Below are 115343 nucleotides of genomic sequence, written 5' to 3'. Positions count from 1 at the left end.
CAACTGGTATCAAAAAGGAATTTAGGGTCTATGTTTGTGTTTAAGTTTAAAGTCGGGTGCTGTCTTAAGATCATGACGACCTCTTCCAACGCGGTATTCCCGGCACGTTCACCAATCCCGTTGATGGTGCATTCTATTTGGCGTGCGCCATTCTGTACACCCGCAATAGCATTTGCTGTAGCAAGACCTAAATCGTTGTGACAATGGCAGGAAAGTCTAACCTTATCGATGTCTTTTACGTTGTCTTTTAAATATTTTATTTTTCTTCCGTATTCATTTGGAAGGCAGTATCCGGTAGTATCAGGAATATTTAATACTGTCGCTCCGGCTTTGATCATTTCGGTACAAACGCGGGCAAGAAATTCATTATCTGTTCTTCCGGCATCTTCGGCATAAAATTCAACATCGTCTACATAATTCTTTGCGTGTTTCACCGCGGCTACACCGCGCACAATAATTTCTTCTCTTGTAGAATTGAATTTATATTTAATATGGGAATCTGATGTACCAATACCGGTATGAATACGTGGTTTTCTGGCAGGTTTTAAAGCTTCAGCAGCAACTTCGATATCTTTTTTTACAGCACGGGTGAGTCCACAAACGGCGGCATTCTTCGCCAGCTTAGAGATTTCATAAACTGATTGATAATCGCCGGGACTGGAAACAGGGAAACCTGCTTCAATAACATCTACTCCCAGCTCATCAAGGCGCGCAGCGATTTTAAGTTTTTGGGCTGTATTCAATTTACAACCTGGAACCTGCTCTCCGTCTCGTAACGTCGTGTCAAAAATTTCTACCTTTTCTGTGCTCATAAGAGATTTATTTTACTTTATCTTTAACTAAAGTATTGTTAATCTATACACTCCGGACCTTTGCCTATTAGGTCATTACGATAATGAAACTAAAAATTAAGATGTAATATCACTGTAAATCAGTGCTTTATAAACGATTCTGTTACAATGACTAATGATTTAACTGATAACTTATTTTCTTTGATAAAATCGCTTTCGCCTTCAGAAAAGCGTCAATTTTCATTATATGTTGGAAGAATTGGTGTTAATACCGATAGTAAATTTCTGAATTTATTTAAGGTGATGACCAAGCTTAAGAAATATAATGAGAAGGAAATTCTTCTAAAAACAAAGATTAGTAAGCAACAATTATCTAATGTAAAAGCCCATTTATACAAGCAAATTCTTATTAGTCTAAGGCTGAATCCTGCGCACCAGAGTATACCGGTACAAATTAGGGAGCAATTTGATTTTGCTTATATCCTTTACCGAAAAGGTTTATACAAACAAAGCTTGAAACTTCTCGATAAAATAAAAGCACAGGCGCTGGAATATGAAGAAAAAAACCTGGCTTATGAGATCCTGGAGCTGGAAAAGATAATAGAATCACAATATATCACCCGAAGTATAGAAAACCGGGCCGAAAGCCTTATTCAGCAAACGCGGGATTTAAGTGATCTTAATTTGATTTCCAGCAAACTTTCAAATTTATCATTACAGTTATATGCCATTTTCCTGAAAATGGGTTATGCCAGGACCCAGGAAGAAGCCGAGAGTATCAGAAATTACTTTTATCAAAACCTTCCGGAATATCAAATTAAGAATATAGGTTTTAGGGAAAAATTATGGCTTTATAAAGCCCATTTATGGTTTAGTTTTATCACGCAGGATTTTTTGGCTTGCTACCGCTATTCTATGAAATGGATAGATCTTTTTAACGAACATAAACACTTAGTACCTATTCATCCGGTTTCTTATTTAAAAGGGAATCATTATTTACTGGAATCTTTATTTTACCTGAACCATACCAAATTATTTGAAAAGACCCTTAAGAATCTTGAAGGGATGCTCAAGGATGCCAAAATCCCCGACGATGATAACATTAAGGCCCTGGCTTTTCTTTATTTATATTCCAATAAGCTGAATTTACGTTTTATGCAGGGCGATTTTGCCAATGGAGATGAGTTGGTAGAGAAAATTCAGAAGCGGATTAAAAAATATAAAGACCGCATTGACGAGCATCACATTATGGTATTTTACTATAAGATTGCCTGTCTTTACTTTGGCGATGGAAACAATAAAAAATGCATTGAATTCCTTAATAAAATCATCAATAATAAATCACTGGAAATGCGGGAAGACCTAATGTGTTTTGCCCGGATTTTAAGTTTGGTAGCACATTATGAAGCCGGCCTGGACTATCATTTAGACCGTTTGGTAAAATCTACCTATAAGTTTTTGATTAAAATGAACGACTTGCACGAGGTCCAAAAAGAAATGATTCGATTCCTTCGGAATTTATCCGAAGTTTCGCCGCTTGAAATTAAGGATGAATTTAAAAGACTGCATAGTAAGTTAAAAGAATATGAAGATCACCCATACGAGCGCAGAGCGTTCCTCTATCTTGACATCATTTCCTGGCTGGAAAGTAAAATTCAAAACCGTCCTGTGGCTGATGTAATTGCCGAGAAAGTTGCTCTGGTGAGCCGTTAATTTCGTTCTACTGTAAGTACTGTTTTAGTCTAAGCAATTATTCCATAGCACTTCATCGGGTGGTGGTGCTATTATATGTATTTCATCTTTTTTTACAGGATGAATAAATTTGAGTTCCCTGGCGTGTAAATGAATACTGGCGTCTTTGTTGCTACGGTCAAAACCGTATTTGAGATCGCCTTTAATTGGGCTACCAATAGCCGACAGTTGACTTCTTATTTGATGATGCCGCCCGGTATGTAAATCTACTTCTAACAGAAAATAGTTATCGAGTTCTTTCAGCATTCTATATTCAAGGATAGCTTCTTTACTGTCGGGAACTTCCTTAATATGCGCATATGATTTATTTTGCTTGGGGTTTCTTTTCAGAAAATGAATTAACGTAGCACATTTTTGAGGCGGAGCGTTTTTTACGATTGCCCAATATGTTTTTTGTGCTTCTTTCTTCTGAAAAAGTTTATTGAGTCGGGGTAGGGCTTTAGAGGTTTTGGAGAAAAGTACAATTCCGCTGGTTGGTCTATCGAGGCGGTGAACCACTCCTAAATAGGCATCTCCCGGTTTATAATATTTTTCCTTTAGATAAGATTTTACCACTTCACTAAGCGGTTTGTCCCCGGTTTTATCACCCTGAACTATATCCCCTGGGCGTTTATTTACCACGATTATATGGTTGTCCTCAAAAAGAACCTGGAGGTTGTTTTTATCTGAAATTATTTTTTCCAAAGTGAAGATTTGAATTTTACTCGATAATCGAGATTTAAATGCTCCGAGGCTTGCCTCGAAATCAAATTATATTCTCCAATAATGCCTCGTGGGCTTGCCGCGAGGTAATTTACTGCTAACTGCAACTACCTACTGAATTAATATTGTTCATCATCAGATGGGAAACTCTTGCTTTTTACATCGTCACGGTAGTCTTTAAAGGCTTTGGTCATTTCTTTATGAAGATCGGCGTATCTTCTAAGAAATCTTGGATTAAATTCGTGTGTCATTCCCAGCATATCGTGTATTACTAAAACCTGGCCGTCAACTCCTTTTCCGGCACCAATTCCTATCACCGGAATACTGATACTCTCAGCTACTTCTTTTGCAAGTTTTGCAGGAACCTTTTCTAATACAATAGCAAAGCAACCCAGGCGTTCCAGTAATATCGCATCAGATTTTAGTTTTTCGGCTTCTGCTTCTTCTTTAGCACGAACGGTATAAGTTCCAAATTTGTATATAGACTGTGGAGTTAATCCTAAATGTCCCATCACAGGGATCCCGGCATTAAGAATACGTTTCAGGGATTCTTTGATTTCTTTTCCGCCTTCAAGTTTAACCGCGTGCCCGCCGCTTTCTTTCATAATTCTAATAGCAGATCGTAATGCCTCTTTTGGGTCACTTTGATAACTTCCGAAGGGAAGATCTACTACTACAAGGGCACGGTTTATGGCCCTTACCACGCTGGTTGCGTGATAGATCATTTGATCTAAAGTAATAGGAAGTGTAGTCTCGTGTCCCGCCATTACATTACTGGCAGAATCTCCCACTAAAATCACGTCAATTCCCGCACCATCCACAATTTTCGCCATAGAATAGTCATAAGAAGTCAGCATCGCAATCTTCTCCCCATTCTTCTTCATATCTACCAGAGACTTGGTGGTGACTCTTTTATATTCTTTCTTAGCTACAGACATATTTTTAATTTTGGAAGGTAAAAGTACAAAAACGAGGGGTTTTCAGGCAAGGGAGCCAGTGTTATTGTTTTTGAATTTCAGTATATAAAGTTTCCAGAAGCTCTCCATCATCGCCGTGGTATTGCCAAAACATCGCGCCACCAAGATTATTCTCTTTAATAAATTGAGCTTTTTCTTTTATAGATTGAGGATCGTCATAAGTAATAAATGTTCTGGTAGCTTCACGCCAAAGGAACGGCGCCTTAGCTTCTTTATCCCAATGGCGTTCATATTTGCCTGTTTTTACACTATCCTTTAATTCCCGGTAATTTATACTGAAAGCATTGCCTGAAGCTTTTTGATGTAAACCAAAGTTTTTGTTTTCTGTCTCGTGCCATCCGCGACCATAGAAAGCCACGCCCACAACAATTTTTTCTGAAGGAACTCTGGTAGCCAAATGTTCTTTTACAGCAGTCTTAGTACTCTGTTTATAATCATCAGGATCTGTCTCTGAAACATATAAGTTGGTATGATGGGATGTGAAATCGTTCCAGCCACCCTGGTAATCGTAACTCATAATATTTATAAAATCCAGGTAGGGATGGATCTTGTCCAATTCTACGTGATCTAAATACTCCTGGTTAGCTGCCGTTGCAATGGTGAGTAAATAATTTCTCTGATCTACCTGGCCTAGAGAATCTAATTTTTTTCTGAAAAGCTTTAAAATTAAACTGAAATTTTGTTCATCCTCGGGGGAGTGAATATTTCCGGCTCCCGGCTGCCCGGGATATTCCCAGTCTAAATCTATGCCATCAATTTTGTGGTTTTGAAGAAAGGAAATTCCACTGTTTGCAAATTGCTCCCGTGCAGTTTTGGTAGCAACTGCTTCAGAGAAACCTCCAGACCAGGTCCAGCCCCCAACCGAAATCAGGATCTTTAGATCGGGATTGTCTTCTTTTAAGCTGTTTATTTTCTTTAATCTTTTTTTGTCTTCCGGATTACCCTCTATAACTTCTCCATCCTGAATATTGGCAAAAGCGTAGTTGATGTGAGTAAGTTTTTCCGCAGCAATTTCATCAAATTTATCATCTACATTATCACTCATAATATACCCAATAATTTTTTTTTGCTGCTTTTCTTGAGCTTGCAGTAGAAGATTACCAAAGAGAAAACTAAGACATAAACAAAAGTAAATAAGAGAGCCTTTTTTCATAATTCAAAGGATTAGTGTGCAACTTTAAAATACTAAATTAGCGTTATTAATAAATGTATTCAAATGAAGAAGTTATTCCTAATTAGTTTTTTGCTTTTGTGTCAGGCAGGCTGGAGCCAGAATTCAGAGAAAGAAAACATCCAAGGCTTAATTGAAAGCTTTTTTGAGGCTTTCCACGAGCAGGATTCTACCAATTTAAAGAATTTTGCTCATTCCGAAATTAAAATGCAATCTGTAGCTATTGATACTGAAGGAAATACTAAACTTTCCACTACAGAATATACAAGCTTTTTGAAATCTATTGCTTCTATTCCACATTCTACAAAATTCGAAGAAAAACTACATGATTTTAAAATTAATACCAACGGGATGATCGCTAATGTGAGCACACCTTATTCGTTTTATATAAATGGAGAATTGAGTCATTGTGGTGTAAATACTTTCCAATTGATGAAGTCTGATGGAGAATGGAAAATTATTTACCTGGTAGATACCCGCAGTAAATTAGGTTGCAAATAATTACTCCTTTAGTGAGATTTATCCCGATTAGTATCGGGAGCTCTGAGACCTGGATCGAAATTTTTGGATTTCTTTCAATTAAACGTCATTTGGTCTGGACGGGTTATTTATTCTAAATCTTTTACACACCTGAAGCCTAGATGTTCCAGTCCGCTTTCTGGAGTAGAACTCATTCGCGCGGCGTTGCGATAACCGGTGCAATAAGATTCGCTGCATAAAAAAGAACCTCCGCGAATTACTTTTTGTTGTTCCGAATTAAAATATTCTTTAAAATACCCATCTGTGCGTTGTTCCAATTTTGAATAGGCATTGGGATAATAAGTATCCAAAACCCATTCCCAGGCATTTCCTGAGATCTCATAAAGTCCGAACCCGTTTTTTGGAAAACTTTTTACCGGCGCGGTTTTCGCAAATTCATCTTTGACTTCATTGGAAACCGGAAAATCACCCTGATGGAAATTGACAAATTCGGTAGCTACTTCAAAATCGTTTCCCCAATGATAGATTTGCTTTTCTTTTCCGCCCCGGGCCAGGTATTCAAATTCAGCTTCGGTAGGTAAGCGCTTTCCGGCCCATTTAGCATATGCCATTGCATCATACCAGGAAACCTGAACCACGGGATGATCTTCTTTCCCTGCAATAGAACTTTCTGGGCCTTGCGGATTTTTCCAGTTGGCTCCTTCTTTAAATTTCCACCAGGCTTGCGGATTGTCAGGGTCAAAAATCATAGCCCCGGGCGGGAAAGCTTCTCCATTAATCTCAAAACTACGTTCTGCTGTTGTCACGTAGCCGGTTGCTTCTACAAATTCACGAAACTGGGCATTGGTCACTTCTGTTTCATCTACCCAAAGCGTTTTAATAGTTTCTTTGTGCTGCGGAAATTCGTCCCGCCTGGCCTGCTGTGAATTTCCACCCATGATATATTCCCCACCTTCAATTTTCAGCATTCCTGAAGTCGATACCGAATCACGTTCTTCGATTTCAGCAATTTCTTCCATATACTTTTTGTGGTAGGACTTTTCCGTTTCCTGAATAGTTTCTTCGGAAGTTTCAGGAGTTTCTTTTTCCTCATTTTTACAGCTGAAAATTGAGCAACATATTAAAGAGATAAAAAGAAATTTGAAATACGAGGACTGCATTATTCTATTTTCGGCTAAAGATAAAGAAGAGGATAGAAGTGATGAAAATAAAAAAGCCACGAAATCCAAAAATAATATTCCTGAATTCGTGGCTACTTTTTAATCCTTAATTGAGGGTTTAATTCCCCGAGGCTTGCCTCGAAATTATAAAATAGTTTTCCGATTCATACCTCGTGGGCTTGTCCCGAGGTTCTTGATTGCTTAGAAAATTATGGTTTTAGAACCACTCTAAACCTTGCTTCGTTATTGATCATTCTATCGTAAGCTTCACTGGCTTTATCCAATGGATATTCTTCTATTTTGGGTTTTGTACCGGTCATAGCACTAAACTTTAACGTATCCTCAGAATCCATTGCGGTACCGCTTGGCCAACCTGCAACCGATTTTCTACCCATTAAAAGTTCCAACGGTGAAACTTCAATTGGATCTCCGGTAGCTGCCACCATTAGTAATTTTCCGTCTGTTCCGAGGCCTCCGACTACCGAAGTTATTGCTTCGCTGTTTGGAGCAGTTGCCAGAATGAGTTTTGCACCACCCAATTTTTGTAATTCTTCGGCAGCATCTCTTTGCCTGGCATTTATAAAATGATGTGCGCCCAGTTCTTTTGCCAGTTCCTTTTTACTATCACTGGTAGAAATTGCTACGGTTCGCATTCCCATTTTTGCTGCATACTGGAGCGCTAAATGGCCTAAACCGCCAATTCCCTGTACAGCAACTGTATCGCCGGCTGTAATTCCTGAATTTCGCAAGGCGTTAAAAACGGTAATCCCGGCACAAAGCAGGGGAGCGGCTTCAGCTGATGATAATTCATCCGGGATGTTTACTACGGCTTCCTGCGGGGCAGTCATAAACTCGGCATAACCGCCATCATAAGAGATTCCACTAATTTTCGCATTTTCACAACTAATAAAATCTCCACGCCTACAGGGATCGCACTCAAAACAATGGCCGCCATGCCAGCCAACACCAACGTGCTGACCTTTTTTCCAGTTATTTACCCGGTTACCTACTTCCTCTACAATTCCTACCACTTCGTGGCCCGGAACTCGGGGATATTCAATGCCTGGAAATGCACCTTCTTTTACAAAGGCATCACTATGGCAAATACCGCAGGCTTCAACTTTTATTAAGACTTCATTTTCTTTTGGCGAAGGTTTGTCTATTTCAACAACATGAAAATCACCGCCTTTTTCTTTTACCTGTACTGCTTTCATAACTATTTTTTTTGTTGGAACTTCAATTTACAAAATGGATAAAAGCTTCTATTCTAATCCTTTGTTAAATAAGCTTATAAAAGCTTGGGAAGCAGGAAGAATACTACAATCCCATTGTTCATTGCGTGCATAGCGATGGACCAGATAAGATTTCCGTTTTCAATTTTAATTTTTCCGAAGAAATAGCCGGCGATAATCCGGGGGAAAATAAGGACAAATAGAATAAGGTCTAATTGCCAGCCTTCCACATAATTCCAGATATGAACCAGACCAAAAAGTAATGCGGTTAAAAACCAGATTGCTTTGTAATTTCTGTATAGAAAAACCCGAAATATGCGAATTGCCCGTGCAGGTTTTAAAGATTGTAAAAAGAGGAAAACGATAATTGCCGATACAATCACCAGCGCGTACCTTAGTAAGGAATGGGCTTCCTGCGGAATAAAAGCCAGGCCTACAAAGGCGAGTACGGCACAAATAAAAATATATATTTCGGTAAAAGAAGGTCTAATGAGCGTTCTAAACATACTTTCTTCCAGTAGCGGTGCGATAATTACCGCCATAATCACAAACGCCAGCGGACTTTCGTTCATTAAATCGAATAGTTCTGTTTGCTGGTATTTCTCCAGGTCTAATTCTGGAATAAACGTGTTTAAAAATCCAAGCATAAAGAAAAACAGAAAATACGTCCCGATCATCAACCAGTAGTTGCGAAAGAGATTGCTGACTTTAGGCGGGATTTTTGGAAACTGCAAAGCTTTTATTTTAAATACTGCTGCAATTTAAAACTGTATTCCAACTAAGCAGCGATTTATTGGCGGATTTTATAACAAAAGATTGCCGCATCGCTTCGTTCTTCGCAATGACTATGCAATGATTTTGAGTTTACGTCATCAGAAACACTAACAACAAACCACAAACGAAAATTCATACCCACAACAGAGAACAGATCAACAACAGATTGCCGCATCGCTTCGCTCTTCGCAATGACTATAAATTATTGTAAGATCTTCTAACAATCACTCATATTCACTTTAACAGCGAGTCCGCCTTCTGAGGTTTCCTTGTATTTAGAATTCATATCTTTTGCGGTGTCCCACATGGTTTCAATTACTTTATCGAGAGGCACTTTTGCTTTGGTGGCATCGCTTTCCAATGCGATTTCGGCAGCGTTGATAGCTTTTATAGCGCCCATAGCATTTCTTTCAATACAGGGTACCTGTACCAAACCGGCAATGGGATCGCAGGTTAGACCAAGATGATGTTCCATCGCGATTTCTGCGGCCATAAGTACCTGCTCGGGAGTTCCGCCCAGCAATTCTGTCAAGCCACCGGCAGCCATTGCAGAAGACACGCCAATTTCGGCCTGGCACCCACCCATCGCAGCAGAAATTGTAGCGCCTTTTTTAAAGAGACTGCCAATTTCACCGGCTACCAGCATAAAACGTTTCATATCTTCAAAAGTGGCTTCGTGGTTTTCTATTACCATATAATACATCATAACCGAGGGCACGGTACCGGCACTACCATTAGTGGGTGCAGTAACCACACGACCAAGCGATGCATTTACCTCGTTTACGCTAATGGCAAAACAGCTTACCCATTTAAGGATTTGCCTAAATTTAACCTCGGTCCTCCTTATAGCGCTAATCCATTCTTTGGGCGAATTATATTTTTGTTCTTCAATAAGGCGTTGGTGCATTTCAAAAGAACGGCGTTTTACGTTGAGTCCGCCGGGAAGGGTGCCTTCAGTGTGGCATCCAATGTACATGGATTCCAGCATCACATCCCAAATTTGCTTTAAACCGGCATCTATTTCTTCTTCGCTTCTAAGCGATTTCTCATTTTCCAGAACGATTTCAGAAATAGGTTTGTTTTCGGCCTTACAATAGGCGAGTAGTTCTGTGGCTTTTTCTATAGGAAATGGAAATTCCAAAAAGCTTTTCATTTTCTTGCTGGCGTTTTTTCGTTCTTTTTTTACAACAAATCCGCCACCGATTGAATAAAATGAAGAAGAATTTTTCTTTCCGTTTCTAAGTGTGGCTCTGAAAGTCATTCCGTTGGGATGAAATTCAAGGAAATTACGATTGAATTTTACATCGTCGGCAATGCTAAAATCGATTTCCCGTTCCCCGTTAAGTTGAAGTTTTTTTGTATCCCGTATTTTTTCAATTTCAGTATCAATTAAAGAAATATCCATAGTTACGGGATCGTGGCCGCAAAGGCCTAAAATAGTAGCGATATCTGTAGCGTGGCCAATTCCGGTAAGGGAAAGGGAGCCATAAAGATCAATATGAATGTGGTTAACCTCATTAAAAGTTCCTTTTTGCTTTAATTCGGCAATCCAACGTTGTGCTGCCCGCCAGGGACCCAAAGTATGAGAACTTGAAGGACCAACACCCACCTTCAACATATCAAAAACGCTAATACATTCAATTTTCCGCATTGTATAACTCCTATTTTACTGCAAAAATAAGGATTTGTTAGTGTGATACCCTAAGAATTGAAGAAATATTAAAACGATTTCGTAACGAGTGAAGCGCAGATTTGGCAAGTGCTTTCAGTAAAAAATGACAACCTGTCATAAGTTTTCCGCTGGCATAATGATTGACTTTAACACTTCGAAGAATTGAAATCAATAATATAAAATATAACGAATAGAATTATGGGTAAAATAATTGGAATTGACTTAGGAACTACCAACTCTTGCGTTGCAGTAATGGAAGGTAATGAACCTACGGTAATACCTAATGCCGAAGGAAAAAGAACTACACCTTCTGTGATTGCATTTGTAGAAGGTGGAGAAATAAAAGTTGGTGACCCTGCGAAAAGACAGGCGGTTACTAACCCAACCAAAACCGTAGCATCTATAAAAAGATTTATGGGGAACAAATATACCGAATCTTCTAAAGAAGCAGGAAGGGTTCCTTATAAAGTTGTAAAAGGTGATAATGACACACCTCGTGTTGAAATAGACGGTAGAAAATATACTCCACAGGAACTTTCTGCAATGGTGCTTCAGAAAATGAAGAAAACCGCAGAAGATTATCTTGGACAGGATGTAACAGAAGCGGTTATTACCGTTCCTGCTTACTTTAACGATTCTCAGCGTCAGGCTACTAAAGAAGCCGGTGAGATCGCTGGTTTAAAAGTAAGCCGAATTATAAACGAGCCAACTGCAGCAGCACTTGCTTACGGACTTGATAAAAAATCTCAGGACCAGAAGATCGCTGTTTATGACCTTGGTGGTGGTACTTTTGATATCTCTATCCTTGAATTAGGTGACGGCGTATTTGAAGTATTGTCTACTAATGGTGATACTCACCTTGGTGGTGACGATTTTGATGAGGTATTAATCGATTATCTTGCAGATACTTTTCAGAAAGCTGAAGATATTGATTTAAGAAAAGACCCAATGGCACTTCAGCGTTTAAAAGAAGCTGCTGAAAAAGCTAAAATCGAGTTGTCTTCTTCAACTCAAACCGAAATTAATTTACCTTATGTAACGGCAACTTCAAGCGGACCAAAACACCTTGTTGAAACTATTAGCCGTTCTAAGTTCGAGCAATTAGCTTCAGAACTGGTAACTCGCTCTATGGATCCTGTGAAAAAAGCTCTTAGCGATGCCGGACTTTCAACAAGCGATATAGACGAAGTAATTCTTGTTGGTGGTTCTACTCGTATTCCTAAAATTCAGGAAGAAGTAGAGGCATTTTTTGGTAAGAAACCTTCTAAAGGGGTTAACCCGGATGAGGTTGTTGCTATTGGTGCAGCTATTCAGGGTGGTGTATTAACCGGAGATGTAAAAGATGTATTGTTACTTGATGTTACTCCACTTTCTTTAGGTATTGAAACTATGGGAGGAGTAAACACTAAACTTATAGAGTCTAATACAACGATCCCAACGAAGAAATCACAGACTTTCTCTACCGCGGCCGATAATCAGCCTTCAGTAGAAATCCATGTGTTGCAGGGTGAACGTCCAATGGCAGCCGATAACAAAACCATCGGTAGATTCCACTTAGATGGAATTCCACCGGCACCAAGAGGAACACCTCAAATTGAAGTAACTTTTGATATTGATGCCAATGGTATCATTAAAGTAAGCGCTACAGATAAAGCAACCGGAAAATCTCAGGATATTCGTATCGAGGCTTCTTCAGGATTAACCGAGGAAGAAATCGAAAAAATGAAGAAAGAAGCTGAAGCGAATGCTGAAAGCGATAAGAAAACCAAAGAAAAAGTAGATAAGCTTAACGAGGCTGATGCTATGATCTTCCAAACTGAAAAGCAGTTGAAAGAATTTGGTGATAAGATTTCTGAAGATAAGAAAAAGCCGGTAGAAGAAGCTTTAGAAGAATTGAAGAAAGCTTATGAAACCAAAGAGTTGGATCAAATAACTCCCGCTTTAGACAAATTGAACGAAGCCTGGAAAACAGCTTCTGAAGAAATGTATAAAGCACAAGCGGAAGCCCAGGGAGGCCAGGCAGGACCACAACAAGGTGCTACCGGAGCCGAGGGTGGCCAGAAAGGAGACGCTAAAACCGGAGACGACGTAGAAGATGTAGATTTTGAAGAGGTTAAATAGATAGCCTGTCTCGAGCGGAGTCGAGAGACTTATTCCGAACTTGCTTCGGAATCTTAAAACCTCAAGCTCAATCAGAGCAAATAACTAAAAGCGCAATCATTAATTTGGTTGCGCTTTTTATCCTACAAGGTTTTTAACCTTATAGGTACTATGCTGTGATGAAAGAAGAAATTTTAAGGCTTTGAAAAACTGAATTAATCTAAGCCAAGAAAGTATAATACAAATACACGAAATTAAAGGCCACTAAAAGGGCAAAACAGGTTAAGCTGAAAATCTTATAATTCCTGCCCGGGCGATGGTTTTCGGGCATTTGTTTTCCGGTAACGAGTTTGTAATTAAACCAGGCCAAAAAAGGAGCAGATAGAAATGAAAGTCCGGCAGCAAAATCTACCAGAATTGTAAAAGAACCGGAAAGGAAATACAAAATAGAAAGTGATAGTACCGGAATAATAAAAATGGAAGCACGGTAAATTTTCCATTTCTCTTTTTTGTCTTCAGGTTTATCCTTTTCCGGATTCTTTAATTCTGAAATTACTCTTGGGTAGGCATCGGTTACCGTTAGAACCGTACTCAGCATCGTAATAAAAGCTGCAACGGAAATTAAAGGCTTACTCCATTCTCCCAGGGTTTTTCCGTAGAGCTCCACCAACTGACTTGAAAACTCCACGCTGTTACCGGAAAATGAAGTCCCGCTGCCATACATTACTAACACGCCGAGAAGAAAGAATAATAAACCAATAAAAGCCGCAGAAAGATAACCAACATTAAAATCGGCAAAAGCACCCTTAACTGAAATTTTCTGTTTGTTTTGAATCGCTTTTTCTTTGGTCCAGATAGAATGCCAAACCGAAGCATCTAAAGGAATAGGCATCCAACCCATGAAAGCGATTATAAAACCTAAACTAGCAGTGCTCCAAAGCGAAGGCGGTTCGGTATTTACGGCTTCATTAACTGTGCCGACACCAAAAGCCATAACCACTGCAGCCAGCGTGGCCAGGGTTAGCAAGGTCACGATAACCTTCATACTTTTATCGAGGCCGGGATATTTTCCAATTAACAGCAAAGCTATACAGGAAATAAGAATGATGCCACTCCAGAGAAACGGCGACCAGCCAAAATTGAATAAACGCTCCGCCAAACCCGCGGTAACAATAGTCACTGCAGCCTGGATAATAAACATACTTCCTATTGTTATGAAAATATAGGTCCAGTAAGGAAACTTACCGAGTTTTTTATAACCGGTGATTAGATGATTTCCCGTGCCGGCGGCAAACCTGGGACCAAATTCCAGAAAAGGATATTTTGAAATACAGGCTACAATTAAAACCCAAATTAAGATAAATCCGTAATCGGCACCGGCTCTGGTGGCCTGAACTAAATGAGAAACACCAATAGCCGCCCCAGCCAGCAAAAATCCCGGACCAATACTTTTTAAAATCGATGTTTTAGAAGTAGTCGTTTTTTGTTTCATATAGAATACCTGATGAAAGACACCATTTGGTCACTTCGAGCACCAGCCTGAAGTTTTCATTCTGGCGGACAGTCAGGAAGTCAATTTAAGCAAATTCGGCAATAAGTTTAGTATTCACTTCGTGGCCGCCTTTATAATTTTTGATCTCAAAATTATTGGGAAATAATTCGTTTAATCGCTTTTCCTCTATTTTTATAATTCCGTTTTTGAGGTATTCGTCTTCTGTACCGTAGATAAAAGTGAAGTTCGTGTTTTTCAGAAACCTAAAATCTTCGGTAGTTAGTTCCGCAGGGACTTTTCCTGAATGCATAATCAGTTCATCGCAGTTAATTTTTCGCCTGGCAATCCATCGCGTTGCTACCGAAACTCCTTGCGAGTAACCTAAAATAATCAGTCTTGGTACATTTTCAAGATTTTCAGCTTTATAAACTTGATCCAAATAATTCAATACATTTTCGGTTTCCGCTTCAGTGCATTCTTTGGTTAGCCAGGAAGCACCCACGTGCTTATATTCGTTGTTCAGGTAATATTTAGACTGGGCCTGTGGGGCGATAATGTAATTTTCTTTGGCGTTTAAATGATTAAAATGCCTTAGGAAATACCGGCTTAAATAACCAATTCCGTGGCAAACCAACCAAACCGTTTTTGTTTTTTCAGTAAAATCGTTTAAAACGCTATACGTATTGGTAATTTGGTAAGAAAGCTGCTTTTCGGTACTCATTTTTCTGGGCTGGTTTTGTATTTTTACTCGATAATCGAGATTTTAAATGATCAGAGGCTTACCCTGAATCAAAAAAAATTATAAAATGCCTCGTGGGTTTGCCCGAGGTGGTTACAAAGAAACCAATCTTATTGCTATGACCAAAGAAGAAATCCTGGAGCTTTCTAAAAAGGTGTGCAAAAACACACTTATGGAAACCCTGGAAATTGAATTTACTGAAGTTGGGGACGATTATTTAATTGCAAAAATGCCGGTTAGCCCAAGGGTGCACCAACCCGATGGCGTATTGCACGGTGGTGCCAGCGTAGCTTTGGCCGAAAGTGTGGGAAGTATGGCCAGTTATGTTTTTTTGAATACTGAAGACTTTTTTATCCGCGGCATTGAAATTTCAGCCAATCATTTAAAAAGTATTGCTGAAGGTTTTGTGTTTGCAAAAGCTTCGTTTGTCCATAAGGGGCGCACTACGCAGCTTTGGGAGATCAGGATAACCGATGAAGAAGAAAACCTGATTTCTATTGTGAAACTTACTACCATAGCCTTGCCTAAAAAGAAATAAAAGATGAGCAGCGAAGATTTTTTTACAAAAATAGAAACGCAAGTACAAAGCGGAAACCCGTTTGTGGCTTATAGAAATCCTAAGGCTAAGAACGGGTTAACCAAAGCTTTACTTCAGGATTCAGCCGAAACTTTTAAAACTTCCGGGTTTAATGAAAGCGGATTTATTTTCGCACCTTTTGAAAATTCTGAAAGTGCATTCTTAATTCCTTCAGAAAATTCTGAAAGTATTTCTACAGAATATCCCGCTGAAAATTCTTCAGAAGTGAAGAAGCGAAACCAGGAATTTCCGCCGGCTTATACCAATACAGATTCTAAAATTCAGCACGAGAAATTGGTCCAAAAAGGAATTGAAGCAATTGAGAAAGGGGAATTCAAAAAAGTGGTTTTATCGCGCAAGGAAAGTGTTCAAACCCAATTGGAAGCACTTGGGATTTTTAAGAATCTTCTTAAAAAATATGAATCGGCATTTGTGTATTTCTGGTTTCATCCCCAAACCGGTACCTGGCTTGGCGCTACGCCGGAAACACTTTTAAGCGTAGAACGTAACAAATTCAAAACCATGTCCCTGGCCGGAACCCAGTCTTTTAAGGGAACCATAGAGGTTAATTGGGATAAAAAGGAAATCGACGAACAGCAAATTGTAACCGATGCGATTTTAGAAAACCTGGAAGACAAAATTTCTGGGAACATTCATAAATCGGAGCCATATACTTTGAAAGCAGGAAATTTATTGCATTTGCAAACCGATATCACCGGAATGCTGGATCTGGAAAAATCCAGCCTTAAAAGCTTGATTTTAGCATTGCACCCAACACCAGCCGTTTGCGGACTTCCGAAGGAAAAAGCGAAAAAATTTATCCTGGAAAATGAGGATTATGATCGTGAATTCTATTCTGGTTTTTTAGGAGAACTAAATATGAAAAAAGAGGTTAAGCGAAACAGTAATCGCAGAAACCAGGAAAACCGGGCTTACGGGAGCATCATAAAGCAGACTTTCTTATTTGTAAATCTACGATGTATGAAACTGGAAGCCGGGAAAGCCCGGTTGTTTATCGGTGGCGGGATCACCAAAGATTCCAACCCTGCAGACGAATGGCTGGAAACCGTAAATAAATCACATACCATAAAATCGGTGCTTGTTAAATAAGGTCAAAACCTACACCTGAAATGTTTTTGAAATTGTAATTTTGATTGGATTAAATAGCCTTTCGTCATTCTGTCCCGATGCTTCGGGATTATTTCAGAATCTTGGTTGTTATTCAGCTTAGAACCTGAAACGAGCCCGCCTGAACGGACGGGCAGGTTCAGGTTGACGTGATTACAAAACTAAAATGAAAAGACCTCACAGGTTTTTGAAACCTGTGAGGTCTGGGATTCAACTCTACAAAATAAACTTTGTGAAATATTCCAAAATACCTGTTGCCAGATCTATTGTGGCGCTTTGCGTTGCTAAAAATATAAATCACGTGGTTATTTCCCCCGGTTCGAGAAATGCGCCTTTAACCATTGGTTTTACCCACCATCCCGAAATAAAGCCTTATAGCATTGTAGATGAACGCTGCGCAGCTTTTTATGCTTTGGGAATGGCCCAACAATTACAAAAACCGGTTGCCTTGGTTTGTACGTCAGGCTCTGCTTTGCTTAATTATTATCCGGCGATTGCTGAAGCTTTTTATAGTGATATTCCCTTAGTGATCATTTCTGCAGACCGACCCATAGAGCGCATAGATATTGGCGACGGACAAACGATTAGGCAGAAAAACGTATTCGCAAACCATATTTTATATTCGGCGAATTTACATTCAGAGTTAGTTTTGGATTCTGAAGTAACCGATAAGAAACTTCAGCAAAAACAATTTGAATCGCAAAAACATAATGAGCGGGAAGTAAACCTGGCTTTAAACAAAGCGATAGAAGAAATGGGACCGGTACATATTAACGTTCCATTTTATGAGCCATTATACGATCTGGTGGAGAATGTAGAGGTAAATCCCATACAGATTTTACCGGAAATTAAAGAACGCACCTATACCGAAAATCAATTGGGTGGCTATGCCAAGCTTTGGAATAGGGCAAAGCGGAAAATGGTGATTGTTGGGGTGGCGCAACCTAATGTGGTTGAGCAGGAATTTCTGGAAAAACTTGCTAAAGATGAGTCGGTTATTGTACTAACGGAAACCACCTCAAATCTTAACCATCCCGAATTTTTTACAAGAATAGATACCCTGATTGGTCCTATTGAAAAGGACGAAAACAGTGAAGAATTATTTAAAGCGCTTCAGCCGGAAATTTTACTCACATTTGGTGGGATGATTGTTTCAAAGAAGATCAAAGCATTTTTAAGAAATCACCAGCCACAACAACACTGGCATATCGATCCTAAAAAAGCTTACAATACTTTTTTCTGTTTAAACAAGCATTTTGAGACTACTATAAATTCGTTTTTCACATATTTCTTTCCACTTATCGAAATCGGAAAAGGTGATTATGGAACCTATTGGAAAGAGGTGAAAAGCAAACGCCAAATTCGCCACGAAGAGTATATGGACGAGATTCCATACTCAGATCTAAAAGCGATGCAGGAAATCGTGCCCACGGTACCTGAGAATTACATTGTGCACCTGGGGAATAGTTCTACCATTCGTTACGCGCAATTATTTAAGTGGAAAGAAAGTCTGCGTATTTTTTGTAATCGCGGCACTAGCGGGATTGATGGGAGCATTTCAACTGCAATTGGCGCGGCTTGTGTAAATGGGGAACCCACACTGATGATTTCCGGAGACCTGAGCTTTTTCTACGATAGCAATGCGCTATGGAATAATTATATTCCGAAAAATTTCAGGATTATAATTTTGAATAATAACGGGGGTGGTATTTTTAGGATTCTCCCCGGAAATAAGAATACCGAGAATTTTGAAACTTATTTTGAAACCACGCATCAGCTTCAGGCGAAATCCTTAAGCGAAATGTATGGTTTTGAATATATGGCTGCTTCGACTTCAGAAGAAATAAAAGAATATCTAAAAGATTTTTTCAACGATTCGACTCAACCGAAAATTTTGGAAATTTTTACTCCACGAAAAATTAACGATGAAGTACTGCTGGAATACTTCAATTTTATGAAATCTTAAGATTTGAAATTCGCAGAAAACCTAGCTTAACAAATACTTAAAGGAAAGTGTTTTTAACTAATAAAAGATACAAATATTCTAAAAATCCGTTTTTTGACCAGGGAAACGGATTTTTTAGTTTTATGGAAAAGCCGCAAAATATAAAGTATCTTTGCACTCAAAATAAAGATTATGCTTAGAATTGGCGAAAATCATACGCTTAATATTGTAAGGGAAACCGAACCGGGACTTTTCTTAACGAATGCTGAAGGAAATGAAGTTTTACTTCCAAATAAATATATTCCCGAAACTTTTGAAATAGGGGACGAGATTGAGGTTTTTGTTTACCTGGACCACGAAGAAAGGCCGGTTGCCACTACTTTAGAGCCGCTGGTAAAACTCGATGAATTTGCCTTTTTAAAATGTGCAGAGGTAACTGAATTTGGGGCTTTTCTGGATTGGGGACTTGAAAAACATTTATTTGTTCCATTTAAGGAACAGGCTTACCCGATGAAAAAGGGTGGTCGCTATCTTATTTTTTGCTATTTAGATGAAGATACCGATCGATTGGTGGCTTCAAGTAAAGTGCACGCGTTTTTAGATAATTCTGAATTGACCATAGAGCCTTTTGAAGAGGTAGACCTTATAATTAGCAATAAAAGTGATTTGGGTTATAATGTGATTATAAACCAGTTACATTTAGGCCTGATCTATCACGATGATGTTTTTCAGGAAATTAACGTAGGTGATGAAATGCGTGGATTTATCACAAAAACACGTCCTGATGGAAAAATTGATGTGAGTTTACAACGTCCCGGTTACAGAAGTATTGAACCAAATGCCGAGCTGATCCTTGATAAATTAAAGCAAAATGAAGGTTATTTAAACCTTACCGATAAGTCTTCTCCGGAAGCAATTCACAGCCAGTTAGGAATTAGCAAAAAGAGTTTTAAACGTGCCGCCGGAAATCTTTATAAGCAAAGAAAAATAGATATTAAAGACGACGGAATTCACCTGAAAGAAGATTAGTAAAAGTAACGACCCCTGGGCGAGTAGTACTGAGAACCGTAATACATTCTTCGCTGTGTCTGCCTGTGAAGCGCGTTTTGGTAAATTCGCTGGTTCTGGTAATAGGGATTTGAATTAAGGGCGTCGTTATAAACTTCATCATTATTCCTAAGCCTGTAATTATCGGAGATCTCGAAAGCTTTCTTTTTTTGCGTAGAAGTTGTAGGTAAAGGGGTGCCAATATCTACCGTGCGTTTTTTCATATTACGCTGTTGCTCCAGAATTCCCACCATATCTACACTGGAGGGTTTATTTTCGTCTACATTTATAAATTCACCGCTGGGAAGATCAAAACTTCCTTTAAAGAACTGTTGTCCAAAACTAAGATCGCTCCATGAAGGTTCTATGCTGTAATTGCTAATTTCAAAATCGGCTATATCCCAGTATTCCTGGGCAGAAACAGAGGTTATACTTATTAAAAACAGGCTTAGAAATAGGAAGCGAAATTTCATTTTTAGGACTTTTGTCTTTAATATAGCAAAAACAATGCAAATGTATTTGCAGCGCAAAGATATTAAGATAAATTGAAAAGCTTATTTTTGAATAAAATAAAGACTTATGAGTAAAATCAACTGGAAAACTGTAAAAGAATACGAAGATATAACTTATAAAAAATCAGGTGGCGTGGCTAGAATTGCCTTTAACCGACCTGATGTTCGAAATGCATTCAGGCCTAAAACTACTTCGGAACTTTTAGATGCGTTTCATAATGCACACGAAGATACTTCCATTGGCTGCGTTTTACTATCTGCTGAAGGGCCATCTTCCAAAGACGGGAAATGGGCTTTTTGCAGCGGAGGTGATCAAAAAGCACGTGGTCATCAGGGCTATGTGGGTGAAGATGGTTATCATAGATTAAATATCCTGGAAGTTCAGCGTTTAATTCGGTTTATGCCAAAGGCCGTAATTTGCGTAGTTCCCGGTTGGGCTGTAGGCGGCGGGCATAGTTTACACGTAGTTTGCGACCTAACGCTTGCCAGTAAGGAAAACGCCATTTTCAAACAAACCGATGCCGATGTAACAAGTTTTGATGCCGGTTATGGATCAGCTTATTTAGCGAAAATGGTAGGACAGAAGAAGGCGCGTGAAATCTTTTTTCTCGGAAGAAATTATTCGGCGCAGGAAGCCTATGAAATGGGGATGGTGAACGCCGTAATTCCACACGATGAGCTGGAAGATACTGCTTACGAATGGGCACAGGAAATTATGGCAAAATCGCCAACTTCCATAAAAATGCTGAAATTCGCCATGAACATGACCGATGACGGAATGGTAGGCCAGCAGGTTTTTGCAGGAGAAGTTACCCGACTTGCCTATATGACTGATGAAGCCAAAGAAGGCCGTGATGCTTTTCTGGAAAAAAGAAAACCTAATTTTGATAAAAAATGGATCCCGTAGCCAAAGATTTTAGCAACGAACCAATAGATTTAGCTTCTTTGCCCAAATATGAGGCGGTAGCCTTTTCTTCAGTTTCACCTAATTATCTTATTAAAATGAATATTCAGACGGGCATTTTTATGCTCGTCCTGTCTATTGGGCTCGGTGTGTTTTGGTTTTTTCAGCTTAATCATCTGCAGTCAGGGATTATTTTTGCGCTTGTATTAGTCGCTTTTGTATTCAGGTTCTGGAATAATTATAAACTGCTTAATAGTTTGGGTTATGCTATAAGAGAAAAAGATATCATCTATAAGAGAGGTTATATCTTTAGTAAAGCCACGGTAATCCCATTTAACAGGGTTCAGCATGCATCGATTTCACGAGGCGTTTGGGATAAAATTTTGGGCATTTCAAGTCTTAATATTTTTACTGCCGGTGGAAGCGGGAGCGATATCACCATTCCCGGACTGGATCCGGAAATGGCAGTGCGGTTAAAAGAAGCCATTGCGGTTAAGATCTCCAATGATGAATCCTGAAGCCTACAATACCGCCCAGCGACAGTCTATAGTCGGGGTCCTTCTTATTTTTATTTCCAGCCTATATAAGTTGTTCAGGATGTTTTGGGCTCTGGGTGCCTATTTGTTATTAAGCGGTCCCAGTAGCACTACTTTAATTTATATCGCCATAGGTTTAGTGTTTTTGGGTGTTTTAACCCTAATCTATAGTTACCTCTACTATCTCAAGTTTGTTTTTTATATAGATTATAACCGGGAGGAATTTGTTCTGGAAAAAGGAATTTTTTCTACCGAAAACACAGCGATTCCTTTTGATAAAATTCAGCAGGTTTATTTTAAACGTTCTATTTTACAGCGAATAATAAAGGTTTACAGCCTGGTAATAGATACTGCCGGAAGCAATCAAAAAGAAGTAGAGATAAAAGCGATTTCCGGCGAGGATGCCAATAGTCTTTCAAAAATTCTTTTAAAGGCAAAAGCTGAAAAAACTGAATCACAACAATTAGAAGGGGAAGCTACGGAAACAGAGGAAAATAACGAGGTTTTCTGGACGCATAAAGTAGGAATTCTCACCCTTTTAAAAATTGGAATAAGTACCAATTATTTACGCGGACTCTCTTTGGTGTTTGCTTTTGTAATGACTATTTATAATAGGGTAAACACTTATTTTAAGGACCGGATGGAAGATGTTGAAGTTTATTTCGATCAATTTTCCGGGGTCTTGCAGTCTGTTGGATATATAGCGGTGCTATTTGTGCTGCTTTTGCTTTTGAGTATAAGTATTACCATTATTGAAGTCTTTATAAAGTATTACGGCTTAAAAATTCAGCAGAATAAAGATAAAATGGAGGTTGAAATGGGCTTAAAGACCAATACCAAGGTTTCCCTTCAACCCAGAAGACTTCAGTTAATGCGAATTAAAACGAACCCTGTTCAGGAACGTTTTAATCTTTATGAAGCACAAATTTCTCTGTCAAGTAGTGAGAATGAATTTCAGAAAAATAAAATAAAGATCCCTGGATTGGGGAATGAGATCGTAAAGAAGATAAAATATTTTTTATATCCGGAATCTTCTAAATCTAGTTTCAGCACTACATTTAGACCAGATAAATTATTGTTATTCAGGAAAATTTCACTGGCAATGTTGCCAGTATTGATATTTCTTGCTTTCTGGCATTTTACGGCTTATATAAACCTTCAGTTATGGACTGTCTTAGTCTTAGCTGGTCTTTATATTATTGTAGCCTTAACATTACAAATACTTGCATTTAAAGCCCGAAAACTAATTGTTACCGAAGAATTCTTACAAAAGAAAACGGGCTTCTGGAATAAAACTGAAGAAACTCTGGAATTGTTTAAAATACAATCTATTAGTGTGAAGCAACCCATCTGGTACCGAAGAAAAAACCTGGTAAATGTAGTTTTTCATACCGCAGGGGGAGACCTACGGTTTTATGCTGTTAAGACTGATGTTTTGGAATATGTAAATTATGTATTGTATAAAGCTGAAGCTAGTTCTAAGAACTGGATGTGAGGATGCTTGGTATTAATGAGATTAAATAAAGGTAAAAAATAAAGCTGTTTAATCGTCATCCTAAACTTGTTTCAGGATCTATGATGTTGAACAAAAAACATATTAGAAGCTGAAACAAGTTCAGCTTGCCGAAAATAGACCCGTTCCAACAGCCACTTGTTAACTTAAAACAATTAACAAGATCTATCTTATCGCCGGAAATTCTTCAGGATTTACTTCGTTAAAAATCGCATACACTTTTTCGAAAATATCTTCTGCTGAAGGTTTGCTAAAATAATCCCCATCGGTACCATAAGATGGGCGGTGCTCCTTAGCGGTTAGCGTTTGTGGTTTACTGTCCAGGTATCGCCAGGCGTTTTGCTCGTTTAAAACCTTATCTAAAATAAATGCTGAAGCCCCTCCCGGAACATCCTCATCTATCACCAGAAGTCGGTTGGTTTTTTCTACGCTCTTTACAATATCGTGCTCCAGGTCAAACGGAAGTAAAGATTGTACATCGATTACTTCGGCATCAATTCCAAATTCATTTAATTCCTCGGCAGTTTGAGTCACAATTCTTAAAGTAGAGCCGTAAGAAATTAGAGTGATATCGCTTCCATCCCTAACGGTTTCAACTTTTCCTATTGGGGTTCTAAGTTCAGATAAGTTACTTGGTTTTTTTTCTTTTAAGCGGTAACCGTTTAAACATTCAACCAATAGAGCAGGGGTATCCTGTTCCAGTAATGTGTTATAGAAACCAGCTGCTTTGGTCATATTTCTGGGAACCAGAACATACATCCCGCGTACCAGGTTAAGAATTCCACCCATTTGTGAACCACTATGCCAGATTCCTTCTAAACGGTGGCCACGGGTTCTTATAATTAGTGGAGCTTTTTGTTTTCCTTTAGTTCTGTATTGTAAGGTAGCGAGATCGTCACTCATTCCCTGGATAGCGTACATTACGTAATCCAGGTATTGAATTTCAGCAATTGGTCTTAAACCTCTCATTGCCATGCCAATTCCCTGGCCAAGAATAGTAGCTTCACGAATACCAACATCGGCAACACGTAGTTTTCCGTATTTCTTCTGAAGTCCTTCCAGTCCCTGGTTTACATCACCTATTTCCCCGGCATCTTCTCCAAAAATTAAGCTTTCCGGTATATTGCTGAAAATTTGATCGAAATTATCCCGCAGAATAATCCTTCCATCAACTTCAGTAGAATCTTCATCATATTCGGGTAAAACTTCTGTTTGAAGGCCGTTTGATTCAATATATAAATGACTGTTATAATCGTCAGCCATAACTTTCTCAAAATCACTTAACCAATCAAGAAGCTCAGATTTTTCTTCAGAATTTTCTTTTCGAATTATTCTTAACGTCTTTCTGGCGGCAATCGCAAGGTCTTTTTTAAGCGGTTCTTTATTTGCGTTTAATTCTTTGGCTAGTTTAACCACCGCTTCCTTTTCCTCGGTGTTTTTTGCTAATTTAGAAAGTATGGCGAGTAGCCCTTTTTGCCTGGCTTTGGTAGGTTCTGCATAATTATTCCAGGCTGCTCTCTTTCCTTCCCTTACTTCGCGTTTTATTTCTTTCTCAATATCCTGCAGCTCTTCGTCTGTACTAATATTATTTTCAAGAATCCACTCCCTAAGCTTTACGTTGCAATCGAATTCACGCTCCCATGACAAACGCTGTTCATTCTTGTAACGCTCGTGAGAACCGGAAGTAGAGTGACCTTGCGGTTGAGTAAGTTTTACAACATGAATAAGCACCGGGCAATGTTCTTTCCTGGCTATTTTTTCGGCTTTTTCGTAAGCTTCAATAAGCGCTACGTAATCCCAGCCATTAACTACAATAATTTCGTAGCCTTTATTTTCTTCGTCTCTCTGGAAACCTTTTAAAATTTCAGAAATATTTTCTTTGGTTGTTTGGTGTTTTGCGTGCACCGAGATGCCATATTCATCGTCCCATACGCTCATAACCATAGGAACCTGTAACACGCCGGCGGCGTTTATGGTTTCCCAAAAATGGCCTTCACTGGTACTTGCATTTCCAATAGTTCCCCAAGCGATCTCATTTCCGCTTTCTGAAAAGTTTTCGGCAGTTAGTCCTTCTACGTTTCTATATATTTTTGAAGCTTGAGCGAGTCCTAAAAGTCTTGGCATTTGGCCGGCAGTAGGAGAGATATCTGCACTGGAATTTTTTTGCTCCATCAGGTTTTTCCAGCTACCATCTTCGTTAAGGCTATGAGTGGTAAAATGCCCTCCCATTTGTCTTCCGCCAGACATTGGTTCGTTTTCCAGGTTGGAATCTGCATATAAACCTGCGAAAAACTGTTCTATGCTAAGTTGATCAATGGCCATCATAAAGGTTTGGTCACGATAGTAGCCAGATCTAAAATCACCATTTTTAAAAGCTTTGGCCATAGCGAGTTGTGGCACTTCTTTTCCATCTCCAAAGATCCCGAACTTAGCTTTTCCGGTAAGCACTTCGCGTCTTCCCAAAAGGCTGCATTCGCGGCTGGTAACGGCAATTTTATAATCTGCCAGCACCTCTGCCTTAAAATCTTCAAATGAAATTGAATCTTTAGTTTTTGTTTCGCTTTGCATGAACGTTGTTTTGAATAATAACAAATGTAACGAAAACTTAGATTGTATACAATTCATTAAAATCAAAATATTTTAAGAAAAGTTTATTTTAAAGGATTTTTATTGTGTTTACTGAAATTAAATAGCGAAAATTGTAGAAAATACTGGTTTTTATGTAATTGAAACGCGGAATGCTAAGAATTAGTTATCTAAATTAAATCTTTGTTAATACCAGCGGCGGGTGAAAAGTCTTATTAAAGTATTAAGATCAAGGGAAACGATAAATCTTATTTTTTGGTCATAATTATCCTGGGCTACCTCCCAACCTAAATTGGAATAAACGGGAAAAAATAGTTCAAAATAATCGTCTACGAGACTAAGCCGAATCCCGGAATCGTATAAAAACTGTGCATTTTCATGCTCGTTTTTTACCAAACCTACATCGCCATAAACAAATATCCATTTATAGAGGTTAGTACTTGCATTCAGGGTGGTAAGCCATTGGTTGGCATATTCGGGTTGCAATTGGGATTTAAATCCACCTTCGGCAACAATAATTTGCTGACTGAATAACCCGGTTCCCTGACTTCTTCCGTAATAATTATAATCAAAGAGATAATCTGTTGGCCTATCTAATGCAAAACTGAAATAATCTGATGGCATATTATCGCTGTACAGAAATGTTCCGGAAAAAAATCTGAGGTTTATTTGACGATTATTCCTGAATAATTTTCGATACTCCAGGCTCATGGAAATTTTACTGAATTTTTCGGCCAACTGAAAATCAAAAGAGGCCGAATAAAAATCTACCAAATGCGGTTTGCTGTATCGGTAATTAATGTTGAAAATATTATAGTTGGGTTGCTCTAAACTTTGATTGGGGTCAATATCCCGTCGCACATTCACATTTCTAATTAGTAGATTTTGGCGCTCGTTGTCCCTCAGGTATTTATTTCTGAAAGAAAAGTTTAAAAACGGGGTGTATTTTTCGTAAAAAAGATTGTATCCGTAAGAATAACGTGTTCCACCAAGTCCGTAAGTAATGGCATAAAGTTCCTTGTTTTCAAATTGATGTGTATTGCTAAAGGAAGCGGAGCCAACAACGGTCTCACTTGTAAAACCATATTTAGGAGAAATGTTGAAGTTAAAAGTTTTTGAGAGGACTGTTTTATTATACAGTTTGGGTCCTATGGAAATGCCATCGTATAAGTTGTAGTTGAATTCGGGCATAAAGAATAACTGAGAATAGCGTGGATCTTCTATATCCTGTAATAACCTAAACTGAAAGGGTTTGTTGAAAAGTTTGGTAACTGCCTTATAATTATCCCGCTGATTAAATTCAGGGATTTTTTGCTCATAATTTAATGCGAGGCGATCTACATCCTGTCTGGCAATTTCAATGGTTTTTGTTTTATCAATATTTTCAACCCATTTTTTGAAAACTATTTCCCCATCTTTTAAGCCATAAAGAGAAACCGGAAAGTTAGTTTTTCTTTTATTTTTAATGGTAACCCTAAGCGAGTCTTTGGTCTTATATAAATTTTGAATGGTGAAATCTATTTTCTTATTTGAGTTTACATAATCTTCAAAAAACCAGGAAATATCCTTAGTAGCATATTTTTGTAAAGTTTGCTCGAAATCTTCAGCTGAAGTTGGACGCATATTATGCTGAGTATAAAAGTCTTTTACAGCTTCTTTTACCATCCCATTTCCGAGGTAATCTTCAACATATTTAAGTCCCACTCCGGCTTTATAAGAATTGGCGATATTTTTATTAAACTTAACCAGGGAATCCTGAGCTGCAGTTAGGGGCTGGTCTAAGTTTAATCGCGCCATATTCATATACAAAAACTGGTACTGGTCGTTAAACTCCAGATCGGCTGCGTGAAACCATCGTACCCCAATAATACTGCTGAGGTTTCCCAGTAACCTCATATTTGGGTAATATTCATTCACATAATCTATCATTAAAGAAACCAGGATGGCATCGTGCACCCATTGTTCCTTTCTGGGATTGATATGCACTGAATTCTTCAGTAAATAATTGGTGATAGTTTTAAATTGCTTAATGTCATATTGAAAGCCATCTGGAAAAGGACGAATAAAACCGGGTAGCTGATTCAATCCATAAATAGGACTATTCAAATAATCATCACGGGTCACAAAAATTTTCTGGTGTGGATATTCGCCAACTCTTTCGTTATAATATTTTACAATACGATTCAGCAGGATTCTTTTAATTTCAGGCTGAAGCTCATCGTCGGCTACATTCGTAATTACTTCATGAGCATCAGTTGGTAAAGATTCAAAAATAAAGGAATTTGTAAGGTAGATTTTGGTGTCTAATTGATCTTTCCCAGAAAGCTTCACAGTTTTAGTACCATTGGTGGTACGCACACTTTTAAAATCGAGGGGAGATCCTACATAATATTGGGGTGGGGTGTTAAGCTCTATTTCTATATCGTGCAGTGCATTATATTGATCTCCAAGATTTTTATGGCTATAAACTTCCCAATTACCATTTTTATAAACTCCGGGTGTAATGTACCAGTATCTAAGTTTGTAATTATTGTCTGAATCTACCCCGTATCTTGTGAATTTATCTATAGGAATCTTAACAAGATAATTGAGATTTATCGTAAAGCTTTGTCCGGGAAGTAAAGGCTGATAGAGTTTAAGCCTTATAAGGTCTGGAGCTTCTTCGGGACGTTCCCAAATTAGCTGTTCATTTTCTGCATTGGTGATATTATTAATATAAGTGGCGCCGCGTTCTTCATCTTTGGCAAATCTAAAACGTCTTGCAAATTCTTCAGCAAAACGTTTGGCGAGGGGAGTGTTTTTTGCGCTAAAGGCATTAGCCCAGTCGTTAAGATAAATTTGGGTTAGGGTATCTTTACTGGAGTTGGTATAGACCAATTCCTGCTCAATGGTAAAGGTATGTGTGCTATCATTTAGGTGAGCATTTAATGAGATGGAGTTTTGAGCAAAACCCCATCCAGTTCCCACAAAAAAATATAAAATAAACAGATAAAACCTCAAGGGGGAATACATTTAGCGTAACACAGAATTTCAGCTAAATATAATCAAAGTTTTCATCCCTACTTAAGATTTAATTAAAAGTTAGGACTAAGATTATATTCTCCGTAAAATTCGTTTAGGATTTCAATAACTTCATCTTCGGTATCTACAACCTGTACCAGATCCATATCTGGAGCGCTAATATTTTGAAACTCGTCCAACAGGGTTTTTTGAACCCAATCTACAAGTCCGCTCCAAAAATCTCTTCCTACTAGTATAATAGGGAATTTATCAATTTTATGGGTTTGAATTAATGTGATTGCTTCAAAGAGTTCATCTAAAGTTCCAAAGCCGCCGGGCATTACCACAAAGCCCTGGGAGTATTTCACAAACATTACTTTTCTAACAAAAAAGTAATCGAAATCCAGACTTTTGTCGTTGTCTATGTATGGATTATCGTGTTGCTCGAAAGGCAAATCTATGTTTAGGCCTACAGAAGTTCCGCCCCCAAGATGGGCACCTTTATTTCCGGCTTCCATAATTCCGGGGCCACCTCCGGTGATTACACCATATCCGTTTTCAACGATTTTCTTGGAAATCTTTTCGGCCAGTTTGTAATATTTTTGATCGGGTTTGGTTCTCGCTGAACCGAATATTGAAACGCAGGGACCAATTTGACTTAGCTTTTCGTAGCCATTAACAAATTCGCCCATTATTTTAAAGATCGCCCAGGAATCATTAGTTTTTATTTCGTTCCAGGCTTTATTTTTAAGGTTGTTCCTCATTTTATTTATAAGTATTTTTAGTGTAATTCTTTTTTAAGAAATTCAGCAGTGTAGCTTTTCTTAGATTTCGCCACTTCCTCGGGGGTACCTTTAGCGATTACTTTTCCGCCATTTTTTCCGCCTTCCGGGCCAATATCAAAAATATAGTCGGCCATTTTTATAACATCTATATTATGTTCTATAATAAGGACGGTATTTCCTTTATTGGTCAGGTCGTTTAAAACATTCATTAATACTCGAATATCTTCAAAGTGTAATCCGGTGGTTGGTTCGTCTAATATATAAAAAGTATTCCCGGTATCGCGTTTTGAAAGTTCTGTAGCCAGTTTAATTCGTTGAGCCTCTCCACCTGAAAGCGTGGTGCTTTGCTGGCCTAAAGTGATATAACCTAAACCAACGTCCTTAATGGTTTTTAGCTTTCTGAATATCTTCGGAATAGGCTCGAAGAAGGTCGTAGCTTCATTAATAGTCATTTCTAAAACATCGGCAATAGATTTTCCTTTGTAACGAATTTCCAAGGTTTCGCGGTTAAAGCGTTTTCCCTGGCAGGTTTCACATTCTACATAAACATCGGGGAGAAAATTCATTTCTATCACTCTTAGTCCACCACCTCTGCAGGTTTCGCATCTTCCGCCTTTTACATTAAAACTGAATCTCCCGGGTTTATAGCCACGAATAAGCGCCTCCGGTGTTTTGGCAAAAAGACTCCTGATCTCTGAAAAAACGCCGGTATAAGTAGCCGGGTTAGATCTAGGAGTTCTGCCAATTGGGGTCTGATTAATGTCTATCACCTTATCGGCATTATCAAGACCTTTTATGCTTTTATAAGGTTTTGGTTCTTTAACGCCATTAAAATAATGAGCGTTCATAATAGGGTAGAGGGTTTCGTTAATCAGTGTCGATTTACCACTTCCTGAAACACCGGTTACCGCAATCATTTTCCCTAAAGGAATTTTAATCGAAACATTTTTAAGATTATTTCCGGTAGCTCCTTTAAGTTCTATATTCTTCCCGTTTCCTTTTCTTCTTTCTTTAGGAACTTCAATTTCTTTCATTCCGTTTAGATAGGAAGCGGTAAGCGTATCGTGTTTTTTTAATTCTGAAGGAGTTCCTTTGCTTATAATTTCTCCACCGTGCTTTCCTGCTCTCGGCCCAATGTCTATAACATAATCGGCACGTTCTATCATATCTTTATCGTGTTCAACTACAATAACAGAATTGCCGATGTCCCGCAGGGAAATAAGGGAATTAATAAGTTTCTCGTTATCCCGCTGATGCAAACCAATACTGGGTTCATCCAAAATATATAGAACACCAACAAGTTGAGAACCAATTTGTGTAGCCAACCTTATTCGCTGTGCTTCACCACCCGAAAGGGATTTTGAACCACGATTAAGGGAAAGATAGGTGAGGCCAACATCTACAAGAAAACCAATTCTGGTTCTTATCTCTTTAATAACTTCAGAAGCAATCTGGTTTTGTTTTTCGCTTAGTTTTTTTTCTAAGCCAACAAACCATTTAGCCAAATCCTCAATATCCATTAAAGAAAGTTCAGCTATATTTTTATCGTTTATTTTAAAATAAAGCGATTCTTTTTTAAGTCGGCTGCCCTCACAATCGGGACAATCAACTTTGTCCATATATTCTTTGGCCCAGCGTCTTAGTGAAGTAGAATCATTATTATTAAAGGTGCTTTCAATAAAAGTAGCTACGCCTTCAAAATTGATCTTAAACTCCCGGGTTATTCCAAGGCTTTTAGATTCTTTAGTGAAACTTTCCTTGCCACCGTGAAGAATAAACTTCATCGCGGCATCGGGAATTTTAGAAACGGGATCTGTTAGTTTAAAATCCCATCTTTCGGCAATTAATTCCAGCTGGGAAAATACCCAGTTTTTCTTTTGAGGTCCGTGAGGAGCTAAAGCACCGTTCTTGATCGACCTGGAGTAATCGGGAATTATTTTATCAATATTCACCTGGTAGAGAGTACCAATTCCATTACAACTTGGGCAAGCACCTTTTGGGGAATTAAAAGAAAAGGTGTTAGGTTCAGGGTTTGGATAGGAAATCCCGGTTGTGGGACACATTAAATTTCTACTGAAGTAACGTGCCTTTTCGGTTTGCTGATCCAGGATTATGAGAGTATCGCTTCCGTGATACATCGCGGTTTTAATGCTTTCATCTAAACGCCTTTGCGCATCGGTTTTATCGTCAATTTTTAAACGATCAATAACAATTTCTATATCGTGCGTCTTGTATCGATCCAGTTTCATCCCTTTAACCAGGTCTCGAACTTCACCGTCTACACGTGCTTTTAAAAAGCCCTGCTTGGCAATTTGCTCAAATAATTCGCGATAATGTCCTTTTCTGGATTTTATAACCGGGGCCAGTACACTCACTTTTTGACCCTGAAAATCTTTTAAAATGAGATCCTTTATCTGGCTATCCGTATAACTAACCATTTTCTCGCCGGTCTCATAACTATAGGCGTCTCCCGTCCGGGCAAACAGTAAACGCAGGAAATCGTAAATTTCTGTAATAGTGCCAACTGTACTACGCGGATTTTTACTGGTGGTTTTTTGCTCTATAGCAATAACAGGAGAAAGTCCTTCAATTTTATCTACATCGGGACGTTCAAGGCCACCTAAAAACTGCCGTGCATAAGCCGAAAAGGTTTCTATGTAACGGCGTTGGCCTTCGGCATAAATAGTATCGAATGCCAGAGAAGATTTTCCGGATCCTGAAAGACCGGTAATCACAACTAGTTTTTCCCTGGGAATACTAACATCTATATTTTTAAGATTATGGACGCGAGCCCCTAATACTTCTATAAATTCTTCGGTTTTAGCCATATTTTTTATCAAGGGGGCAAAGGTACTTAAAGTGTTGCTAACTAAAAAGAAAGGAAGTTTCTGCTAGTGTTAATTATGGATTAAAGTTTAAATGTTAAAAGTTCGACTTGTACAAAATTAAGAAAGCATCAATTTTATAATTAATGATAATAAAACAAAAGTAGCTCAGTTAAATGCACGTTAATTAATCATCAATGATTACTTCCTCTATAATTCGGCCCTATATTCGATTATTATTAACCAACCAAAAATATTTAAACTTGATTTACACTACGTCTTACCTTCGAACCCTCCGACTTTCTATATTAACCACGAAATTTTTAGAAATTTACTCTTCCCTTTTGTACAGGTCTGAAAATACCAGTTAGACTTTTACTGAAAAATTGATCACTATTTGATTGAAAATTTATGATTGGCCGTTAACGTTTGGGGCATTAATGGTCGGTTAGAACCTCGAAGTTGTCTTCGGGTTTTTGAATCCCGTTTTGGGAATTTTTTAAACTCAAAATTCGTTCAATCAATAATATTAAGAATTTTCAATGAGGGAATAGGTCGATTTAGGATATAAAGGTTTTTGGCTTTGTAATCTTGTGATCGTATATTTTCCTGCATTTTTTATCGGGTATTAGTATTATTTACTTAGTTATAACTTACAGTATGTGAGGTTTTTTAATACCAGAAAGATTTGACGTCATCGAATTTATAAGCACTTTTATCATTGTCTTATATGCTTGAATGTCAGTATAATATTACTTTATTTTTTTGTAAAAATTAAGGTTAATCCCCTATATTTGATAGACCAAATCTTCATAATTTAAATTTTCCACCCCCCGGAAACTTACAACCTATTTTTAAAGGTATATTTTAACCCCCCATCAATTTTGCCCCTTTTATTTTTTTGTTCCCCAAGCGAGATTTAAAACATTCTGATGTTTACATCGATCTGTTTTGAATCTATCAATTTAATGTCTTGTGGACTTACTCCACGTTTTTTTTACTAACTGGCTATATAGCCGCAAAATTGTTGTAGTATGATAACAGATAAAAAGCAATTATTGCTTATTACCAACAAACAAAGTATGGTAGACTGTGTTCAGGAGGGGGTTAGTATGCAATTTGAAATGACCCATGCAAATTCTTTACACACCGGCTTTAACATAGCCCTCAATTTATTACCCGATGTAATCCTTTTAGATTATTCTTCTTTTAGATCGGGTAGGAATTTTAAGAATATCGCCAATTTTAAATCCAATCATTTTCTTACGAAAGCCTGGCTTGTGGTTTACGCTGAAGAGCGCTTTCGGGCTGAGGCCGAAAGCAGGTTTAGAAAAGTGGTAGATGAGTTTGTTTATTCCCCTACTTTAGAGGCCCTCTGCGGAAAAATCATCAAAATGGTTTATACCAATCGTTCCCTTTCCAACTTCTGGAAAGATGCTTTTATGGGAATGTTCAATCTTATTTCAAAACCAGTTTTATTGCTGGATCAAAATGAAATCGTGGCAATGAATGATGCTTTCAAACAAAGTTTTAGGGTCACTGATAATAAAGGCTTGAAACTCACAGATTTTGTGAAGTGCGAGAACGTGCAAAAAGTAAAAGACAGTTTGAGAAATTTTGCTCGCGGCAAGCATATTAAAGCTGCTACAAAAACTACCTTACTATTAAGGAATGATAAGGTAAGAAATGCGCAAATTAATTTTTCTAAATTAAATAAAAATTTCGGACATCAGTTTGTCATGTTTATAGACTTTGTGGAAGAAAATGAGGTGATTAATCATAATATAGGTACTTCTTCTGAAGATGTTGAGGAATGTTTTAAGGAGAATAGTCAACTCACAGAATTTAAATTTACTAATAGAGAGAAGGAAATTATCGAACTCCTTATAAAAGGATATAAGACCAAAGATATATCTGAAGCATTATTTATCTCACCTAAAACGATAGAAAAACACCGTTCAAATATTATTAAGCGCACAAACTCCGATACTATACTGGAAAGTATCATATATGCAATAAGCCATGATCTTATAGATTATCAAAAAGTGTAAAAAAATAGCATTTTCGGTTAAATAGGGGAGAAAACCCCTATAGCTTTATAGGAGAGAATTGACCTACATTTATACTAGAATTTTTATCCAAAAGTAGTCACCCCACTTCACTACTTTTTAGGCCCCCAACCTTACTTAAAAACTTGAGTACAATAGTCTTTAATAAGACTCTGTATATATTTTATTAACCATTCTTAAATATTTTAATTAAAAACGTTCGAGTTATGAAAAACTTTAGAAATTACTTTACAGGTATCGCGATAGTAGCGATGCTTTTTGCCTCCTGTAGTAAGGATGAAACTGCTGGTGAGCCCCAGGTGGGCGATGAAATGGCTGCCATTTCATTAGGAGCGGTTTTAAATGACTTTATTAGGAACCAGGATGCTTTAAAACAAAGCATACCCGAGTGTTCTGAAGATGCGCCAATGTACGCAAGGGTTATTCTTACCCATGATATGGGAGAAGAAGATGTAGTAGTGCCTATTAATTTTGATGGAACTACTTATTTTACCGACTATGATGAAGACCTGGCAATACCAATCCCTGCAAATCAAACCACTACATCCGTAAGTCTAACCGATTTTTGGGTGTATGCTGTAGAGCCGGGTGAAAGTACCATGCCAATTTGGGTTGCGCCAAAGGTAGGAAGTGAGTATCAGAACTTTGTTAACAATGCATTACCTCTAAATTTCGATCTACGCGCAGGTTCTAAGAAATATGTCGACGTAGAGGTTCTATGTTTTGACGACCGTGATGTAAATCTATATGGTTATCAATTCTTCGATCTTGTACCAACACCACTTATTAAGTTCTGTTTATTTGGAAACTTCTGTCCTTCAGAAGACGGTAGACATTATGTTGCAGGATACAGTGTGAATGTATGGTCTGGATCTGATAATACAGGAGATCAACTGTATACAGATGTAATGAATGATGTAACAATGGATGAAGGAACCGGTGATTATTATTCTGATCCTTTATGTTTCTTCCTTCCTGACACTGACGGGGTAGATACTTACTATTTTGAAATTACTCTTGAAAATACCACTGAGTATAGCTCAGACGAGGCAGGTGAAATAGTTCTTTCAGGTTCAATTACTGATGATGAAATCAGAATGTTCTACAACGAAGAAACCGGAGCTATGGATTATTACCACTTTAGCTACGGCTGTGGTGACGATAACCCTCCACCATTCACTGATCCTAGGGTAACTACTAAAAGGTATAAGGCCTGTTTATATGAAGTAGGTGACACAGATGCTTTCGGATTCTCTTACCTAAGTTTAGTAGGAAATCAGTTAACTGCTCAAACCTGGGTGCCCTATATGGAATCTAATGCCACTACACCGCAACATATCCATGAAAATGCATATTGTGCGGATGCAGGAGGAGTTGTTTGGCCACTTAATCTAATGGATGGTTCTTACCCTCAGTCTGATGGAAGCGGTGCACTTTATTATTCAAGAACCTGGACTGTATCAGCAGATGATATAGCCGATCTGGGTAATTTGGCTGACCGAACTGTTAATTTACATGACGATGCAGACGGATCTATTATCTCTTGTGGAGAGTATGATAGTTATTAAAAACAAATAAAGAGGTGTCCCGGTTAACGGGACACCTTACTTTTTTTATTTCAAAAAACATAAATTATGAAAACAACAATGAAATTTTTGATGGCCTCTTTGGCCCTCATATTCTTCTTATTTACCTCGTGTTCTCAGGATGAACCTGTAGGAAAAGAAGGACTAAGTGAAAATACTGCGGTAATTGAAATCGGCCCACTTTTAAATGACTTTTTGAGTCGGCAGGCTGAGGGAGATATCCCTGCTTGTTCAGATGAAACACCTGCATACGCCCAAATAATGTTAACTCATGAGATGGGTAGTGTGGATGTATTGGTTCCTATTTTGAGTGATGAATCTGGGTTTTTTACCGATTATGATGAAGAGCTCGCTATTCCCATTCCAGATGGAGAGACCACAACTGAAGTTAGCTTAACAGATTTCCTGGTTTACGCAGAAGCGCCAGGAGCTGGAGTGATGCCAATTTGGGTAGCTCCTAAGGTAGGTAGCGATTATGAACATTTCGTAAGTGATCCATTACCTATGGTATTTGATCTTCGTGCAGGATCAAAAAAATATGTTCCAGTAGAAGTACTTTGCTTTGATGACAGAGATGTTAACTTATACGGTTACCAATTCTTCGACCTTATTCCAATAGAGCTTTACAAATTTTGTGTGTTTGCTAACTATTGTACACCTGATGGCAGGCATTACACTGCCAATTACAGTGTAGATATTGACTATCTATTAGGGGATGATGTGATTGACTTATATGATGGTGAATCTCCTGTAACCGGAAATACTGAAGATGATAATTCTGGTGACTGGTATGCAGATCCATTATGTCTAGCTATTCCTGCTCCTATGTATGATGAGACTGCTAGCGATATTTATTTACGTGTTACCGTTACTTTAACTGCATGGGATGATAACTACGGAAATCCCGTAGGTGATTATTCAGAGGTTATTGAATTGAGCTGGAACGATGTTCAGTCTTACTTCGGTGATAATGACACTATAGACTATGAGCATATTTTCTTTAACTGTGAGGATGATGACGACGGTGACGGAGATGATCCCGGTGACGGAGATGATAACGGTGACGGAGATGATGACGGTGACGGAGACGATGACGGTGACGGAGACGATGACGGTGACGGAGATGATGATAATGGAGATGGCTGTGAAACTGCTTATATGAAAGGAGATACTGAGCTTAATACCCTGGCAAATGCTAATAAATGGGGTTGGGCAGAACGCTATCAAACTAGTATGGATGGAAGTAGTAATACATTCGATATTTGGGCAGGTGCAGCACAGAATGATACCTCTAAAGGGGATCATATAGGGACTGCTGAGATTTCCGTGGACGGTGATGATATCACTTTGGAAATCACCCTGGAGCCTGGAGTGAGCTTGGATGAACTTCACATTAATTTAAGTGAAGATGCTCCGTCTGGAAATGATGTATTTGCACCCGGTCAGTACAATCTTAATCACGAGGTTGATGCAAACACTCTTACCTATACCTGGGAAAGAGACTATAGTGATGACTTCTATATTATTGTTCACGCTGTAGCTTGTTATTAATTAAATGAGATTTTCAAACTATCAGGAGTTGTAAACTCCTGATAGTTTCTTTAAAAAAAACCATTCTAAATATTTAATCCAAAAAACTTTAATTATGAAAGTATTAAAAAGATATATGGCATTAATTGCCGTGTTCTCACTTTTATTCTCTTCCTGTACCAAGGAGGAAAATAATTTAATAGATGATTCAGCTTCTGAAAATTTTGCTGAGCTTAGCTTAGGCGCGAGCTTAAATGATATGATAAACAGAGCTGCTTTAAAACAAAGCCTTCCGGAATGTTCTTCAGATGCACCAGCTTATGCTCATGTAGAACTTACCCATAATATGGGAACTTCCTTAGAAGGAACTATAGATATAAATGTTCCTATTCTGGAAGATGACGGAAATTATTATACCGATTATGATGAAGATTTGAAAATACCCGTTGCTCACAGTGAATCTAATACAGCGACAGTGTCTTTAACCACATTTTTGGTTTATGATGGAGATCCGGAAGATGCAGGTTCTACCTTGATTTGGGCCACACCAACAACTGCAAGCCAATATGGTGGACTGGTAAGTCAGGGACTACCATTTGATTTTACAATTCGTGCAGGTTCTAAAAAATATGTTGATGTAGAAGTTCTATGTTTTGATGATCGTGAGGTAAATCTTTACGGATACCAATTCTTTGACTTAATTCCAGAAGTGGTTTATGAACTGTGTGTTTTTGCAAATTACTGCAATGATGCCGGGCGTCACTTTACCGCAAACTATAGTTTAGAAGTAACCTATCTTAGAGAAGGAGTTGAAGACATGATGCTACATGAAACTTCCAATCTTCCCGTAACAGGTTACGATGAGAGTACCGACGATTACTATGCAGATCCATTTTGCTTTGCTATTCCAGCACCACAATATGGAGAAGGAAGTGATACTCCATATATTCGCTTAACAGCAACTCTTCTTAATTGGGAAGGCAATTACCCAGATCCGGTAGGAGTAGCTCCAAAGCACGTAGACCTTTCCTGGGACGATATTTCCGGTCACTTAAATGAGGATGGTACAGTAGATTACGAACACATATTCTTTAATTGTGATGACGTAGAACCTGGAAATGGAAATGGAAATGGAAATGGAAATGGAAATGGTGGTGAAGAATGTGATCCTGAAAATCCTGATGATGATTGTGATAACGATGGTGTACCAAACGGTTTGGATCAATGTCCTAATACTCCTTCAGGAGTTGATGTTGATGAGAATGGTTGTGAAATTGTCGTAGGCGATTGTGAATTCAATGTAAGTGTAGATTGTACAACTTATTACTTAAATGGAACTTCAGATCTTGTAACTGTAGATCAAAGTGCATTTTATCTTGCCGCTCTTGGCGGTGAGTTTGAAGATAGAGTTGCAACCATCACTCTTGGCTATGCTGATAATGGAGATATATTCTATATCATAAATATGAGAGAAGGTTTTACACTTCAGGATTACCAGATTTTATTATACTCTGATGATAGCAATTCTAATGAGCTTTGTGACAGTGATACTGGTGTAAATGGAACAAATGAATTGGCAGCAGAAGGAAGTTTTGCAGATCCAGATGGCTATTCTGGTACTTTCTATGCTGAATTAATTACAAATGTTTGTGACTAAGTAAGATTTAACCCAGTAAAATTATAACCGGGGGGTGACTAATTCACTGGGTTTTTGTAATCATCAGTCTTGATGATTACAAAGGAGGCTGTGCGAAATTTTCGCACAGCTTTTTTTTGTTAAAATTTTTTACAATTCAGTTATAAGGTTATGATCTTTAAGTTTCTAAGAATTTGAAAATCCTTTTAAATTAAAAATTTTCTGAGATAGTAGTAAAATATAACCTTTTGTGAACATAATAAAAAATGTTTGATTTAGTTTTAAAAATATCCAAATGGTTTTTAAAGCTAAAAACTCATCATATTTGTAAGAATCTGACTATTAAAATTTTAAGATTTAAAATTTGATGATTTTTGGAATGACCTTTGCAAATCCTGAATAAAAATTCTGATAATTTAACTTAAAAGTAAAAACCCACTTATGAGAAAATGTAAATTTTTGTTACTACCTGTTCTGGCGATTCTGGCTTGTAGTAAAGATCCAATTTCAGAGAATGAAAATGCAGAAACGCAATTAAAACCAGAAGAAATTTCAGATCAACAATCAGAAATGGCCTTTCCAAACGATCTGGGCCCCGTTTCACAAATTTATTATGCTGGGCAAAAGATGCCTGTTGAAGAACATAATGGTGATTATGTTTATCAGGGCGACATTATGATTCCTGTAAACCAAAGCAGCAAGTCCCCACAATCCATTATTTATGAAAATAAGGAGGCTATTCCACAGGAAAAGAGTGCAGGGCGTACTTCAGGCCTGTGGCCCGATAATACTGTTTATTACGCCATAGACTCCAATCTTTCTGATAAAAACAGGGTATATGACGCGATAAAACACTGGCAGAATAATACGGCTCTAAAATTTGTAGAAAGATCGGGACAGTCAAATTATATTTATTTTACATCCGGGTCTGGTTGTTCCTCGTATGTTGGGATGATTGGGGGTAAACAAAATATTACCTTAGCTGAATACTGTACCACCGGAAATACCATTCACGAGATAGGTCACGCAGTAGGTTTATGGCACGAACAGAGTAGAGTAGATAGAAATAATTACATTACAGTGCACCTGGATAATGTTACAAGCGGAACTGAGCATAATTTTCATACTTATGAAGATAGTGGTTTCGATGGAGAGGATTATACTACAAGCTTAGATTTTGGTTCAATTATGATGTATGGTGCTTATTCATTTTCTAAAAATGGAGAGCCTACGATAACCAAAACTAATGGTAGTACATATCAAATTCAACGTTCAGAGCTTTCTTCCGGAGATATTGCTGGAATTAAAAGTATGTATCCTGAAAATGGAACTGAAGCTACTTATATAAACGGTGAATATTACACTATTAATGGGCTTACCGTTTTAAGAATGTACGATACGTGGTTGCACTATTCAAAATATGGCTGGTTAGAAGTGAAATTTTATAATAGTTACTGGTATTATGTTTAATACCAAGTAATTTTTTCCATAAAAAACCCGGGTATGAGACCCGGGTTTTTTATGGAAAAAATTGCCCTAAAGTCCACACAAATGAGGAAAATAACACCAAAAAAATTTAGCATATATTTAAGTCCTAACCTACCCTTAAATTTAACATAAAAAATCAGAAAGATATAGGCAATTAGGGGATAACCCGTAGTTTGTGGGTTACAATACTGAGAATATTTTAAAGGGCTGGTTATATTGATAAAAGACATGACGTAAATCATTTAAATCCTGGAGCTCCTTAGTAATCGATTATTTGTTTCTTGAATACTGAAGAGCCCGATTTGGGCTCTTCTTTTTTTATATACGTATCTCAGATTTTACATAGGCCCTTAGTTCCTCAAAAAACATCCTAAATTCATTTTCAAAATCCTTATAAAACTCACGTAATTCTTCCACAGCTAAATGCATTTTAGCGCGGTATTTAATTCTACGGTTCATTTGGAAAAGGATTTTTTCTATACCGTCTATTTCCCGGTAGTTATACAGCCAGTTATCGGCAATCATATACGGAAGAAAATTTTGAACTGGTTTTGGAAGAATTTTAAAATTATCCTGAAGAAGTTTATAAAAATTTTCAGTATAAGCTTTTAAGGGAATATCAGAATATTCTTTCCAGTTTACCGCCAGAAAATGGTCATATAAAATATCTACAATAACCCGACTGTAATGGCCATATCGCTCAAATAAGCGATGTACACTTCTGCTTACAATTGGATGGGTATCAGTAAACGTATCAATGGCCCGGTGCAACACAATTCCTTTTTGAATTTCCGGCGGGTAATCTAAATATTTTTTTCCTTTAACCGAATCTGCGACAAAATTACCGATTTTTAATTCGTCATTATCGCCAGAAAGGTATATGTGTGCTAAGAAATTCATCTTTGAAAGTTACGTAAATCCAGTAGTTTCCTGTTTAATTTTTGTTAAGTTTTGGCGCTACCTGACTGCTCCTTGTATATTTGTTAAAATTTTAATTTTAAAGACAGATTAATTCATTATAAAATAAATTTATGAGTTTAATAAAATCAATTTCAGGGATACGTGGTACTATTGGTGGAAAAACGGGTGATAACCTTACGCCAATAGATACGGTAAAATTTGCCGCTGCCTACGGAACCTGGCTAAAAAATAATTCAGAAGATAAAAAACTAAAAGTTGTTGTTGGTCGTGATGCCCGAATTTCGGGAAAAATGGTTCAGGATTTAACCATGAATACTCTAACTGCATTGGGAATAGATGTTGTAGATATAGATCTTTCTACCACGCCAACGGTAGAAATTGCGGTGCCTTTGGAAAATGCTGATGGAGGAATTGTCCTAACTGCCAGCCACAATCCAAAACAATGGAACGCCCTTAAATTATTGAATAGTAAGGGAGAATTTCTTGATGGTGCCGAGGGAGCAAAAATCCTGGAATATGCAGAGCAGGATAATTTTAACTTTTCTGAAGTTGATAATCTTGGAACAATTACCAGGATAGATAATTATATGGATATTCACATAGAAGAGGTTTTGAAACTTAAGCTTGTAGATATTGAGAAAATAAAGAAAGCTGGTTTTAAAGTAGTTGTTGACGGAGTGAATTCTACCGGTGGAATTGTAATTCCTAATCTCTTAAAGAAAATGGATGTTGAGGTAGTTGAGCTTTATTGTGAGCCCAACGGACATTTCCCTCATAATCCCGAACCTTTAAAAGAACACCTTGCAGATATCTGCCAACTGGTAAAAAAGGAAAAAGCTGATTTTGGAATTGTAGTAGATCCAGATGTAGATAGGCTTGCTTTTATTGATGAAAACGGAGAAATGTTTGGCGAAGAATATACGCTTGTCGCTTGTGCCGATTACGTGCTATCTAAAACTCCAGGAAATACCGTAAGTAATTTATCGTCTTCCAGGGCGCTTAGTGATGTTACCAAAAAGCACGGCGGGGAATACAAAGCCAGTGCGGTAGGTGAGGTTAATGTGGTGCAGCTAATGAAAGATTCTAATGCGGTAATTGGTGGAGAAGGAAACGGCGGAATTATTTACCCGGAATCTCATTATGGGCGTGACAGTCTCGTTGGGGTAGGATTGTTTTTGACACATTTAGCTGAGAAAAATATAAGTGTTTCCGAGTTGCGGAAAGAATATACAGCTTATTATATGAGCAAAAATAAAATTCAGTTAACTCCTGAAATTGATGTTGACGAGATTTTAAAAGCTATGGAGGAGAAATATAAGAATGAAGAGATCTCTACCGTAGACGGAGTAAAAATAGATTTCCCTGAAAACTGGGTGCATTTAAGAAAATCGAATACCGAGCCGATTATCAGGATTTATACTGAAGCCAAAAGCCAGGAAAAAGCCGATGACCTTGCTCAGGATATGATTAAGGAAATTCAGAAAATAATAGCTTAGCGTACTACCGCATTTTTGGGAATTTCTTTTCCGAGATGTTTCCAGCGTTTATGTGTCCAGAGGTAAAACTCTGGTTTTTCGCGAATCTGTTTTTCTAAATGCTGAATATAATCTAATGTAATTCGATTGTTTTCAGTTTCAGCAGGATTATCAGCAATATTTATTAAAGAGGCCTTATAATGGCCTCTTTTTACTTTTTCTACGTGCAGGTAAAGCACCACCATATCAAATTCTTTGGCAATTCTTTCTGATCCTGTAAAAAATGGAACTTTCTTACCCATAAAATCGGTCCAGAACTTATAGCTGGGTGTTTTAGGAGACTGGTCGGCAACCATTGCATATGCTCCCCGAAGGCCTTCATTTTCATTTCGGCTAATACGCATATTGGCTTTAGAGTTTTGAATGAGTTCTGCGCCAAATCGTTCTCTAATATCATTGATCAATTTATCAAAACCGGGATTTTGAATTTTTTTGTAAATCCCAAATGCACTATGTTTAAGCTCGTGTAGTTGCAGGGCAAAAAGCCATTCAAAACTGGCATAATGCCCGCACATAAGCATAATGCTCTTATCAAGTTTTTCTATGCGCCTTATTTCTTCAATATTGGTATACACAAAACGTTTCTTCAATTCTTCTTCAGAAATAGAAATACTTTTTATCATTTCCAGGAACATATCACACATATGGGAGTAAAACTTCTTCCTGATCTTAATAATTTCATCGGAAGACTTTTCGGGAAATACAAGTTTCAGATTTTCTGTAACTGTTTTTTTTCTATAACCAACCAGGTGATAAACAATAAAATAAACCACATCTGAAACGCGATAAAAAAAAGGAAATGGAAGTATGGAAATTAGCCAAAGCAGCGGATAAATCAGCCAAAAAACTACAGCCTGCATAAAATAATTTTCGGCAAATATATGGTATATTTGGCACTAAATTAAAGCTGCTATGGGAGAATTAAACCTGGTTACCCTTATAATTATTGGTGTAAACGTATTGGTTTCATTCAAAGGATTTAAAGACGATTCTTTTTTTCAGAAATATAAATTTAATATCGCCGATATTAACCGGGGTGCAAAATATCAAATCCTGACTTCGGGATTCTTACATGTTAACACCACCCATCTTTTGGTGAATATGCTTACGCTTTACTTCTTCGCCAATTCTGTAATTTTTTATTTGGGAACCGTAGGCTTTATATTGGTTTACATCGCCAGTCTTATTTTAGGAAATTTATTGTCTTACTTCTTTCATAAAAATGAGATGCATTATACGGCCGTAGGAGCTAGTGGTGCGGTGATGGGCGTACTTTATTCTGCAATTCTGTTAAGACCTGATATGATGCTTGGCCTGTTTTTTATCATCCCCATGCCTGCCTATGTTTTTGGGATAGGCTATCTATTCTATACCATATACGGGATGAAACGTCAATTGGGAAATATTGGACACGACGCCCATTTTGGCGGCGCGGTTGGTGGCTATATATTAACACTTTTGCTAGCTAGCTGGGTTTTTGAGGAGCATCTGCTTATGGTGATTTTGCTGGCACTTCCCATTGTTGTCTTGTTTATTCTCCAAAAAATGGGAAAAATTTAATTTGGTATTCTTCTTGTTTATTGCTTTTCAAAAAGCTTTAAAAATATAACCATGAAAAAAATAATATTACTTATCGCTATAATTAGCGGTTTCGGGATACAGGCTCAAAACACAACCAATAATGGAATTCATGTAACCGGTATAGGAGTCGTAAAAGTGACTCCAGATAGAGTGACTATTAAATCTCGAATTGAACACGAAGGCCAGAGCGCTACCTCTGTGAAATCACAAAATGATGAGGTAGTCGATAAGGTAATCGAATATTTAAAATCTGAAGGCGTAATCGAGAAAAATATTAATACCAATTATATCAATTTGAACAAACGATATAATTACAATGATAAAACTTATACTTATGTAGCGAACCAGGCTATTTCCATTACGCTGGAAGATATTAGTAAATATGAAAATATAATGAAAGGTCTTCTTGAAAATGGGCTTAATGGGATAAACGGAGTGGAATTTGAATCTTCAAATATTGAAAAACATAAAGCTGAAGCCCGCAAAAAGGCGGTGTTAAATGCGAAAGAAAAGGCTGAAGCTCTAGCTGAGCCATTAGGACAAACAGTAGGGAAAGCTTTTATGATAAACGAAGGGAGCAGTAATAATTACCAGCCGGTATATCGTACTATGGAGATGAAAGCTTCATCAGATCAGGCTTCTAATCAAGAGACAATAGCACCCGGAGAAATGGAAGTGAGTATAGAGGTAAATGTTGCTTTTCACCTACTTATGGAATAAGTGTTGGTGTAAATAAAAAGGTCTAACAAGTCCGAAGGAAAGTCATCCTGAATTTATTTCAGAGCCTGCTCCGAAAATTTATTCGGAGTCTAAGATAATTGAAATTCAAAAACCTTAGAAACTGAAACAAGTTCAGTTTGACGAAACCATGACTTCTTAGGCCTTATTGTGAAATTTAAAGAACTAACCTTTATTGAGTAATTCTCCAATTTTATTATCTAATGCATCACCTCTAAGGTCTCTTGCTACAATTGTTCCTTCTTCATCCAGGACAAAAGCGGCAGGGATGGCTTTAATCCCATAAAGTTGAGCCACGGGGTCCTGCCAGAATTTAAGATTAGAAACCTGGTGCCAGGGTAATCCATCTTCTTCAATAGCTTTTAACCAGCGGTCTTTTTGACCGGGACGGTCTAAAGAAACACCAATTATACTTAAACCATCGTCTTTGTATTTATTATAGGTTTTCACCAAATTTGGATTTTCAACACGGCAGGGTTTACACCAGGCCGCCCAAAAGTCGATTACTGTAACTTTTCCCATCGCATCTTTTAAGGCAAGTTCGTCGCCATCTGGAGTAGGAGCTGTAAAATTGGGTGCTTTGCTGCCCACGGCAACTTTGTTCTCCTTTTCAAGATTTTCAGCAATCTGTTTTCCGATAGCCGTGTTCTTAACATCTTCTGAAAGTGAGTCAAACATTTCTTTTATCTCGTTTACCGGGTAAGATTTCATTCTAAGCATATCGCTTATCACCATGATAGAAACAAATGAATCTGGATTTTCTTCAACGATCTTTTTCTTAAAGACCTTATCATTATCTATAATTTCCTTTTCAGTGTCCTGTATCGAGGTAAGTTTAGTACTATCTTTTTCCTGAAAAGCAGAGCGCATAGCGTCACGACCTTCCATCACTTTTTCATTAACCTCCTTTAGATGGCTCAAATAATCATATAATAAACGATTTTCTTTTCCGCCGGTTACTTCAGAAGCACGCAAGCTATCTTTGTAGACCTTGAAATTTATTTCTTCATTTTCAGAAATAAAAATCACATTTCCCTGGGTACCTTCAAATTCAAGAAAACTTAAATTAGGAGTTTCAGGATCTTCAAGATCAAGTTCAAAACTACCGTCTTTAATAGTGGTAGAATCAATTCGATTTGGGCGGTTGGTATTTTCGTCAATTTCAGAAACATATACCATTTTGCCGTCTTCCATTTCGGGAGCATTTCCGGAAATAAAATATCCTTTATCATCCTGGCAGGATGTGAATGCTGTTGCAACAGCAAGCATAACTATTATTTTACGCATAAAAATTGTTTTGTTTAAAGCAAAAATAAGCATCTACCACGGCAATACCTTCGTTATTTTATAAAAAATTGTTAATTTAAACTGTGTAGATTTGTAAGCCTTACGGAATATGTAATTTTAGCAGATATTACCTATTTATGAAAGAACAGAAAGAAGATTTACCTTTTGAGATTCAAATTAGTTTTCATAAAGTTGTTGAACAGTATAAGGAACAACTAAAGCATGAAGAAAATAAAATTGCCAAAAATTATATTGAAAGTATTCTTGAGCATGTAAAGTCTTTTCCGGCTTTAACTCAGGGAATTAAAGATTTTAGGGAGCTTAAAAAATATAAGGATCCGATAAGGGTGTTGCTGGACGATCTTTTTCCCAGTGTGCTTACCAATAACGAAATAAAAGCTGCATCTGTACCCTTTCAAAACTTCTTATTTAATAGGTCTAAGCGTTTAAAGAAAATAATGGAGGCTACTCCAGAAGATTTTGAGCTTGCAATAAGAAACCTGGATAATAAAACAATCTATGTGCAGGAATGCATTAATATTCTTAACGATTACTACGGCTATAATATAGATTATTCCAGGCCCTTATATTTTGATATTCCAGATGAACAGGGGATTATTAGACGGTATCGTATCGCTCTAAACGGTGATTTTATTGATATTTTTCCAAAGGAAGAAGCGAAAAAAATCACCGATAAAGATGTAGACGAATTATTACAAAACGTCGAGAATATTGATGTTTGGAAAGAAAAATTCCCGCCGCAGAGTTGGGTGTTTAAAGGTTTTACCATTGTAAATCTTACCGATGTAACGATGGATGATGCCATATCTGAATTAAAAACAGCCTTGCTGTTTGAACAATCTTCAGAGAAAGATGAACTTCTAAAACTGGAAGAAATTTTCAGGTCGATTTATAAAATTTCTGATCTAAGGGTTGGCTTTACGGTTTATAATCCGGAGGATGAAATGTTTGAAAAGATGGAATATAAAGAAGCTAATAGTTATATTCTTAATGACGAATTGGTGAGTGAATGTAAAGAAGGAGTTTGCGAAGAGCGCTTTAATAATATCTTTAAAGATCACAGTTTTTTCAGTATTGCAAATGTTGAAGATTATGCAAAAAAAACCAAAAACAATATATTATCCAGACGTCTACAGGAAAGTGATGTAAAAAGTTGTATTCTGGCGCCCGTGGTGAAAAACAATCGTTTGCTGGGAATTTTAGAGCTGGTAGCCAGGAAAAAGAATCAACTTAACAGTATTAATACCATTAAATTAGATGAAATATTGCCCTATATCGCAACTGCGATAGATAGAAATCGAAGTGATTTTGAAAATAGGGTAAAGGCTGTGATCCAGAGTGAATGTACTTCTATTCACCCCAGTGTTTTGTGGGTTTTTGAAAAAGAGGCCAAAAAATATATAAGGGATTATGATGATGACGGTCTGGCTTCTTTTAAAGACATTGTCTTTAAAGATATTTATCCGCTTTATGGACAAATTGATGTGGTAGCTTCTTCAGATGCACGGAACGAAGCCATTCAAAAAGATTTACTTCATCAATTAAAGGAAATTCAGTCTATTATTGACAAGGCTTACGAGCTGGAAGAACTTCCAATCTATGAGCAGGTGAAATTTCGAATTTCCGATTTTATGGAAGATCTTGATAGTAACCTGAATGCTTCAAGTGAACAGAGGATATTTAATTTGCTTCAGAAGGAAGTGAACCCTATAATGAGTCATTTAAGTAAGCAGTCTTCAGAATTAAAAAAGTTGGTTAAAGAATATCAGGATCAGCTTAATCCTGAAACAGGAATAGTTTATAATCATCGTAAAAATTACGATGAAACCGTGCAACAAATTAACCGCACCATGTCTCGTTTTTTAGATAGAAAACAAATTGTTGCGCAAAAGATCTATCCGCATTATTTTGAGCGTTACAAAACCGATGGGGTGGACCATAATATTTACATTGGTCCGTCTATGGTAGAAGACCGGCCTTTTAATAAGGTATATTTATATAATTTAAGACTTTGGCAGTTAAGTACCATGTGTGAGATGGAAAACAGGTTCTATCAAGTGCAGCAAAGCACGCCTGTAAAATTAGATGCAGCTTCGCTTATTTTAGTCTATAATTCTACGATGTCTATTAGATACAGAATGGATGAGAAGAAATTTGATGTAGATGGTACCTACAACGCGCGATATGAAATTATTAAAAAACGTATAGATAAATCTTTTATAAAAGGAACTGAAGAGCGTATTACCCAAAAGGGAAAAATTGCTATTGTATATAGTCAGCGTGGAGACGAAAAGGAATATTTAAGATATATAAAATACCTGCAAACTAAAAGCTATTTGGGTGATGAAGTGGAGATGCTGGATCTTGAAGATGTTCAGGGTGTTGTAGGCTTAAAGGCTATTAGGGTAAATGTTTTGTATACCCCAAATAGCAGTGAAGCCGATAGAACTATTACCTATGAAAATTTGATGGAAGAATTACATTAGGTAAAATGCACCTACAAATGCAATTACCGAAACAATAATTCCTATCATAAACACCGTATAGGTTATCCTAAGTATTTTATACTTTCTATGTAAAACTTTTCCTAGCAGGTGAAGGTCTAACATTAAGGATTCGTAGACGTAATCTTTATCCTTTATTATTTCTTTCATTCCCCATTTAAACTGCTCAAATGGCATTTTATGGCTGTTCCCAAAGAATAGAAGATTTACTTCCCGGTTTTTTACCTGCTCTTTAGTGAATTCCCCAGTGGTGACCTGTGGTCGCGTAGATAATATTGAAAGTATAATTGAAGCAACACTAAATAAAATTAGAATTAGTGTAGGTATCAATAAATGCTTATTGCTTGCTGCATCCAGTTTGGGGATCATGTTTGCCAACGCCAATGAAATAATTATGGCATTTACCGAAAGTAAGATGTTGGCTTTGGTATCGGCAATATCACTTAACTTTATGTGGTTTCTAAGCGTTACCCTAAAAAGCGTTTGAATACTTCTTTCGGGATTATCGTTTTTATAACGCGCTTTCATTCGCGCTTTAGCTTCCTCTTTCTTTAATTTTTTCTCTTGCTTATTCTTAGCTTCAATAAGCTCAAGAAGATTTTCCTCTTTTTTAGGCCCCCATTCTTTTACTGCATAATCGGTGTAAAACTGGTGCTTTTCGGTGAACACTCTTATGTTTTCCTGTAACCATTCTCCTGTAGTAAAATTTTTGATATTCTGGAGCTCGAGCTCCTGTCGCAAAAGTTCACTGGTTTCCTCAAAATACTCTTTGGCAAAATGAGAGGAGTCAGCGTCTTTTATAACTTTTTCAGGAAAACTTTCGGGGTTGGAGTTGAACTTTGTCGCTTCAATATTTTTTAAAACATCTTTAATTAATTCTGGGGTTGCATTGTTTTGCTCCAAAAAATCTTTGGCAATTTTCACACTTTCCTTTTCGTGACCTTCAAAAGTTCTGGTGTATCCAGTGTCGTGCAACCAGGCTGCCAGTAACAGCGCTTCTTCTTGTTTAACATTAATTTCAGAATTGGCTATTAATTCTTTAGTACTTTTAACCACCCGTTCTGTATGCTTGTAATTATGGTATATAAACGTGTTTGGTAATTTTTCCTTGAAAAGATTCAAAACAAAATCATCTGCTTTTTCAATGAGATTATTCATATAGTTTAGCTTGTTTTTGTTTAGCCAAAGTACAAAAAATGTTCAATACCCCTTATGAAAAAAACTAACATCTTAATGTCACTAACTGCCCTGTTAGTGATCTTTTCGTGTGTCTCGTCAGACCCTAAATACCGCAAAGGTGAACCTACTTCCAATTTTGGATATCCTACAAATAAAGAAATAGAAAAATCGTTTTACTTATTAGGTGACGGTGGTTACTCCCCCATTGGTGGAACTTCCAAAGGCCTTATTGCTTTTAAGAACTATTTAGACTCGGTAAAACAATCTGATAATTATACCATTTTTCTTGGTGATAATATTTATCCCGATGGAATGCCAGATAAAGATTCGCCAGATAGGGAAGCTGCTGAATATAGAATTGATGCACAGCTGGATGCCATTGAAAGCTATGACGGTAATGTTATTTTTATTCCCGGTAATCACGATTGGTACAATGAGCGTATTGATGGTTTGGAAAGGGAAGAAGAATATTTAAAGGAAAAATTTGGAGAAGATCTTAAATGGAGCCCTAAAACCGGTTGTGGTCTCGAGATTATGGATATCGGTGAAGAGATTACACTAATTGTAATAGACTCACAATGGTACCTTGAGAATTGGGACAAAAGCCCGACGATAAACGATGACTGTGCTGAAATAAAAACCCGTGAGGCCATGTTTCTGGAAGTGGAAACTGAATTTAAGAAAAGTCAGAACAAAACGATTATTGTAGCTATGCATCACCCTTTATTCACTAACGGAATTCACGGGGGACAGTACAATTTTAACCGACATATATATCCTACTCAAAAGAAAATCCCGGTACCAATTTTAGGTTCTTTAGCCACTTTAATTAGAACAACCGGTGGAGTTTCTATTCAGGATGCGCAAAATGAGCGTTATAAATCTATGGTAAAACGCCTGGAGACATTAGGACATGATTCAGAGCGATTGATTTTTGTAAGTGGTCACGAACACTCCTTACAGTATATAGAGCACGGAAATATTAAACAAATTGTTTCAGGGTCTACCTCCAAGGCAACTTATGCCACTCTGAGTAACGATGGTGTTTTTGCTTATCCAGAACAGGGATTTGTAGTTTATGACGTTTTTAAAGACGGATCTTCCTGGGCGAGTTTTTATGGAAATGAAAATAATAAACCAAAATTATTATTTCAGAAAGAAATTTTTGAGGCACCAAAGGAATTTGATGTTTCCGATCTTCCGCAGCAATTTGATAAAACAATTACCACTTCTGTATATCCAAAGGATGAAACCGATAAAGGATCGGTACATAGAACGGTTTGGGGGCAGCGATATCGCGAACTTTATGGTACAGATATCACTGTGAAAGTTGCAGACCTGGATACCTTGTATGGAGGATTAACCCCAATGCGGGCCGGTGGTGGTCATCAAACGATCTCAGTTAGAGTAAAAGATAGCATAAATCGTGAATATAATTTTAGAAGGCTTGAAAAGAAAGCTGTTCAGTTCTTACAAACCGTAGCTTTTAAAAATACTCCTATTGAGACACAGTTAGAGAATACCGTAGCTGAAGATATAATTTCCGATTTTTATACAGCGGCACATCCTTATGCATTCTTAGCCATCCCAACTATGGCCGATGCAGTTGGGGTTTTGCACACCAATCCCGAAATCTATTATTTACCAAAGCAACCCAAACTAGGGAAATATAATGATGAACACGGGGATGCACTTTATATGATAGAAGAAAGGCCGGAAGATCATTGGTTGGGCTTAGAGAGTTTTGGTTCTCCCAATCATGATATTCAAAGTACCGCGGGAATGTTTGACCGTTTACGCCGGGACGAAAAGTATTCTCTGGATGAAACTGCTTATGTAAAGGCCAGGATTTTTGATATGCTTATTGGAGATTGGGACAGGCACCAGGATCAATGGCGTTGGGCCGAAATTGAAGATGAAGAAGGTAATCGCGTTTTTAAACCAATTCCAAGAGATAGGGACCAGGTATTTTCAAATTTTGACGGTGCATTTTTTGGTACTTTAAGGGCCTTAACCGGTTTCGCCTCTCAGTTTGCGGTTTATAGTGAAGATATTAGTGATGTGGAATGGTTTAATGTTGCAGCAACCGGGTTAGATCGTTCGCTACTTCAAAATGTAGGAAAAGAAACCTGGAAAGCGCAAGCTGAATTTATACAGGAAAATATAACCGATGCGGTTATTGAAGAAGCTTTCGAAAAACTTCCGTCTGAAACCTATGATGACACTACTAAGGGATTAATTGAAAAGGTTAAAGGAAGAAGGGATAATATTGTGGATATCGCGATGAGGTATTACGATCACTTTGCAGATCTTGCTATTGTTACCGGAACAGATAAAGACGATTTTGTAGATGTAACCCGAATGAAAGGCGGGAAGACCAGGATTAAAATAAGTAGAAATAAAGGCGGTGAAAGAGCCGATGTTTTAAGTGATAAAATTTATCATAAGGAAGATACCGATGAAATTTGGTTATATGCCCTGGATGATGATGATGAGATTTTGGTAGAAGGCGAAGGCGATAATTATATCTTTTTAAGAATAATCGGTGGCCAGAACAATGATATTTATACCATCAAAAATAATAAGCGACTTAAAATCTATGACCATAAATCTAAACCAAATACGGTAAAAGAAGGCGGTGGTGCTAAATTCAGATTTAGGGATAATTATGAAATCAATACCTACGACAAGGATAAGAAAACCTTTACCACAGGAGCTATTTTGCCGGGACTTGGGTTTAACCCAGATGATGGTGTTAAAGTAGGGCTTGAAGTAGTAAATACCACTAATGGGTTTAAACGTAATCCTTTCACGGCCCAGCATACTTTTGGCGGTGGATATTATTTTGCAACTAATGGATTTGACCTTTATTACGAAGGTGAGTTTGCCCATATCCTCGGAAATTATAATCTGAAAGTTGGTGCCGATTATACCAGCCCGAATTTTGCCAGAAACTTTTTTGGCTACGGAAATCAAACTCCGAATTTTGATGATGAACTGGATTTTGATTACAACCGCGTAAAAATTAGTCGCTTTGGTGTGAATGCCGGGTTTGAAAACAAAACCCCTTTTGGTAGTATGTTTAGATACATGGCCACTTTTGAAGGCAATAAAGTAGAAGCTACTGAAGGAAGGTTTATTACTGAAGATTTTGAAACAGATGACCCTAATTTCTTTGAAAGGAAATATTTTGCGGGCTTAGATGCATTATATCGTTACGAAAGTTATGACAACAACCTTAACCCGAGCAGGGGGATGAAGTTTGAACTTAATCTTGGTGGGCAAATGAATACAACTGAAACAAGCCAGATGTATGGTTACTTTAAACCTTATTGGGGTTTTTATAATGCGCTTACCACAAACCGAAAATTGGTACTGAAAACAAGGGCCCAGGCTCATTTAAATATGGGAGACGATTATGAGTTTTACCAGGCCGCGCACTTAGGTGGGAATTCAGGCCTTAGGGGATATCGTATACAACGTTTTAACGGGAAAAGTGCTTTTGCTACCGGAGCAGACCTTAGATATGGTTTTGATCAATTCACCACTAAGTTTTTGCCCTTACAAATTGGTGTTTTTGCCGGTTATGATTTAGGTAGGGTTTGGAGCGATTTTGAAGACAGTAACCAGTGGCACGATAGTTACGGAGTGGGATTCTGGGTAAACAGTGCTGAAGCGATAAACGGAACATTTAACCTCTTTAGAAGTGATGATGGTTACCGATTCTCATTTGGATTCGGATTCCGATTTTAAAGAATAATACAGAATAATTTTAAAGGCCGCCGGGAATTAATTTTGGACGGCTTTTTTGTTTTCTTCATTTAAGGATTTGAGGACTTAAAGTAGTTTCAGGATAATTTTGGGATTTTCCTGGATCTGAAATAATATAAGATGTTTAAAGCTCAACCTTCCTTCGAAGGATGGAATGAATTCCGATTTATAGGAAGAAAACGAAGGTGCGAAGTCTTAAGCTTAAAGTAGGGGTCTGTGATTTGTCTTAATATGAGGATTGCATTTTCAGAGTCGATTTGGGAAATAATGGAAATCGATTCGAAATTAAGTTTAATAAGAATTGATCAGGTCTAATAAATTAAATTATAGTGATCTTATTTCCTGCGGGAGTATAGATATCCCTTGTAAAAAAGTTAATCAGAAATTTTAGAAGAAAAAAGTGTAAGAATACTGAAAACCTTTCAGCTTATTCGGGTTTCTTCATATTCAGAGTATTTGAGAAATCGATAGTTCGAATAGGGAATGGGATGTTGATACCGTTTTTGTCGAAAGTTTTCTTAATCTCAATAATAGCGATGTCCTTTGCGATTAAAAAATCCTTGTTTTTGGTAGCATCGATCCAGAAACGTACCACGAAATTAATAGAACTATCCCCAAATTCGGTAAACATAAATTCTACTTCTTCATTACCGCGCGCGGGGAAATGTTCTGAAATAGTTTCAATAGTCATTTCTTTCACCCTTTCAAGGTTTGAAGAATAGGCCACGCCGCAATTAAGCATAACTCGGGAACGTTTTGTCCGGGAGAAATTTTTAAAAGGCAATTCTACAATTTTAGAATTGGGAATTATTACGTAATTATTATCCGATTGTTTTATTACAATATTTCGAAGGCTAATTTCAGTTACCTCCCCGGCATAATCGTTTGTTTCTATCCAGTCCCCAATTTGAAGCTGAGGCAAGAAACTTAATATAATTCCTGAAAATGTATTGTTTAAGGTGCCCTGCAACGCAAGACCAATAGCCAGACCTATAACACCTGCACCAGCAAGTACCGATGTAAGGATTTTGTTGAGATCCAAAATCCCCAGGGCAATAAAAAAACCGATAAGGATCACAACTATCTTGGTCACCTTAACGGTTATATGTCTAATAGAATCTTGTTTAACCCGATGGCTTAAGAGCCTGTTTAATAACTGACCGGCATATTTGGCCACGAAAATAAACACTATAAAAGTAACGATCGCAAGAAGGAAATTTGGCAAATTCAATATTATTGAATCAAGCCAACTAATCATCTTAGCAGTAATTCCTTCCAGGGATTCTTTCAGGTTAAATTCTTCTTCCAATATTTATCTATTAACTGGTTTTATGAGAATCTGTAGTTTTCATTTTCCAGGCATCTAACATCCAGCTGGTTTTTTCCAGTTCTCTTATATATGCGCCAATAAGGTCTATAGTACCTTCATCACCTGCTTTATCTGCAGTTTCCACTACAGATCGCATTTGTTTCAATAAGGTGCCATGATCTTTCAGCAAAGTTTCGATCATTTCATAATCGGTTAAATCTGCTTTAGATTCTTTAATATTCGATGCTTTCAAATAGTCGGTTAAATTGCTGGTTGGGGTATATCTTAAAGTAAGAATACGCTCAGCGATCTCATCAACCTTCAATTTAGCATCATCATATAATTCTTCAAATTTTTCGTGAAGATCAAAAAAGTTCTTTCCAATTACATTCCAGTGAAAATTTCTGAGTTTTTGATAGTATAAATGGTAATCTGCAAGTAGAACGTTTAATCCATCTACAGTTTGTTTTGTTTTTTCTTTATCGAGTCCTAAATAGCTCATAGTTTTAATTTATTGTTTTTAAAAATTCAATACAAAAATATAATAGTTTGGAGGTTCAGCCAATAAAATCAACTGATTTAATAGAAGTTTAACGAAGCTTAGTTTATTGGACGGTTATCTTTTAAGTCAAGCTTTTTCATCATCTCCTTAGAAACCTGGCCACTTGAAATGCCATAACCATCTACTAAAACGCCTTTATATCCTTTGGAGGTGGTAATTGCGTAAAGAATTGCATTATCGTCTGGGTTGCTCATGCCTTCAAAGCGAAGTACTTTGTCAACATCAAAATCTTTAATTCCAAAAGTTTCTTTTTTAGTTTTAAGTTCTATTTCTTCGTCCAGAAGGTTGAAATCGTGTTCATAGCCTTCTTCTAATTTTAATTTGTTTATCGCTTGAGAAAGCGTTCCGTAATCTTTCATCTTAAACTGTTTGATTGATTAATAATGTTAAATTACGTTTACAGGACCTGATATGCAAATTATGAATCTTGTTTAGGATAAGTTTAACTCCTGACGAAGCCTTGTTTTTAAAGGCTTAAGAGGAATTAAAAGGTTCCAGGGAATTAGGAAACTACCTTAATTATCATTCTCGTTTTTGTTGTTTCCGAAGCTAAATAGACCTAACGGAAAAACCAGCAAAAGGAAAAAATACCATCCTGATACCAGACCAACAATGGTAATGATGGCAGCAATAATATAGAACCAATAGGATTTATGGAATTTCATAATTGAAATTTGGGATTAGGGTAACAAATTTAAGAATATGAAGCGGTTTTAAAATACTAATATTAAAATTAAAATGATAAAAATGGTATATAGAAGTGCATAATATTTTAGTTTTTTGGATGGTGATCACAACAAATTATGATGCGTTTAAAATAAACCTTCAGTTTTTAGTGATAAGATTATCTCTTCCCTTTTGACCCCAGATTTTTAAAAATTTCAGTATATATTTTTTAGTATTATTTTTTCTGAATCTGTAAATTCTTTGAAAAATATTTAAGAAATCTGGGTTTAATAATTCACGAATTTATTGGATATTTGCAAATTAGCGAATTCGTTAAAAAAAAAATAAGGGAAAAGTATTCGATTACTAAGAATTCAGCAAATGAAACCAGCTTGATGTTGGGTGTAAATAATCCCTATAGTTTAAAGAGGGGTGAAATTACATGCCTGTGAAGAAATTCCCATGCAAGGATTAAGATTATAAATAGATGAAAAATAAAATAACCTTAAAGGAACTGGCGAAATTGCTTAATGTGTCGGTTTCTACCGTTTCTAAAGCTTTGCACGATAGCCCCGAAATTAGTCCTAAAACTGTTGAACGGGTTAAAGAACTGGCCAAATTACACAATTACAGGCCAAATCCGGTAGCTGTAAATTTAAAGAGCAGTAAAAGCAATACTATAGGGGTGATTATTCCTAATATTTCAAATACTTTTTTCGCCAATGTTTTATCGGGAATCGAGGCCAGGTCACAGGAAGCCGGTTTACAGGTTATTACCTATATATCTAACGAAAGTTTAGCCAGGGAACAGCAAATTGCCGAAATGTTAACTTCGGGTTTTGTAGATGGGGTGCTGATAGCCATTTCAGAAGAAACACAGCGCAAAAAAGAATACGAACATCTTTTTAACCTGGTAGATTATGACATTCCGGTTGTACTATATGATAGGACAAACCTGGATCTCCCTGTAGATAAAATTGGAATAGACGATGAGCATAGCCTTGAGGAAGCTACACGTTTATTACAAACTCGCGGTATTAAAAAAATAGGAATTGCTACCTCTATTCATCATCTTGGAGTAGGGAAGCTCAGAATTACCGGGTATAGAAATGCCTTAAAGAATGAAAATGATTTTTATATAGCAAATTCCTCCAAACCGGATATTTTAAGGGAAAAAGCCAGAAAATTGCTTGTAGAAGATAAAGTAGAAGCGATATTGTGTACCGATTTTGAAAGCACTATGCTGGTCTACCGATTGGCCTATGAAAATAAGATAAGCATTCCAAAAGACTTGAAAGTTATTGGTTTTATTAATGCCGATGTGGCTCGTTATCTAACTCCCTCTATAAGTTATGTAGACCAGTTTCCCGAACAAATAGGGGAAGAGGCAGTTGAGTTACTGGTAGATCGTATAGAAAATCGCGTAGCGGGAAAACTACCGATTAATAAGACTATACATACTAAATTGATGCATCTGGAATCTACAGGGTTTTAAGGTTTAGAAAAAAAGGATTTAAGAGTCAAGAGTTAAGAATCAAGAGTCAAAACTATTTTCAATAGTAATCAGAAAAACTATCTTTGAAAGACAAACTATACCTTTTAAATGGAAGATAAATCTTCAGAAAAAAAGATTCTTATTACCGGTGGAGCAGGTTTCATCGGTTCCCATGTAGTTCGACTTTTCGTAAATAAATATCCAGAATATCAGATCTACAATTTAGATGCTTTAACCTATGCCGGTAATCTTGAAAATATAAAGGATATCGAGGACGCCCCAAATTATCATTTTATAAAGGCCGATATTACTGATGCCGATCAAATAAAAGCATTATTTCAAAAATACCGGTTTGATAGTGTAATTCACCTTGCTGCAGAATCTCACGTAGACAGGTCTATTTCCAATCCAAAAATTTTTGTTGAGACCAATGTTACAGGCACCCTTAACCTAATGGAAGCCGCGCTGGAAATTTGGCAGGAAAATTTAGAAGATAAGTTATTTTACCATATCAGCACCGATGAAGTTTATGGTACCCTGGGCGAAACAGGATTGTTTACCGAAACCACTTCTTATTCGCCAAACTCTCCCTATTCAGCTTCCAAAGCGGCTTCAGACCATTTTGTAAGAGCTTATGGAGAGACTTATAATTTACCTTATGTGATCTCAAACTGTTCGAATAATTACGGGCCTAACCAGTTTCCTGAAAAACTTATTCCTTTATTTATCAATAATATTATAGAAAGTAAAGCTTTACCGGTTTACGGAGACGGAAAGTATACCCGGGATTGGCTTTATGTAATAGATCACGCAAAGGCTATAGATTTGGTTTTTCGCCAGGGAAAAAATAAATCGACCTACAATATCGGCGGATTTAACGAATGGCAGAACATCGATTTAATTAAGTTGTTATGTAAAATCATGGATAAAAAGCTTGATAGGAGGGAAGGTGAGTCTGAAGCGCTTATCACTTTTATAAAAGACCGCCCGGGACACGACAAACGTTATGCTATTGATGCCGGTAAAATCAATAAGGAACTTGGGTGGGAACCCTCAGTTACTTTTGAAGAAGGTTTGGCAAAGACCATAGACTGGTATCTGAAAAATCCGGATTGGATAGAAGCAGTTGTTTCGGGAAGTTACCAGGAATATTATAAAAAGCAGTATACAGGTTAAAGTTTAAACTTGCTTTTCAGTTTTCCCAAAATCCTCTTCTTATTTAGACTGCTTTTTAATCCCTCTTCATAATTTTTGCAAGCCCCGTGAAGGGGTCTTTTTATTCTTAGCTGTTCATTTTTGCTGAAAATATTATTGAAAAATTCCATTAATTTCTTGAGTTGTAAATGTTCAGGAACCTTGTTATCCCGAAAAGCCGGTTCGTTCAGTATATCAAGAAAGAGCTTTTGGTTATCATCTATCTTTTCAATATAGGCCACAACTTCTTCAAAGGTTCCAAAATCATGACAGTTGATAAAAGCTTTAGGATTGAAATCCCTGGCCACTTCCGGGTCTCCCCAATAAACAGGAATCGTATTGGTAATAAAGGCGTGCATGATCTTTTCTGTTACGTAACCAGGTGTGGAAGTATTTTCAAAAGCAATGCTAAATTTACAGGAGCTTTGGAAATTAAGTTTTGTATACATCCAATCATCGGCAAAGCGTTTCCCAATATCAAAATTTATATTATTTAGATGTTTGCCTGGGGAGGAGACCTTTTTGTATTTATTCAAGGCGTGAAAAAACTCATCCCGGGCTGGATGGGCTTCAGAATTAGCATAAATAAAATTACAGAAAATCGTTTTTTTGTGAAGATCTTCTGAAGTAAAGGTTTTGAACTGTACTAATTGCTCAAACTGATCCCGAAGAAAAGCATAATTAGGAAATCGCAAATACCTGTCATTAAATTGAAGATGGTGAAAGCCAATAGCAAAATCACACAGGTTGAAGTCAGGTACCAAATTCTCACCGGTATAAAAAATTCGCGTGCAATTAAAATTTAAAAATTCCTTGCCATGGCAGCTGTAAATAATAAAATCGGGATTTTTGGGACTAACTTCCAGTTGAAATTCTGGCTTCAGGAAATTTATTAAATAATTATCATAAGGATCAAATCCTTTATAAAAATCTATGAACCAAAGTTTTATTGTTTTTTTCATATCCGGAGATTCAGTTTCCTTCTCCAAATCTAATCAAAAAGCTTCTTTTTCGAGGTTTCAGGTATAGTTATTACTAAGTGTGATTATATATCTTAAATTGATACATTCGTAAAATAATTTAAGTATTTCTACAATTCCTGTTTTAGTTGAACTTTAAATGTCTTTAAAAAAGAAAGCTACAATAAGTCTGGTATGGACCTTCACCCAGCAATTTGGGAACCAATTAGTAGGTTTCATTGTTTCGCTGGTTCTTGCGAGAATCCTGCTTCCTGAGGAATTCGGACTTATAGGAATGATAGCTGTTGTAGTAGCTGTGGGAAATGCCCTGCTTGATGGCGGACTTACCAAATCCCTTATTCGGGATAATGAATGTGACCAGGAAGATTATTCAACGGTATTTTATTTTCATCTTATTTCCAGTTTAATAGTATATGCCGGTGTTTTTATTTCGGCACCATTCATAGCAGATTTTTATGAGGAAGGGGTTCTTATCGATATAATCAGGGTTTATTCTTTAAGCTTGGTTATAACTTCTTTTTCTGCAGTTCAGTTAGCGAGACTGACTAAACTAATGGATTTTAAAACCCAGACCTTAATAGCTATTCCGGCAGCAATTATTGGGGGAATAGTTGGGGTTTCAATGGCCTATACTGGTTATGGGGTATGGAGCCTGGTTTGGAGCAGCATTATAACTTCTATAGTGAACTCTATCCTGGTTTGGATATATTCAGGTTGGACACCAGATTTTATATTCAGTAGCGTAAAATTTAAAAAGCATTTTAATTATGGTTACAAACTCACGCTGTCTGATCTTTTAAATAGAATATTCAATAATATCTTTCTTATTGTTATCGGGAAGTATTTTTCAGCGGGGCAGGTTGGGTTTTATACAAGGGCAGAAACTATGAAACAGTTGCCTGTAAATAATATTTCAAATGCACTTAATAAAGTTAGTTTTCCATTGCTTGTTTCAATCAAAGATGATGAACTAAGGTTAAAGAGGGTTTACAAAAAGCTGATGCTGATGGTGGTTTTTGTAATTACACCGCTTCTTATTTTTTTAGCGGTGCTGGCAGAGCCAACATTTAGGTTTTTATTTACTGAAAAATGGTTGCCGGCGGTGCCTTATTTCCAGATACTTTGTGTGACAGGTATCCTTTTTCCAATTCATTCCTATAATTTAACTATTTTGAATGTAAAAGGGCGTAGCGATCTATTTCTAAAACTTGAGGTCATTAAAAAAATATTAATTGTGATAATAATTCTGCTTGCAATCCCTTTTGGGATCTTAGCTTTATTATATGGGCAGGTAATAATATCCTTATTGGCATTTTTTATCAACGCTCATTATACGAAAAAATTCATAGGGTATTCTGGCTGGCAGCAAATAAGGGATATTTTTCCAATCATTCTGATTGCTTGTTTTTCAGGCTTAATTGTATTTTTCGTCGATCAATTCGGTTTGTTAAATGAGGTAGACCTGCTTAGAATAATTGTAGGTGGAATAGTCGGGATTCTCACATATATAGGTTTTGCCTTTGTTTTTCGTTTTAATAGTCTTCCTGAACTTTATAAACTAATTTTAAAAAGATGATTTCGGTTACCAAAACATTTCTACCCCCTAAGGAGGAGTATTTTAAAATAATCCGGCAGATCTGGGGGAGTAATCAGATAGCCAATGGAGGAGAACTTTTGTTTGATTTACAACGTAAGTTAAAAGATAAGCTGGGGACATCTGATCCTATTCTTACCGCCAATGGAACAATACCGCTTCAAATTGCATTAAAAAACCTTGCTAGAAACGGAGAAGTAATTACTACACCCTTTAGTTATGTAGCTTCTACTTCCAGTATTGTTTGGGAAAACTGCAGCCCTGTGTTTGTAGACATACATCCAGACCTTTTAACTATAGATGAAACCAAAATTGAAACTGCTATTACCGAAAAAACTACTGCTATCCTGGCAACGCACGTTTTCGGGAACCCCTGCCATGTGGAGGAAATAGAAAAAATCGCAAAAAGGAATAATTTAAAAGTGATATATGATGCTGCGCATTGCTTTGGTGTGAATTATAAGGGAAACTCTCTTTTTAATTATGGCGATGTAAGTACGTGCAGTTTTCACGCTACAAAAATTTTCCACACCGGGGAAGGTGGGGCTATGTTTTGTAAAGATGAGGAGCTATATAAAAAGCTTTTTTACAGCCATAATTTTGGTCATAAAGGGGAACTGGAATTTTATGGCCTGGGAATAAATGGGAAAATGAGTGAATTACAGGCCGGGATGGGGCTGGCAGTTTTGCCCTATGTTAAAGGTCTAATTCAAACCCGAAAGCAACAGGTGAAACTTTATGATGAAACTTTGAATTTTAAAAATTTAAGGAGGATTGTAATTCGGGAGGATACAGATTGGAATTATAGTTACTATCCCATTATTTTTAAAAGTGAAGACAAGTTGTTAAAGGTTCAGAAAGCCTTAAACGATAAGAAAATTTTCCCCAGGAGGTATTTTTATCCATCTTTAAATACGTTAGATTACATTGAATTTAAAGAAATGAAAATTTCACAGGATATTTCTGAGAGAATTTTGTGCTTGCCTTTATATGCTGAACTTCAGGATCAGGAGATAGATCTGATCTCAAAAATAATAAATAAAGTACTGAGCACATCTTAATAAGTCCCTGATTCAAGGAAAAAACAATCCATGAAACCCCAAATGAGAAAGGCAGGAATAATTATTTTAGCAAACATAAAATCAGAAATAAAATGAAAGGAATTATTCTAGCCGGTGGCACAGGTTCACGCTTGTATCCACTTACCAAAAGTGTTTCAAAGCAATTACTGGCGGTCTATGATAAGCCAATGATCTACTATCCGCTATCGGTATTAATGCTAGCGGGAATCAGGGAAATTCTTATAATCTCTACTCCGGAAGATCTGCCTAATTTTCAGAAATTAATGGGCGACGGAAAAGCCTGGGGATTGGATTTGTCTTATGCTGAACAACCTGAACCCAATGGCCTGGCAGAGGCATTTATAATTGGTGAAGATTTTATTAAAAATGATGATGTGTGCCTGGTTTTAGGAGATAATATTTTCTACGGACAGGGCTTTAGCGGATTACTCGAGAATGCGGTTAAAACCTGTAAAGAATCAGGGCAGGCTACTGTCTTCGGCTATTATGTAAAAGAACCCAGACGCTATGGGGTTGTAGATTTTGATGACACCGGGAATGCGCTTAGTATAGAAGAAAAACCGAAAAACCCCAAGAGTCATTTCGCGGTAACCGGACTTTACTTTTACCCGAATTCAGTTATAGGAATTGCTAAACATTGTAAACCCAGTGCCCGGGGAGAACTGGAGATCACCAGTATTAACCAGGAATATTTAAACCGAAAAGAATTAAAAGTAGAAATTATGGGGCGCGGCTATGCCTGGCTGGATACCGGCACCCACGATTCCATGTTAGAAGCTTCAAACTTTGTGCAAACCATTGAAAAAAGACAGGGCTTAAAAATTGCCTGTCCTGAAGAGATCGCTTTTCGAAAAAAGTATATAGCTAAAGATCAATTACAGAAGCTGGCTACCGAGCTGGAGAAAAGTGAATATGGAAAGTATTTACTGAATTTGGTGAAGTAGTATGTTGTTCAGGTAAACAAGTTTTAAGTTTTTGCTATTACAAACCGGTATTCAGTTGTAGGTTTTCGGTTCCTTGTTTTTCGTTTAGGATTCGTTGTTTAGGGTTCACACAGTTAACCAATTAACGATCCACCATTAACGCATTAACTAAAAAGAACCCCTCCGTCTTTTCGTTTTAGCAAACGAAAATCCACCTCCCCTTGAAAAAAGGTGAGGAGCTTTTAATTTTACTTTAAATTGAGAGTGCAGACTGTAAAACCACGAATCCACAAATATTTTTTCCTCGTCATTGCGAGGCCGGTTTTTTAACCGGACGTGGCAATCTTTTGGTAAGAATTCCTGGTTCTTAGCTTGCTGTTTTTATGCTTAATAGAAGCAGCAAAAATGTTTTATTGAACGCATTTTTAATGGATTAGTGTTAGTTTTTTCTAATTGACCAATAACTAATAACCAATTAACGATTCACCATTAACGCATTAACTAAAAAGAAACCCTTCGTCTTTTCGTTTTAGCAAACGAAAATCCACCTCCCCTTGAAAAAAGGTGAGGAGCTTTTAATTTTACTTTAAATTGGAGCTGGCAATTGAAAGCCACGAATCCACGAATAAAATCAGACGGTATTCTGTAGCTGTTAGATTTATAAAAAAACTACTGTCTAAAGACTAAGGTCTACCGACTAAGCACCAGCGGTATAAGGGAATTGATTACCAACGCAGTTCATTGCGAAAATGGCTTTTTTTCCGGTTGTGCGTCATTGCCAGGCCGGTTTTTTAACCGAACGTGGCAATCTTTTTTATCAGTTATCTGTTCTCGGTTGTCAGTTTTTTTCGTTTTGGGTTTGTTATTTTGGGTTTCAAGGTGTTTTTATTTCTTTAAACTGAAAGGCCACGAATACATGAATATTCTTTTCCCCGTCATTGCGAGGACGGCTTTTGCCGGGCGTGGCAATCTTTTGTTTTTAGTTAATTACCATCTGTTTGGCGTTTCAATTTTATCTTTCTGATATTTTTTCGAAGCTAAAAAATGACTTGTTACTCTGGGATGAAAATACTTTTAACCAATTAACCAATCACCGATTAACTATTTTCGGATATTCCTAATTTTCACATCCTGAGTTCTCCAATTCCAGCATATTTGACAAAAAAATCTTCCATAAATAAGAACATAAAAAAATTAAATATTTAAAACCCTATTAATTCGATAGACTAATAGGAAACATTATATTTGCGGAGTATCTTTTATATTGCCAAAAAGTAAATTGTATGAAATGAGCATAACGGAAATCCGATGCAAACTCCAATGAAGATATGCGAATTGCATATAACCGTTAAAAAACAATAAATATCTACATATGAAAAACGAAATTCAGAATGAGATCTTAATGGATTACTTGGTGGCAATTGAAGCCTCTGTAAAGGCTGGGGTAGAAATAATGAAGGTCTATGAAAATGGTAATTTCCAGGTAGAACTTAAAGAAGATGATTCTCCGGTAACCCTGGCAGATAAATCGGCTAACAGCATAATTAATAAGTTTTTGAAGCCTACGGGAATTCCGATTATCAGTGAAGAAAACGAGGAAATTGCCTTTGGTGAAAGAGAAAAATGGGATAAATGCTGGATTGTAGATCCTTTAGACGGTACGAAAGAGTTTATTAAAAAAAGTGGAGAGTTTACGGTAAATATCGCACTGATAGAAGATAATAAGCCGGTGTTCGGAGTGATTTATATCCCGGTAAGTAGAGAGCTTTATTACGGAGACGTAAAGGCTGGGAAGTCTTATAAAGTTGTTGTGGATGATAAAAATAAAGTAGAGGATTTGATAAAAAACGCGGAAGAAATATTTCCGGGTAGTGTACAGCAAACTATAAATGTTGCAGGAAGCCGATCTCATATTAATAAAGAAACCCTGGGTTTTATAGATGAGATTAAAGAAAAATATGATCAGGAAGTAAATATTATCCCGAAAGGAAGTTCCCTTAAGTTTTGTTTAATGGCCGAAGGGCTTATGGATGTTTATCCCAGGTTAGGACCAACTATGGAGTGGGACACCGCCGCCGGTCATGCTATTTGTAAAGCAGTTGGGTTAACGGTACTGGATAAAGGAACCGGAAAGGAAATGCTTTATAATAGAAAGAAATTGCTGAATAACTCGTTTGTGGTTTCAAACCTTTGTTGATTTTTTTAGGAACAGTCCGAAATAAGGAAATTAGGGGGAGCAAATATTAGTTGTAAACATAGGTATTTAAAATCTCGATTATCGAGTAAAAGTAGGTTCATTGGAAGTTGTGATAAAAATGACTTTATATTATCTTCACGAAGAAGTATGATATAAATATTGGTTTCCAGCCACAAAAGTCAGAAAATAGTATGAAAAACATCACAACATTTAATTTTTCCCTGGGGAGAGAGGAGCGTAACAAATTAAACGCCCATAATTCTTTTGTGGTTTGGTTTACCGGGCTATCGGGTTCGGGAAAATCTACTCTTGCCAATATGGTAGAAAAACTACTTTATGAGCAGGAAGTGAGAACTTTTGTTTTAGATGGTGATAGTCTAAGAAGTGGACTTAATAAAGATCTGAATTTTAGTGCTAAAGAACGGGAGGAAAATCTTAGGGTAGCTGCTGAAGTCGCTAAACTTTTAGTTTCATCTGGCTCGGTTGTGCTGGCCTCTTTTATTTCCCCGCAACAAGCCAATAGGGAAACGGCGAAAGATATTATTGGAGAAGAAGATTTTATTGAAGTTTTTGTAAACACGAGTTTAGAAACTTGTGAAAAACGTGATGTAAAAGGCTTATATAAAAAAGCAAGAGCAGGAGAAATAAAGAATTTTACTGGAATTGATTCGCCATATGAAAAACCTGTAAATCCTGATATTGAAATAAACACCGAAAAAGAAAATTTAGAGGAAGCAGCTAACAGGATTATAAAACTGCTTCGAAAGAAACTTGAAATAAAGTAAAATGAGCAAGTATTATTTAAATTATTTAGATGAATTAGAATCGGAAGCGATCTATATTTTACGGGAAGTTTGGGCCCAATTTGAGAACCCGGTAATTCTATTTTCAGGAGGGAAGGATTCTATTTTGGTAACCCATCTGGCGAAAAAAGCTTTTTATCCAAGTAAAATTCCATTCGCCCTAATGCACGTAGATACCGGACATAATTTTCCGGAAACCATACAATTTAGAGATGATTTAGTTGAAAAACTAGGCGTAAAATTAATTGTTGGTTCGGTACAGGAGTCTATAAATAATGGTCGGGTTGCTGAAGAAAAAGGAAAAAACGCTACCCGAAACGCGCTTCAAATCACCACTTTACTTGATGCGATTGAAAGTAATAAAGTAGACTGTGCCATTGGCGGAGGGAGACGGGATGAAGAGAAAGCGAGAGCTAAAGAACGTTTCTTCAGTCATCGTGATGATTTTGGGCAATGGGACCCTAAAAATCAACGCCCCGAACTGTGGAATCTTTTAAACGGAAAGCATTTTGAGGGGGAGCATTTCAGGGCATTTCCTATTAGTAACTGGACCGAGATGGATGTTTGGAACTACATAAAAAGGGAAAATATCAGTATTCCATCTTTATATTTTGCACACGAGCGGGAAGTTGTTTTTAGAAACAATTCCTGGATTCCTGTTTCAGAATATCTAAAGCTTGAAGAAGGAGAAAATGTTGAAAATAAGAAAATAAGGTTTAGAACATTAGGTGATATCACCATTACCGGCGGTATAGAGTCTGATGCCGATACGCTCGGAAAAATTGTACAGGAAGTTTCCGCAATGCGTAAAACCGAAAGGGGTGACCGTTCTGATGATAAGAGGAGTGAAACAGCGATGGAGGATAGAAAGAAGCAAGGCTATTTTTAAAACGGATTTTACGGATTAGAGCGGATTACACAGATTAGTATGGACGAGGCGAATGAATTACTATATGAGGAAAAGACCTATAAAATAATAGGTGCTTGTATGAAAGTCCACAGGAATTTAGGCTCGGGATTTTTGGAGTCGGTTTATCAGGAGTCTGTAGAAAGGGAATTAACAAAACAAGCTGTTGAATTTAATAGACAAGTACGACTACAGCTAACCTATGATGGTCAACCTTTAAAGAAATATTTTATAGCTGATTTTGTATGTTTTCAAGAGATAATTATAGAAATAAAAGCAGCCTCTTTTTTAAACAAAATCATGGAGACTCAAACCATAAATTATTTGAAATCTACCGGATTACCAGTCGGTTTGCTGATAAATTTTGGACAGCAAAGTTTAACCTGGAAAAGATTTATTAATACCAAATCTGCGTAATCAATAAAAATCCGTGTAATAATGAGAGCCAATCCGCGTAATCAATTAAAATCTGTGTAATATAGATCACGGAAAGGAAGAAAATTAAAGAATAAATTGAAATGATAATAGATAATAATCAACTACTAAGATTCACCACAGCAGGTTCTGTAGACGACGGGAAGAGCACTTTAATAGGTAGACTTTTATTCGACTCAAAATCCATTTTTGAAGATCAATTGGAATCTGTAAGCAATACCAGTGCTAAAAAAGGGCACGACGGAGTAGACCTGGCACTATTTACAGATGGTTTGAAGGATGAAAGGGAGCAGGGAATCACTATCGATGTGGCATACCGGTATTTTACCACGCCAAAACGTAAATTTATTATCGCTGATACCCCGGGGCATATTCAATACACCCGCAATATGGTTACCGGTGCTTCAACGGCTAATGCTGCAGTTATTCTGATTGACGCGCGTCACGGGGTGATAGAGCAAACCAAGCGGCATTCTTTTATCGCATCCTTACTAAATATTCCGCATCTTATTGTGTGTATCAATAAAATGGATCTGGTAGATTTTTCTGAAGAAGTTTATAACGGTATAGTTACCCAGTTTGAAGAATTTTCTTCTAAACTTTTAATGAAGGATGTTCGCTTTATTCCAATTAGTGCGCTGTTGGGGGATAATGTGGTAAATCGTTCAAAAAATACAAACTGGTACCAGGATGGGACTTTACTAAGCACCCTGGAAACGCTACATATTAGTAGCGATATTAATAAGATAGATGCGAGGTTCCCGGTGCAAACCGTATTACGACCTCAAAGCGAGGAGAACAGGGATTACCGGGGATATGCCGGAAGAGTAGCCAGCGGAATTTACCGTGTTGGTGATGAAGTAGCGGTTCTTCCTTCAGGATTTCAGTCAAAAATCAAGTCGATAAATGCCGGAGAGCAGGAAGTGCAGGAGGCCTATGCGCCAATGAGTATTTCCATGACCCTTGAAGATGATATTGATGTAAGTCGGGGTGATATGATTGTAAGAAAAAACAATCAACCGGAAATGGAGCAGGAATTTGATGTGATGTTATGCTGGTTAGCCAATGATGCCGCCAAACCCCGGGCGAAATATACCATTGTGCACACTTCCCACGAAGAGCGGGCAATAATTAAAGAGGTAGTCTATAAAATGGATATCAATACTTTTGAAAGAGATAGTGAGAATTCTAATTTAAGTATGAACGATATTGGTAGGGTGAAAATCAGAACCACCCGCAGAATGATGTTAGATGCCTATAGGGATAACCGTAATACCGGTAGTATTATCCTTATAGATGAAAGTACAAATGAAACCGTTGCAGCGGGGATGGTGGTTTAGGATTTCTCGGTTGTCGGTTTTCAGTTTTTCGTTTAGGGTTTGTTGTTTGTGGTTTCAAAGTTTGATGTTTGGTGGTTGCCTTTAGGGTCGTCATTGCGAGGACGGCCCAAGCCGGACGCGGCAATCTTTTCTTATCAGTTCTCAGTTCTCCGTTCTCTGTTGTCAGTTTTTCCTTTTACGTCAGTTCGAGTGGCGGTATTTGAGCCTGAGCGAAAATAACGCTGTATCGAGAACCTTAGAAGTTCGAACTGCATTGCACTTCTCGATACACCCCGACTAACGTCGTGCCATCGAAGTGACGTAACGTCATAGCGAGACCATAGAAAAAAAAATCTAGCGTAGGAATATTACGTTCTAAAAAAACGTCAATAGTAGGATGGCCTAAGCCGGACGTGGCAATCTTATATTATTAGTTAATTACCATTATCTAATTAACTAATCACGATTAACGATTTAACTAATAACAAACCCCTCCGTCTTTTCGTTTTGCAAACTAACACCCACTCTCAAATTGGAGGAGGAGCTATTTATAGAAAGTAGGTTTTATTAAATGGCATTTCAAGTTTTGCTTTTTCAGCTCGTCATCCTGAACCTGCCCGTGTCCGTTCAGGCTGGTTTATTTCATAGCCTGCTCCGAAATTTACCCGGAGATCCAAGTTGTTGATAATCCAAACAGTTTAGAAGCTGAAACAATCAGCTTGGCGAAAACAGAATTTTTTTGACCTGAGTTAGAATAGCAGGGTCAAATATAAAAACTCTCCATACCACAATTAAAATGATTCTTAACGTTTTTAAAGCTTTAAGGTTTCTTTAGCAATAGCCCAATAAAGAAATTCTATCTTTGCGGCTGTTAAAAATTTGGGAATTAGTTAACTGGTGATTGGTTAATTCTTTAAATAAAAAACTCAGAAGGAAAGAAAATATTCAAAGAAAACTTTTCATAAAAAAGTGAGAAATCGTCGCAAATCGTATTTCCTCTAATGAAATATTTTAACAAATTTCACGGGATAAACAGGTCAGGATGAAAATAGATAGAGAAATAAAGAAGAAGTTAGAAAACAAGAAAGTTTTAGTTACCGGTGGCGCAGGTTTTATAGGTTCAAATCTTTGTGAAACCCTTCTTAGTCTTGACGCCAGTGTAATTTGCCTGGATAATTTTGCCACTGGGCATAGATACAATCTTGATGCTTTCAAAGACCACGAGAATTTCCAGTTAATTGAAGGAGATATCCGTAACCTGGATATCTGCCATAAGGCGTGTAAAAATGTAGATTACGTATTACACGAGGCGGCTTTAGGTTCCGTGCCAAGATCTCTTGCCGATCCTATTACCAGTAACGAAGTAAATATCTCCGGGTTTTTGAATATGTTGGTTGCTGCGCGAGATGCAGGAGTAAAACGCTTTGTCTATGCGGCAAGTTCTTCTACTTATGGAGATTCAGAAAAACTTCCTAAAGTTGAAGACGAAATAGGGAAACCGCTTTCCCCTTATGCTATCACCAAGTATGTAAATGAATTATATGCAGATATCTTTCAGGATGCTTACAAATTGGATACTATCGGATTAAGATATTTTAATGTTTTCGGAAGAAAACAGGATCCAAATGGGGCTTATGCGGCTGTTATCCCGAAATTTGTAATGCAATTTATGAAGCACGAAAGTCCGGTGATTAATGGAGATGGTACCTACTCCCGTGATTTTACCTATATCGATAATGTAATTCAAATGAATTTACGTGCCCTGATCACGGAAAATCAAGAGGCGGTTAATGAGGTGTATAATACAGCAGTGGGCGACAGAACTAACTTGGTGGAACTTACCCAATTATTAAAAAAGCACCTTTCAGAGTTTGACCCGGAAATTGCAAATGTAGAAGTAAAACATGGCCCGAATAGAGCAGGTGATATTCCTCATTCTTTAGCTTCAGTTGAAAAAGCTAAAAATTTATTGGGATATGAGCCAAGTCATCGAATTGATGATGGTCTGAAGGAAGCTGTTGAATGGTACTGGGAGAATCTTCGTTGAGTTGGAGTAGAGGAGAAAAGGGGATGAGGAGATCTGGAGAAGAGGAGACTCTGGAGAGATTTGGTGAAAAGGAGATTTGGAGTAAAGGTGACTGGGAGAAGGGAGACGAGGAGAAGAGGAGATATTTCAAAATAGCGGCTTAAAACAATAATGAAACATGGCTAAAATAGAAACTCATAAGGATTTAAGGGTGTATCAGCTGTCTTTTGAAGCAGGGATGGATGTTTTTAGACTCTCTAAATTGTTTCCCAGGGAAGAATTATACTCTCTAACCGACCAAATTCGTAGATCATCAAGATCTGTTTCTGGAAATTTAGCTGAAGCCTGGAGAAAGCGAAAGTATCCGAAATCTTTCGTGTCTAAATTAGTTGATTGTGAAGGTGAAGCAGCTGAAACTCAGGTTTGGCTGGATTATGCTCTTGCTTGCGAATATATTGTATATCCGCTAAGTGATCCAAAAGACAAAATTGAAATAAAGTGTCACGTCGAGCGCAGTCGAGACGTTTTTGTTTAACCCTTCGACTGGGCTCAGGGTGACAAAAACTGTTTTAGGTTTCTAAAAGGATAAGCATATAAATATATTGATGAAGAACAACATAAACCAATTTATGAAAAATATGATTCCATTTTAGGAATGTTGGTTAACATGAGAATTAACCCATCTAAATGGACTTTATAATATAGAGTTTAAAGCAAAATATAAAATGAATTACCAAGAAAATAAATCTCAGCCCTCCGGTTCCACGGTCTCTGGCTCCCCAACTCCCTAAGGCTCCAGGTTCCCAGGTCAGACTAAAAGGAAGATTAAATAAATGAATAAAACAGAAAAATGAATACTCCAAATAATAAAGAAAATTGCCCCAGCCTCCAAGTCCCCGGCTCCCCAGGTACGCAGAGCTCCAAATCCCCCAGTTTCCAAGGCACCTCTTCCCTCTCGAAGAGAATCGCAGTAATAGGCTTAGGATACGTAGGTCTTCCTTTAGCAAGATTATTCGCCACTAAATATCCCGTAGTCGGCTTCGATATAAACCATGCAAGGATTAAAGAGTTGATGAGCGGTCACGATGCCACCTTAGAGGTAGAGGATGATATTCTACAGTCAGCTCTAGTGGATAAAAAAGCATTGACTAAAGGCAAAGGCTTGTTTTGTTCTGCAGATTTGGAAGATATCGAAGACTGTAATTATTATATTATTACGGTGCCTACTCCGGTAGATAAAAACAACAGGCCAGATCTTACTCCGCTTTATAAAAGCAGCGAAACCGTTGCTAAAGTACTTAAGAAAGGGGATGTTGTGATTTATGAATCTACGGTTTACCCCGGCGTAACTGAGGACGAATGCGTGCCGGTTTTAGAAAAACATAGTGGCCTTGTATTCAACGAAGATTTCTTTGTGGGATATTCTCCGGAAAGAATTAATCCGGGAGACAAAGAACATACTGTAGATAAGATTTTAAAGGTTACTGCGGGCTCAACTCCTGAAATCGGGAAGAAGGTAAATGATCTATACGCCGAAGTAATTACCGCAGGAACACATTTGGCTCCTACCATTAAAGTTGCTGAAGCTGCTAAAGTTATAGAAAATTCACAAAGGGATATTAATATCGCCTTTGTAAATGAGCTGGCTAAGATCTTTAATATGATGGGTATAGATACCCAGGATGTTTTAGAAGCTGCCGGAACAAAATGGAATTTCCTTCCGTTTAAGCCAGGCCTGGTTGGCGGACATTGTATAGGCGTAGACCCTTATTACCTTGCTCAAAAGGCCCAGGAAATAGGTTATCATCCCGAAATTATCCTTGCTGGTAGAAGAATGAACGACTCTATGGGGCAATATGTCGCTTCAGAAGTAGTTAAACTAATGTTGCAAAATGACCAGAAGGTCAAAAACGCAAATATTCTTGTATTGGGAATTACCTTTAAAGAGAATTGTCCCGATGTTAGAAATACTAAGGTGGTAGATGTTATTAAGAACCTAAAGGAATATGGAACCAACGTGACTATTTACGACCCACTTGCGAAACCGGAGGAGGTAGAGCACGAATATGGTTTAAAAACAAGTAAAGAGCTTCCGAAAGAAAAGTTTGATGCGGTTGTTTTAGCGGTTGCTCATAAAGAATTCCTCGAAATGGACCTCGATCAGTTAAAAAATGGGAATACCGTTGTTTATGATGTGAAGGGAGTGCTTGGGGATAGGTGTGATAAAAAGTTGTAGTCCGTTAATTCGGGATTCGGGATTCGTTAATTCGGGATTGGTGAATTGGTTAATTGGGGATTGGAGATTAGTTAATTAGTAATTTGAGAATGGTTAATTAGGGAATAGGATTGGTGATTAGTAAACTGATGATTTTTTGATTAAATTCAAAATTATCATTAAATCGTCATGCTGAACTTGTTTCAGCATCAAACATGACAGGTGTTAATGTTCGACTTAGACCCTGAAACAGGTTCAGGGTGGCGTTTAGAAAATAAAATATGATTTATTGCTAATTTCTATGAAATAATATATATCATAAGGATGATTCTGAAATTAATACAAAGTTTGAAAGAGTAATGAAGTAACGAAGTGATGCTGTGATGAAGTAACCAAGTAAAAATTGGCTCCGTTACTCCATCACAAGGTCACTGCGTTACATATAACAAGCAGATTCACTGTTTTAATAAACCATTACTTGATCAAAAAATAGAATATAAACATGACAAGAATTAAAAACATATGCTGCATCGGCGCAGGTTACGTAGGTGGACCAACAATGGCGGTAATCGCCCAGAAATGTCCTGAGATAAATGTAACAGTTGTAGATATTAATGAACAAAGAATTGCTGCCTGGAATGATGAGAATGTAGAAAATATTCCGATTTATGAACCCGGTTTGTCTGAAGTAGTTAAAGAAGCCCGTGATAGAAACCTGTTTTTTTCTACTGACGTAGACTCGGCTATAGATAAGGCCGATATGATCTTTATTTCGGTGAATACGCCTACCAAAACTTACGGGATAGGAAAAGGAATGGCAGCCGATTTAAAGTATATCGAACTTTGTGCCCGCCAGATCGCAAGGGTTTCAAAAACAGATAAGATTGTAGTAGAGAAATCTACCCTCCCGGTTCGTACTGCAGAAGCTTTAAAGAATATTTTGGATAACACTGGGAACGGAGTTAATTATCAAATCCTTTCCAATCCGGAATTTCTGGCAGAAGGTACTGCGGTAGATGATTTAATGGTGCCGGATAGGGTGTTAATTGGGGGTGACTTAGATACTAAAGAGGGAAAAGAAGCGGTAAACGCATTGGTGGATATATATGCCCATTGGATTCCACGAGAACGCTTATTAACTACTAATGTATGGTCCTCAGAATTGTCTAAGCTAACCGCCAATGCATTTTTAGCGCAACGGGTTTCCAGTATAAATGCGATGAGTGAACTATGCGAAAAAACCGGGGCCGATGTAAATGAAGTCTCTAAAGCCGTAGGCATGGACTCCAGGATAGGACCAAAATTCTTAAAATCCTCTGTTGGATTTGGAGGCTCTTGTTTTCAAAAGGATATTCTGAACCTGGTTTATATCTCGAAATCCTTCGGATTAAATGAGGTAGCCGATTACTGGGAGCAGGTGATTCTGATGAATGACCATCAAAAAAGAAGATTTGCGGCAAAAATAGTTCAAACTCTTTTTAATACCGTTTCAGGTAAGAAAATCGCTTTATTAGGCTGGGCATTTAAAAAAGATACAAATGATACCCGGGAATCTGCCGCTATTTATGTGGCAGACTATTTATTAAATGAACAGGCAGAAATTGTAATCTATGATCCTAAGGTAAAAACCGAGCAGATATATGCCGACCTCGATTATCTAAACAGCCGTTCTTCAGAAGAAAACCGTAGCAGGGTGAAAGTGGTAAATACCCCTTACGAGGCCACAAAAGATTCCCATGCAGTAGCTGTATTGACCGAATGGGATGAGTTTAAAGATTTAGACTGGCAAAAAATATATGATGAAATGCTAAAACCGGCTTTTCTTTTTGATGGTAGAAGGTTACTTGAGAGAGAAACAAAGGAAGCAATTGGGTTTGAGTTTTATGCGATTGGAAGCTAAGGAGATTTAGTACCGACGAGGTTTAATAAGGTTATTAGCTGGTAAATATTTTTCCATTAAACGCTTATAAAATTAAACTAACTACCTTATTTTATTTTTAAATTGAAAATAAAGATTTAAAACATTAAAGATATAAGATTCTTATATCTATTTTAAATACGGGAATTTTATAACATTAGTAATCTTTCCCTCCCTTTAGTAAAGGATTAAACAGAATGAATGAGGTTGCATCCAATTATATATAGGTTGAAAAGTTATAGACTTAACTTAAGTGTTTTTTTGAAAATAATTGGCGTAAAAAAATGACATTAAAGAAGAAAGCTTTAACTGGCTTATCCTGGTCTTTTTTTCAACAATTTGGAAACCAGATCATAGCGTTTGCTGTTTCTGTCGTGCTAGCAAGAATTCTTCTTCCTGAAGAATTTGGTTTAATTGGAATGATTTCTATTTTTATTGGAGTAGGTAATGCATTGATGAATTCTGGACTCACTCAGTCGCTTATTAGAACTGATGATCTCGATGAAATAGATTATGCTACGGTCTTTTTTTATAATCTTGGAGCAAGTTTATTGATTTATGTACTGGTCTTTTTATCCGCTCCTTTTATAGCTGATTTCTATGAAAGGCCAATTTTGACTGATATTGTTCGATTATACTGTTTAAGTTTTATCATTGCCGCATTTACAGTGGTGCAACAGGCCAGAATGACGAAGCAGATGGATTTTAAGTCCCAAGCCTTAATTGCTTTGCCTTCTACAGTCGTAGGCGGTACTTGTGGAATTTTATTAGCCAATTTCGGGTACGGTGTCTGGAGTCTTGTATGGTACGAACTTGTATCATCTTCAATTAGAAGTGTGCAATTTTGGATTTATTCCAAATGGACTCCAAAATTTGTATTTGATATAAAAAAATTTAAATTTCATTTCTTATTTGGGTATAAGATTACCCTTTCTGCTCTACTGGGTAAAATTTCCGATAATAGTATTATGATTATAATGGGGAAGGTTTTTTCAGCATCCCAGGTAGGATTTTATACACGGGCCGAAACCATGAAAAATTTGCCGGTTTCAAATTTAAGCATGGCACTTAATAGGGTGACTTATCCTTTATTTGCTGAAATTAAACATAATAATCTTAAACTGAGAGACGTATACCAACGCTTAATGTCTTTGGTAGTTTTTGTTATTGCTCCATTAATGGTTTTTTCGGCAGTTTTAGCAGAACCTCTTTTTCGCTTCTTGTTTACCGCAAAATGGTTGCCAGCAGTTCCTTATTTTCAGATACTATGTGTAGGAGGGATTTTATACCCTATTAATATGTATAATACCAATGTTTTAAATGTAAAGGGACGAAGTGATTTGTTTTTAAAAGTAACCCTTGTCACTAAAGGGGTTTTAATCTTATTATTATTTATAGGTCTACAATTTGGGATTTATGGCCTAATAATAGCAAAAGTTGTTACCACCTTATTCGCCTTTTTTCTAAATGCCAGCTATGCCGATAAGTTTATAAAATATTCTCCTTTAGCTCAATTAAAAGATCTACTTCCTATTTTTTTATTAACAATTCTTACAGGCGCAGGACTTTTATATTTAGATAATTTGCTTAAACACTTACCCGATTTATTTAGGCTGGTAGTTAATGGAACCTTAGGGCTTCTATTTTATCTTGGGTTAAGTTATTTCTTTAAATTGGCGAGCTTTGTAGAGTTAATTAAAATATTAAGAAAAGATTAATAAGTAAACAGTAAAGTGTTTTTATTATTGCATAATCTAAAAATATAAGTGATGAGTATAAATAATCGATCCATTCTAATAACCGGGGGTACCGGATCCTTAGGAAAAGCCTTAACCACGCATATCCTGGATAAATATCCTGAGGTTAAAAGGCTTGTAATATTTTCAAGAGATGAACAAAAACAATTTCAGATGGCTCAGGATTTTCCGACTGATAAATTTCCCCAATTAAGGTTTTTTATAGGGGATGTAAGAGATGAGGCCAGGGTTAAAAGAGCTTTAAAAGGAATTGATTATGTAATTCATGCAGCCGCTATGAAACATGTGCCGATTGCCGAATATAATCCTATGGAATGTGTGAAAACGAATATCATGGGGGCAGAAAATATAATTAATGCCTGTTTGGAAACTGAAGTAGAACGTGTTGTCGCGTTATCTACAGATAAAGCTGCTGCTCCTATTAATTTATATGGTGCTACAAAACTGGCATCAGATAAATTATTTGTGGCTGCTAATAATATTACCGGTTGGAACCCGATTAAATTTTCGGTAGTTCGCTATGGGAATGTAATGGGATCCAATGGGTCTGTTATTCCATTTTTCCTTAAAAAGAAAAAAGAAGGGGTATTGCCTATTACAGATCCTACGATGACCAGGTTTAATATTTCTCTGCAGGGAGGAGTAGATATGGTGATGCATGCACTGGAACACGCTTGGGGTGGAGAAATTTTTGTACCCAAAATTCCTTCCTATAAAATTATGGATATTGCTGAGGCTATAGGCCCGGAATGTGAAAAACCGATTGTAGGGATACGTCCGGGGGAGAAAATTCACGAAGAAATGATTACTGATTCAGATTCTTATTACACCTATGATTTAGGTAAATATTATACTATTTTACCGGCTACTCATAAATGGAAATTAGAAGATTTTGTAGAAAAATTTGGTGCCAAGAAAGTAACTCCCGGTTTTCAGTATAACTCTGGTGAAAATGAGGAATGGGAATCGGTAGAAGACCTTAGAGATTTAATAAAAGAACATGTTGATCCAACATTTGAAGTTTAATTTATGAATAACCCAATTCCATACGGTCGTCAAAATATTACAGAGGAGGATATAGAGGCAGTTGTAAGCACTTTAAAATCTGATTATCTTACCCAGGGTCCCAGGATTCCTGAATTTGAAGAAGGCTTTGCTACTTATGTAGATAGTAAATATGCAGTGGCTGTATCAAATGGCACTGCAGCGCTTCATCTCTGCGCCATGGCTCTCAATGTTCAGCCCGGGGATAAAGTGATAACCACACCAATTACCTTTGCAGCATCAGCCAATTGTATTCGTTATTGTGGAGGGGAAGTGGTTTTTGCAGATATTGATCCTGACACTTATTTATTAGACATTAATAAAGTAAGGGAATTTCTGGAGGCATCTCCCAAAGGAACTTACCAAGGAATTATTCCCGTTGATTTTGCCGGAAGAGCGGTTAATCTCGAAGAATTCCGTCAGCTTGCCGAAGAATATGATCTTTGGATAATAGAAGATGCCTGTCACGCACCTGGGGGATATTTTATTGATTCAAAAGAAGAGAAACAATTATGCGGAAAAGGTAAATTTGCTGATCTGGCTATTTTTTCATTTCATCCTGTAAAGCATATTGCCAGTGGAGAAGGAGGGATGATAACTACCAATGATAAAAAACTTTACGAAAAATTACTTCAGTTAAGAACACATGGAATCGTAAAGGATGAAAGTAAATATAAAAACACCCCGGCTTTTGCCAGCGGACTGGATGAATCTCAATACTCAATACTCGATACTCAAGACTATCCGCAGTGGTATATGGAAATGCAGGAATTAGGTTATAATTACCGCTTAACCGATTTTCAGGCAGCATTAGGGAGCAGTCAATTAATACGAGCCGATGATGGACTGGAGAAGCGAAGGATCCTGGCGGCCAGATACCAGGAGGCGTTTAAAAATAAAGATTTTATAAAAGGACAATCAGGGGTGATTGAAGGACACGCTTACCATTTATATATTCTTGAGGTAGAAGATAGATTAGGCCTTTATAATTACTTAAGGGAAAATAAAATCTTTGCTCAAATTCATTATATTCCCTGTCATTTAATGCCCTATTATCGTGAAAAAGGGTGGCAGGAAGGAGATTTTCCAAATGCTGAAAACTATTACAAGCATTGTATAAGTTTACCGATGTATCCTACCTTACAGGAAGAAGAACAAAACTATGTAATAGGGAAGATAAAATCATTTTATGAAGGTTAGGGAAAAATTGGGCTTAGGAACTGTTCAGTTTGGACTTCCGTATGGTATATCTAATAATAAGGGACAAACCCCTCCAGAGGAAGTTACTAAAATTCTTGATATTGCTAAATCTTATAAGATAGAAGTCCTGGATTCAGCCTCTGCTTATGGAAGCTCTGAAGACGTACTTGGGAAAAATAACCTATCTTATTTTAAAACGGTATCTAAATTTATGCCCCCAACAAAGGAGCAATGTATTTCAGACCAACTCAACCAAAGCCTTAAAAAACTTAGACTCAATTCATTTTACGGATATCTTGCCCATCGCCCGATGGATATCTTAGATCACCCGGAACAATGGGAAGAATTATTAGAATTTAAAGTAGAGGGAAAGGTAGCTAAAATTGGATTTTCAGTTAATGAGCCTAATGAACTAGAACGGCTTTTGGAAAAAGAATATTATCCAGACTTAGTTCAGGTTCCTTATAATTACTTTGACAGGAGGTTTGAAAGTGCTATGAAAGACCTTAAAAGTAAAGGTTGTGAAATTCATACGAGATCGGCTTTTTTACAGGGCGTATTTTTTATGAATCCCCATAAACTGGATAATTTTTTTAATGAAGTGAAGCCTCTATTAATTGAACTTCAAAAAAAATCTTTTTTAAACGGAGGTCTCTTAAAGTTTGTGCTGGAAAAACCTTTTATTGATAAAGTAATTATCGGCGTAGAAAATGAATTACAGTTGGTGCAAAATATTGAGAATTTAAAAAATGCACCTGATTTACCTGAATTAGAAAATAAAATAGCTGACAATATTTTAATACCCTCAAGATGGCCAAATTAGAGAACACCTTTAGTATAAACCTAAACAAGAAAGTAATCTTAATTACTGGAGGATATGGTTATTTGGGAAAAGCCATTACAGAAAGTTTACTTTCTCATAATGCCAGGGTTTTTGTGCTTGGTAGAGATGAGAACAAATTTTATAAAGTTTTTGAAGGAAATGAGAATTTAGATAAAAACCTTTTGTTCGAGTTTTGTGATATTTCAGAAACAAAAAGTATTAAAAAAGCTTTTTCTGAAATTTCTCAAACTAGCACTGTCAATGCTTTAATCAATAACGCTTTTTATTTAACTGGACAATCTCCTGAAAAGATGAATGACGAAGATTGGGCACAAGGTATAGATGGAAACCTAAATTCAGTTTTCAGAACAATTAGAGAGATAATACCATATTTCAAAAGAGCCGGAGAAGGAAAAATTATTAATGTTTCTTCTATGTACGGAATGGTAGCGCCAGACTTTAAGATATATGATGAATCACCAAAATTTTTAAACCCTCCTCATTACGGGGCAGCCAAAGCTGGTGTAATCCAACTGACAAAATACTATGCGGCCTACCTTGGTAAATGGAATATTAAGGTAAATGCGGTAAGTCCAGGCCCATTTCCTTCACAGAAAGTTCAGGAGGATTTAGAATTTATAAATGAATTGAAACAAAGAACCTGTTTGGATAGAATTGGACAACCTGAAGATTTAGGTGGTATATTTACTTTCCTATCTTCAGATGCATCTGATTTTATCACAGGACAAAATTTTACAGTTGATGGTGGATGGACTTCAAAATAAAAAAATAGCTTTTATTATCCAGGCTAGGATGGCATCTATACGCTTACCCGGTAAAATTCTAATGCCTATGCCGATAGGATCAGATAAAAGTATATTATTTCGAATAGTTGAGGGTCTAAAAAAACTCAAAGTTCAAATGCAAATTTATATAGCAACTTCCTTAGATACTGCAAATGACCCTTTGGAAGCCTTTTGTGAAACTAATAATGTAAACTGTTATAGAGGATCTGAGGATAATGTATTAAGCCGTTTTATTGATATTTTAAAGAGGGATGAGTTTGATTATGTTGTTCGTTTAACAGGAGATAATCCTATAATAGACACCAACTTTCTTGAAAAAAGCCTTGTAGCACATGCTAATTCTGAAGTTGATTATACTATAACAAGAGGATTGCCTACGGGAATGAATTTTGAAATAATTACCAAACAAGCTTTATTAAGTTTAGAGTCTGAAGACCTTAAAAAAGAAGATGAAGAACATGTTACCTTATTCTTGAGAGAAAGTGGAAATTATAATACATCAACTTTTGAAGTTAATGAAAATGAAAATGAAAATTTAGAAGAACTGCGTTTAACTATTGATTATCCTTCTGATTATTTGGTATTATCTGCTATTTTTTCAATTGCAGAGAAAGGCAAATTTCCTATAGGTTTAGATTTAATTAAATACTGCAAGGAACATTTCAATTGGTTGTTCCAGGTGAATAAAACTAATTACCAAAAAAAGGTTTATAAATCATTGAAAGAAGAAATAAAGGAAATAGGGCCTTTGCTTCAGGAGTATGAGCTTAACAGACTCTCCTCTTTTTTAAAAGATAAAAATGAAGAATTATAGAATTCTAAATAAACAACAGTTCTCTTTGGGGAACTACGCTATTGTTCCTATTCGTTCAAAGGACCGTTATGATATAATGAAATGGCGTAATGAACAAATGTATCATTTACGTCAAAATGAGCCTCTTACCAGAGAGAAACAGGATAGTTATTTTGATAAAGTAGTAGCTAGACTATTTGAAGAAGAAAAACCTGAACAATTGTTATTTTCTTATCTGGAAGGGGAAAAATGTATTGGTTACGGTGGTCTTGTACATATAAACTGGATAGACAAGAACGCAGAAATTTCTTTTATAATGAATACAGAACTTGAAAAAGAGTTTTTCGAATTTCATTGGGAAATTATTTTGGACTTATTAGAAGAAGTTGCTTTTAAAGAATTAAAGCTTCATAAAATCTTTACCTATGCCTTTGATTTAAGGCCAAGACTTTATACTGCCTTAAAAAAATCTGGATTTGGTCTCAATGCCGAACTCAAGGAGCATTGTTTTTTTGACGATAGGTTTATTAGCGTTAAAATTCATTCGAAGATTAATAGAGAGAAGGAAATACGTGACATTCAAGTTGCAGATTTATATGTAACCTATGGTTGGGCCAATGATCCAAATGTTAGAAAGTTTTCCTTTAATAAAAATAAAATTACTTTAAAGGAACATGCAAGCTGGTTTTTCTCTACATTGGAAAATTCGAATAGTGAATATTATATGCTGGAGGTTAATGGTAATGCGGCGGGCTCTATAAGATTTGATATTGAGAAAGATCATATTGCAAAAATAAATTATTTACTTGATCCGAATTTTACAGGTAAAGGGCTCGGAACATATTTACTTGAAAATGGGATAAAATTTCTTCAAAAAAATAGAACGTCAGTTCAGAAGGTTTATGGTTATGTATTAGAAAAGAATTTAGCATCGGTAAGAATTTTTGAAAAATTGTCATTTAGAAATGTAGCTGATAATCCTTCGGAATTTAAATTTGAAAAAATCATAAAATGAAAATAGGAAATAAATACATAGGAGGAGATAATGCTATTTTTATAATTGCTGAGTTATCTGCTAACCATAATGGAAGTATTGAAACTGCTTTAAAAACAATTAAAGCAGCCAAGAGGGCAGGAGCCGATTGTATTAAACTACAGACATATACACCTGAGACAATTACTTTAGACTCACAAAAAGAGGATTTCTTAATTAAAGGAACTATTTGGGAAGGTAAAAATCTATACGATTTATACCAGGAGGCCTATACGCCCTGGGAATGGCATAAGACAATTTTTGAGGCTGCTTCGGAAGAAGGCTTAATATGTTTTTCCTCGCCCTTTGATAAAACTGCCGTAGATTTTTTGGAAGATTTAAAGGTACCTGCTTATAAAATTGCATCTTTTGAAATCACTGACATCCCCCTTATAGAATATACGGCTTCAAAAGGGAAACCCGTAATAATTTCGACCGGTATTGCAGAACAGGAGGATATTGAACTTGCTCTGGATGCCTGCCATAGAATGGGAAATAAAGATATAGCTCTTTTGAAATGTACTTCCTCTTATCCGGCACCTATTGAAGAAGCTAATATGATAATGGTAACAGATTTAGCAGAACGTTACAATGTAATCTCTGGTCTGTCAGATCATACACTGGGGAGTACTGTCCCTATTGTAGCTACCGCAATGGGTGCTAAAATAATAGAAAAACACTTTATATTGGATAAGAGCATAGGTGGGCCGGATGCTTCCTTTTCCATGGATGAACAGGAATTCACAGAAATGGTAAAAGCAGTGAGAGAAGCAGAAAAAGCTATAGGGCAAGTGGATTATAGGTTAACTGAAAAACAAAAGAAAGGAAAGGATTTCTCGCGCTCTTTATACATCGCAAAAGATATAAAAGCGGGTGAGGTCTTTACAGAGAAAAACTTACGTTCTATACGTCCCGGCTTTGGGATGCATCCTAAATATTTAAAAGATTTTTTGGGTAAAAGAGCAAATAAAAATTGGGAGAAAGGTGAAAGATTTTCTCAATGATTAATTTGGGCCAAATTGAATGATCTGAATAATTTAAATTTGTGAATTAATTTTTTTTCAGATTTAGTTATAAGTGGATCGCTTATTCGTTCTGGTAAACCGAATGTATGCGGTAACTTTTAGATCAGTACTACAGGGTTGTAATAAAATTAAAGTCAAATTTTAGAGAATTAATTTAAATGAAGCTATGTTAGATGAAAATTTTGTTACAACCGCCTATAATTCAATGGAAAGAGGTTTCCCAGAATTCCGAAAGAGGAAAAAACGACTAGCCGGGCGTTCTATACTAAAAAATTTTCTGTATATTTTTAAAGTTAAATTGGTGAGAACCGATGCTAGAACGTTTTTGTTACATCCTAAACCGGAGATTAAAAAAATATTTTCAGATGCTATAGATTTAGACATAAATAAATCCTCATACTTAAAAATAGCCTTATTTTATGTTCAGCTAGGATACATAGCTCCATCTATTGGAGTTCGTGTATGGGCTGCAAGGAAGGGTTATGAATATTTACAGTGTTACTTTAAATCTGGAAATATTACAATTTTAAACTGCGGTCCTTCTATTTTAAGCCCGTTTTTAGCAAAATTATGTGAAGACAAAAATGATAATAGTAAATACTATATCATTCAACATGGTTTATATCAACTTGACTATAAACCATATGAATTCGAATTCAGGGTGAAAGCAAGTAGATCTATTGTATGGAGTGATTTTCTTGCTCAAAATTATATTTCTTTAGGGATGCTACCTGAAAAAGTTCATGTCTTACCCACATATTTATTTAAAGAGATAAAGAACCTGAACACTTCTAATAAAGTTTTAATTGTGGGTGAATCTTTAAATAAAATTGATACAGATTTTGATAGAGAATATGGAGAAAAGGTGTTACAAATGGTACAATATTTAAAGAAGAACACTATGTACAATGAATTTGTATTTAAAAAGCACCCTCGTGCGTTACCATCTGCTCAATTTGATGCAGCTTTAGAAAACAATGATGTTTTATTTACAAATAGAATTAATTTAAAAGATTATGGTTTGGTGATTGGTGCGGTTTCAACTCTGATGATTGAAGCAATGGCAGAAGGTTGTCGGGTATTACAGCTTTCTTTAGAAAAATTTTCAGCTATTGAGGTGGGAAATTATTCTTTATATACAAGTGCTGAAAATATACAGGATGTAAAAGAAATAAAAGAAAAAATAGATATATTAAACAATTTAGATAAAAATTATATAAAAAGGGAATATTTGAGGATTGATAAAGATTTTGAAGACTGTTATAAACGGCTAGTAAGCTGAGTATATTTTACTCCCAATTATTTTAGAAATTTATAAAAATTAAATTCTTGAAAACGATACTTGCATACCATACTATTAATAATCCGGAATTATTTGAAAATCAACTCAAATTCCTTGAAGGGAAAGATGTATTGTTAACTGTAGATGATGGGGATATCTCTTTTTATGAAAATGCTTATAAAATAATTCTAAAATATGATATTTCTTGTATTTTATTTATCATAACATCTTTAATTGATTCCGATCAACCTTTCTGGTGGGACGAAATTGAATATTATTTAGGAAAAGTGGAGGGTAATAAAAAAGTTTGGGAGGTAAAAGGTTGGCCTAATAAAGAACGTGAAGCTTATTTAGAAGAATTACGGGGTACATCTGCTAAACCTATTTTAAAATATAAACAATTAACTACTTCGCAATTGAGGGAGATGCAAGATGCCGGTATTATAATTGCAAATCACTCCCATACTCATCCCTTATTTGATCAATGTACTCAGGAAGAATTGGAAACTGAAATGGTACAATCTTTAAATGTTTTAAAGGAATCAGGATTTACGTCTGATATATTTGCCTATCCAAATGGTAATTACTCACAGAAATCTGAAGAAGTTCTTAAAAAATTTGGTGTAAAAAAGGCATTTTTATTTGACCATAAAATAAATAGAAAGAAGAACTTCAATCCTCTTAGGATTTCCCGTTTAGTCGTCAATGATACTACTCCTATGTGGAAGTTTAAATTAATACTTAGCGGTTGGCATACTAAAATATTACCGGTTACAAAGATGCTTGCTAAATTAAAGAAAAGACTATGAAGATATTATTTATAATTGACTCTCTTGGAGGTGGAGGAGCAGAAAGATCTACTCAGGTTTTATGTAATTACCTTTATGACAATGATGTTGATTTTAAAATTGTATGTCTATATTATTTTCCTGAAGGTTTTCACCAGGAAATGATGGATAAAGGCTATGACATCCAGTTTCTCAGTAAAAAGAGTTTTTGGGGTCAAACAAAAGAAATTGCCTCTATTATCACGGATGGAGATTATGATATAGTTCATAGTATTTTATTTAAATCAAATTTAAGAACCCGTTTTGCAAAATTGTTTGCTCAGTTTTTTCATCTCGAAAGTTTGGTGAATTCCACTTATTCTAAAGAAAGATTTTTTGATGAAAATGTTAATGCAAGGGTATTAAAGGTTTATAAACAAATAGATAAGATTACAGCAAAAAAATTTGTTGATCATTTTCACGGTATAACTAATTCGGTTAAGAACCATTATGTAAGAGAACTGGATATAGATCCGAAAAATATTAGTATTGTTTACCGGGGAAGGAAACCTGTTTTGATTGATAAAGAGCAGGAAAAAAACAGACGTTTTACACTTCTCAATGTAGCCAGGCAGGATTATCAAAAAGGTCAAATTTATCTTTTACAAGCAATTGATAATTTGGTAGGAAAGGGTGTAAAAGATATTCAGTTAATAATTTTAGGAGTTGAGGGAAGGGTTACAGTTAATTTAAAAACTTTTGTAAAGGAAAGATCTTTGGAACCCTATGTTAATTTTGCCGGTTTCTCCAATAATGTTTCAGAATATTTTTCTATGGCTGATATATTTGTGTTTTCATCTTTATTTGAAGGTCTTGGAGGAGCTTTAATTGAAGCGCAGTCTGCCAGATTACCTATCATTGCTAACGATATAGAGGTGTTGAGAGAAGTAGCTGTAGATAATAAAAATGCGATATTTGTTGATATTAAAGATACAGAAGCTTTAGCTCAGGCTATATTAAAACTAAAAAATTTCCCTGAACTGATGACTGAATTCTCACAAAATAGTTTGAAGAATTATGAAGAGAAATTTAGAGAAGAAGTGAGTAATCAGGAAATGCTTAAACTTTACAAGAAGTTATGCTAGAGTTTAGACCCTTAAATTACGATAGTGAGATAGATGAGGTTGTAGAATTAATAAAACGGAATCTGCAGCCAAAATATACAAGAGAATTTTTGATCTGGAAACATTTAAATAATCCATTTGGTCCTTCCTTATCTATGATTGCTACATTTAATAATAAGATAGTCGGGGTGGTTTTCTATATGCGGTATAACTTCTATAACCAGGAAGGTAAAATAGTTAAATGTATTCGCCCCTTTGATGGCTGCACATCACCTGATATGCGAGGAAAGGGTATTTTTAAAAAATTAATGGTGAAAGGTTTGGAAGGATATAAGAATGATTATCAAATTCTGTTGGCTAATCCAAACTCCAATAGTCATCCCGAATTTTTAAAATTAGGATGGAAAGAGCCCAAGCATGATTATGTATATAAATTTGGATTAATTGTGCCTTCCAAATTAAGAATGGAAGAAAGCTTAAGCGACATCCCGAAATCGGAAAATTCTTCAGACATACTTTCATCCAGCGATCTTTTTCGGGTTGGTAATTCTCTTGAGTTTATACAATGGCGGTATCAAAATCCTAATTATAAAAAAGTAAAATTCACGGCGCCTGATGGGCAATTACTTTATGCAATTTATAGAATGGATCGGATCAAAAGGCTTAAAACGGTTGTTTTATGTGATACCTATGGGGATAATAAAATATTGCAGAGAGCAATAAACAGAATCCTTGCCATAGAGAAGACTCCTTTTATTTATTTTCTTGAGAATCCACTTAATAAGGAAATATCATCTTTATTTTCATTAAAACATAGAAAGGCATTGATTGTGTTTAAAGGAAATGATTACAACATTCCGGACAATCTGGTAGTAACTCTGGGGGATCTTGAAGGTAAACTTTGATAGTGTGAACAAAATTAAAGTCTTATATATAATAGACACCCTTGAAGGCTATGGCGCTGAAAAAAGCCTGGTAGAAATCACCAGTAATTTAAAAAAAGTAACTCCTGTTTTTGCTCATATATATCAGGGGGATATGCTTAAGGCAAAATTAGAAGATGCCGGGATTAAAGTATATTCATTAGATTTGATGCAAAAGTACGGTTTCAGGGAGGCGCTCAAAAAATTAACCCCTTTAGTGCATAGAGAGAAACCAGATTTAATTCATGCCACCTTATTCAGAGCTGAAATTATTGCAAGAAAACTGAAGAATCACTTCCCTGGCATTCCTTTGATAGGTAGTTTTGTAAGTAATGCTTATTCAAGGGTTCGTTATCATAATAAATCTTTTATGGAACGCCTTAAACTCGATTATATCTATCGTTTGGATAAAAATTCAGTAAAACAGGTTGATTTTTTTATTTCAAACTCGCATACCATAAAGGAAAATACTGGAAAAAAATTAGGCATTGATCCTGCAAAAATTAAGGTTATTTATCGCGGGCGCGATAGTAAAGCTTTTAGTAAAACTTCGGGCAGTTTAGATATACCAAGATTAAGAAATCATGACAATTCAGCTTTAATCTTAAATGTGAGTAGGCTAATTCCATTAAAGGGGCAATTAGATATCATCAGGGCTTTTAGCCTGGTAATTAAACATATCCCGGAAACAAAGCTTTTATTCGCCGGGCATGGGCCTTCTAGAAATGAGTTGGAAAAAGAGGTGTCTAAACATAAACTGCAGGAGAAAGTAGAGTTTTTAGGAAGAGTTGATCATATCAATAAATTATTGATGTCTGCTGATGTTTTTGTATATCCTTCTTATTCCGAAGGTTTGCCCGGGGCACTTATTGAAGCTATGATGGCCGGGAAGATTATTATAGCCTCTAATATTCCTGAGAACCTGGAATGTGTTAATGAAGATTGTGCGTTAATATTTGAAAAAGGTAATATCGAAGAGCTTGCAGATAAGATTACAAGAGTATTGCGTAATCCTTCACAATTCCAAATTAAAGCCAAGCTTGCAAGAGAAATGGCAATAGAAAAATTTGAAACTGGAAAAATTGTCGGGGAATATGAAGAGGCTTACAAAAGCTTTTATGATGCTTTTCATAAATCAGACCTTAAGATCTTACACCTTATTCAAAAGCCTCAGCATCGCGGCGCCGAGACTTTCACCTGTCAGTTAGCAAAGCATCAAAAAAATGCGGGTATGGAGGTTAAAATTGTCAGTGTATATAGTGGAGATGCAGAGTTAAATTGGGATGAGCAAATTATTAATCTGGAAGGAAATCCTAACTCCCGGTTTGCAGATTACAAAGCCTGGAGGATTTTAAATCAGTTAATTAGGAGTTTCAACCCGGATATCATTCAGGCCAATGCAGGGGATACTTTAAAATATGCAGTGTTTTCAAAAAAGGTTTTTGGTTGGAATACTCCTGTAGTTTTTAGAAATGCCAGTGAGGTAGGCAGGTATTTAAAGTCAGGTTTGCAAAAAAAACTCAATAGCTATTTATATAAGAATGTTGCAGGAGTAGCTTCGGTATCAAAAGCTTCGGAAATAGACATTTTGACGCATTTTTCTTTTTTACAGGGAAAGACGAGTGTAATCCCGGTAGGGCTGGAAGAGAAAGAAACTTGTCATGCTTTTCAGTTTAAACCGAAATCCCATAAACACATTGTTCATGTTGGAGGTTTTAGTTTTGAAAAGAACCATAAAGGTTTATTGGATATTTTTAAAAAAATTAAGGCTGGTAGGCAAAATGTGAACTTACACCTGGTAGGAGACGGTACCTTACGACCTGAAATTGAGAATTTGGTGCAAAAAGAAAATCTACAGGATCAGGTAAATTTTTACGGTTTCGTCAATAACCCATTAGATTTTATAGCTGCGGCCGATGTTTTGGTTTTGCCTAGTATTATTGAAGGGCTGCCCGGAGTAATTTTGGAAGCTATGTATTGTAAAACTCCGGTTGTTGCTTATGGTGTTGGCGGGATTAAGGAGATTGTTAGTTCCGAGACGGGGCATTTAATTCCTGAAAATGAGGAAAATACATTTGCTCAGGCTGTTCTGGATATTCTGGAACAACCAAATACTGAACAGACCGATTTAGCCTGTGCTATGGTAAGGGAGAAGTTTATGAATAAACAGATTTCCGCGAAATTTATGGAAATGTATAAACGTATTGTTGAATTGTAATTTAAATGGTATTGAGGAAGCATTTTAATCCTGTGATCTACTGATAGAGCAATGCTGTGACCGTGTGAAGCTGTGATCGTGTGATGAGGGCTGGTGCTTTATCGTTAATGGGGATTTGTTAATCCGTGAATTGTTAATTGGTTATTTCCTTGAACCCCAATCCATGCAATTCGATTTAATCCTTGCAATTCGTGTTTTCAATAAAGAAATCCGAAGAGCCATAGTGGAATTTTGTTTTGATGACCGTATTCAATATCATCTGCGGCTATAAATGCCTTGTCAAGATCCCTGATTTGTTTCCGGGTTTTGTCCTTTCCTCCAATTTCAAAAATATATTTTCCATCGATCAAAAAATCACCTTTGGCAGTGTAACTGACGCTATGTTGGTGCCTAATCTGATTGGCAAAAAAAGTCTCCCGCAAATTTCCTTTATTTACTTCTTCTGAACCAATCGCATACATCAGGTTGGTGTTTTCCAGGTAAATTTTGAGTGGTTTTTGCAACTTGCTGATCCCTCTCGATTCCTTGAATAAATTAATGGTCAGTTTTATTTCTTCCAGATAGTGTAAATACCCCAGAAGCGTACTTCGCTGGATCCCTATCTTATCACTTAATTTGCTCACATTGGGAATAAATGGCACCGATTGGGAAATAATAAACAGCAATTGTTTAATACGGGATACATAACCTACATCCAAACCCCTTAGTAACGGTAATTCTATTTCCAGCATCATATTGACGATCTCATTTAGCCGCATAATATAAACATCAGGCTGTTCCAAATAAAAGGGATAATAGCCAGATCTTAAATATTTGGAAAAATGCGCCAAAGGCTTTATTTGTTCCAATACATCGTTTACCAGGGCCGTATGTCCGGTTAAAACTTCTTCCAGTTTATATGCTTTTAAATCGGCTCCTGTTTCTATCATGAGATATTCCCTAAAAGAGAGACCCTGCATGGTATAAATAATGGCACGCCTGCTTAAATCTGATCGGGCGTTCAGAATCTCCAACAGGGAAGAACCTGTAAAAACCACTTTAAGCTGGAGATGATCATCATAAATATTCTTTAACTCCTGAGACCAGTTAGGATATTTATGTACCTCATCAAGAAAAAGGTATTTGCCCCCTTGCTTCACAAAACTATCTGCCAGATTCAAAAGTGAATTTTCGGCAAACCATAATGAATCCAAACTCACGTACAAACTATTATCAAGTTCATTTGCGAGTTTTAATTTTATATACTGCAGCAATAACGTGGTTTTCCCGACTCCCCGTGGACCTTTGATTCCAATGAGCCGGCTATTCCACTGGATTTCATCCCGGGTACTGCGTACCACCGCCGTAGGTGTATATTTTAATTTATTTCGATATTGCTCTATAAACTGTTCCATTTGTACAATACAAGCATCAAAATTACACATTTTTGTTTGTTTTAACAATCAATATATTTAAAATTTGTTTCCTGAGGTAAACATTATGAAGACCAGATTCCTCAATTCGTGATAAAGTAATGTCGTGATGCAGTGACGAAGTATTGTTGTAATTCCCACATTTTATTGCATCACAACGTGACTCTGTTACAATATCACACTCTTAAATTCCTCTTAATTCCTTGCCGTAGTTTTATATTGCCTTACATTTGCCGATCAGGTATTTAAGATAGATGCAAAAAATTAAAGTACTTCACATCATAAAATCCCTCGGGCGGGGTGGAGCAGAAATGTTACTGCCCGAAACCTTAAAGCTTCACGATAAGGAAAAATTCGAATTTCATTATATCTATTTTTTGCCCTGGAAGGATCAGATGGTAGAGGCAATAAAAGATGCCGAAGGAAAAGTGACCTGTTTTGAAGCCAAAGATAATATTCGTTTGCTAATTCAGTTTAAAAGAATTATTAGGTATTGTAAAGAGCATAAAATAGACCTGATCCATTGTCATCTTCCCTGGGCAGGATTTGTAGGGAGATTGGTTCATAGAAAAACCGGAATCCCGGTTATCTATACCGAGCATAATATGCAGGAGCGCTATCATATCGCTACTAAAAGTATTAATAAAATTAGTTTTAATTCGCAAAGCCTTGCTTTGGGGGTCTCGCAAGATGTAAGCGAATCGATCAAAAGGAATATTCAACCGAAAATTCCTGTGCAAACACTGTTAAACGGAGTTAATACCGAGTCTTTTCAAAGATCAGGCGATTCAAAAATAAGATCGCAATTGGGTATTCCGGAAGATGCCATTGTAATCGGAAATGTAGCCGTATTTAGGTTTCAAAAGCGCCTTGTGGAATGGTTACAGGTAATTAAAAAGATTCGGGAGAAGAATTCAAATGTTTACGGAATTATCGTTGGTGCCGGACCTTTAGAAGAGGAGATCAAAAAGGAGTGGAAGGATCTCGAATTGGAAAAATTTGTGTTTTTTCCCGGTCTTAAAACCGACGTTAAGCCTTATTTTGAAGTGATGGATATTTTTATGATGGCTTCGTCCTTTGAAGGTTTGCCAATTGCTTTGCTGGAAGCTATGAGTATGGAATGCGCTGTGGTATCGACTGATGCTGGAGGAATAAAGGAGGTTATTAGAGATGGAAAAGATGGGTTGACCTGTCCGGTTGATGAGTGGGAGCAGCTTGCGAATAAAGTTCAGATTTTACTTGATGAGCCTGAGAGTCTGAAAAAATATAAACTAGCAGCACGGAAACGAGTTATAGAATTATTTAGTTTACAACGAATGGTTAAGGAATTGGAGGAATTATATGAAGAATATAGTGTTTGAAGTTTAAAGTTTCCCGTTTAAGGTTTAATGTTAATAGGTGAAGGAGTGACGAAATGATGCTGTAACGAAGAACCGTTAGTTCGTGATTCGGTAATTCGTGATTTGTTAATTTGAAGAGTGTTGGGCTGGTTTAGGAGATTGCTTCGCTTTATTTGTTGCTCAATGACGAGAGAGCTGATTAGAATACTACTACTGCCCCTGGTTTTATTTTTATTGCATAAATCAGGAATAATGAAGTTTAGTTCAGGGTTGTAAAGAGGAGATTGCCGCGCTCCTTTCGTCGCTCGCAGTGACGGAAGGAAAGTAAAGCGTAATGTATTTTATATTTATCTTATTGTAATCGTCATTGCGAAGGATCCCGATAATTATCGGGAGTACTGAAGCAATCTGTTGTTCTATGATTCGATACCCGGTTGATATTTAATTACAATGTAAGATTAGTATTACAGGTTTTAAGAAACAGATTGCCACGTTCCTTCGTCGCTACCATTGACAGAGATAGATTTTATTATTTATTAGAGAGTTATAGGAGTAGGTGTAAAATACTTAATAGAAAATATAAGCGGCCTATCGAAAATTGATCGTGAAATTTGAAGTGAGATGTCGTTTAAATTTTATGCTGTTTGAGCGAAACGTCTTTTTCTTTTTACTCCTACTTTTCCCGCGAGTTCAGAAAATTTAGACATGGAACGAAAAATTTAGATCCATTTTAGTAAGCCTAGATTTTTTGGTTCTTTTTCATCAATGGAAAAAGAACAGAACACCAATCTATTCGAGCCTCATGAATTAAGGAATATCATGTTTATCTGTCATTTCCCTCCGCTAGATAAACTTTTTCTGCGCTCTAGCAATGATGGAAGTAAAGTAATCTGTAAATTCGTAATCTTTTAGTCGTCACTGCGAAGGATCCCGATAATTATCGGGAGTATCGAGAGGTGCTATTGAGTCACAAAATCAATGGGTTCTCGATACAGCGCTATTTTCGCTTTAGGCTCAAATATCGCCACTCGAACTGACGGTTGTTTCGTTAACTCGTTTTTAGTTCATTGGTTAATTGGGAATTTGATAGTTTATGAGTGATAAAATTAGAAGATTGTCGTGCACCTTTGTCGCTCGCAATGACGGACGAAAAGGAAATAACCAATTGATCAGGTTTTATATTAATTCATAACTTGCGGAAAATTATTTAAATGCACATCAGAGAAGCAAATCATAATGACATTCCACAGATATTAAATGTGCTAAAGGCCAGCCTGGGAGAGACTTCTTCAAAGAAGACGGAAGAGGTATGGCGATATAAACATATAGATAATCCCTTTGGGGAGTCTTTAGTATTGGTGGCAGAGGAAGATGGTGAATTGATAGGGATAAGAGCTTTTATGCGCTGGCAATGGCAAAGAGGAGAAAAAGTTTACTCTGCATTTAGGGCGGTAGACACTGCGACGCATCCAGATCACCAGGGGAAGGGAATATTTAAAAAACTGACCTTAAAGGCCCTTGAAATAGGCGAGATACGTGGAGATCATTTTGTCTTTAACACCCCAAATGCTCAAAGTAAACCCGGGTATCTAAAAATGGGGTGGGAAGAAGTGGATAAACTTAAAATACACTTGCGTCCCTTGAATTTACTAGAGCTTAAAAATAAAGAATTAGAATATAAAACCTCAGGTAGTGAAGAGGTCATTGAAGGACTTTTAAATTCTTATTTTAAGCAACTAAAAACTACCGACAGACTTTTTACCCCTAAAGATATTGCTTATTTAAAATGGCGGTATCTAGATAATCCTTTACAAAGTTATGTTGTAATTTTCGATAAAGAATATTTTATAGCGGGTTACGTTAAAGAACGGAAAAGATTTCTTGAATTTAGGGTATCGGAAGCTATTTTCAGTAAAACCGGAGGCAAATCAGCCAAATCGGCTATTTTGAAATTAGCAAAATTATCTGAGGCAAAGGTTTTAAGTATATCTCCGGATGCCGGGATTAAATTTAAAGCGGGAATTAAAGGGAATTTTGGTCCGGTTCTTACTTATAAACCCATTACACTTAGCCAACCTGATTTTTTAAATTTAAAAACCTGGTCTTATAGTTTAGGAGATCTTGAATTATTTTAAATGATAGGAGCCTTAGTTTTAATATTATTTTTATTTGGTATCACCCAGGGGGTGTTTAGCTCTTTCTCAAAAAAACATAGATGGTTTTCTAAAAAATTGATGAATACCCTCTATTTATATCATTTATTTTTTTTGGGAATATACTATACTTATGCTGCTTTTAATCCATCTGATTCAATAAAATATTTTGAAAGACCTCAGTGGTATAGCTCTTGGGGTAATTATTTCGGAACTAGTACCACCTTTATCGATTTTATTTCCTGGCCATTTATAAATGTTTTTGGCTTTAATTATGAAATGATGATGGTGCTCTTTGCCTGGTTCGGGTATATTGGCTTTGTTTACGCCTACCTCTTCTTTAGAGAGAATATACCCATTAAAATTAAAGTATTTAATATTGATTTTCTGGTTTTGGTGCTATTTCTTCCTAATATGCATTTCTGGACGGCATCTTTAGGAAAAGGAGCTCCAATATTTATGAGTTTAATGATGTTTGCCTATGCAATAAAAGATCCGAAAGGGCGGTGGGGTGTTTTAATTGTAGCTTCCATAATCACCTATTATATAAGACCCCATGTATTTCTGTTTGTAGCAGCCGGCACAGTATTGGGTTATATGACGGGTAAAGAAAAAATCGCTCTTTGGAAGAAAATGTTAGTCTACATTGGCATGATAGGTGCCCTTATCGTTGTACAGGACACTATTTTGGGGATGGCGGGGCTTAATGAATCGGAGGACCTAATAGAAGGCTTTGATGAGTTTTCTACAGAGAGGGGTGGAGAACTTGCAAAATCGGGTTCCGGTGTTGATATGGTAAATTATCCTCTACCGTTTAAATTATTTACTTTCTGGTTCAGGCCTTTGTTTATAGATGCCCCGGGAGCTCTGGGCTTAATAGTTTCTATGGAGAATCTAATATATCTTTTTCTATTTTTTAAAATTCTGAAGAAGGATTTTATCAGTTTTTTAAAAAAGTCACCTGTCGCCGTAAAAATGAGTATTACTGTGTTTTTGCTGGCATCCATCGCGATGTCCTTTGTGATGTCCAATCTGGGAATTATAATGCGGCAGAAATCCATGGTAATGTATTTTCTTTTTTTTGTAGTTTATTATTATCTGGCGCAGAAGAAATATGATAGGATTGTTAAGTTGAAAAGAAGGAGGAAAAAAGCTTTGGAGAGTAGAAAACTTGAAGTTGGTTAATTTCGGTTCTCGGTTCTCGGTTCTCGGTTCTCAGTTATGAGTTATGAGTTTTCGGTTTTAATTCGTTTATTGTTTGGGGTTTGTAGTTTATTGTTAGGGTTTTACGTTCAAGCTTCAACGTGTTTTTTTTGTCAGGCTGAGCCTCTTTTTCCGGCTGGGAGGACGGATAAAGAGATGGTCGAAGCCGTTTTTCAGTTCTGAGTTCTCAGTTCTCGGTTTTCTGTTAAAGGATGTTTGTTGTTTAGGGTTTGTAGTTTGGTGTTCCTTAATTCGTGATTCGTTAATTTGTTAGTTCGGGTCGGCTGTTGTCAGTTTTCAGTTATGGGTTCTCGGTTTTAGTTCTGTTTGTTGTTTAGGGTTTGTTGTTTTAGTTTGTTAAGGTTTTACGTTCAAGGTTCAACGTGTTTTTTTGTCAGGCTGAGCCTCTTTTTCCGGCCGGGAGGACGGATAAAGAGATGGTCGAAGCCGTTTGTCTCAGTTCTCAGTTATGAGTTTCGGTTAGAGTATGTTTATGGTTTATTGTTTGTTGTTCTTGGTTTTAGTTTATTGTTAGGGTTTTAGGTTCAAGGTTCAACGTGTTTTTTTGTCAAGCTGAGACCCGTGATAAAAAAATTACCTAGCGGAGGAAAATGACGTTTTCGAGCAAAACCAGTTTTAAACTCCGTGTGTGAGTGTAGAAAATCAGCAGCGTTAAAAATTTTTGAAGCCCTGGAAAAAATTTAGCCGCTGATTTGCGATTTTTTGGCCTTGTTGCCAAAAAAACACCTCCACATAGGACGCCTTTTTTTGTTTCGTTTTAATTGTATCCGACGAACGGAGTGAGAGGAATACACTCAAAAAATGAAAAAGGAAACTTCCAAACCAGGTAAGTTTCTTTTTGAATTATAAAAACATAAAAAACAAACCTAAATATTAGGGTTTTAAAAATACGTCAATGGTAGTTCGTTTGTAGTTTGGTGTTTATGGTTAATAGTAGATTATAAATTTTAATCTTAAAAAAGGTTTATGGAAAACGGTACTTTAGTAATATCATTGGATTTTGAACTGCTGTGGGGGGTGTTTGATAAGGTGGATTGGAGGGAAAAGAAAGAGTATTTTCAGAATACCCGGAAGCTAATTCCGGTAATCCTTGAACTTTTTGAAGAATATGAGATATCCTGTACCTGGGCTACAGTAGGCATGTTATTTAATGAGAACTGGGAAGAGTGGAATCAAAATATTCCAGAGATACTGCCCGAATATGATAATGAGAAGCTTTCTGCATATTTATACGGGAAATCTATGCAAAGTAAAGAAACCGAAGCGCTTTGTTTTGCTCCTGATCTTATAAAAAGGATTAAAGAAACACGAGGGCAGGAGATAGGTACTCATACTTACTCCCATTATTACTGCCTTGAACCGGGGCAAACGCCGGAAAGCTTTAAGGCCGACCTGGAAAAATCCAGGGAGCTCGCAGAGAAATTTGGAATTAGGTTGAAATCTCTGGTATTTCCCCGAAATCAGTATAATTCAAACTATCTGGAAGTATGCAGGGAGATCGGCTTAAGTACCGTGAGGACCAATCCGGATGTTTGGTACTGGAAGAATACCCAGCAGGACAGTCTTCAGCATAAAATATTTAGAACAGGAGATGCTTATATTGGCCTGAATAATAAATCCTACCAGAATACTCCTAAAATATCTCCCGGAATTACCGGACAAAAAGCAAGCAGATTGCTAAGGCCAAATAGTGGAAATGATTTTCTCGATAAGGCACGTATTAAAAGGATAAAATCTGAATTAAATTCAGCAGCTAAAAACAAAGAAATCTATCATTTATGGTGGCATCCGCATAACTTCGGAGATAAGCCCGAAAAGAACCTGCAGGAACTCAAATTTATCCTGGAACATTTCAAATCTCTTAAAAACGAATTTAATTTTGAATCTTTAAGTATGATGGAGGTTGCAAAGAAGGCTGTAAAATAGTTATATGAATAGTTTGATCTCTATTATTATTCCTGCCTTTAATCGGGCGCATATGCTTCCTGTTGCCCTGGAGAGTGTTATTAATCAGACCGCCGGCAATTGGGAACTTATAATTATAGATGACGGCTCAACTGATGATACCAGACAGCTAATAGCCAAACATCTTTCAGACAAAAAGATTAAATATTATTTTCAAAAAAAAGCAGGGGTTTCTGCCGCTAGAAATAAAGGAGTAGAATTAAGCCGGGGAGATTATATTATTTTCCTGGATTCAGATGACAAATTTTTACCCGGACTTATTTCCAGATTAAATGAAGTTGATTATACCAGTTACGACCTGATATGCTGGCAGGTTTCGAAATTGATCGACGGAAAATCTTCAGTTTGGAAACCTCAGAAACTTGAAAAAATCTATAATAATATTAAGGCGACATTTCTGGCGGGTAGTGTTTGCTATAAGAAAGAAGTTTTTTTACAGGCAGGAGGTTTCGATCCAAAGATCTCTTTTGGAGAAAATTATGAGTTGGGAATAAGGATTGCGAACCTGGAAAAACTGAAAATTAAAATTCTTAACCAAGGCTTTCTTTTTTATAGTATTCAAACCCAAAACAGATCGAGTGATTCCATTCACAATAAATTGAAATCCAACACCTATCTTCTTTGCAAACACAAGGAAAAATATAAAAATGACTCCTATTCTCATTCCAGGCTGAAGTACCAATTAGCTTACTTAAATGAAAAATCAGGAAATAAAAGGGAGGCTTTGAAGCTTTATCGGCAAGCCTGGAGTTTAAGACCTTTATATTTGAAAGCTTTTATAAAAAGTCTTTGGCTGGGCTTGAACCTTTAAAACTATTCAGACTGATTTAAATAAAATTGCACTGCCTTAAATGGTTTCATTCCTTTTAAATATAACACTAAAAGCATTTTTCGTGTTTTTTTAAGTTTTCCTTGAAATCTGGCTATTAAGCTTTCGTCTTTATCTTTATAAAAACAGGCTAATTTTTGAAAAGTCAGGATCTTGGTTAATAACTGGGTCTCCCTGTTTTTTTTTGTCCAAATACCCCCTGAATGTCTTCGATATACTGAAGCTTCAATTTCTGGCTGAAATTTAGCCTTACCTGAGTTTCCTAAAAGACTAATTAGAAAACTATCCACATTGATAACCTGAATCATTTCTTCCGGAAGTTCCCCGAAACATTTACGAAAGCAAACGCTAGAAAGCAAAGGAAGATAAATAAGCCCAGATAATTCTTCTTTTGTGAGGTCCTTTTCAGGTTGCTCTAAAAGGGCCCGGTCTCCTTGGTCGGATGAGGACTCATATTTCTCTTCAAATTTATGGTAGGTTAGGACAAATTCAGGATTAACTTTAAGAAAATCTACCTGCTTTTGAAGCTTAAAAGGGTCTTTCCAGAAATCATCTCCTTCGCAAAATGCGATAAATTCACCCCTTGACTGATAGTAATTATAAAAGGCGTTAAAATTCCCGGTATTAATGCCCATCACCTTAATTTTATTGGATGGATGATGAAGAAACAATTTGATCTTTTCCGGATATTTCCTGGCATAATCAATACATATTTCTCTGGTATTATCTGTAGAAGCATCTTCGCCTAACAATATCTCGAAATCAAAATCGGTTTTCTGATTTAAAATTCCATCCAGGCATTCTGCTATATAAGCCTCATGATTATAAGTTTGGACCAAAACCGAAACTAAGGGATTGGAAGAAACCTGATGGGGAAAGTGTTCCACTTCAGTCTTCTGATATTTTTTCCTAAAGCTTAAAAAATTCATTATTTAAGAAATAATCTGGAGATTTTTTCAGGGTCTAAATCTCTTTTTATGGTTCCTTTATGGGTATATACCGAGGGTTCTAAAATATCTTTTTCGATAACACAACCCATTCCAATAATCGTATTATTGGAAATCGAAATATTTTGTTTAATACTACAATTTAAACCTATGTTGCAATCATCACCAATAGATACATTCCCTCCTGTGGTTACTACACTCAATAGAGAATGATTTCCAATAATACTGTGATGACCAATATTTGAAGCAAATATTATTGTATTGTTTCCAATTTTGATAAATGGCTGTAATGTACAGCCTTCATCAATAAAAACATTTTTTCCTGTTTCAAGGTTTTCCCAATGGCTGGATTTAGATGAGATATATGAGGCGAATTCATATCCCATTTTGGCAGCCCTGTTGTAAATTCGCTCTCTTATCTTATTGCTCCCAACTGCAATAAAAAGTGAATGGTCTTCCGGGGAGAATTCACTATCTAAACTATCAAAAATGGTTAGGGGCTTATTAAAGAATGTATTTTCCTTCCAGAATTCTTCTTCAATACAATATCCAATAACCTTATACTGACTATCATTTTCAAACACATAGCCAACATATTCGGCAAATTTCCCTACTCCGTAAATTATTAAATTTTTCTTCATCGATTTTTATGTCTATCCAATGTCTTTTCAAAGATACCGGTTTTAAAATTGTTTCAAACGATAATCGGTTTCTTCCTCTTTTTGTAGGAAGAAAAAGGAAAGATTTGTTTTTGGACAGAGCAGAATGAAATTTTAACGAATAATTTTAAAAATAGTTTAAAATATTAAAGTAAGGCTCTAAATTTCATTTGTTTAACATAAAAATGTATATCCGTTTAAATCCCTAATATCAGTTTTTGTCACCCTGAGCCTTTCGACTTCGCTCAAGGCAAGCTTTAGTCGAAGGGTCAAACAAAAACGTCTCGACTGCCCGCCAGTACATAGTCGAGATGGCACTCGACGAGGCAATTTTCAATTTAAATTACTTGTTAGGTGTTTTAACGGCCAGTCATTTCTTAAAATAAAACTTATGAAAAATGTTCTTATTTTGGTTTGTATGGCGGCTTTTTTGTCGTCCTGCAGCGTAGAAGACCAACCTGTAAATGAATCTGAACTTAATGAGCTCGATCTGCTTATAGAACGGGATGGGTGTTCAATTTATTCTTTTGAATTTGATGAGGTGGGGCAACTCGAAGTCCGTAGTTTCTATGATTATCTTTCAATTAAATTTAGTTCAAAGCAAAATTACTCCCTTAAAAAACTTAATCTTCACTTTGCAGAAAGACTTGAAGATTTTCCTTTAAATAAAATTGGTCTTATTCCGGGTAGAATGGAACATAAATATAATTATGATGATAATACCTATGAAACCGAAATTACATTTCCTTTAGACGAAGTCCCTGATTCTTTTTTAATGGCAGCTTATGCGGTAATGGAATCCCCGACAGATAAATTTAAGGGATGGGCCGGAGATATAGCCGGCGAAGAGGGAGACTGGAGCTATGCTGAATATGAGGTTAAAGAATTTTCTTTCTATGCCGGAACCGATCAAATGAGGGAAATAAGTATTTCAGATGCTGAAGCTTTACCCAGCTGGGATGCGGTTAGGAAAGTTTATGCAGGAATGCTGGATGCTGGGGTAGACCGTAATAACGGAACATACGAACCGAGTATATGGGATATTATAAATGACTTTAATGATCCGGGTCGGGAATCTAAATTGGGCGATTATACTACCATCTATACTTTAGGAACCGGCGAGTGTTCAGACTCAGTAGAACTGACCCTGCGGGTAATCCCTGATTGAAAAATCTTGAATATCTTCAAAAGAAGCTGTCTGGATTTCGTCAAGCTGAGACCCGTGATAAAGAATTTTATCTAGCGTAGGAAAATGACGTTTCGAGCATAGCGAGTTTTAAACTCCGTGTGTGAGTGTAGCAAATCAGCAGCGTTAATAATTTTTGAAGCCCTGGAAAAAATTTAGCTGCTGATTTGCGATTTTTTGACCTTGTTGCCAAAAAAACACCTCCACATAGGGCGCACTTTTTTGTTTCGTTTTTTGGGCGAGCAAAAAATGAAAAAGGAAACTTCCAAACCAGGTAAGTTGCTTTTTGAATTATAAAAAAACAAACCTAAATATCAGGGTTTTAAAAATACGTCAATGGTAACTTGTTTCAGACTTTATCCCGAATTTACTTCGGGATTCTAACTTGTTTGATTGCCAATATCTTAGGTTCTGACACAATCCCGAAAACTTTCGGGACAGAATAATGATTGAAAAACTTTCCAGACAGCCTCATCCTTACAAAAATTTTACAAATTCCTCCAAAATAAAATACAAAATCCTACGCCAAATTATATTAACAAGTATTTCTACGCTATAACGATTAGCTGAAAATTCATGGGTTTTAAGTGGTAAATTTAGGTAACCATTTTAAATACAAACAGCTATGAAAGCAAAGCTACTTTACTTATTAATCATTGGGTTTTTATTTACTGCCTGTTCAGTAGATCCAATAGATGAAGAAATTAATTTCCAGAAAGTTCAGGAGATTGATTTCATAACAGACGATGTGGGATGTGCAGGATCCGATAATTCAAAATCCATTAGTTATTCTGAAGCCGTGGCTATAGAAAGCTGGGATGAGGTTCGAAAATTATATTTAAGTCTTTTATCCCCGGGAGTGCCCAGGGATGGAACATTTGATCCTTCGATTTGGGATATTATCGATGCTTTCAATGATGCTGAAGATCCATTAGGGGAATATTCTACCACTTATTATTTAGAGGGGGACTGCACTGATTCGGTAGTATTAACAATTACCGTAGTTCCTGATGAACAACAGGAACCCGTATGTGAGGGTGTAGATGCAGGTCCGGATAATTCCACCAGTATCAGTCTTTCAGAGGCAACTGCAATTGAGAGCTGGGATGAAGTCCGTAAGTTATATTTGAATCTACTAGCATCCGGTGTGCCCAGGGCTGGAGCGTTTGATCCCTCAATTTGGGATATTATCAATGCTTTTAATGCCGCTGAAGATGCTATTGGAGCATATACTACAACTTATACCATTACCGAGGGGGATTGCAGTGATTCAGTACTATTAACTGTAAACGTTATTCCAGATGAGCAGCAGGAGCCAGTATGCGATGGCTTAGATGCGGGGCCTGATAATCTAAAAGAAATGAGTGTATCTGAAGCAGCGGCCTTACCAAGTTGGGACGAGGTTAGAAAACTTTATCTCAGTCTTTTGGCTAGTGGAGTTCCTCGTGATGGAGTGTTTGATCCTTCCATCTGGAATTTGATAGATGCCTTTAATGCTACAGATAATCCGGTTGGAGATTACACCACCACCTACACCATAACAGATGGAGATTGTACAGATTCAGTTCAATTGACTATAAGGGTGGTGCCAGATTAAATTGCAATATATACCAGGCTTAAGAGGCTGTCTGAAAAGATCTTTAACTCGTCACCCTGAGACCCGTGATAAAGAAGTTATCTAGCGTAGGAAAATGACAGATAAATATGATATTATTGAATTTATTAATGAGGCTGAAATAAATTGGTGTTCTGTTCTTTTTCCATTGATGAAAAAGAACCAAAAAATCTAGGCTTACGAAAATTGATCTAAATTTTTCGTTCGATGTCTAAATTTTCTGAACTCGCGGGAAAATATGAGCAACGAGAAAAAGACGTGTCGCTCAAACAGCAGAAAATTTAAACGACATCTCCCTTCAAATTTCACGATCAATTTTCGATAGGCCACTTAAATTTTTTACTAATTATTATATACCTACTCTTTAACTCTATAATAAATAATAAAATCTATCTCTGTCAATGATTGCATTTTTCCTTTGGTCGAGCTTAGCGAGTTTTAAACTCCGTGTGTGAGTGTAGAAAATCAGCAGCTTTAATAATTTTGAAAGCTTGTACTGAGCGGAGTCGATGGACCCTGGAAAAAATTTAGCTGCTGATTTACGATTTTTTCTGCCTCCGACGACCAAAAGGGAGAGGAAGGCAGTTGCCAAAAAAACACCTCCACATAGGACGCCCTTCCTGCCCGTCCGTTCAGGCGGGTTTTGGTTCGTTTTACTTGTATCCGACGAACTTAGTGAGAGGAATACATGCAAAAAATGAAAAAGTAAACTTCCAAACTAGGTAAGTTTCTTTTTGAATTATAAAAATATAAAAAACAAACCTAAATATCAGGGTTTTATAAAAACGTCAATGGTAATTTATTTCAGAGCTTGCCCCGACTTTTTATCGGGGGTCTAAGATGTTGGAATTAAGACATGTTAGAATCCCGAAGTTAATTCGGGATAAAGTCTGAAACAAGCCCGCCTGAACGGATGGGCAGGTTCAGCCTGATGAAAATTAAATCTTTCAAACAGCCTCTTTTCGTTAACATTAATTTCAGATAAATACTTTTAAAAAAGTTTAGTTTTGCTTCCCAAACTAATCTTATGCCCAGAAAACTCGTCCGCATAACCACCATCCCACTTTCTCTGGAAAAATTACTGGAAGGGCAGCTAAGCTTTATGAGTAAATATTACGAGGTAACCGCGGTGGCTGCCGAAAAAGAACGTTTGAAGAAGTACGGTAGAAAAAACGGAGTGGAGACCTTTTGGGTAGAAATGACCCGCGCGATTACTCCGGTTCAGGACCTCAAAGCGGTTTGGAAACTTTACAACTTCTTTAAAAGAGAAAAACCCGAGATTGTTCATACGCACACTCCCAAAGCCGGAATTGTTGGTATGTTGGCGGCAAAGATGGCCGGGGTGCCTTTAAGACTGCATACTGTTGCGGGATTGCCTTTGATGGAAACAACAGGAAAGAAGCGAAAAGTTCTGGATCAGGTTGAGAAATTCACTTATAAATTAGCGACAAAAGTTTATCCCAACTCCAGGGGCTTAAGGGAAATTATTTTGAAAGAAGGCTTTGCAAAGGAAAGTAAACTAAAGGTATTGGGGAAAGGAAGTTCCAACGGGATTGATACTAAATACTTTGATCCTTACCAATTTGAGGATACTCAAAAGAAGAATAAAAGGCAATCCCAGGGAATTCCCCAGGAGGATTTTGTCTTTATTTTTATCGGGAGGTTAGTGAGTGAAAAAGGAATTAATGAACTGGTAGAATCCTTCAGAAAACTACAAAGAAAGCATCAAAACATTTCCCTGCTCCTGGTGGGGCCTTTTGAAAAAGAACTGGATGCTTTAAAAGAAGACACTTTCAAAACCATAAGGGATCACGAAAAGATCTTTACTACCGGCTATCAGGAAGATGTGCGGCCTTATTTGGCTGTTTCCAATGCGCTGGCATTTCCCAGTTATCGCGAAGGTTTTCCCAATGTGGTGATGCAGGCAGGCGCGATGAACTTACCCGCAATTGTTAGCGATATTAATGGCTGCAACGAAATTATTTTAGAAGGGGTTAATGGGGTTATAATTCCATCAAAAAATGTTTCAGCTTTGCTTAAGGCCATGGAATTGTTTGTAGAAAATAAAAATTATACTGAAAGGCTATCAGCTAATGCCCGCGAGGAGATCTGTAAATACTATGAACGAAAAGAATTTTGGCAAATTTTGTTAAAGGAATACAAAAGCTTAGAACAGGAGTTTATTAAATCTTAATTTTGTACAAACAAATTTAGCATAAAAAAATCCCCAAATCACTTTTATGTATAAGCACTTTTTTAAAAATTTCCTGGATTTTTTTATTGCTTTTACGGCATTATTAGTACTAAGTCCGTTATTAATTCCAATCACAGTTTTATTAGCTTTGGCGAATCGCGGAAAACCCTTTTTCTTCCAGAAAAGACCGGGGAAAGACGAACGTATTTTCAATATTATCAAGTTCAAAACAATGACAGATGAAAAGGATGAAAATGGAAATTTGCTCCCTGACGAAAAAAGATTAACCGCAATAGGTAAATTTGTAAGAAAAACATCTATAGATGAGATTCCGCAGCTAATAAATGTTTTAAAAGGAGATATGAGTTTAATTGGACCACGGCCACTATTGCCTCAATATTTGCCTTTGTATTCTGATAGACAACGAAAGCGGCACGAGGTAAAACCGGGAATAACCGGTTGGGCACAGGTTAATGGTAGAAATGCGATTAGCTGGACTAAAAAATTTGAATTTGATGTTTGGTATGTAGAGAATTTATCCTTCGGATTGGATTTAAGTATTATTTTTAAAACAATCAAAAAGGTTTTGATTTCTGAAGGAATAAATACCGCAAATATGGCGACTACTGAAGCTTTTAACGGAAAAAATTAAGAATGAATATTTACGGAGCTAGCGGTCACGGAAAGGTTGTTTTTGATATTCTAAAAAGCAGGAATATTCAAGTAGAATCAATTTTTGATGATAATGTTAAACTTGAAGAATTCCTTGGCTTTAAAGTAACGCATGCACCGCATGAGGAGCAACTGAAAACTCCTTCAATTTTAGCTATCGGAAATAATGTAATAAGAAAACAAGTTGCCCGTAGGTTTACCGGTGTGATAGGAGAAGCAATAAGTCATTCTTCAGCAATAATTTCAGATGATATTAAACTTGAAGCCGGTACTATTATAATGCCGGGAGCGATAATTAACGCGGGATCTAAAATTGCAAAACACTGTATTATAAATTCTGGTGCAATTGTTGAGCACGACGTTTTCCTGGAAGATTTTGTACATATAGCTCCAAATGCGGTACTCACAGGAAATGTTAGTGTTGCGGAAGGTACACAGATTGGTGCCGGTGCTACAGTAATCCCAGGGGTTAAGATTGGGAAATGGGCCTCCATTGGTGCAGGTGCCGTAATAATTGAAGATATTCCGAATTTTGCCGTAGTGGTTGGTAATCCTGGAAAAATTATAAAATACTTAAATGAATAAAGATAAAATTTGGTTATCATCTCCCCACATGGGCGGAAATGAGCAAAAATTCGTCAACGAAGCTTTTAAAGAAAATTGGGTTGCACCATTAGGCCCCAACGTAAATGGCTTTGAGGAAGATATAAGAAAATATCTATTTTCTGATTCATCCCGGGAGGGGGCTGTCGCTGCATTAAGTTCAGGAACAGCCGCTTTGCATTTGGCTTTGATAATGCTGGGGGTTAACACGGGAGACGAAGTGCTTTGCCAAAGTATGACCTTTGCTGCTTCAGCAAACCCCATAGCTTATTTAGGTGCCACACCGGTTTTTATTGACAGTGAAGAGGACACTTTAAATCTTTGTCCAGATCAGCTTAGAAAGGCTATTGAAGACAGAGTTTCAAAAGGAAAAAAACCAAAAGCAATAATTGCCGTACATTTATACGGGATGCCGTACAATGTAGATGAAATCAATCGAATAGCCCGGGAGTTTGAAATTCCCGTGGTAGAAGATGCTGCTGAAGCTTTAGGGAGTACCTACAAGGGTGAAAAATGCGGTACTTTTGCCGAGTATGCGATACTTTCATTTAATGGCAATAAGATTATTACAACTTCCGGCGGTGGGGCTTTAGTTACCAAATCTCAAGCTGCTAAAGAAAAGGCAGTGTTTTTAGCAACCCAGGCAAGAGATGCAGCAGCTCACTATCAGCATAGTGAAATAGGTTATAATTACCGATTGAGTAATATTTCCGCAGGAATAGGCCGGGGACAAATGGAAGTAGTTGACAACCGAGTGAACGCCAGAAGACAAATGCACGATTTTTATGTAAATTTGTTTTCTGAAATTGAGGGGGTTAAGGTTTATAGCGCACCAAATGAGGATTATTTTTCCAATCATTGGTTAAGTGTAATAAGTCTGGACGAAAAGAAGACCGGGGGAATAAATCGCGAAGCTTTGCGTTTACACCTTGAAAAATTAAATATTGAAAGCAGGCCTTTATGGAAGCCTATGCATATGCAACCGGTTTTTAAAGATGCGCCTTTTTATGGAGATGGGGTTGCAGAGCGCTTATTTGAAAACGGACTTTGTTTACCTTCAGGCTCTAATCTAAGTCCGGAAGAAAAAAACCGTATTAAAACGGGAATTTTATCCTGTTTTGAGAAATAAACTACCTCGAGGCAAGCCTACGTGGCATTAGTGAAGAATATACCCTGATTTCGAGGCCAGCCTTCGGATCATTAAATCTCGATTATCGAGTAAATTGAATTATGGGAAATAAAGTAAATAATGCATTAAGGAACATACTTTCGGGTACAGATAACGCCCTGGATTTAAGGAATATAAAATATCTTCCCAGATGGGCTGTATATTTGATAGATCTTTCTCTGGTTGCTATTTCAACATTGTTTACCGTTCTAATTATTGTAGACCTTACTCCAAATTACTATACTATACTTAGTTTTTATGATAAAGCATTTATTGTAATATTGGTGCATACTTTTTACTTCTATATATTTAAAACTTATGCCGGGATTATCAGGTATTCCTCTAATATAGATGCTCTAAAACTATTACTGGCCACCATTAGTGCATTTATCACTTTATTGATTATCAATTATATCACCTATTTTGTTATAAAAGAAAAGATCTTTTTGGTAGGCGGCTTATTAATAAATTTATGTATTTCTTTTTCTCTGCTTTTTCTATTTAGGCTAGGTGTAAAGCAGATATATGAATATTTCAAGTTAGTAAGCAGGGATGAAGATATCTTAAATGCGGTTATTCTTGGAGCCGATGAAAACGCGATTTCCATTGCTGGTGCCCTGGATATTGAAATTCCCAGAAGATTTAAGATAGTTGGTTTTTTAACCAATGAGAGACATAACAAAAGTATCAGGTTACTGGATAAGCCGGTTATAAATTATTCGGCTCAAATACATAAGGCTGTTGAATCGGTAAATGCAGAAGCCATTATTCTTTCTGAAAATAATTTTTCTGCTGAAGAAAAATTCAATTTTGTGAAAGATTGCCTTGAGAATAATATTAAGGTCTTTAATGCACCCATTGTTTCTACCTGGGGGGAAGATACTCAACCCATTGCGAAGAAAGTGAAGTCACTTCAAATTGAAGATCTTTTAGAACGGGAACCCATAAGACTTAATCCGGAAAATAAGATAGAGCAGTTAACCGGGAAAACTATTTTGGTAACCGGGGGAGCAGGTTCTATTGGAAGTGAAATTGTAAGGCAGGTTGCACAATATAATCCGAAGAAATTAATAATTCTCGATCAGGCTGAGACGCCTTTACATAGCCTTAGTCTTGAGGTAAACGCAAAATTTCCAAAGCTGAAATGTAAGTTTATAATCTGCGATGTTGGAAACTTTAAGCGTTTAGAACTGATGTTCCAAAACCAACAAATTGATGTGGTTTACCACGCAGCTGCATATAAGCACGTACCGCTAATGGAGGAAAACCCTCATGAAGCTGTTTTTGTAAATATCCAGGGAACAAAAAATTTGGCCGACCTTTCCTTAAAATATAAAGCTTCACATTTTGTAATGATCTCTACTGATAAAGCGGTAAACCCAAGTAATGTCATGGGAGCTTCTAAAAGAGCTGCTGAAATGTATGTGCAGTCACTTTATCATTCAAGTATCAAAGACGATTCAAATACTACTAAATTTATCACCACCCGTTTTGGAAATGTGCTCGGCTCAAATGGCTCTGTGGTTCCGTTATTTAAAAAGCAGATTGAAAAAGGTGGCCCGGTGACTATAACCCATCCTGATATCATTAGGTATTTTATGACAATTCCCGAGGCTTGTCAGCTAGTACTGGAAGCCGGGGCTATGGGAAAAGGGGGAGAGATCTTTATTTTTGATATGGGAGAACCGGTAAAAATTATGGATTTGGCGATAAAAATGATTAAACTTGCCGGTTATGAGCCAGATAAAAATATAAAAATAAGAATCACCGGATTAAGACCCGGCGAAAAGCTTTATGAGGAATTACTGAATGATGAATGTAAAACCCTTCCAACCCATCATAAAAAAATAATGATAGGCCAGGAAGTGGTGAGGGATTATGAAATGATTAGCGACAAAATTGAGAGTATCATTAAATCGGCTAACTCATTAAAAGCCGATAAGATGGTTAAGAAACTAAAAATGCTTATCCCGGAATTTAAGAGTAACAACTCTTTATTTGAAAGCCTGGATAATAAAGAAGAAGTAATAAGTGATTAAAAAAAGCTACATGTTAAAATCAATTAAGAAGCTGGGATTGTTTCTTATTTCTGCTATTATAGTTTCTAGTTGTGCCACCAAAGATCAGGTGGTATATTTTGATGGATCAGAAAATCTTGAAGGCCAGGAAAACCTTTTGGATTATGAACCCGTGATTCAAAAAAACGACGTTTTGCGAATTACGGTTTCTTCCTCTTCAATAAATGAAGAAATCGTGGCTCCTTTCCAACACCCAATGATGAGGCAGGGAGGAGGTAATATAGGCGGTGGTGGTCAAAATCTTTCTTTAACGGGGTATTTGGTGGGATCTAATGGAGCTATTCAATTTCCGGTATTAGGTACAATAGAGGTTACAGGTCTTTCACGTACAGAAATTCAGGAAATGCTGCAGTTAAAAATTAGGGAGTATGTTAAAGACCCTGTAGTAGATGTGAGGATTGTTAATTTTAGTGTTACTGTTTTAGGAGAAGTAGGCTCCCCGGGGAGATTGCAGATTACCGATGAACGAATTACTATGCCAGAACTATTAGCAATGAGTGGCGATATAACCTATAATGGTAGGCGTGAGAATATTAAAATAATAAGAGAGGTAAATGGAGTCAAAACTATAGGCTATATTGATATGACTGAATCTGATCTTTTTGAAAGTCCGTTCTACTATTTAAAACAAAATGATTTAGTGTATGTAGAGCCCACCTATAGAACGGTTAAGTCAGCTGGATTTTTTAGCAGTTACCAGGGGATAATTTCAGTAGGCACCACAATAATTAGTCTTTATTTTTTAATTAATAGCCTTTAAATGGAAGAATTAAACGACTTCACTGAAGAAAAGGAAGAATCAACTTTCGATTTAAAAGCAGAAATTTTTAAATATCTAACCTATTGGAAATGGATCTTGCTCGGTTTTCTTATAGGCGGTTTATTAGCCTATTTATATAATAGGTATACTATACCTAAATACAATACCGAAGCTACGATGATGATCGTAGATGATCAGGAGCAAAATGCCATGAACGCCACCCCTTCCGGTGGCGGAGCTATTTTTTCTCTGGGGGATGATGGTATTCAAAATCATATAGAAAAACTAAAATCTAAACAGCTGGTAGAGAGTGTTGTAGGTGAATTAGATCATAACATCAGCTATTTTATTGAAGGAAATGTGATTACCGTTGAGGCTTATAAATCAAGTCCTGTTTTAATTGAATTTATTACTCCTGACAGTATTGTTAATTCCATTTCTAAAAATTTGATCGTTACTCCAACTTCAGATACTTCTTTTAAGCTGGAAGAGGAGACCAGTGGGTATTCAGAGAATCATAAAATTGGTGAGTTAATAAAAATAGAGAATTTAGAGTTTACAATATTACCTCAATCAGGAGAAGAAGAAGGCACTTTTAGAAGAACTCGTTCTGTAAATATAAAAATACAAGCTTTGAGATCTGTAGCTGCCGATTATATTTCTAAATTACAAATTGCTCAAAAAGGTCAGGCCAAGGATATTTTAGCCTTAAGTTTAGTTCAGGCATCTTCTGATAAATCTGAAGATTTCCTGAACAAATTAATGGAACGCTTTAACGAAGAAGGGATTAAAGATAAACAGGAGGTTGCAGAAAATACTACTAAATTTATCCAGGATAGGCTTGAAATGATTACCACAGAATTAGATTCGGTAGAAGTTGGGATTGCCGATTTTAAGCGACAGAATCGAATAATGGATATAGGAAGTGGAGCTTCGGAATTTCAAACTAAATTTACTGCTGCCGAGCAGGAAATTTTCAATATTGAGACACAACTTTCCCTTCTTGAGTCTATTGAAGAAGTTTTAAGAAATCAGGGGAATTATGAGTTATTGCCTGAGGTAGGAATAAACGAAGGTGGTGTTTCTGGTTTAATAAACTCCTATAATGCACTTGTTATGGAGCGTAATATCTACTTAAAGGCAGGAACTGCAAAGAATCCTGTTGTAGAGACCATAACCGAACAACTTGATAGTCTACGAGAAAATCTTTATGAAAATATAGGAAGTACCAGGCGTTCATTGAATGTGCGATTAAGGGAACTCAATCAGCGAGAAAATGTAGCACAAGGACAGTTTAGCAACTTTCCCGGATTGGAGAAAGGAATGCGAAGTATACAGCGGCAGCAGGAAATCAAAGAACAACTCTACTTATTTCTTTTACAAAGAAGGGAAGAAGCTGCAATTTCTTTTGCTGCTACTGCTTCTGTTGCCCGAGTAATTGATGCTGCTTTTACTAATAATGCGCCGGTAGACCCCAAACCCTGGTTGATTTTAGTAGGTGGATTTATCATAGGCTTAATTATCCCAATTCTCATTATTTTTCTCAAAAATATGATGGATACCAAGGTTCACCATAAAGGAGAATTACAGAGCTTAACTAAGCATGTACCGTTTATAGGAGAAGTTCCAAAAATTACCGGAGACCAAAGTGAACAGATAGAACTTAATGATCGCTCTCCCTTAGCTGAGTCATTCAGGATTTTAAGAACCAACCTTGCTTATCTAATCCAAAATAAAGATATGGATAGGGGAGAAATTATCTTTATAACCTCTACCATTAAAGGTGAGGGAAAAACCTTTATTTCCTATAATATGGCCAGGACTTTGGGGAGTACCGGAAAAAAAGTTCTTTTAATTGGAGCGGATATTAGAAACCCCAAATTACACAGGTATGCCGATGTTAATGCGGGGGAAAAGGGATTGTCAGACTACCTGTATGATTTTGAAGTGACAGAAGACCAGATTATTTCTAAAGATCAAAGTGGTAGTATAAAAATAGATATGGTGCTCTCCGGGCCAATACCTCCCAATCCTGCAGAGTTACTTATGAACGATCGTATGGAGCAGCTTATAAAATATGCTTCTAAAATATATGATTATGTTCTTGTAGATACGGCGCCTACCATGATTGTTACCGATACCTTACTTATTAGTCCGTTGGCTGATACCACGCTTTATGTAGTGCGAGCCGATCTAACCGATAAGAAAATGCTCGATTTTCCTAAAGAACTCAAGCAGCAAGGAAAGATTAAAAGTCCGGCTATTATTTTAAATGATGTCGATTATTCTAAATTCTCCTATGGGGCTAAATATGGTTATTCTTATGGATATGGTTATGGCTACGGAGTCGATAAGGAGTCCCGCTGGCAGCGAATAAAGAATAGAATGACGGGGAAAAAATCATAATTGTTAGATTTTTTGTTCTGGCTTATTTCCATCATAACGAGACCAGTGATAAAAAAAAATATCTAACGTAGGAAAATGACAGATAAATATGATATTACTGAATTATTAATGAGGCTGAAATAGATTGGTGTTCTGTTCTTTTTCCATTGATGAAAAAGAACCAAAAAATCTAGGCTTACGAAAATGGATCTAAATTTTTCGTTCGATGTCTAAATTTTCTGAACTCGCGGGGAAAATATTTGTAACGAGAAAAGACGTGTCGCTCAAACAGCAGAAAATTTAAACGACATCTCACTTCAAATTTCACCATCAATTTTCGATAGGCCGCTTGAATTTTCTACTAAGTATTATATAACTACTCTTTACTCTCTAATAAATAATAAAATCTACCTCTATCAATGGTAGCGAGGCAGGAGCGGGGTAATCTTTTGTTCTCCGTTCCCGGTTCTCAGTTATGGGTTGTCAGTTTTTAGTTTAAGCTACAAAATGTTTAGTTGTCCCGGGGTGATAATACTTTTTGTCAAATCACTAATTAACGATTAACCATTAACTATTAACGAATTAACTAAAAAAGAACCCCTCCGTCTTTTCGTTTTGCAAACGAAAATCCACCCTGCCCGACTTCATCATTCAGGCGGGCTCCCATTGAAAAAAGGGTGAGGAGCTTTTATACCGAATTTACTTCGGGATTCTAACATGCTCTAATTTCCAATATCTTAGATTCTGAAACAAGCCCGCCTGAACGGACGGGCAGGTTACCATTGACGTATTTTTAAAACCCAAATATTTAGGTTTGTTTTTTATGTTTTTATAATTCAAAAAGAAATTTACCTGGTTTGGAAGTTTCCTTTTTCATTTTTTGTGTGTATTCCTCTCACTCCGTTCGTCGGATACAATTAAAACGAAACAAAAAAGTGCGCCCTATGTGGAGGTGTTTTTTTGGCAATTGCCTTCCTCTCCCTTTTGGTCGTCGGAGGCAGAAAAAATCGCAAATCAGCAGCTAAATTTTTTCCAGGGCCCTTCGACTCCACTCAGGACAAGCTTTCAAAAATTTTTAACGCTGCTGATTTGCTGCACTCACACACGGAGTTTAAAACTCGCCATGCTCGAAACGTCATTTCCCTCCGCTAGATAAAACTTTTTATCTCAGACCTCAGAATGACGATTTAAAGAATTTTTCAGACAGCTTCAAGGGAAATCATACAATTTTCTCAATTGCAAGGAATAGCTTTTTAAAATGAGAATGAAAAAAAGCGTATCGAGAACAGCCTGACCTCACCACTTCTCGATACACTCCCGATTACATCGGGACCACTCCTTTAGACTTGTATTAATATATTTATATTAAGCTAAATTAAAAGAAGAGAGCTGAACTTAAGTACCCTAAAGACACTCAGAATTTACAAATTCATACTTCGATTCAGACTTAAGTTCAGATTTTCATCAAAAATCTCTAATAGAAATTC

90 protein-coding genes and 1 pseudogene (1 of these 91 running past the window's edge) are annotated in these 115343 nt (G+C 36.7%); 64 read left to right on the top strand and 27 right to left on the bottom strand.

The genetic code is table 11. The features are described 5' to 3' along the window. On the bottom strand, nucleotides 1–812 hold the 5' portion of the coding sequence (locus LB467_RS05535) for a 2-isopropylmalate synthase (RefSeq protein ID WP_224473030.1). 361 nt of this gene lie to the left of the window's left edge; only the first 812 of its 1173 coding nucleotides appear in the window; it begins with the start codon at nucleotides 810–812; the stop codon falls past the left edge of the window. Nucleotides 813–959: 147 nt separating this feature from the next. On the opposite strand from LB467_RS05535, the gene LB467_RS05530 reads away from it, so the two are divergent. Beyond that, the gene (locus tag LB467_RS05530; RefSeq protein ID WP_224473029.1) at nucleotides 960–2504 is read left to right on the top strand and encodes a hypothetical protein; all 1545 of its coding nucleotides are present in this window, start codon (nucleotides 960–962) and stop codon (nucleotides 2502–2504) included. 24 nt (nucleotides 2505–2528) lie between these two features. Here LB467_RS05530 and LB467_RS05525 read toward each other — a convergent pair whose 3' ends face one another. From LB467_RS05525 to LB467_RS05515, 3 genes are all read right to left on the bottom strand, one after another. Continuing rightward, on the bottom strand, nucleotides 2529–3227 hold the full coding sequence (locus LB467_RS05525) for an RluA family pseudouridine synthase (RefSeq protein ID WP_224473028.1): 699 nt from the start codon (nucleotides 3225–3227) through the stop codon (nucleotides 2529–2531). 137 nt (nucleotides 3228–3364) lie between these two features. Beyond that, nucleotides 3365–4183 carry a 3-methyl-2-oxobutanoate hydroxymethyltransferase gene (gene panB, locus LB467_RS05520; protein ID WP_224473027.1) on the bottom strand — a complete coding sequence of 273 codons (819 nt, stop codon included), beginning with the start codon at nucleotides 4181–4183 and terminating at the stop codon, nucleotides 3365–3367. Between the two features lie 61 nt (nucleotides 4184–4244). Then, nucleotides 4245–5375: a glycoside hydrolase family 18 protein gene (locus LB467_RS05515; RefSeq protein WP_224473026.1), complete on the bottom strand. Its 1131-nt coding sequence runs from the start codon at nucleotides 5373–5375 to the stop codon at nucleotides 4245–4247. Between the two features lie 63 nt (nucleotides 5376–5438). Here LB467_RS05515 and LB467_RS05510 point away from each other — a divergent pair, with 63 nt between their 5' ends. Beyond that, the gene (locus LB467_RS05510) at nucleotides 5439–5894 is read left to right on the top strand and encodes a nuclear transport factor 2 family protein (RefSeq protein ID WP_224473025.1); all 456 of its coding nucleotides are present in this window, start codon (nucleotides 5439–5441) and stop codon (nucleotides 5892–5894) included. 107 nt (nucleotides 5895–6001) lie between these two features. On the opposite strand, the gene LB467_RS05505 is transcribed toward LB467_RS05510, so the two are convergent. After that, nucleotides 6002–6892, bottom strand: a complete 891-nt coding sequence (locus LB467_RS05505) for a formylglycine-generating enzyme family protein (protein WP_224473024.1) — start codon at nucleotides 6890–6892, stop codon at nucleotides 6002–6004. Nucleotides 6893–7013: 121 nt separating this feature from the next. On the opposite strand from LB467_RS05505, the gene LB467_RS19165 reads away from it, so the two are divergent. Next, entirely contained in the window at nucleotides 7014–7136 is a 123-nt protein-coding gene (locus LB467_RS19165; RefSeq protein ID WP_262901614.1) for a hypothetical protein, read from the top strand. A 106-nt stretch (nucleotides 7137–7242) separates the two neighbouring features. Here LB467_RS19165 and LB467_RS05500 read toward each other — a convergent pair whose 3' ends face one another. The 3 genes from LB467_RS05500 to LB467_RS05490 form a co-directional block, all read right to left on the bottom strand. After that, nucleotides 7243–8247 (bottom strand): alcohol dehydrogenase, encoded by a 1005-nt coding sequence (locus tag LB467_RS05500; RefSeq protein WP_224473023.1) that lies wholly within the window; start codon nucleotides 8245–8247, stop codon nucleotides 7243–7245. A 74-nt stretch (nucleotides 8248–8321) separates the two neighbouring features. Further along, on the bottom strand, nucleotides 8322–8999 hold the full coding sequence (locus tag LB467_RS05495) for a CPBP family intramembrane glutamic endopeptidase (protein ID WP_224473022.1): 678 nt from the start codon (nucleotides 8997–8999) through the stop codon (nucleotides 8322–8324). Nucleotides 9000–9256: 257 nt separating this feature from the next. Further along, on the bottom strand, nucleotides 9257–10690 hold the full coding sequence (locus tag LB467_RS05490; RefSeq protein ID WP_224473021.1) for an L-serine ammonia-lyase: 1434 nt from the start codon (nucleotides 10688–10690) through the stop codon (nucleotides 9257–9259). Between the two features lie 219 nt (nucleotides 10691–10909). Between LB467_RS05490 and dnaK the strand changes: the two genes are divergently transcribed. Further along, the gene (gene dnaK / locus LB467_RS05485) at nucleotides 10910–12832 is read left to right on the top strand and encodes a molecular chaperone DnaK (protein WP_224473020.1); all 1923 of its coding nucleotides are present in this window, start codon (nucleotides 10910–10912) and stop codon (nucleotides 12830–12832) included. A gap of 199 nt (nucleotides 12833–13031) precedes the next feature. Here the strand turns inward: dnaK and LB467_RS05480 are convergent, their stop codons facing one another. Next, nucleotides 13032–14303, bottom strand: coding sequence for an NRAMP family divalent metal transporter (locus LB467_RS05480; protein ID WP_224473019.1), 1272 nt, complete (start codon nucleotides 14301–14303; stop codon nucleotides 13032–13034). Nucleotides 14304–14388: 85 nt separating this feature from the next. Then, nucleotides 14389–15024 (bottom strand): alpha/beta hydrolase, encoded by a 636-nt coding sequence (locus tag LB467_RS05475; RefSeq protein WP_224473018.1) that lies wholly within the window; start codon nucleotides 15022–15024, stop codon nucleotides 14389–14391. Between the two features lie 136 nt (nucleotides 15025–15160). Here LB467_RS05475 and LB467_RS05470 point away from each other — a divergent pair, with 136 nt between their 5' ends. The 4 genes from LB467_RS05470 to LB467_RS05455 all read left to right on the top strand — a co-directional run bounded on the left by LB467_RS05470 (nucleotide 15161) and on the right by LB467_RS05455 (nucleotide 19721). Beyond that, complete coding sequence (locus LB467_RS05470) at nucleotides 15161–15580, top strand: PaaI family thioesterase (RefSeq protein WP_224473053.1); 420 nt, start codon at nucleotides 15161–15163, stop codon at nucleotides 15578–15580. A gap of 3 nt (nucleotides 15581–15583) precedes the next feature. Then, on the top strand, nucleotides 15584–16729 hold the full coding sequence (locus tag LB467_RS05465) for a chorismate-binding protein (RefSeq protein ID WP_224473017.1): 1146 nt from the start codon (nucleotides 15584–15586) through the stop codon (nucleotides 16727–16729). Between the two features lie 250 nt (nucleotides 16730–16979). Continuing rightward, nucleotides 16980–18713, top strand: coding sequence for a 2-succinyl-5-enolpyruvyl-6-hydroxy-3-cyclohexene-1-carboxylic-acid synthase (menD, locus tag LB467_RS05460; RefSeq protein WP_224473016.1), 1734 nt, complete (start codon nucleotides 16980–16982; stop codon nucleotides 18711–18713). Nucleotides 18714–18884: 171 nt separating this feature from the next. Continuing rightward, nucleotides 18885–19721, top strand: coding sequence for a CvfB family protein (locus LB467_RS05455; protein WP_224473015.1), 837 nt, complete (start codon nucleotides 18885–18887; stop codon nucleotides 19719–19721). Here the strand turns inward: LB467_RS05455 and LB467_RS05450 are convergent. Then, entirely contained in the window at nucleotides 19718–20212 is a 495-nt protein-coding gene (locus tag LB467_RS05450; RefSeq protein WP_224473014.1) for a hypothetical protein, read from the bottom strand. The genes LB467_RS05455 and LB467_RS05450 overlap by 4 nt on opposite strands. Before the next feature lie 106 nt (nucleotides 20213–20318). Here LB467_RS05450 and LB467_RS05445 point away from each other — a divergent pair, with 106 nt between their 5' ends. Genes LB467_RS05445 through LB467_RS05435 form a run of 3 tightly spaced genes read left to right on the top strand, consistent with a single transcriptional unit; the run spans nucleotide 20319 to nucleotide 23186 of the window. Further along, a complete protein-coding gene (locus LB467_RS05445; RefSeq protein WP_224473013.1) occupies nucleotides 20319–21158 on the top strand; it encodes a 1,4-dihydroxy-2-naphthoyl-CoA synthase in 840 nt (279 codons plus the stop codon). After that, nucleotides 21146–21673, top strand: a complete 528-nt coding sequence (locus tag LB467_RS05440; protein ID WP_224473012.1) for a PH domain-containing protein — start codon at nucleotides 21146–21148, stop codon at nucleotides 21671–21673. The genes LB467_RS05445 and LB467_RS05440 overlap by 13 nt, the downstream gene beginning before the upstream one ends. Continuing rightward, nucleotides 21642–23186 (top strand): PH domain-containing protein, encoded by a 1545-nt coding sequence (locus LB467_RS05435; protein WP_224473011.1) that lies wholly within the window; start codon nucleotides 21642–21644, stop codon nucleotides 23184–23186. The genes LB467_RS05440 and LB467_RS05435 overlap by 32 nt, the downstream gene beginning before the upstream one ends. A gap of 183 nt (nucleotides 23187–23369) precedes the next feature. Here LB467_RS05435 and LB467_RS05430 read toward each other — a convergent pair whose 3' ends face one another. The 4 genes from LB467_RS05430 to uvrA all read right to left on the bottom strand — a co-directional run bounded on the left by LB467_RS05430 (nucleotide 23370) and on the right by uvrA (nucleotide 32403). Continuing rightward, the gene (locus LB467_RS05430; protein ID WP_224473010.1) at nucleotides 23370–25772 is read right to left on the bottom strand and encodes an alpha-ketoacid dehydrogenase subunit alpha/beta; all 2403 of its coding nucleotides are present in this window, start codon (nucleotides 25770–25772) and stop codon (nucleotides 23370–23372) included. 204 nt (nucleotides 25773–25976) lie between these two features. Next, entirely contained in the window at nucleotides 25977–28757 is a 2781-nt protein-coding gene (locus LB467_RS05425; protein WP_224473009.1) for a gluzincin family metallopeptidase, read from the bottom strand. A 107-nt stretch (nucleotides 28758–28864) separates the two neighbouring features. Beyond that, entirely contained in the window at nucleotides 28865–29554 is a 690-nt protein-coding gene (locus LB467_RS05420) for an LOG family protein (RefSeq protein WP_224473008.1), read from the bottom strand. 17 nt (nucleotides 29555–29571) lie between these two features. Further along, the gene (uvrA, locus tag LB467_RS05415) at nucleotides 29572–32403 is read right to left on the bottom strand and encodes an excinuclease ABC subunit UvrA (RefSeq protein WP_224473007.1); all 2832 of its coding nucleotides are present in this window, start codon (nucleotides 32401–32403) and stop codon (nucleotides 29572–29574) included. Nucleotides 32404–33434: 1031 nt separating this feature from the next. Between uvrA and LB467_RS05410 the strand changes: the two genes are divergently transcribed. The 5 genes from LB467_RS05410 to LB467_RS05390 all read left to right on the top strand — a co-directional run bounded on the left by LB467_RS05410 (nucleotide 33435) and on the right by LB467_RS05390 (nucleotide 40691). Continuing rightward, nucleotides 33435–34451, top strand: a complete 1017-nt coding sequence (locus LB467_RS05410; protein ID WP_224473006.1) for a LuxR C-terminal-related transcriptional regulator — start codon at nucleotides 33435–33437, stop codon at nucleotides 34449–34451. A gap of 224 nt (nucleotides 34452–34675) precedes the next feature. Next, nucleotides 34676–36037, top strand: coding sequence for a hypothetical protein (locus tag LB467_RS05405; protein WP_224473005.1), 1362 nt, complete (start codon nucleotides 34676–34678; stop codon nucleotides 36035–36037). Between the two features lie 66 nt (nucleotides 36038–36103). After that, nucleotides 36104–37606, top strand: a complete 1503-nt coding sequence (locus tag LB467_RS05400; protein WP_224473004.1) for a hypothetical protein — start codon at nucleotides 36104–36106, stop codon at nucleotides 37604–37606. A 94-nt stretch (nucleotides 37607–37700) separates the two neighbouring features. After that, nucleotides 37701–39242, top strand: coding sequence for a hypothetical protein (locus LB467_RS05395; protein WP_224473003.1), 1542 nt, complete (start codon nucleotides 37701–37703; stop codon nucleotides 39240–39242). Between the two features lie 420 nt (nucleotides 39243–39662). Then, nucleotides 39663–40691, top strand: a complete 1029-nt coding sequence (locus LB467_RS05390) for a M12 family metallopeptidase (RefSeq protein WP_224473002.1) — start codon at nucleotides 39663–39665, stop codon at nucleotides 40689–40691. A 336-nt stretch (nucleotides 40692–41027) separates the two neighbouring features. Here LB467_RS05390 and LB467_RS05385 read toward each other — a convergent pair whose 3' ends face one another. Continuing rightward, nucleotides 41028–41609 carry an acyl carrier protein phosphodiesterase gene (locus tag LB467_RS05385; protein ID WP_224473001.1) on the bottom strand — a complete coding sequence of 194 codons (582 nt, stop codon included), beginning with the start codon at nucleotides 41607–41609 and terminating at the stop codon, nucleotides 41028–41030. A gap of 131 nt (nucleotides 41610–41740) precedes the next feature. Between LB467_RS05385 and glmM the strand changes: the two genes are divergently transcribed. Continuing rightward, the gene (gene glmM / locus LB467_RS05380) at nucleotides 41741–43126 is read left to right on the top strand and encodes a phosphoglucosamine mutase (RefSeq protein WP_224473000.1); all 1386 of its coding nucleotides are present in this window, start codon (nucleotides 41741–41743) and stop codon (nucleotides 43124–43126) included. Here glmM and LB467_RS05375 read toward each other — a convergent pair. Then, nucleotides 43123–44025, bottom strand: a complete 903-nt coding sequence (locus LB467_RS05375; RefSeq protein ID WP_224472999.1) for a lysophospholipid acyltransferase family protein — start codon at nucleotides 44023–44025, stop codon at nucleotides 43123–43125. The two genes, glmM and LB467_RS05375, sit on opposite strands and share 4 nt — an antisense overlap. A gap of 52 nt (nucleotides 44026–44077) precedes the next feature. On the opposite strand from LB467_RS05375, the gene LB467_RS05370 reads away from it, so the two are divergent. Beyond that, complete coding sequence (locus LB467_RS05370; RefSeq protein ID WP_224472998.1) at nucleotides 44078–44725, top strand: rhomboid family intramembrane serine protease; 648 nt, start codon at nucleotides 44078–44080, stop codon at nucleotides 44723–44725. Nucleotides 44726–44776: 51 nt separating this feature from the next. After that, a complete protein-coding gene (locus LB467_RS05365) occupies nucleotides 44777–45466 on the top strand; it encodes an SIMPL domain-containing protein (protein ID WP_224472997.1) in 690 nt (229 codons plus the stop codon). A gap of 183 nt (nucleotides 45467–45649) precedes the next feature. Here LB467_RS05365 and LB467_RS05360 read toward each other — a convergent pair whose 3' ends face one another. Continuing rightward, the gene (locus LB467_RS05360) at nucleotides 45650–46771 is read right to left on the bottom strand and encodes a TlpA disulfide reductase family protein (RefSeq protein ID WP_224472996.1); all 1122 of its coding nucleotides are present in this window, start codon (nucleotides 46769–46771) and stop codon (nucleotides 45650–45652) included. A gap of 137 nt (nucleotides 46772–46908) precedes the next feature. Between LB467_RS05360 and LB467_RS05355 the strand changes: the two genes are divergently transcribed. Beyond that, complete coding sequence (locus LB467_RS05355) at nucleotides 46909–49278, top strand: GAF domain-containing protein (RefSeq protein WP_224472995.1); 2370 nt, start codon at nucleotides 46909–46911, stop codon at nucleotides 49276–49278. On the opposite strand, the gene LB467_RS05350 is transcribed toward LB467_RS05355, so the two are convergent. Further along, a complete protein-coding gene (locus tag LB467_RS05350; protein ID WP_224472994.1) occupies nucleotides 49270–50454 on the bottom strand; it encodes a Pycsar system effector family protein in 1185 nt (394 codons plus the stop codon). The two genes, LB467_RS05355 and LB467_RS05350, sit on opposite strands and share 9 nt — an antisense overlap. A gap of 54 nt (nucleotides 50455–50508) precedes the next feature. Here LB467_RS05350 and LB467_RS05345 point away from each other — a divergent pair, with 54 nt between their 5' ends. Next, nucleotides 50509–54228, top strand: a complete 3720-nt coding sequence (locus tag LB467_RS05345) for a metallophosphoesterase (protein ID WP_224472993.1) — start codon at nucleotides 50509–50511, stop codon at nucleotides 54226–54228. Nucleotides 54229–54673: 445 nt separating this feature from the next. On the opposite strand, the gene LB467_RS05340 is transcribed toward LB467_RS05345, so the two are convergent. From LB467_RS05340 to LB467_RS05325, 4 genes are all read right to left on the bottom strand, one after another. Next, nucleotides 54674–55555: a mechanosensitive ion channel family protein gene (locus LB467_RS05340; RefSeq protein WP_224472992.1), complete on the bottom strand. Its 882-nt coding sequence runs from the start codon at nucleotides 55553–55555 to the stop codon at nucleotides 54674–54676. Nucleotides 55556–55565: 10 nt separating this feature from the next. Beyond that, entirely contained in the window at nucleotides 55566–56057 is a 492-nt protein-coding gene (locus LB467_RS05335) for a Dps family protein (RefSeq protein WP_224472991.1), read from the bottom strand. A 98-nt stretch (nucleotides 56058–56155) separates the two neighbouring features. Then, on the bottom strand, nucleotides 56156–56476 hold the full coding sequence (locus LB467_RS05330; RefSeq protein WP_224472990.1) for a phosphoribosylpyrophosphate synthetase: 321 nt from the start codon (nucleotides 56474–56476) through the stop codon (nucleotides 56156–56158). Between the two features lie 156 nt (nucleotides 56477–56632). Beyond that, nucleotides 56633–56782, bottom strand: coding sequence for a hypothetical protein (locus LB467_RS05325; protein ID WP_224472989.1), 150 nt, complete (start codon nucleotides 56780–56782; stop codon nucleotides 56633–56635). Nucleotides 56783–57270: 488 nt separating this feature from the next. On the opposite strand from LB467_RS05325, the gene LB467_RS05320 reads away from it, so the two are divergent. Beyond that, complete coding sequence (locus tag LB467_RS05320; RefSeq protein ID WP_224472988.1) at nucleotides 57271–58278, top strand: LacI family DNA-binding transcriptional regulator; 1008 nt, start codon at nucleotides 57271–57273, stop codon at nucleotides 58276–58278. A gap of 108 nt (nucleotides 58279–58386) precedes the next feature. Further along, nucleotides 58387–59454, top strand: a complete 1068-nt coding sequence (gene rfbB / locus LB467_RS05315) for a dTDP-glucose 4,6-dehydratase (protein ID WP_224472987.1) — start codon at nucleotides 58387–58389, stop codon at nucleotides 59452–59454. On the opposite strand, the gene LB467_RS05310 is transcribed toward rfbB, so the two are convergent. Next, complete coding sequence (locus tag LB467_RS05310; RefSeq protein ID WP_224472986.1) at nucleotides 59451–60434, bottom strand: glycosyltransferase family 10 domain-containing protein; 984 nt, start codon at nucleotides 60432–60434, stop codon at nucleotides 59451–59453. The genes rfbB and LB467_RS05310 overlap by 4 nt on opposite strands. 157 nt (nucleotides 60435–60591) lie before the next feature. Between LB467_RS05310 and LB467_RS05305 the strand changes: the two genes are divergently transcribed. From LB467_RS05305 to LB467_RS05175, 27 genes and pseudogenes are all read left to right on the top strand, one after another. Beyond that, nucleotides 60592–62028 carry a lipopolysaccharide biosynthesis protein gene (locus tag LB467_RS05305; protein ID WP_224472985.1) on the top strand — a complete coding sequence of 479 codons (1437 nt, stop codon included), beginning with the start codon at nucleotides 60592–60594 and terminating at the stop codon, nucleotides 62026–62028. Continuing rightward, entirely contained in the window at nucleotides 62025–63107 is a 1083-nt protein-coding gene (locus LB467_RS05300) for a DegT/DnrJ/EryC1/StrS family aminotransferase (RefSeq protein ID WP_224472984.1), read from the top strand. Before LB467_RS05305 ends, LB467_RS05300 begins: the two co-directional genes overlap by 4 nt. Nucleotides 63108–63199: 92 nt before the next feature. Continuing rightward, the gene (rfbA, locus tag LB467_RS05295; RefSeq protein WP_224472983.1) at nucleotides 63200–64072 is read left to right on the top strand and encodes a glucose-1-phosphate thymidylyltransferase RfbA; all 873 of its coding nucleotides are present in this window, start codon (nucleotides 63200–63202) and stop codon (nucleotides 64070–64072) included. A 1351-nt stretch (nucleotides 64073–65423) separates the two neighbouring features. Next, nucleotides 65424–66248 carry a 3'(2'),5'-bisphosphate nucleotidase CysQ gene (cysQ, locus tag LB467_RS05290; protein WP_224472982.1) on the top strand — a complete coding sequence of 275 codons (825 nt, stop codon included), beginning with the start codon at nucleotides 65424–65426 and terminating at the stop codon, nucleotides 66246–66248. 85 nt (nucleotides 66249–66333) lie between these two features. Continuing rightward, a pseudogene (locus tag LB467_RS19425) lies at nucleotides 66334–66399 on the top strand (DUF2061 domain-containing protein); the annotation flags it as partial. Nucleotides 66400–66439: 40 nt separating this feature from the next. Continuing rightward, a complete protein-coding gene (cysC, locus tag LB467_RS05280) occupies nucleotides 66440–67033 on the top strand; it encodes an adenylyl-sulfate kinase (protein ID WP_224472981.1) in 594 nt (197 codons plus the stop codon). A 1-nt stretch (nucleotide 67034) separates the two neighbouring features. Beyond that, nucleotides 67035–67940, top strand: a complete 906-nt coding sequence (gene cysD, locus LB467_RS05275; RefSeq protein ID WP_224472980.1) for a sulfate adenylyltransferase subunit CysD — start codon at nucleotides 67035–67037, stop codon at nucleotides 67938–67940. Between the two features lie 39 nt (nucleotides 67941–67979). Beyond that, on the top strand, nucleotides 67980–68375 hold the full coding sequence (locus tag LB467_RS05270) for a GxxExxY protein (RefSeq protein WP_224472979.1): 396 nt from the start codon (nucleotides 67980–67982) through the stop codon (nucleotides 68373–68375). A gap of 101 nt (nucleotides 68376–68476) precedes the next feature. After that, on the top strand, nucleotides 68477–69733 hold the full coding sequence (locus tag LB467_RS05265) for a sulfate adenylyltransferase subunit 1 (protein ID WP_224472978.1): 1257 nt from the start codon (nucleotides 68477–68479) through the stop codon (nucleotides 69731–69733). A 1021-nt stretch (nucleotides 69734–70754) separates the two neighbouring features. Next, nucleotides 70755–71759, top strand: coding sequence for an SDR family oxidoreductase (locus LB467_RS05260; RefSeq protein ID WP_224472977.1), 1005 nt, complete (start codon nucleotides 70755–70757; stop codon nucleotides 71757–71759). Continuing rightward, on the top strand, nucleotides 71735–71902 hold the full coding sequence (locus LB467_RS05255; RefSeq protein ID WP_224472976.1) for a hypothetical protein: 168 nt from the start codon (nucleotides 71735–71737) through the stop codon (nucleotides 71900–71902). The genes LB467_RS05260 and LB467_RS05255 overlap by 25 nt, the downstream gene beginning before the upstream one ends. Nucleotides 71903–71916: 14 nt before the next feature. After that, nucleotides 71917–72273, top strand: coding sequence for a four helix bundle protein (locus LB467_RS05250; RefSeq protein ID WP_224472975.1), 357 nt, complete (start codon nucleotides 71917–71919; stop codon nucleotides 72271–72273). Nucleotides 72274–72588: 315 nt separating this feature from the next. Then, a complete protein-coding gene (locus LB467_RS05245) occupies nucleotides 72589–73974 on the top strand; it encodes a nucleotide sugar dehydrogenase (protein WP_224472974.1) in 1386 nt (461 codons plus the stop codon). Nucleotides 73975–74455: 481 nt separating this feature from the next. Next, nucleotides 74456–75853, top strand: coding sequence for a UDP-glucose 6-dehydrogenase (locus LB467_RS05240; protein WP_224472973.1), 1398 nt, complete (start codon nucleotides 74456–74458; stop codon nucleotides 75851–75853). Between the two features lie 302 nt (nucleotides 75854–76155). Then, the gene (locus tag LB467_RS05235; RefSeq protein WP_224472972.1) at nucleotides 76156–77589 is read left to right on the top strand and encodes a lipopolysaccharide biosynthesis protein; all 1434 of its coding nucleotides are present in this window, start codon (nucleotides 76156–76158) and stop codon (nucleotides 77587–77589) included. A gap of 51 nt (nucleotides 77590–77640) precedes the next feature. Then, nucleotides 77641–78654: a UDP-N-acetylglucosamine 4,6-dehydratase (inverting) gene (gene pseB / locus LB467_RS05230; protein WP_224472971.1), complete on the top strand. Its 1014-nt coding sequence runs from the start codon at nucleotides 77641–77643 to the stop codon at nucleotides 78652–78654. A 3-nt stretch (nucleotides 78655–78657) separates the two neighbouring features. Further along, complete coding sequence (pseC, locus tag LB467_RS05225; RefSeq protein WP_224472970.1) at nucleotides 78658–79872, top strand: UDP-4-amino-4,6-dideoxy-N-acetyl-beta-L-altrosamine transaminase; 1215 nt, start codon at nucleotides 78658–78660, stop codon at nucleotides 79870–79872. Next, a complete protein-coding gene (locus LB467_RS05220) occupies nucleotides 79862–80695 on the top strand; it encodes an aldo/keto reductase (RefSeq protein WP_224472969.1) in 834 nt (277 codons plus the stop codon). Before pseC ends, LB467_RS05220 begins: the two co-directional genes overlap by 11 nt. Beyond that, nucleotides 80683–81480, top strand: coding sequence for an SDR family oxidoreductase (locus tag LB467_RS05215; protein ID WP_224472968.1), 798 nt, complete (start codon nucleotides 80683–80685; stop codon nucleotides 81478–81480). Before LB467_RS05220 ends, LB467_RS05215 begins: the two co-directional genes overlap by 13 nt. Further along, nucleotides 81458–82315, top strand: a complete 858-nt coding sequence (locus LB467_RS05210; protein WP_224473051.1) for a cytidylyltransferase domain-containing protein — start codon at nucleotides 81458–81460, stop codon at nucleotides 82313–82315. The genes LB467_RS05215 and LB467_RS05210 overlap by 23 nt, the downstream gene beginning before the upstream one ends. Next, nucleotides 82302–83309, top strand: coding sequence for a GNAT family N-acetyltransferase (locus LB467_RS05205; RefSeq protein WP_224472967.1), 1008 nt, complete (start codon nucleotides 82302–82304; stop codon nucleotides 83307–83309). The genes LB467_RS05210 and LB467_RS05205 overlap by 14 nt, the downstream gene beginning before the upstream one ends. After that, nucleotides 83306–84331, top strand: a complete 1026-nt coding sequence (pseI, locus tag LB467_RS05200; RefSeq protein ID WP_224472966.1) for a pseudaminic acid synthase — start codon at nucleotides 83306–83308, stop codon at nucleotides 84329–84331. Before LB467_RS05205 ends, pseI begins: the two co-directional genes overlap by 4 nt. 187 nt (nucleotides 84332–84518) lie before the next feature. After that, nucleotides 84519–85634: a glycosyltransferase family protein gene (locus LB467_RS05195; RefSeq protein ID WP_224472965.1), complete on the top strand. Its 1116-nt coding sequence runs from the start codon at nucleotides 84519–84521 to the stop codon at nucleotides 85632–85634. Nucleotides 85635–85681: 47 nt separating this feature from the next. Further along, on the top strand, nucleotides 85682–86443 hold the full coding sequence (locus LB467_RS05190; RefSeq protein WP_224472964.1) for a polysaccharide deacetylase family protein: 762 nt from the start codon (nucleotides 85682–85684) through the stop codon (nucleotides 86441–86443). Further along, on the top strand, nucleotides 86440–87546 hold the full coding sequence (locus tag LB467_RS05185; protein WP_224472963.1) for a glycosyltransferase family 4 protein: 1107 nt from the start codon (nucleotides 86440–86442) through the stop codon (nucleotides 87544–87546). Before LB467_RS05190 ends, LB467_RS05185 begins: the two co-directional genes overlap by 4 nt. After that, nucleotides 87540–88430 (top strand): GNAT family N-acetyltransferase, encoded by an 891-nt coding sequence (locus LB467_RS05180; RefSeq protein WP_224472962.1) that lies wholly within the window; start codon nucleotides 87540–87542, stop codon nucleotides 88428–88430. Before LB467_RS05185 ends, LB467_RS05180 begins: the two co-directional genes overlap by 7 nt. A gap of 4 nt (nucleotides 88431–88434) precedes the next feature. Next, the gene (locus tag LB467_RS05175) at nucleotides 88435–90666 is read left to right on the top strand and encodes a glycosyltransferase (protein WP_224472961.1); all 2232 of its coding nucleotides are present in this window, start codon (nucleotides 88435–88437) and stop codon (nucleotides 90664–90666) included. Between the two features lie 197 nt (nucleotides 90667–90863). Here the strand turns inward: LB467_RS05175 and LB467_RS05170 are convergent, their stop codons facing one another. Then, entirely contained in the window at nucleotides 90864–92090 is a 1227-nt protein-coding gene (locus tag LB467_RS05170) for an ATP-binding protein (RefSeq protein ID WP_224472960.1), read from the bottom strand. Nucleotides 92091–92332: 242 nt separating this feature from the next. On the opposite strand from LB467_RS05170, the gene LB467_RS05165 reads away from it, so the two are divergent. From LB467_RS05165 to LB467_RS05145, 5 genes are all read left to right on the top strand, one after another. Then, nucleotides 92333–93439, top strand: a complete 1107-nt coding sequence (locus LB467_RS05165; protein WP_224472959.1) for a glycosyltransferase — start codon at nucleotides 92333–92335, stop codon at nucleotides 93437–93439. 1190 nt (nucleotides 93440–94629) lie between these two features. Further along, nucleotides 94630–95553, top strand: a complete 924-nt coding sequence (locus tag LB467_RS05160; protein ID WP_224472958.1) for a GNAT family N-acetyltransferase — start codon at nucleotides 94630–94632, stop codon at nucleotides 95551–95553. 99 nt (nucleotides 95554–95652) lie between these two features. Next, nucleotides 95653–96756 (top strand): hypothetical protein, encoded by a 1104-nt coding sequence (locus tag LB467_RS05155; RefSeq protein WP_224472957.1) that lies wholly within the window; start codon nucleotides 95653–95655, stop codon nucleotides 96754–96756. Between the two features lie 1005 nt (nucleotides 96757–97761). Next, nucleotides 97762–98721: a polysaccharide deacetylase family protein gene (locus LB467_RS05150; RefSeq protein ID WP_224472956.1), complete on the top strand. Its 960-nt coding sequence runs from the start codon at nucleotides 97762–97764 to the stop codon at nucleotides 98719–98721. Between the two features lie 4 nt (nucleotides 98722–98725). Further along, nucleotides 98726–99571, top strand: coding sequence for a glycosyltransferase family 2 protein (locus LB467_RS05145; RefSeq protein ID WP_224472955.1), 846 nt, complete (start codon nucleotides 98726–98728; stop codon nucleotides 99569–99571). A 2-nt stretch (nucleotides 99572–99573) separates the two neighbouring features. On the opposite strand, the gene LB467_RS05140 is transcribed toward LB467_RS05145, so the two are convergent. Both LB467_RS05140 and LB467_RS05135 read right to left on the bottom strand, forming a co-directional pair. After that, the gene (locus LB467_RS05140; RefSeq protein ID WP_224472954.1) at nucleotides 99574–100518 is read right to left on the bottom strand and encodes a glycosyltransferase family 2 protein; all 945 of its coding nucleotides are present in this window, start codon (nucleotides 100516–100518) and stop codon (nucleotides 99574–99576) included. Beyond that, nucleotides 100518–101177 carry an acetyltransferase gene (locus LB467_RS05135; protein ID WP_224472953.1) on the bottom strand — a complete coding sequence of 220 codons (660 nt, stop codon included), beginning with the start codon at nucleotides 101175–101177 and terminating at the stop codon, nucleotides 100518–100520. The genes LB467_RS05140 and LB467_RS05135 overlap by 1 nt, the downstream gene beginning before the upstream one ends. 409 nt (nucleotides 101178–101586) lie before the next feature. Between LB467_RS05135 and LB467_RS05130 the strand changes: the two genes are divergently transcribed. The 9 genes from LB467_RS05130 to LB467_RS05090 all read left to right on the top strand — a co-directional run bounded on the left by LB467_RS05130 (nucleotide 101587) and on the right by LB467_RS05090 (nucleotide 113877). Continuing rightward, entirely contained in the window at nucleotides 101587–102363 is a 777-nt protein-coding gene (locus LB467_RS05130; protein WP_224472952.1) for a hypothetical protein, read from the top strand. Nucleotides 102364–103006: 643 nt separating this feature from the next. Further along, nucleotides 103007–103978 (top strand): hypothetical protein, encoded by a 972-nt coding sequence (locus LB467_RS05125; RefSeq protein WP_224472951.1) that lies wholly within the window; start codon nucleotides 103007–103009, stop codon nucleotides 103976–103978. A gap of 1045 nt (nucleotides 103979–105023) precedes the next feature. Then, nucleotides 105024–106190 (top strand): glycosyltransferase family 4 protein, encoded by a 1167-nt coding sequence (locus tag LB467_RS05120; RefSeq protein WP_224472950.1) that lies wholly within the window; start codon nucleotides 105024–105026, stop codon nucleotides 106188–106190. A gap of 46 nt (nucleotides 106191–106236) precedes the next feature. Then, nucleotides 106237–106842, top strand: a complete 606-nt coding sequence (locus LB467_RS05115; protein WP_224472949.1) for a sugar transferase — start codon at nucleotides 106237–106239, stop codon at nucleotides 106840–106842. 2 nt (nucleotides 106843–106844) lie between these two features. Beyond that, the gene (locus tag LB467_RS05110; protein ID WP_224472948.1) at nucleotides 106845–107447 is read left to right on the top strand and encodes an acetyltransferase; all 603 of its coding nucleotides are present in this window, start codon (nucleotides 106845–106847) and stop codon (nucleotides 107445–107447) included. Next, entirely contained in the window at nucleotides 107440–108594 is a 1155-nt protein-coding gene (locus LB467_RS05105; RefSeq protein ID WP_224472947.1) for a DegT/DnrJ/EryC1/StrS family aminotransferase, read from the top strand. The genes LB467_RS05110 and LB467_RS05105 overlap by 8 nt, the downstream gene beginning before the upstream one ends. Nucleotides 108595–108695: 101 nt before the next feature. After that, nucleotides 108696–110672: a polysaccharide biosynthesis protein gene (locus tag LB467_RS05100; RefSeq protein WP_224472946.1), complete on the top strand. Its 1977-nt coding sequence runs from the start codon at nucleotides 108696–108698 to the stop codon at nucleotides 110670–110672. 10 nt (nucleotides 110673–110682) lie between these two features. Then, nucleotides 110683–111471 carry a polysaccharide biosynthesis/export family protein gene (locus LB467_RS05095; RefSeq protein WP_224472945.1) on the top strand — a complete coding sequence of 263 codons (789 nt, stop codon included), beginning with the start codon at nucleotides 110683–110685 and terminating at the stop codon, nucleotides 111469–111471. Then, nucleotides 111472–113877, top strand: coding sequence for an exopolysaccharide transport family protein (locus tag LB467_RS05090; RefSeq protein WP_224472944.1), 2406 nt, complete (start codon nucleotides 111472–111474; stop codon nucleotides 113875–113877). The last annotated feature ends 1466 nt before the right edge of the window (nucleotides 113878–115343 follow it).

The organism is Salegentibacter tibetensis (assembly GCF_020164485.1).
Lineage (GTDB): Bacteria > Bacteroidota > Bacteroidia > Flavobacteriales > Flavobacteriaceae > Salegentibacter > Salegentibacter tibetensis.
The sequence above is the reverse complement of the archived record's forward strand: the minus strand, read 5'-3'. Positions and strand labels throughout refer to the sequence as shown.

Coding starts and splice junctions, on each gene's coding strand:
- LB467_RS05410 (WP_224473006.1), top strand. CDS start 33,435: ATGATAACAGATAAAAAGCAATTATTGCTTATTACCAACAAACAAAGT.
- LB467_RS05430 (WP_224473010.1), bottom strand. CDS start 25,772: ATGCAAAGCGAAACAAAAACTAAAGATTCAATTTCATTTGAAGATTTT.
- LB467_RS05440 (WP_224473012.1), top strand. CDS start 21,146: ATGGATCCCGTAGCCAAAGATTTTAGCAACGAACCAATAGATTTAGCT.
- LB467_RS05390 (WP_224473002.1), top strand. CDS start 39,663: ATGAGAAAATGTAAATTTTTGTTACTACCTGTTCTGGCGATTCTGGCT.
- LB467_RS05260 (WP_224472977.1), top strand. CDS start 70,755: ATGAAAATAGATAGAGAAATAAAGAAGAAGTTAGAAAACAAGAAAGTT.
- pseI (WP_224472966.1), top strand. CDS start 83,306: ATGAAAATAGGAAATAAATACATAGGAGGAGATAATGCTATTTTTATA.
- LB467_RS05265 (WP_224472978.1), top strand. CDS start 68,477: ATGATAATAGATAATAATCAACTACTAAGATTCACCACAGCAGGTTCT.
- panB (WP_224473027.1), bottom strand. CDS start 4,183: ATGTCTGTAGCTAAGAAAGAATATAAAAGAGTCACCACCAAGTCTCTG.
- LB467_RS05470 (WP_224473053.1), top strand. CDS start 15,161: ATGACCAAAGAAGAAATCCTGGAGCTTTCTAAAAAGGTGTGCAAAAAC.
- LB467_RS05180 (WP_224472962.1), top strand. CDS start 87,540: ATGCTAGAGTTTAGACCCTTAAATTACGATAGTGAGATAGATGAGGTT.
- pseB (WP_224472971.1), top strand. CDS start 77,641: ATGAGTATAAATAATCGATCCATTCTAATAACCGGGGGTACCGGATCC.
- pseC (WP_224472970.1), top strand. CDS start 78,658: ATGAATAACCCAATTCCATACGGTCGTCAAAATATTACAGAGGAGGAT.
- LB467_RS05480 (WP_224473019.1), bottom strand. CDS start 14,303: ATGAAACAAAAAACGACTACTTCTAAAACATCGATTTTAAAAAGTATT.
- LB467_RS05210 (WP_224473051.1), top strand. CDS start 81,458: ATGGTGGATGGACTTCAAAATAAAAAAATAGCTTTTATTATCCAGGCT.
- LB467_RS05095 (WP_224472945.1), top strand. CDS start 110,683: ATGTTAAAATCAATTAAGAAGCTGGGATTGTTTCTTATTTCTGCTATT.
- LB467_RS05160 (WP_224472958.1), top strand. CDS start 94,630: ATGCACATCAGAGAAGCAAATCATAATGACATTCCACAGATATTAAAT.
- LB467_RS05320 (WP_224472988.1), top strand. CDS start 57,271: ATGAAAAATAAAATAACCTTAAAGGAACTGGCGAAATTGCTTAATGTG.
- LB467_RS05235 (WP_224472972.1), top strand. CDS start 76,156: ATGACATTAAAGAAGAAAGCTTTAACTGGCTTATCCTGGTCTTTTTTT.
- LB467_RS05185 (WP_224472963.1), top strand. CDS start 86,440: ATGAAGATATTATTTATAATTGACTCTCTTGGAGGTGGAGGAGCAGAA.
- LB467_RS05405 (WP_224473005.1), top strand. CDS start 34,676: ATGAAAAACTTTAGAAATTACTTTACAGGTATCGCGATAGTAGCGATG.
- LB467_RS05330 (WP_224472990.1), bottom strand. CDS start 56,476: ATGAAAGATTACGGAACGCTTTCTCAAGCGATAAACAAATTAAAATTA.
- LB467_RS05400 (WP_224473004.1), top strand. CDS start 36,104: ATGAAAACAACAATGAAATTTTTGATGGCCTCTTTGGCCCTCATATTC.
- LB467_RS05420 (WP_224473008.1), bottom strand. CDS start 29,554: ATGAGGAACAACCTTAAAAATAAAGCCTGGAACGAAATAAAAACTAAT.
- LB467_RS05370 (WP_224472998.1), top strand. CDS start 44,078: ATGGGAGAATTAAACCTGGTTACCCTTATAATTATTGGTGTAAACGTA.
- LB467_RS05195 (WP_224472965.1), top strand. CDS start 84,519: ATGTTAGATGAAAATTTTGTTACAACCGCCTATAATTCAATGGAAAGA.
- LB467_RS05145 (WP_224472955.1), top strand. CDS start 98,726: ATGAATAGTTTGATCTCTATTATTATTCCTGCCTTTAATCGGGCGCAT.
- LB467_RS05490 (WP_224473021.1), bottom strand. CDS start 10,690: ATGCGGAAAATTGAATGTATTAGCGTTTTTGATATGTTGAAGGTGGGT.
- LB467_RS05125 (WP_224472951.1), top strand. CDS start 103,007: ATGAAAGCAAAGCTACTTTACTTATTAATCATTGGGTTTTTATTTACT.
- LB467_RS05240 (WP_224472973.1), top strand. CDS start 74,456: ATGACAAGAATTAAAAACATATGCTGCATCGGCGCAGGTTACGTAGGT.
- LB467_RS05335 (WP_224472991.1), bottom strand. CDS start 56,057: ATGAGCTATTTAGGACTCGATAAAGAAAAAACAAAACAAACTGTAGAT.
- LB467_RS05530 (WP_224473029.1), top strand. CDS start 960: ATGACTAATGATTTAACTGATAACTTATTTTCTTTGATAAAATCGCTT.
- LB467_RS05115 (WP_224472949.1), top strand. CDS start 106,237: ATGTATAAGCACTTTTTTAAAAATTTCCTGGATTTTTTTATTGCTTTT.
- LB467_RS05510 (WP_224473025.1), top strand. CDS start 5,439: ATGAAGAAGTTATTCCTAATTAGTTTTTTGCTTTTGTGTCAGGCAGGC.
- dnaK (WP_224473020.1), top strand. CDS start 10,910: ATGGGTAAAATAATTGGAATTGACTTAGGAACTACCAACTCTTGCGTT.
- LB467_RS05455 (WP_224473015.1), top strand. CDS start 18,885: ATGCTTAGAATTGGCGAAAATCATACGCTTAATATTGTAAGGGAAACC.
- LB467_RS05445 (WP_224473013.1), top strand. CDS start 20,319: ATGAGTAAAATCAACTGGAAAACTGTAAAAGAATACGAAGATATAACT.
- LB467_RS05130 (WP_224472952.1), top strand. CDS start 101,587: ATGAAAAATGTTCTTATTTTGGTTTGTATGGCGGCTTTTTTGTCGTCC.
- LB467_RS05255 (WP_224472976.1), top strand. CDS start 71,735: ATGGTACTGGGAGAATCTTCGTTGAGTTGGAGTAGAGGAGAAAAGGGG.
- LB467_RS05365 (WP_224472997.1), top strand. CDS start 44,777: ATGAAAAAAATAATATTACTTATCGCTATAATTAGCGGTTTCGGGATA.
- LB467_RS05245 (WP_224472974.1), top strand. CDS start 72,589: ATGAATACTCCAAATAATAAAGAAAATTGCCCCAGCCTCCAAGTCCCC.
- LB467_RS05250 (WP_224472975.1), top strand. CDS start 71,917: ATGGCTAAAATAGAAACTCATAAGGATTTAAGGGTGTATCAGCTGTCT.
- LB467_RS05270 (WP_224472979.1), top strand. CDS start 67,980: ATGGACGAGGCGAATGAATTACTATATGAGGAAAAGACCTATAAAATA.
- LB467_RS05140 (WP_224472954.1), bottom strand. CDS start 100,518: ATGAATTTTTTAAGCTTTAGGAAAAAATATCAGAAGACTGAAGTGGAA.
- LB467_RS05385 (WP_224473001.1), bottom strand. CDS start 41,609: ATGAATTTCTTAGCACACATATACCTTTCTGGCGATAATGACGAATTA.
- LB467_RS05475 (WP_224473018.1), bottom strand. CDS start 15,024: ATGAGTACCGAAAAGCAGCTTTCTTACCAAATTACCAATACGTATAGC.
- rfbA (WP_224472983.1), top strand. CDS start 63,200: ATGAAAGGAATTATTCTAGCCGGTGGCACAGGTTCACGCTTGTATCCA.
- LB467_RS05100 (WP_224472946.1), top strand. CDS start 108,696: ATGGGAAATAAAGTAAATAATGCATTAAGGAACATACTTTCGGGTACA.
- LB467_RS05120 (WP_224472950.1), top strand. CDS start 105,024: ATGCCCAGAAAACTCGTCCGCATAACCACCATCCCACTTTCTCTGGAA.
- LB467_RS05155 (WP_224472957.1), top strand. CDS start 95,653: ATGAATACCCTCTATTTATATCATTTATTTTTTTTGGGAATATACTAT.
- LB467_RS05515 (WP_224473026.1), bottom strand. CDS start 5,375: ATGAAAAAAGGCTCTCTTATTTACTTTTGTTTATGTCTTAGTTTTCTC.
- glmM (WP_224473000.1), top strand. CDS start 41,741: ATGAGTTTAATAAAATCAATTTCAGGGATACGTGGTACTATTGGTGGA.
- LB467_RS05345 (WP_224472993.1), top strand. CDS start 50,509: ATGAAAAAAACTAACATCTTAATGTCACTAACTGCCCTGTTAGTGATC.
- LB467_RS05360 (WP_224472996.1), bottom strand. CDS start 46,771: ATGCGTAAAATAATAGTTATGCTTGCTGTTGCAACAGCATTCACATCC.
- LB467_RS05305 (WP_224472985.1), top strand. CDS start 60,592: ATGTCTTTAAAAAAGAAAGCTACAATAAGTCTGGTATGGACCTTCACC.
- LB467_RS05090 (WP_224472944.1), top strand. CDS start 111,472: ATGGAAGAATTAAACGACTTCACTGAAGAAAAGGAAGAATCAACTTTC.
- LB467_RS05465 (WP_224473017.1), top strand. CDS start 15,584: ATGAGCAGCGAAGATTTTTTTACAAAAATAGAAACGCAAGTACAAAGC.
- LB467_RS05355 (WP_224472995.1), top strand. CDS start 46,909: ATGAAAGAACAGAAAGAAGATTTACCTTTTGAGATTCAAATTAGTTTT.
- LB467_RS05310 (WP_224472986.1), bottom strand. CDS start 60,434: ATGAAAAAAACAATAAAACTTTGGTTCATAGATTTTTATAAAGGATTT.
- LB467_RS05215 (WP_224472968.1), top strand. CDS start 80,683: ATGGCCAAATTAGAGAACACCTTTAGTATAAACCTAAACAAGAAAGTA.
- uvrA (WP_224473007.1), bottom strand. CDS start 32,403: ATGGCTAAAACCGAAGAATTTATAGAAGTATTAGGGGCTCGCGTCCAT.
- cysQ (WP_224472982.1), top strand. CDS start 65,424: ATGAAAAACGAAATTCAGAATGAGATCTTAATGGATTACTTGGTGGCA.
- LB467_RS05450 (WP_224473014.1), bottom strand. CDS start 20,212: ATGAAATTTCGCTTCCTATTTCTAAGCCTGTTTTTAATAAGTATAACC.
- LB467_RS05105 (WP_224472947.1), top strand. CDS start 107,440: ATGAATAAAGATAAAATTTGGTTATCATCTCCCCACATGGGCGGAAAT.
- LB467_RS05375 (WP_224472999.1), bottom strand. CDS start 44,025: ATGCAGGCTGTAGTTTTTTGGCTGATTTATCCGCTGCTTTGGCTAATT.
- LB467_RS05325 (WP_224472989.1), bottom strand. CDS start 56,782: ATGAAATTCCATAAATCCTATTGGTTCTATATTATTGCTGCCATCATT.
- LB467_RS05170 (WP_224472960.1), bottom strand. CDS start 92,090: ATGTGTAATTTTGATGCTTGTATTGTACAAATGGAACAGTTTATAGAG.
- cysC (WP_224472981.1), top strand. CDS start 66,440: ATGAAAAACATCACAACATTTAATTTTTCCCTGGGGAGAGAGGAGCGT.
- LB467_RS05205 (WP_224472967.1), top strand. CDS start 82,302: ATGAAGAATTATAGAATTCTAAATAAACAACAGTTCTCTTTGGGGAAC.
- LB467_RS05135 (WP_224472953.1), bottom strand. CDS start 101,177: ATGAAGAAAAATTTAATAATTTACGGAGTAGGGAAATTTGCCGAATAT.
- LB467_RS05165 (WP_224472959.1), top strand. CDS start 92,333: ATGCAAAAAATTAAAGTACTTCACATCATAAAATCCCTCGGGCGGGGT.
- LB467_RS05150 (WP_224472956.1), top strand. CDS start 97,762: ATGGAAAACGGTACTTTAGTAATATCATTGGATTTTGAACTGCTGTGG.
- cysD (WP_224472980.1), top strand. CDS start 67,035: ATGAGCAAGTATTATTTAAATTATTTAGATGAATTAGAATCGGAAGCG.
- LB467_RS05300 (WP_224472984.1), top strand. CDS start 62,025: ATGATTTCGGTTACCAAAACATTTCTACCCCCTAAGGAGGAGTATTTT.
- LB467_RS05500 (WP_224473023.1), bottom strand. CDS start 8,247: ATGAAAGCAGTACAGGTAAAAGAAAAAGGCGGTGATTTTCATGTTGTT.
- LB467_RS05505 (WP_224473024.1), bottom strand. CDS start 6,892: ATGGAAGAAATTGCTGAAATCGAAGAACGTGATTCGGTATCGACTTCA.
- LB467_RS05110 (WP_224472948.1), top strand. CDS start 106,845: ATGAATATTTACGGAGCTAGCGGTCACGGAAAGGTTGTTTTTGATATT.
- LB467_RS05350 (WP_224472994.1), bottom strand. CDS start 50,454: ATGAATAATCTCATTGAAAAAGCAGATGATTTTGTTTTGAATCTTTTC.
- LB467_RS05395 (WP_224473003.1), top strand. CDS start 37,701: ATGAAAGTATTAAAAAGATATATGGCATTAATTGCCGTGTTCTCACTT.
- rfbB (WP_224472987.1), top strand. CDS start 58,387: ATGGAAGATAAATCTTCAGAAAAAAAGATTCTTATTACCGGTGGAGCA.
- LB467_RS05220 (WP_224472969.1), top strand. CDS start 79,862: ATGAAGGTTAGGGAAAAATTGGGCTTAGGAACTGTTCAGTTTGGACTT.